69 protein-coding genes and 2 pseudogenes are annotated in these 83,335 nt (G+C 71.5%); 36 read left to right on the top strand and 35 right to left on the bottom strand.

The genetic code is table 11. From position 1 onward, the window contains the following. The 5 genes and pseudogenes from ACFWYS_RS38430 to ACFWYS_RS38410 all read right to left on the bottom strand — a co-directional run. A pseudogene (locus ACFWYS_RS38430) lies at positions 1-1,296 on the bottom strand (NHLP bacteriocin export ABC transporter permease/ATPase subunit); the annotation flags it as partial. 1 nt (position 1,297) lies between these two features. Next, a complete protein-coding gene (locus tag ACFWYS_RS38425; RefSeq protein WP_384779597.1) occupies positions 1,298-3,520 on the bottom strand; it encodes an NHLP family bacteriocin export ABC transporter peptidase/permease/ATPase subunit in 2,223 nt (740 codons plus the stop codon). Next, entirely contained in the window at positions 3,517-4,323 is an 807-nt protein-coding gene (locus tag ACFWYS_RS38420; protein ID WP_384779594.1) for an HlyD family efflux transporter periplasmic adaptor subunit, read from the bottom strand. Before ACFWYS_RS38420 ends, ACFWYS_RS38425 begins: the two co-directional genes overlap by 4 nt. A gap of 144 nt (positions 4,324-4,467) precedes the next feature. Next, positions 4,468-4,683 carry a type A2 lantipeptide gene (locus ACFWYS_RS38415; RefSeq protein ID WP_384779591.1) on the bottom strand — a complete coding sequence of 72 codons (216 nt, stop codon included), beginning with the start codon at positions 4,681-4,683 and terminating at the stop codon, positions 4,468-4,470. Positions 4,684-5,172: 489 nt separating this feature from the next. Next, positions 5,173-5,586 carry a PaaI family thioesterase gene (locus ACFWYS_RS38410; RefSeq protein WP_384779588.1) on the bottom strand — a complete coding sequence of 138 codons (414 nt, stop codon included), beginning with the start codon at positions 5,584-5,586 and terminating at the stop codon, positions 5,173-5,175. 188 nt (positions 5,587-5,774) lie between these two features. On the opposite strand from ACFWYS_RS38410, the gene ACFWYS_RS38405 reads away from it, so the two are divergent. Next, the gene (locus ACFWYS_RS38405) at positions 5,775-7,151 is read left to right on the top strand and encodes a S1 family peptidase (protein ID WP_384779585.1); all 1,377 of its coding nucleotides are present in this window, start codon (positions 5,775-5,777) and stop codon (positions 7,149-7,151) included. Positions 7,152-7,304: 153 nt separating this feature from the next. Here the strand turns inward: ACFWYS_RS38405 and ACFWYS_RS38400 are convergent, their stop codons facing one another. After that, on the bottom strand, positions 7,305-9,455 hold the full coding sequence (locus ACFWYS_RS38400) for a SpoIIE family protein phosphatase (RefSeq protein WP_384779582.1): 2,151 nt from the start codon (positions 9,453-9,455) through the stop codon (positions 7,305-7,307). 296 nt (positions 9,456-9,751) lie between these two features. On the opposite strand from ACFWYS_RS38400, the pseudogene ACFWYS_RS38395 reads away from it, so the two are divergent. Continuing rightward, positions 9,752-10,333: pseudogene (locus tag ACFWYS_RS38395) on the top strand (LuxR C-terminal-related transcriptional regulator); the annotation flags it as partial. Here ACFWYS_RS38395 and ACFWYS_RS38390 read toward each other — a convergent pair. From ACFWYS_RS38390 to lanKC, 4 genes are all read right to left on the bottom strand, one after another. Then, positions 10,259-12,211 (bottom strand): ATP-binding cassette domain-containing protein, encoded by a 1,953-nt coding sequence (locus ACFWYS_RS38390; RefSeq protein WP_384779579.1) that lies wholly within the window; start codon positions 12,209-12,211, stop codon positions 10,259-10,261. The pseudogene ACFWYS_RS38395 and the gene ACFWYS_RS38390 sit on opposite strands and share 75 nt — an antisense overlap. A gap of 226 nt (positions 12,212-12,437) precedes the next feature. Further along, on the bottom strand, positions 12,438-14,129 hold the full coding sequence (locus tag ACFWYS_RS38385; protein WP_384779575.1) for an ABC transporter ATP-binding protein: 1,692 nt from the start codon (positions 14,127-14,129) through the stop codon (positions 12,438-12,440). A gap of 156 nt (positions 14,130-14,285) precedes the next feature. Beyond that, positions 14,286-14,402 carry a SapB/AmfS family lanthipeptide gene (locus tag ACFWYS_RS38380; RefSeq protein ID WP_093909968.1) on the bottom strand — a complete coding sequence of 39 codons (117 nt, stop codon included), beginning with the start codon at positions 14,400-14,402 and terminating at the stop codon, positions 14,286-14,288. Positions 14,403-14,461: 59 nt separating this feature from the next. Further along, positions 14,462-17,068, bottom strand: coding sequence for a class III lanthionine synthetase LanKC (gene lanKC / locus ACFWYS_RS38375; protein WP_384779571.1), 2,607 nt, complete (start codon positions 17,066-17,068; stop codon positions 14,462-14,464). 187 nt (positions 17,069-17,255) lie between these two features. Between lanKC and ACFWYS_RS38370 the strand changes: the two genes are divergently transcribed. The 5 genes from ACFWYS_RS38370 to ACFWYS_RS38350 all read left to right on the top strand — a co-directional run bounded on the left by ACFWYS_RS38370 (position 17,256) and on the right by ACFWYS_RS38350 (position 23,559). Next, positions 17,256-19,706: a SpoIIE family protein phosphatase gene (locus ACFWYS_RS38370; protein ID WP_384779568.1), complete on the top strand. Its 2,451-nt coding sequence runs from the start codon at positions 17,256-17,258 to the stop codon at positions 19,704-19,706. Between the two features lie 116 nt (positions 19,707-19,822). Beyond that, the gene (locus tag ACFWYS_RS38365; protein WP_384779564.1) at positions 19,823-20,890 is read left to right on the top strand and encodes a glucose-1-phosphate thymidylyltransferase; all 1,068 of its coding nucleotides are present in this window, start codon (positions 19,823-19,825) and stop codon (positions 20,888-20,890) included. After that, positions 20,887-21,876 carry a dTDP-glucose 4,6-dehydratase gene (gene rfbB / locus ACFWYS_RS38360; protein ID WP_384779561.1) on the top strand — a complete coding sequence of 330 codons (990 nt, stop codon included), beginning with the start codon at positions 20,887-20,889 and terminating at the stop codon, positions 21,874-21,876. The genes ACFWYS_RS38365 and rfbB overlap by 4 nt, the downstream gene beginning before the upstream one ends. Beyond that, entirely contained in the window at positions 21,873-22,754 is an 882-nt protein-coding gene (gene rfbD / locus ACFWYS_RS38355; protein WP_384779558.1) for a dTDP-4-dehydrorhamnose reductase, read from the top strand. The genes rfbB and rfbD overlap by 4 nt, the downstream gene beginning before the upstream one ends. Continuing rightward, complete coding sequence (locus tag ACFWYS_RS38350; protein ID WP_384779555.1) at positions 22,741-23,559, top strand: class I SAM-dependent methyltransferase; 819 nt, start codon at positions 22,741-22,743, stop codon at positions 23,557-23,559. The genes rfbD and ACFWYS_RS38350 overlap by 14 nt, the downstream gene beginning before the upstream one ends. Here ACFWYS_RS38350 and rfbC read toward each other — a convergent pair. Further along, positions 23,550-24,152 (bottom strand): dTDP-4-dehydrorhamnose 3,5-epimerase, encoded by a 603-nt coding sequence (gene rfbC / locus ACFWYS_RS38345; RefSeq protein WP_384779552.1) that lies wholly within the window; start codon positions 24,150-24,152, stop codon positions 23,550-23,552. The genes ACFWYS_RS38350 and rfbC overlap by 10 nt on opposite strands. A 4-nt stretch (positions 24,153-24,156) precedes the next feature. After that, positions 24,157-26,100: a glycosyltransferase gene (locus ACFWYS_RS38340; protein WP_384779549.1), complete on the bottom strand. Its 1,944-nt coding sequence runs from the start codon at positions 26,098-26,100 to the stop codon at positions 24,157-24,159. Between the two features lie 145 nt (positions 26,101-26,245). On the opposite strand from ACFWYS_RS38340, the gene ACFWYS_RS38335 reads away from it, so the two are divergent. Beyond that, complete coding sequence (locus ACFWYS_RS38335; protein WP_384779546.1) at positions 26,246-26,746, top strand: metallophosphoesterase family protein; 501 nt, start codon at positions 26,246-26,248, stop codon at positions 26,744-26,746. Between the two features lie 209 nt (positions 26,747-26,955). On the opposite strand, the gene ACFWYS_RS38330 is transcribed toward ACFWYS_RS38335, so the two are convergent. The 7 genes from ACFWYS_RS38330 to ACFWYS_RS38300 are packed head-to-tail and all read right to left on the bottom strand — an operon-like array spanning position 26,956 to position 34,403. Beyond that, positions 26,956-27,564, bottom strand: coding sequence for an SRPBCC family protein (locus tag ACFWYS_RS38330; protein ID WP_384779543.1), 609 nt, complete (start codon positions 27,562-27,564; stop codon positions 26,956-26,958). A 19-nt stretch (positions 27,565-27,583) separates the two neighbouring features. Beyond that, positions 27,584-28,684 carry an XdhC family protein gene (locus tag ACFWYS_RS38325; protein WP_384779540.1) on the bottom strand — a complete coding sequence of 367 codons (1,101 nt, stop codon included), beginning with the start codon at positions 28,682-28,684 and terminating at the stop codon, positions 27,584-27,586. Next, entirely contained in the window at positions 28,677-29,828 is a 1,152-nt protein-coding gene (locus ACFWYS_RS38320) for a VWA domain-containing protein (protein WP_384779537.1), read from the bottom strand. The genes ACFWYS_RS38325 and ACFWYS_RS38320 overlap by 8 nt, the downstream gene beginning before the upstream one ends. Positions 29,829-29,833: 5 nt before the next feature. Further along, on the bottom strand, positions 29,834-30,709 hold the full coding sequence (locus ACFWYS_RS38315; protein ID WP_384779534.1) for an AAA family ATPase: 876 nt from the start codon (positions 30,707-30,709) through the stop codon (positions 29,834-29,836). Positions 30,710-30,724: 15 nt separating this feature from the next. Beyond that, on the bottom strand, positions 30,725-31,579 hold the full coding sequence (locus ACFWYS_RS38310; protein ID WP_384779532.1) for an FAD binding domain-containing protein: 855 nt from the start codon (positions 31,577-31,579) through the stop codon (positions 30,725-30,727). Beyond that, a complete protein-coding gene (locus ACFWYS_RS38305) occupies positions 31,576-33,936 on the bottom strand; it encodes a xanthine dehydrogenase family protein molybdopterin-binding subunit (RefSeq protein ID WP_384779529.1) in 2,361 nt (786 codons plus the stop codon). Before ACFWYS_RS38305 ends, ACFWYS_RS38310 begins: the two co-directional genes overlap by 4 nt. Then, positions 33,933-34,403 carry a (2Fe-2S)-binding protein gene (locus tag ACFWYS_RS38300; RefSeq protein WP_384779526.1) on the bottom strand — a complete coding sequence of 157 codons (471 nt, stop codon included), beginning with the start codon at positions 34,401-34,403 and terminating at the stop codon, positions 33,933-33,935. The genes ACFWYS_RS38305 and ACFWYS_RS38300 overlap by 4 nt, the downstream gene beginning before the upstream one ends. Before the next feature lie 280 nt (positions 34,404-34,683). Between ACFWYS_RS38300 and ACFWYS_RS38295 the strand changes: the two genes are divergently transcribed. The 4 genes from ACFWYS_RS38295 to ACFWYS_RS38280 all read left to right on the top strand — a co-directional run bounded on the left by ACFWYS_RS38295 (position 34,684) and on the right by ACFWYS_RS38280 (position 40,722). Continuing rightward, positions 34,684-36,675 (top strand): GTP-binding protein, encoded by a 1,992-nt coding sequence (locus ACFWYS_RS38295; RefSeq protein WP_384779523.1) that lies wholly within the window; start codon positions 34,684-34,686, stop codon positions 36,673-36,675. Between the two features lie 74 nt (positions 36,676-36,749). After that, positions 36,750-38,609: a cellulase family glycosylhydrolase gene (locus ACFWYS_RS38290; protein WP_384779520.1), complete on the top strand. Its 1,860-nt coding sequence runs from the start codon at positions 36,750-36,752 to the stop codon at positions 38,607-38,609. A 65-nt stretch (positions 38,610-38,674) separates the two neighbouring features. Continuing rightward, complete coding sequence (locus ACFWYS_RS38285) at positions 38,675-39,469, top strand: MerR family transcriptional regulator (RefSeq protein WP_384779517.1); 795 nt, start codon at positions 38,675-38,677, stop codon at positions 39,467-39,469. After that, positions 39,466-40,722 carry a glycosyltransferase gene (locus ACFWYS_RS38280; protein ID WP_384779515.1) on the top strand — a complete coding sequence of 419 codons (1,257 nt, stop codon included), beginning with the start codon at positions 39,466-39,468 and terminating at the stop codon, positions 40,720-40,722. The genes ACFWYS_RS38285 and ACFWYS_RS38280 overlap by 4 nt, the downstream gene beginning before the upstream one ends. Here the strand turns inward: ACFWYS_RS38280 and panD are convergent. Genes panD through ACFWYS_RS38260 form a run of 4 tightly spaced genes read right to left on the bottom strand, consistent with a single transcriptional unit; the run spans position 40,628 to position 43,629 of the window. Next, positions 40,628-41,062 (bottom strand): aspartate 1-decarboxylase, encoded by a 435-nt coding sequence (gene panD, locus ACFWYS_RS38275; RefSeq protein ID WP_384779512.1) that lies wholly within the window; start codon positions 41,060-41,062, stop codon positions 40,628-40,630. The genes ACFWYS_RS38280 and panD overlap by 95 nt on opposite strands. Positions 41,063-41,117: 55 nt before the next feature. Further along, positions 41,118-42,497: a DUF6002 family protein gene (locus ACFWYS_RS38270; protein WP_384779509.1), complete on the bottom strand. Its 1,380-nt coding sequence runs from the start codon at positions 42,495-42,497 to the stop codon at positions 41,118-41,120. After that, positions 42,488-43,078: a thiamine pyrophosphate-dependent enzyme gene (locus ACFWYS_RS38265; RefSeq protein ID WP_384779506.1), complete on the bottom strand. Its 591-nt coding sequence runs from the start codon at positions 43,076-43,078 to the stop codon at positions 42,488-42,490. The genes ACFWYS_RS38270 and ACFWYS_RS38265 overlap by 10 nt, the downstream gene beginning before the upstream one ends. After that, positions 43,075-43,629: a hypothetical protein gene (locus tag ACFWYS_RS38260; protein WP_384779503.1), complete on the bottom strand. Its 555-nt coding sequence runs from the start codon at positions 43,627-43,629 to the stop codon at positions 43,075-43,077. Before ACFWYS_RS38260 ends, ACFWYS_RS38265 begins: the two co-directional genes overlap by 4 nt. Before the next feature lie 315 nt (positions 43,630-43,944). Between ACFWYS_RS38260 and ACFWYS_RS38255 the strand changes: the two genes are divergently transcribed. Beyond that, positions 43,945-44,772, top strand: coding sequence for an alpha/beta fold hydrolase (locus ACFWYS_RS38255; RefSeq protein WP_384779500.1), 828 nt, complete (start codon positions 43,945-43,947; stop codon positions 44,770-44,772). A gap of 170 nt (positions 44,773-44,942) precedes the next feature. Further along, positions 44,943-46,064, top strand: a complete 1,122-nt coding sequence (locus tag ACFWYS_RS38250) for a transposase (RefSeq protein WP_384779497.1) — start codon at positions 44,943-44,945, stop codon at positions 46,062-46,064. On the opposite strand, the gene ACFWYS_RS38245 is transcribed toward ACFWYS_RS38250, so the two are convergent. Further along, positions 46,013-47,998: a helix-turn-helix domain-containing protein gene (locus tag ACFWYS_RS38245; RefSeq protein ID WP_384779494.1), complete on the bottom strand. Its 1,986-nt coding sequence runs from the start codon at positions 47,996-47,998 to the stop codon at positions 46,013-46,015. The two genes, ACFWYS_RS38250 and ACFWYS_RS38245, sit on opposite strands and share 52 nt — an antisense overlap. 274 nt (positions 47,999-48,272) lie before the next feature. Between ACFWYS_RS38245 and ACFWYS_RS38240 the strand changes: the two genes are divergently transcribed. Further along, positions 48,273-49,028, top strand: coding sequence for a methyltransferase domain-containing protein (locus ACFWYS_RS38240; protein ID WP_384779491.1), 756 nt, complete (start codon positions 48,273-48,275; stop codon positions 49,026-49,028). Positions 49,029-49,060: 32 nt separating this feature from the next. Beyond that, complete coding sequence (gene pabB / locus ACFWYS_RS38235) at positions 49,061-51,154, top strand: aminodeoxychorismate synthase component I (protein ID WP_384779488.1); 2,094 nt, start codon at positions 49,061-49,063, stop codon at positions 51,152-51,154. Here pabB and ACFWYS_RS38230 read toward each other — a convergent pair. Genes ACFWYS_RS38230 through ACFWYS_RS38205 form a run of 6 tightly spaced genes read right to left on the bottom strand, consistent with a single transcriptional unit; the run spans position 51,138 to position 57,845 of the window. Next, complete coding sequence (locus ACFWYS_RS38230; RefSeq protein ID WP_384779485.1) at positions 51,138-52,313, bottom strand: transaldolase family protein; 1,176 nt, start codon at positions 52,311-52,313, stop codon at positions 51,138-51,140. The genes pabB and ACFWYS_RS38230 overlap by 17 nt on opposite strands. After that, positions 52,310-53,335 (bottom strand): carbohydrate kinase family protein, encoded by a 1,026-nt coding sequence (locus tag ACFWYS_RS38225; RefSeq protein WP_384779482.1) that lies wholly within the window; start codon positions 53,333-53,335, stop codon positions 52,310-52,312. Before ACFWYS_RS38225 ends, ACFWYS_RS38230 begins: the two co-directional genes overlap by 4 nt. A gap of 34 nt (positions 53,336-53,369) precedes the next feature. Next, entirely contained in the window at positions 53,370-54,287 is a 918-nt protein-coding gene (gene metF, locus ACFWYS_RS38220; RefSeq protein WP_384779479.1) for a methylenetetrahydrofolate reductase [NAD(P)H], read from the bottom strand. Positions 54,288-54,304: 17 nt separating this feature from the next. Beyond that, complete coding sequence (gene metK, locus ACFWYS_RS38215) at positions 54,305-55,534, bottom strand: methionine adenosyltransferase (protein ID WP_384779476.1); 1,230 nt, start codon at positions 55,532-55,534, stop codon at positions 54,305-54,307. A gap of 55 nt (positions 55,535-55,589) precedes the next feature. Continuing rightward, positions 55,590-56,975 (bottom strand): MFS transporter, encoded by a 1,386-nt coding sequence (locus tag ACFWYS_RS38210; RefSeq protein ID WP_384779473.1) that lies wholly within the window; start codon positions 56,973-56,975, stop codon positions 55,590-55,592. Between the two features lie 42 nt (positions 56,976-57,017). Then, the gene (locus tag ACFWYS_RS38205) at positions 57,018-57,845 is read right to left on the bottom strand and encodes a BTAD domain-containing putative transcriptional regulator (protein WP_384779470.1); all 828 of its coding nucleotides are present in this window, start codon (positions 57,843-57,845) and stop codon (positions 57,018-57,020) included. A gap of 227 nt (positions 57,846-58,072) precedes the next feature. Here ACFWYS_RS38205 and ACFWYS_RS38200 point away from each other — a divergent pair, with 227 nt between their 5' ends. The 10 genes from ACFWYS_RS38200 to ACFWYS_RS38155 all read left to right on the top strand — a co-directional run bounded on the left by ACFWYS_RS38200 (position 58,073) and on the right by ACFWYS_RS38155 (position 67,775). Then, entirely contained in the window at positions 58,073-58,822 is a 750-nt protein-coding gene (locus ACFWYS_RS38200; RefSeq protein WP_384779467.1) for an HAD-IA family hydrolase, read from the top strand. 70 nt (positions 58,823-58,892) lie between these two features. Further along, on the top strand, positions 58,893-60,131 hold the full coding sequence (locus ACFWYS_RS38195; protein ID WP_384779464.1) for a transaldolase family protein: 1,239 nt from the start codon (positions 58,893-58,895) through the stop codon (positions 60,129-60,131). Positions 60,132-60,162: 31 nt separating this feature from the next. Next, positions 60,163-60,918 (top strand): hypothetical protein, encoded by a 756-nt coding sequence (locus tag ACFWYS_RS38190; protein ID WP_384779461.1) that lies wholly within the window; start codon positions 60,163-60,165, stop codon positions 60,916-60,918. After that, the gene (locus ACFWYS_RS38185; RefSeq protein WP_384779458.1) at positions 60,915-61,646 is read left to right on the top strand and encodes an SDR family NAD(P)-dependent oxidoreductase; all 732 of its coding nucleotides are present in this window, start codon (positions 60,915-60,917) and stop codon (positions 61,644-61,646) included. The genes ACFWYS_RS38190 and ACFWYS_RS38185 overlap by 4 nt, the downstream gene beginning before the upstream one ends. Before the next feature lie 31 nt (positions 61,647-61,677). After that, positions 61,678-62,844 (top strand): hypothetical protein, encoded by a 1,167-nt coding sequence (locus ACFWYS_RS38180; RefSeq protein WP_384779455.1) that lies wholly within the window; start codon positions 61,678-61,680, stop codon positions 62,842-62,844. A 56-nt stretch (positions 62,845-62,900) separates the two neighbouring features. After that, positions 62,901-63,662, top strand: coding sequence for a class I SAM-dependent methyltransferase (locus ACFWYS_RS38175; RefSeq protein WP_384779452.1), 762 nt, complete (start codon positions 62,901-62,903; stop codon positions 63,660-63,662). 13 nt (positions 63,663-63,675) lie between these two features. Further along, positions 63,676-64,977 carry a nitrate/nitrite transporter gene (locus ACFWYS_RS38170; RefSeq protein ID WP_384779449.1) on the top strand — a complete coding sequence of 434 codons (1,302 nt, stop codon included), beginning with the start codon at positions 63,676-63,678 and terminating at the stop codon, positions 64,975-64,977. Beyond that, on the top strand, positions 64,967-65,578 hold the full coding sequence (gene cysC / locus ACFWYS_RS38165; protein WP_384779446.1) for an adenylyl-sulfate kinase: 612 nt from the start codon (positions 64,967-64,969) through the stop codon (positions 65,576-65,578). Before ACFWYS_RS38170 ends, cysC begins: the two co-directional genes overlap by 11 nt. After that, entirely contained in the window at positions 65,575-66,510 is a 936-nt protein-coding gene (gene cysD / locus ACFWYS_RS38160; protein ID WP_384779443.1) for a sulfate adenylyltransferase subunit CysD, read from the top strand. Before cysC ends, cysD begins: the two co-directional genes overlap by 4 nt. 2 nt (positions 66,511-66,512) lie before the next feature. Beyond that, entirely contained in the window at positions 66,513-67,775 is a 1,263-nt protein-coding gene (locus tag ACFWYS_RS38155) for a sulfate adenylyltransferase subunit 1 (protein WP_384779440.1), read from the top strand. A 72-nt stretch (positions 67,776-67,847) separates the two neighbouring features. Here the strand turns inward: ACFWYS_RS38155 and ACFWYS_RS38150 are convergent, their stop codons facing one another. Next, positions 67,848-69,368 (bottom strand): IucA/IucC family protein, encoded by a 1,521-nt coding sequence (locus ACFWYS_RS38150; RefSeq protein ID WP_384779437.1) that lies wholly within the window; start codon positions 69,366-69,368, stop codon positions 67,848-67,850. A 106-nt stretch (positions 69,369-69,474) separates the two neighbouring features. Here ACFWYS_RS38150 and ACFWYS_RS38145 point away from each other — a divergent pair, with 106 nt between their 5' ends. From ACFWYS_RS38145 to ACFWYS_RS38135, 3 genes are read left to right on the top strand one after another with little or no spacing between them, the layout of a single operon-like run. Next, positions 69,475-70,989, top strand: coding sequence for an IucA/IucC family protein (locus ACFWYS_RS38145; protein WP_384779434.1), 1,515 nt, complete (start codon positions 69,475-69,477; stop codon positions 70,987-70,989). A 43-nt stretch (positions 70,990-71,032) separates the two neighbouring features. Further along, positions 71,033-72,310 (top strand): VWA domain-containing protein, encoded by a 1,278-nt coding sequence (locus ACFWYS_RS38140; protein WP_384779430.1) that lies wholly within the window; start codon positions 71,033-71,035, stop codon positions 72,308-72,310. Then, a complete protein-coding gene (locus tag ACFWYS_RS38135) occupies positions 72,310-73,113 on the top strand; it encodes a hypothetical protein (protein ID WP_384779427.1) in 804 nt (267 codons plus the stop codon). Before ACFWYS_RS38140 ends, ACFWYS_RS38135 begins: the two co-directional genes overlap by 1 nt. A 48-nt stretch (positions 73,114-73,161) precedes the next feature. Here ACFWYS_RS38135 and ACFWYS_RS38130 read toward each other — a convergent pair whose 3' ends face one another. Then, the gene (locus ACFWYS_RS38130) at positions 73,162-73,800 is read right to left on the bottom strand and encodes a winged helix-turn-helix transcriptional regulator (RefSeq protein ID WP_384779424.1); all 639 of its coding nucleotides are present in this window, start codon (positions 73,798-73,800) and stop codon (positions 73,162-73,164) included. Positions 73,801-73,886: 86 nt separating this feature from the next. Between ACFWYS_RS38130 and ACFWYS_RS38125 the strand changes: the two genes are divergently transcribed. The 5 genes from ACFWYS_RS38125 (at position 73,887) to ACFWYS_RS38105 (ending at position 77,450) form a co-directional block, all read left to right on the top strand. Beyond that, positions 73,887-75,098 carry a pyridoxal phosphate-dependent aminotransferase gene (locus ACFWYS_RS38125; protein WP_384779420.1) on the top strand — a complete coding sequence of 404 codons (1,212 nt, stop codon included), beginning with the start codon at positions 73,887-73,889 and terminating at the stop codon, positions 75,096-75,098. Positions 75,099-75,124: 26 nt separating this feature from the next. Next, positions 75,125-75,658, top strand: coding sequence for a hypothetical protein (locus ACFWYS_RS38120; protein WP_384779417.1), 534 nt, complete (start codon positions 75,125-75,127; stop codon positions 75,656-75,658). A 2-nt stretch (positions 75,659-75,660) separates the two neighbouring features. Further along, a complete protein-coding gene (locus ACFWYS_RS38115; protein ID WP_384779414.1) occupies positions 75,661-76,272 on the top strand; it encodes a histidine phosphatase family protein in 612 nt (203 codons plus the stop codon). 74 nt (positions 76,273-76,346) lie between these two features. Then, positions 76,347-76,976: a hypothetical protein gene (locus ACFWYS_RS38110; protein WP_384779411.1), complete on the top strand. Its 630-nt coding sequence runs from the start codon at positions 76,347-76,349 to the stop codon at positions 76,974-76,976. A gap of 51 nt (positions 76,977-77,027) precedes the next feature. Beyond that, complete coding sequence (locus ACFWYS_RS38105; RefSeq protein ID WP_384779409.1) at positions 77,028-77,450, top strand: acyl-CoA thioesterase; 423 nt, start codon at positions 77,028-77,030, stop codon at positions 77,448-77,450. 56 nt (positions 77,451-77,506) lie between these two features. On the opposite strand, the gene ACFWYS_RS38100 is transcribed toward ACFWYS_RS38105, so the two are convergent. Then, positions 77,507-78,361: an NAD(P)H-binding protein gene (locus ACFWYS_RS38100; protein ID WP_384779406.1), complete on the bottom strand. Its 855-nt coding sequence runs from the start codon at positions 78,359-78,361 to the stop codon at positions 77,507-77,509. Between the two features lie 96 nt (positions 78,362-78,457). Here ACFWYS_RS38100 and ACFWYS_RS38095 point away from each other — a divergent pair, with 96 nt between their 5' ends. Next, positions 78,458-79,255, top strand: a complete 798-nt coding sequence (locus ACFWYS_RS38095; protein ID WP_384779403.1) for a helix-turn-helix domain-containing protein — start codon at positions 78,458-78,460, stop codon at positions 79,253-79,255. A 13-nt stretch (positions 79,256-79,268) separates the two neighbouring features. Here the strand turns inward: ACFWYS_RS38095 and ACFWYS_RS38090 are convergent, their stop codons facing one another. Continuing rightward, positions 79,269-80,909 (bottom strand): serine/threonine-protein kinase, encoded by a 1,641-nt coding sequence (locus tag ACFWYS_RS38090; protein ID WP_384779400.1) that lies wholly within the window; start codon positions 80,907-80,909, stop codon positions 79,269-79,271. Between the two features lie 153 nt (positions 80,910-81,062). On the opposite strand from ACFWYS_RS38090, the gene ACFWYS_RS38085 reads away from it, so the two are divergent. Further along, complete coding sequence (locus ACFWYS_RS38085) at positions 81,063-81,665, top strand: exonuclease (protein WP_384779397.1); 603 nt, start codon at positions 81,063-81,065, stop codon at positions 81,663-81,665. Here ACFWYS_RS38085 and ACFWYS_RS38080 read toward each other — a convergent pair. Then, the gene (locus ACFWYS_RS38080) at positions 81,631-83,016 is read right to left on the bottom strand and encodes a nucleobase:cation symporter-2 family protein (protein WP_384779394.1); all 1,386 of its coding nucleotides are present in this window, start codon (positions 83,014-83,016) and stop codon (positions 81,631-81,633) included. The genes ACFWYS_RS38085 and ACFWYS_RS38080 overlap by 35 nt on opposite strands. Positions 83,017-83,335: the final 319 nt, after the last annotated feature.

Genomic DNA, 83,335 nt, shown 5'->3' with positions numbered 1-83,335 from the left:
CACACACACCTCCCCCAACCGCCCGCGCGCCGCCGTCGTCACTCCCCCGCCGCGCTGCGCGCGGGTCCCGTCCGGCACCAGCGCACCGATCGCGACCGTCACCAGACCGCTGACCAGCAGGTTCGTCAGATCGCCGCCGGTGCCCCGCATGCTGAACCGCAGCAGCCGCAGCGGGCTCAGCGCGCGGTCCGGCAGCGGACGGTAGAACATCACCGCACGCGGCTCGAACTCCTCCGCGTTGGCTTTCTCGATCGGCGTCTCACGCCCGGTCGCCGGATGCACGCAGACATAGCCGCCACGCCGCCACAGCAGGGCCACCGGAGCACCGGACAGCGCCCGGTGGCCGACGAGCGGTCCGATGTTGTCCCGCCACCACCGCCCGTCCAGCCGGACCGCCCTGGTGCGCACCCGCGAGGCGATGGCGACCCGCTCCACCGGGTCGATCCGGTCGCTCTCGGTGCCGCTCTGCGCGGGCTCGGCCAGCGTGATCCCGGCCGCCTCGGCGACCAGCTTGCAGGCCGCGTAACTGGCGTCCGCGTCGGCAGCCGTCGTCCGCTTGTCGCTGCGCTTGCCGATGGACGCCAGCAGCGTCCGGTCGGCCTGGGCACGCACCGCCTCGCCGGCCTTGATGCCCTCGGCCGTGCGGTTCTCGTGGGTGCGCTCCAGCTGCTCGATCCAGCGGTCCAGCGTGGTCAGCAGGCGGTACTGCTGGTCGACCATCGACTGCCAGACCGCAGGGTCCATCAGCAGGTCGGCGGCCGCCTCCGCGCCGTACAGCGAGCCGTACTGCACGCTGCCCGGCGGCACCTGCATCCAGAAGACGTCGTCGTCGGTGACCTCGGCCGCCCGCTCGGTGGCCATCGGCGCCTGGAAGAGGATGGTCAGGCTGCGGCCCACGCCCAGGGCGAGGGCGTACTCCAGGGGGCTGGTCTGCGGCGGGACGTACTGCGGGTTGCCGTACTCGTCGTAGGACCAGGTCTGGGTGTTCGCGGGCTGGTACAGCTCGCGCAGCCCGATGCGGTGTACGACGCAGTCCCTGAGCGGGCGGGCCACCAGCGTGTGCTGCGGTCCCGGGACCGGGCCGAGCAGCAGCGTGCCCGCCTCCAGCCGGCCGAGGTGGTGCCAGTGGCCCTGCTGGCCGGCGTCGACCGCGAACAGGTCCACCGCGCCGGACGCGACCAGCCACAGCACCTGCGGGCCTTCGAGGTCCAGGCGGTTGAAACCGGCGCAGTCGATGCGCGTGCCCATCTGCCCGAGCGCGTTGAGGACGAGGTCACCCTCGTGGACGGCAGTCATCTCACCGCTCCTTGACCAGTGCCGCGTAGGCTCCGCCGCGCGCCACCAGCTCCTCGTGCCGCCCGCGTTCCACGATCGTGCCGTGCTGGAGTACGACGATCTCGTCGCTGTCGCGCACGGTGCTGAGCCGGTGTGCGATCACCACACAGGCACAGCCGCGCTTGCGCAGGTTGTCCATCACGACCTGCTCGGTCTCCGCGTCCAGCGCGCTCGTCACCTCGTCGAGGACCAGGATGCTGGGGCGGCGCACCAGCGCGCGTGCGATCTCCAGGCGCTGGCGCTGCCCGCCGGAGAAGTTGCGGCCGTCCTGCTCGACCCTGCTGTGGATGCCGCCGGGGCGGCGCATCACCATGTCGTACAGCGCGGCGTCGCGCAGCGCGTCCTCCACGGCGTCGTCTGGGATGGACGGGTCCCACAGCGCCACGTTGTCGCGGACGGTGCCCTCGAAGAGGAACACCTCCTGGTCGACGAAGGAGACGGAGGACGCGAGCGCGCCGCGCGGGATGTCCTCGATGCGCTGGTCGTCGATGCGGATGACGCCCTCCCAGGGGGAGTACAGACCCGAGATCAGCCGGGAGACCGTCGACTTGCCGCTGCCCGAGCCGCCGACCAGCGCCACCTGCTGGCCCGGGCCGACCGTCAGGTCGAAGCCGGTGAGCAGGGGCTTGTCGAGGGGGCTGTAGCCGAAGGTGATGTTCTGGAGCTCGACGTGGCCGTGCAGGCGGCGGGTGGACTCGCCGGTGCCGGGGCGGCCGTAGAGCGGGTCCGCCTCGAAGTTCTCCACGTCCTTCAGCCGGGCCACGTCCGCGGCGAAGTCCTGGATGCGGCCCGCGACGCCGTTGAGGCGGGTGATCGGCGCGGTGAACCGGGTGACCAGGGCCTGGAAGGCGACCAGCAGGCCGACGGATATCCCGCCCTCGATCGCGCGCATGCCGCCTATCCAGAGGATGAGGGCACTGTTGAGCGAGGCGAGCATGGGGGCGACCACGCCCAGCCAGGCGCTCGGCACGCCGAGGCGCTGCTGCTCCTCCAGCGTGGTGGCGTGCTGACCGGCCCACTTGCGGAAGTAGCCGTCCTCGCCGCCGGTCGCCTTCATCGTCTCGATCAGCTGAAGCCCGGTGTAGGCGGTGTTGGTGAGCCGGGCGTTGTCCGCGCGCAGCTTGGCGGTGCGGGTGGCGCGCAGCCGGATGACGACGCGCATCGCGACGACGTTCAGCAGGGCGACGCCGATGCCGACGAACGTGAGCTGCGGATCGTAGGTGTACAGGAGGATCGCGTACAGGACGACGACCACCGCGTCCACGCCCGCCGCCGCGAGGTCACGGGCCAGGGTCTCGGCGACCGCGTCGTTCGACTGGAGCCGCTGCACCAGGTCGGCCGGGCTGCGCTGGGAGAAGAAGGTCACCGGCAGCCGCAGCAGATGCCGCAGGAAGCGGGCGCTGGACAGGGTCGAGGAGATGATGCGGCCCCGCAGCAGGTTCGCCTGCTGCAGCCAGGTCAGCACCACCGTGAGCGCGACACAGGTCCCCATCGACGCGAACAGCACGCCCAGCAGGGAGGTCTGGCCGCCGATGAGGAACATGTCGATATAGGTGCGGCTCAGCGCGGGCACCGCCGCGCCGACCAGCACCAGCAGGAGGCTCGCCAGGACGGCGGCCGGCATCGTGCCGGCGGTGCCGCGCAGCCGGGCCGGCATCGCGCCGAGCACGCCCGGCTTGCGGCCGCCCCTGGAGAAGTCCTCGCCGGGCTCCATGACCAGGACGACGCCGGTGAAGCTGCCGTCGAAGTCCTCCATCGGCACGAAGCGACGGCCCTTGGCGGGGTCGTTGATGTACACGCCCCGGCGGCCGAAGCGGCGGCCCATGCCGTCGTAGACGACGTAGTGGTTGAACTCCCAGAACAGCACGGCCGGCGTCTTCACCTCGGCGAGGGCGGCCGTGTCCATCTGCATGCCCTTGGCGGTCAGGCCGTAGCTGCGCGCCGCCTTGAGCAGATTGCTGGCGCGCGAGCCGTCCCGGGAGACACCGCACGCGATGCGCAGCTCCTCCAGCGGGACATGGCGGCCGTAGTGGCCGAGCACCATCGCGAGGGAGGCGGCGCCGCACTCCACGGCCTCCATCTGGAGCACGGTGGGCGTGCGGACGGTCTTCACCCTGCCCTTGGGCACGGGACGCTTCGGCGGGGCGGCGCGACGCCTGCTCCGCGTCTCCTGCGCGGCGCTCACGGCAGCAGCCAATCGACGGGACGCTGGTCGGCCAGCCGGATCGAGGCCTCCGCCATGGTCATGGAGTTCAGCGAGAACGGCGGTCCGTCCGCGGACGACCACTCGTAGCCGCTTTCCGTGCCGGCCTTCCTGTCCAGCGCGACCAGTACGGCGACCGGCCGGCCGTCCTTGGTGAACTGCTCGCCCAGCTGGTTGTCGCCGAGGAACGCGGCGATCTGCTGCGCCGACTGCGCGGAGCGGTCCACGGACTTCACATGGCCGCGCAGGACGCCGTACTCCTGGGTCGGCACCGACTGGACGGTGAGGTCCACGGCCGCCTTGTCGGGGATGGACGCCGCGTTCTCGGCGGGCACGTACACCGTGGCGTACAGCGTGTCCTTGGTGTGGGCCACCTTCTCCACGGCGGCGACGTTCGCGCCGGTGGAGATGATCTGCCCGATGGTGGCGGCGAGCGCGGTGACCCGGCCCGCGGCGACCGTTCGGACGACCGTCTCGCCCTCGGCGGTACGGACCTTCAGCACGGGGGAGTTCGCCGGGAGCCGCTGGCCCTGCTTGGCGACGACCGAGGTGACCTGCCCGGCGACCGGGCTCTGCAGGATGTAGCTGCCCTGGCCGTGCGTGAGGATGGCGGGCGCGCCGACCGTGGAGGTGACCGAGCCGGTCATCGCCCACACGGACGCGGCGGCCATGACGACCACCGTCACGGAGAGGACCAGCCAGCCCTGGGGCCGGGCGAAGCGCACCGGAAGGTCGAGCTCCTCCGGTGACTGGAGCTTGGCGAGGGCCTGTTGGCGGAACTGCACGGAACTTCCCTCACCTGAGGATGAGCGGAGACCGGCGCGCGTGGGCCGGCCGTGGTGCGGGGCGGTGCCGGAACTGTTTTCCGGCACCCGAAGAGCCCCGGAGCCGGGGAACGGCTCCGGGACTCAGCGGTACAAAGGGCGCGATCAGAGACCAGCGACCAGACCGGAGACCGGGGCGGTGTTCAGGCCGGTGACACCCTCGACGGTGCCGACGGCGGTGTCGACCAGGCCGGAAACGGGGGCAATGCCGTTGACAGCGTCGAGGGCACCGTTCACGGCGTTGACCTGCAGGCCACCGGAGACGTTGTCAAGCTCGGCGTCGGAGATCTCGACGGTCGCAACCTGGGGGGTGGAGTTCATGATGGAACTTCCCTTCCTAATGGGTATTTCACAAGGGGGAGCGGCCCCCTCTGGGGACAGATGACGGCCGCGACCGCAGGCGCCAGACGCCCGTTTCCGGAAGCCGTTCACGGCCCCTGCGATGCGATGGATCAAAGCACGCTGCGGGTGCGGGCTTCCAATCAAACTTCGGCCTCACCAGGGCACTTTGGTCCCCGGGGCATCGATCCGTGCAGATGTGTGCACGTCTTGCCGGTGACTTCTTCACATGCGTCACAGCATCGGCTCGGACGAGCTGTTGCATCTGTTACAGCCCGCTCCGGCTGTCCCGGTGGCGAATCCGACACTCCCGTCCCAATGGCGTAACCGGCGGTAGTGGCTTGTGCAGAACCAGGGTCCCCGGTGACTTCGTTGAGTATTGAATGTGCGGATTCGTTGAAGCCGGGATTCAGTCAGGAGTTCACAACCGACCGCTACTGATCGGTAGCGGATCGTGTCGGTCCGAGTGCGTCACCCCAGGAGTGCGTACACCGTGCTCGCGCGGGCCGCGATCTCTCCCGACTCCTCGTCGGTCAGCGTGATGTCGGCGAAGGCCATCCGGCGGCCCAGCTTGGTGACGACCGCTTCGATCAGGACATCCGAACCCGTCACCGGGCGCTGGAACGACGTCGACTGCTGCACCGTCGTCATCGGCCCGTACGCCCCGCGCGCCGCCGACACGGCGATCACCGTCGCGGTGTCCGCGGCGGCCATCAGTGCCTGTCCCGACAGTGCGCCACCCTCCCGGGCCAGCCCGTCCGACCAGGGCAGACGCAGAATCGCGCGGTGATCGGCCACCGTCTCGACGGACAGGCCCAGCTGGAGCACCCAGGGGGCGAAGTTGGCGGAGAGGATCTTGTCGGCTTCGGCGGTGGTGATCGTCATATGGGGGATTGTTCCCGGCGCCGGCCCCTCGGACGCGGACCCTGGCCGAATCGGTGTCCCGACTCGGTTGCGGCCAAACGGAATTGAACGCCCCACTCGACCCGTGCGTACCAACTGCCAACCAGGCGCCCCGAACAGCTGCCGATCGAACGGCGGCACAGACCCCGTCCTCCAGGAGGTCGAGAAGTTTGAGTCACAAGCGAATCCCGAAGCGCAAGGCCGCGATAGCCGCGGGCAGCGTGGTGGCGCTCGGAGCGGCCGCGATCCTGTTGCCGAACGCCAACGCCTCCCAGGACGGCGCGTCGGACCAGGCCGCGGCCCCCAAGACCCTGAAGGCGGGGGACGCCTCCGACCTCGCCTCGCAGCTCGCGGGCATGCTCGGCGAGGCCTTCGCCGGTTCGTACTACGACGCCGAGAGCAAGCAGCTCGTCGTCAACGTCGTCCCCGGCGACAACAACAACGTGATCGTCCAGGCGAAGAAGGCCGGCGCGAAGGTCCGCGAGGTCGAGAACAGCCTCGCCGAGCTCAAGTCCGGCGCGCAGACCCTGAAGTCCGAGGCGACCATCCCGGGCACCGCGTGGGCCGTCGACCCCAGAACGAACAAGATCCTCGTCACCGCCGACAGCACCGTCACCGGCGACAACTGGGACCAGCTGGAGTCGACCGTCGACAGCCTCGGCTCGGGCATGGCGACCGTCAAGAAGTCGGCCGGCACCTTCAAGACCTTCCTCTCCGGCGGCGACGCCATCTTCGCCGGCGGCGCACGCTGCTCCGCGGGCTTCAACGTCACCGCGGGCGACGGCAGCCCCGCCTTCCTGACCGCGGGTCACTGCGGGGTCGCGGCCGAGCAGTGGTCCGACACCGAGGGCGGCCAGCCGATCGCCACCGTCGACCAGGCCACCTTCCCCGGTGACGGCGACTTCGCGCTGGTCAAGTACGACGACCCGGCAACCGAGGCACCCAGCGAGGTCAACCTCGGCCAGCAGACCCTCGCGATCAGCCAGGCCGCGGACGCCGAGGTCGGTCAGCAGGTCCTCCGCATGGGCAGCACCACCGGGCTGAACGACGGCCAGGTCACCGGGCTCGACGCCACCGTGAACTACCCCGAGGGCACGGTCACCGGGCTCATCCAGACCGACGTCTGTGCCGAGCCCGGCGACAGCGGCGGCTCCCTGTTCACCCAGGACGGCCTGGCGATCGGCCTCACCTCCGGCGGCAGCGGCGACTGCACGGCCGGCGGCGAGACCTTCTTCCAACCGGTGACCACCGCCCTGGAGGCGGTCGGCGCGACCCTCGGCGATGCCGCGGGCGGCGGCGCGGGTGCCGGTGACGAAGGCGGCGCCGGCGCTGGTGCCGGTGACGAGGCCGGTGCCGGTGGCGAAGCCGGTGCGGGCGATGAGGCCGGTGCGGGCGCGGGTGCCGGCGCTGGTGACGACGCCGGTGCTGGTGACGAGGCCGGTGCGGGCCAGGGCGCCGGTGCCGGTGATGAGGTCGGGAACGGCAACGCCGACGGCACGGGCAACGGCCTCGGCGAGATCGTCGGCAACGGCGTCGGGAACAACTGACGCCCTGACCTCGGCGCACGGATCCGAGTGATCCGGAACCGCCACACGGATCCGAGCGATCCGGACGAGAACACAGTCCGGCCCTCCGGCGGGAGGGCCGGACCGCTCCGTTTCAGGGCCGTGGGCCTCGCCCCCCACAACACGTCGGCCCCGTCAGCCCTGAGCCCGCAGCAACAACAGCGCCACGTCGTCGACCCGCTCCCGCACCGACGCACTGTGCTGGACCAGCAGGTCGGCCAGCTCGTCCAGAGGCCGCTCCCCGGCCTCCGTGAGCACCTTGCCCAGGTCGGCGAGCGCGTCCTCGATGTCGACCCCGGGCGACTCGATCAGTCCGTCGGTGTACAGGACGAGCACGGAGCCGGGCGTGAGGTCGACGTCGGTGGTCGGGTAGGCGGGCGAGCCGTCGATGCCGAGCAGCGGGCCGCCGGCGAGGTCGAGCACCCGCACCCGTCCGTCGGGCCGTCTCAGCAGGGGCGGAGGATGCCCGGCGCGGGCCATCACCGCCCGCCCGTGCTCCGGATCGAGGCGCAGATACAGACAGCTCGCGAACAGGTCCGCGCCGAGGTCGAGCAACAGCCGGTTGGTGCTGCGCATGACCTCCTCGGGCGCCTGGCCGACGGTCGTGTACGCCCGTACGGCGGTGCGGATCTGGCCCATCAGGCCGGCCGCGGTGACGTTGTGGCCCTGCACATCCCCGATCACCGCCGCCGTCAGGCCCTGCTCCGTAGGCACCAGGTCGTAGAAGTCGCCGCCGATCTCCATGCCCTGCGTGGCGGGCAGATAGCGCGCGGCGGCGTCGACGCCGGGCAGCTCCGGCAGCGAGTGGGGGAGCAGGGCGGACTGCAGGCCGTGCGCCAGCTGGTGCTTGGCGTCGTACAGCTGGGCCCGCTCCAGCGCCTGCGCGATCAGCCCGCCCAGACTGGTCAGGACCGCGCGCTCGTCCGCCGGGAAGGGATGCGGCTCGGCGTAGGCGAACACACAGGTGCCGACCGGCCGGCCGGAGGCGATCAGCGGCAGATACGCCCAGGCCGCGAAGCCGTCGGGGGTCGCGTGCCGGGCCGGATACAGGCGCTCCAGATCCTGCTGGGACTCGAAGAACGCGGGCACCCCGGTGGTGAGCGCATGGGCGCCCGGGGTCCGCTCCGTCATCGGCATCCCGTCGAACTGCTCGACGACCCGCGCCTCCGGATAGCCGCGGTGGCCCAGCACATGCAGTCGCCCCGCCCGCGATCCCAGGACGACCAGTGCCTGGCTGCCGACGGCCGGGACGATCTCGTCGGCGACCAGCTGCACCACGTCCTGCACTCCGGCCGCCTCGGTGAGCGCGCCGGCCAGGCTCAGCACCTGCGAGATGGTCACCAGCCGGGCCGGCGTGTCGCCCGACCGGGGCCCGCCGCGCCCCATCTCGGCCACCGCGCGGGCCCTGCTGATCCGCACGCTCAGGCCAGTCGTGCTCGGATACATCCGGAACGACAGCCAGTCGCCGGGCGGGCGCAGGGCCACGAACGACGTGGTCTGCTGGCTCATCAGCGCGGCCCGGTAACGGTCCTCGTACACCGGGTCGTTCAGCCAGGGCACCGACGCCCACAGCTGGTTGCCGAGCAGCCGGCTGGCCGGGACACCGATGAGCTCGGCCGCCACCGGGTTGGCGAAACTGACCCGGCCGTGCAGATCGAGCGAGCACAGCCCGTACGGCAGCCGCGCCACCATCCGCGCCGCCTCCACCGTGCCGAGCGTGCCGGCCGCGCCGCTGAACGCCGGGCCGGCCAGCAGATCGGGCTCGGGCAGCGGCGGACGGCTGTCCTCCATCGCGCGTTCCAGCCGCACCGCGAGCCGTCGGCAGGCGGCCGTCAGATGCTCCCGCTCCCGGTCCGACAGCTCCGGGGGATGCGAACCCGGCCAGGTCACGAAGATCGCGCCGTACGCGGTGGACTCGGTGGCCACCGGCAGCGCGGCCAGCGCGAACGGATAGGGCAGGACGACGGCGATCCGCGGGAAGCGGGCCGCCATGTCCTCCTCGCCCCGCACCCAGACCAGCCGCCGTTCACGCACCGACTCGGCCACCGGGATCGGCGCGCTCAGCCCCACCCGCTCCCACGGCGCCGCGAACGCCCTGGGCAGGCCCGCCATCACCGCCATCTCCAGTACGGGTTCGTCGGCGGCCAGCAGATACACGGCACCGGAGTGCGCGTGCACCTCGTCCATCATCGAGGCCAGCGCCAGCGACAGCAGCGGCCGACCGACCCGTGTCCGTGCGGACGCCGTTGCCTGGGCGGGCGTGTGCCCGTCGGACACGCCGACCACCTCCTCGCACGGGCGCGTCCCGAGGCGACCCGAGCCGCTCGCGCGCGCAGGGGTCCCAGGGCTCAAATCTGCCCCCTCACGCCTCTTCGCGCACGGCGAGCGCACAACTGGACCCGGCGGGCGTGTGCAGCGGCACAGGGGTATCCGCGGCATGGCGAGATCCGCCGCGTACCCCGTCGGCCCCGGAGCATGCCCCCGCAGTCGAAGCGCGAGGCAGCGTACGGGCGCCGCGCGTGCGCCCCCGCGCACCCTGATGGCCGATTCTTCGCGCCCGGTGGCGGTGCCGGACGCGAACAATGGGGCACGCGCTCTTCACCACGGAACCGGCGTACGGCGAATCGAAGGGACGGGAAGTGATCCGGGTGCTTCTGGTGCACGACGTGTGTCTGGTCAGGTCGGTCCTGGCGGATTGGCTGCGGCGGGAACCGGACCTCAGGGTGTTCGACGCCTCGTGGCAGAGCGCGGCGGGTCGGCTGCGATCCGTACGACCGGACGTCTGCGCGGCCGACCTCGACTGCACGGACACCTACGGCATCCCGCCCCTGGGCGACCTCTGCGTCCGCGAGCCGGGCCGCATCCCGCCACGGCTCCTCGTGCTGGCCGGCTCGCACAGACCGGGCCTGCTGAAGCGGGCCGCCGAGGCCGGTGCGCTCGGCTACGTGGACAAGGAGGGCTCGCCCGAGAACCTCGTGCACGGGATCCGGCGGGTCGCCGCGGGGGAACGTTTCATCGACGACTCGCTGGGCTTCGGTTTCCTCAAAGCCGCCGAGATGCCGCTGACCCGGCGGGAGCTGAGCGTGTTGTCACTCGCCGCCGAGGGAGCCTCGGTGGCGGAGATCGCGCGGAGTCTGCATCTGTCCCACGGGACGGTGCGCAACTACATGGCCGCCATCACCCGCAAGACCGGTGCCCGCAACCGCATCGACGCGATCCGGATCTCGCAGGGCGAGGGCTGGCTGTGACGGCACGGGCGTCCAGCCGCCCACGAGCTCCCGGTACGACGCCGAGCGGCGCAGCAGTTCGTCGTGGGTGCCGTACGCCGTGCGCCGCCCGTCCATCACCAGCACCCGGTCGGCGCGGCGGGCCGAGCTGATGCGGTGCGCGACGACCACCAGCGTGCCGCCCGGCCGGTCCGCGAAGGCCCGCTCCGCACGCTCCTCGGCCCTCGCGTCCAGATGGCAGGTCGCCTCGTCGAGCAGGGCGAGGGGCACCCGCGACAGATAGGCCCGCGTCAGCGCGACGAGCTGCCGCTCCCCGGCGGAGAGCGCCGCCGGATCGACCGGCGCGTCCGGCCCGCCGAGCGCATCGAGCAGCGGCAGCAGCCCCACGTCCTCGGCCGCGGCGAGCAGCTCCGCCTCTGGCACCGGGTCCGGCCGCAGCAGCCCGAGGTTCTCGGCGAGCGTGCCGGTGAACACGTACGCCTCCTGCGGGATGAGCACCCGCGACGCGGCGGCCTGCGGCCCGGGCACCGGGTGCCCGCACAGCCGGACCGTGCCGCGCCCCGGTTGCAGCAGCCCGGCGACCAGCGCGGTGAGCGTGGACTTCCCGATACCGCTCGGTCCGACGACGGCCAGGTGGGTGCCGGGCGGGAGGGTGAGGTCGAGGTCGTCGATGACGGGGGTGGCGGCGGGGCCGTAGGCGAAGGTGACGGAGGTGAGGGAGAGGGCGGGCGGGGTGGAGGGCGCTTCGGATGCCGACGCCGACACATGCACCGGGGCCGACGCCGACACCGACGGCGACGGCGACGCCGGGGAGGCTCCGGCTTCTGTACTTGCTCCGGCTTGAGTCGACTCACTCGCTTCGATCCCGGCCCCGGAGGACGCCTCGCGGGTCAGCCGTCGCAACACCACCGCCAGCCGTGAGCCGCTCGTGCCCAGGCCGTGGACCAGGTTGCGCAAGGCGGGCAGCAGGGACTGGGTGACGTAGGCGAGGGCACCCACCAGCGCGCCGGGGGTGACGCCGTGATCCAGGAGCCAGGGCGCGCAGGCGAGGAGCAGGACGATCGGGAGCTGGCCGCCGAGCGCGAGCGAGGCCACCCGCAGGACGCCCCAGTGGGCGAGGGAACACGCGGCTCGCTGCTCGGCGTCGACGCGGCGGCGCGTGGCGGCGGCGACCCGTTCCTCGGCCCCGGCCGCGGTGATGTCCCGCAGCCCCGGGCAGACGGCGCCGAGCCCGTCGGCCAGCGCCTCGTCGGCGACGAGGAACGCCTCCTGCCGACGGGCCAGCGGCCGCAGTGTCGCCGCGAACAGGCCCAGACCGGCGGCGAGCGGCGGCCCCACCACGAGCAGGAGCAGTGGGTCGAGCGACACCAGTCCCACGACGGCACCGGCCGCCGTGAACACGAACGAACGCGAGACCATCACCAGCCCGGCGAAGGTGTCCCGTGCGATCTCCACCTGCTGGGTCAGCCCGGACAGCGCCCCGGCGTCCGCCTCCCGCACCCCGCGCGCGACCACCCGCGTCACCAGCCGGTCCCGGAGCGGTTCGGTGAGGGCGGCGACCGCGCCGTACACCCGCACGGTGCCGTACGCCCCGACGAGCACCCCGAGTCCGGCCACCCCGAGCCAGACGAGCCCGGTGCCGGGGCGCCCGGCCAGGAACCCGTCGTCCAGGGCCCGGGCGAGCGCGTATCCGGTGAGGAAGGTCTGCCCGGTCTCCAGCACGGACCAGCCACCGAGCCGCAGCACGACCGCCCACCGGCCCCGCAGAAAGCGCAGGCCACGCCGGTGGACGCCCTCGCTCACGCCCTTGCTCATGGCTGCTTCCCGCCCGCTTCGGTCATGTTCTTCGTCATGGCCGCTTCCCACCCGGTTCGGTCGTGCGCTCGGTGATGGCGGCCCTCCGACCGCCTCGCTCGTGCCTCTGGTCATGGCCGCTCCCAGACCGCCCCCCGACCGCGTCTCGGTCGTGCGCTTGGTCATGGCGATCCCTCCGACCGCCGCGCTCGTGGCTTGTGACCATGGCGGCCATCGTCCGCCCCGATCACGCTCCCTCCCCGTCCGCGAACACCGCCCGGTACTCCGGCATCTCCCACAGCTCCGCGTGCCGTCCCACCGCCCGCACCCGCCCCCCGTCCAGCCAGGCCACCGCGTCCGCGCGGGCGGCCGTGGTGGCGCGGTGGGCGATCAGGAGGCGGGTGCCGTCGTGTTCGCCGCCGTTGACGAGGGTCGTGGTGATACGGGCCTCGGTCACCGTGTCGAGGCTGGAGAGGGCGTCGTCGAGGATCAGCAGGCGGCCGCCGTGGGCGAACGCCCGGGCGAGGCCGAGGCGTTGGGACTCCCCGCCGGAGTGCGGGGCGTCGACGACGGGGGTGGCGTACCCCTGGGGCAGACGGCGCACGAAGTCGTCGGCGTGGGCCGTGCGCGCCGCCTCCCGGACGCGGGCGGGGGAGGGCGACGGCAGGGCGAGGCCGATCTCCTCCTCGATGGTGCCGCCCAGCAGCGCGGGGCGTTCGAAGGCGTGGCCGACGGCCCGGCGCAGGGCGTGGTGGGTGAGGTCACGCAGTGGCACCCCGTCGAGCAGCACGTCTCCGGCGTCCGGCTCGGCCAGCCGTCCGGCGATCGCGGCGAGCAGCGACTTGCCGGCGCCGGACCGGCCCACCACGGCCAGCGTGGTCCCGCCGGGCACCACCAGGTCGACTCCGTCGAGTACCGTGCGCTCGCCGCGCCGGGCGGTCACCCCGCGCAGCTCCAGCCGGCCCGGTCCCGGCGGCAGTCCGCGTTCGCCGTAGCCGGGGGCGGGCTCCGCGAGGACCTCGTGCAGGCGCCCCGTGGCCGCGCGGGCCCGGGCCAGCCCGGCGAGGTGGGCGACCAGTACGCCGACCCCGGTGGCGAGGACCGCGTACCGGGAGGCCGCGAGCAGCTCGCCCACGCTCAGCCGGTGCCGGGCCAGCAGCACCCCGGCCACGGCGACGACGCCGAGCTGGAGCAGCGGCGCCACGGCCACCGACCGGCCCGCGGCCAGCCCCTGCACCCGCCACATCCGGTGCCCGGCCGCGGACAGTTCGGGCAACGGCCGCAGGATCCGTGCCGTCTCCCGGTCCGCCTTACCCGCCGCCTCGATGGTGCGGTGCCCGCGGACGGCCTCCGAGAGCGCCTGCGCGATCCGCCCCTGCGCCCGCTGGTAGCGCGCCACGCAGTCCCTGGTGTCACGGGCGAACGCCTTCAGCAGCAGGGCCAGGACCGGGGCCCCGGCCAGCAGTACGGCCGCCAGCCACGGGTCGATCAGTGCGAGGGCGACGATGCCGCCGATCGGCCCGGCGAGAGCGGCGAGCAGGGCCGCGCGGGCGGTGGGCGCCGTGCCGGCCTGGGCGGCGTTGCCGACGAGGCGGGCGACGAGGTCGCCGGGTCCGAAGCGGGCGGCGGCGCGCGGGCCGACGGCCAGGACATGCCCGGTCAGACGTCCGCGCAGCCAGGCGGTGGTGCGGGCGTCGACCGTGCCGCCCAGCACGGTCTCGCCCGCGTCGAGCAGGGCGAGCAGCACCACGATCGCGGCGCAGTACAGCACCCATCGGGTCGCCGGGGCCCGCGTCAGCAGCAGGTCCAGGGTGTGGCCCAGCGCGGCGGGCAGCAGCAGACCGGCGCCGGTCGCGGCGATGCTCACCAGGCACAGGGCAAGACAGCGGGCGGGGGCCGGACCGAGTGGCCCGGGCAGCGTCCTGACGGCATCGGTCATACGACTGCGCCCCTCAGACATACGGCTGTGCCCCTCAGAGCCGGTGAACTCGGAGTCGGTGAACAGACCTCGGTGTGCGGCGGACCGTGTGCAGGACCCCGGGCGGCCCCTCCCTCTGGGAGTGGACCGCCCGGAGTCATAGGCGCGCCGTGCTGGTCAGAGACAGAGCGTCAGGCTGGCCGCGCTGACGCAGGACAGCAGGCTCAGGGTGCTCGGGCCACCGCCTTCGGTGCGCTCTTCGGACTCCATCGCCTGCAGGTCGAGAAGTGCCATCTCGCATTCCTTCCTTCGGTGTCGTCCACCCGTGGGGACGGGGTTGGATCACGGCTCCGTCAGGTCGCGGAACCGTGCTGTGGGGGCCGCCCGAGCGGCGGCAGGAACGGCAGATGAGCGGTGGTCCGGTCACCGGGGGGCGTGTGCGCCGCGCCGAGCGCGAGCAGGCACCCTGCCGTTCCGGTGGCCAGGTCCATGGAGAGCCGCATCATCTGGTGTCCCGGGAAGGCCAGTTGGCCCTGGTAGTCCATCGCGAACCAGCCGAGCCCGGCGATCTGCCCGTCCAGCCGCTCGCGGGTCGCCCCGGGCGTGTCGGTGCGGGCGAGGTGCAGGATCATCCCGGCGCGGCCCTGGAAGAGACCCGGCTGGACGTAGAAGCGGCTGGTGGCGGCGGTCAGGATCCCGGCGCGGGCCCGCTCGAACTCCCCGTCGGGGTCGTCGGCATGACCGAGGTGGTCGTCCAGGACCATCCCGATGCCCGCGCTTCCGTCACCGAGGTACGGCAGCGTCCGCCAGCCCTCGTTCACCTCCAGCGAGCCGCCCGGATGCGTCACGCAGCACTCCAGATCCCGCCTGAGCGCGACCCCGGCCGCCTTCAACAGCCCCTGGTCGCCGGTCCGTTCGTACTGCCGCAGCAGGAACAGCGCGGGTCCGCTCGCACCCCGCAGCAGCCCGGACCGACGCCGTGCCGGGGTGTCCGCAGGCGGCTGCGCGAGTCGCCGTACGAGGATGTCGGCGGCCTCGGCGGCCCGGTGCCGTAACTCCGTCTCGCCGGTCGTGTCCGCCAACTGGGCCAGGACCAGGCCGAGTCCGGCCAGTCCGCCGTGCAGGTCGGAGGACAGGTTCTGCCAGCGCTCCTGGAGGATTCCCTCGACCAGGTCGAGGGCGCGCTGCCGGTGGCCGAGCCGGTCCAGGACGTGGGCGACGCCCGCGAGACCGTCGTACAGGCCGAGCGGTGTGCCCGTCGGGGGCGGTGCGGTGCGGGCCAGCAGCCAGCGCTCGCCCTCCTCGTAGCGCTCGGCGCCGACCGCGTCCAGCGCGTACAGGACACCCGCCGCACCGTGCGCGAGGCCGAGACCGCCGCCGTCGGAGAACTGGGTGATGTCGCCGGGGAAGAGCCGGTCGTCGCGCTCCGGGGTCGCCGAGGCGAGGAGCGCCTTCACCATGGAGTCCCGGCTGTACGGCCAGTCCCCGGGCGCCACGAAGGACGCCGCGCGCACCGGCATACCGCGCGTGATCTCCGCGACCGCCTCGTCCAGGAACTGCCGCGGTACGTCCGGGAATTCACGGGAGATCACCTCGGCCAGGTGGGCCGCCTTGCCCCGGTCGACCACGAACAGCGTGGTGACCGGCAGGAACAGGGCGAGCCGCAGACAGGCCAGCGCATAGCGGTCGACGTCGGCGCCGGTGCGGTCCGGCGGGGCGAAGAAGCCGGGGTGGGCGACCACCTGCCGGCCCTGCTCGGAGATCGGCGCCGCCGCCTCGAAGTCGAGCAGGGACACCGACTCCTCGTCGGGGCGGACCATGATGTTGAAGACATGCAGGTCGTTGAAGGCGATCCCGCGCGCGTGCACCGCCTCCACCGCGCGCTGAACCGCCCCGTGGATGCGCACCGCCCAGGCCGTGTACTCGGCCACCGCCTTCGGGTCGGGATCCGGAGTCAGCAGCGGATGCCGCTCCGCGAAGAACGAGTTCAGCGGGCGCCCCTCCAGGAAGTCCATGACGAGGAACCGGTGGTCGCCGAGCGTGAACCAGTCCCGCACCTCAGGCACCACCCCCGTCCCCGCCACCCGCTCCAGCGCGGCCTTCTCCCGCTCCAGACGCGTGATCGCGTCCGCCCCGTCGGCGGCCAGCCCCGCGTGCGGCCGCCCCTCCTTCAGCACGACCCGCCGCCCGTCCCGGGTGTCGGTGCCCGCGTACACCCCGCCGCCGTTGGAGAAGTGCAGCGCCTTCTCGATGCGGTACGGCAGTTCACCCACCGTCGTCGTGTTGCGTGCCGCCAGATGCGGCTCCAGGAACGCCGGCAGCGTCACCCACTCGGGCACCTGGAAGGACGGCGCCCGCCGGTCCGGCACCCGCTTGCCCGCACCGTCCAGCACCGCCGGCACCAGCGAGCCGCGCTCGTCGACGACGAAGGTGCGCGCGAACGCGCCGTACCGGACGTAGAGCGGGCCGTCGCCCCACCGCAGATCGGTGAGGATGTACGGCCCCTCGAAGCCTTCCAGGAGCCTGCCGAGCTCGCGCAGCACGACGTGCAGCTGCTCCTCGTCGGACGGGTAGAGCGTGACGAACTTGCCGCTGGAGTCACGGGCGGCGTACTTGGTGTTGCGCAGGTGCAGCAGCTGCGGGCCCGGCACGAACTTGAACGGGATGCGCCGCGGCACGCAGTAGTCCCAGACGATCGCCGCGATCCGCTCCGCGCCCTCCCGGGTGGCCGAGACATGGATCTTCCAGCCCTGCGCGGGGCCCGGCACCGGCGCCCCGTCCGCGCCGAGCGGCGTGAACGCCAGCCAGTCCCCGATCCGCGCAGCCTCCCAGCCCTCCGGCACCTCGCGCCGCGCCGCCTCGTAGTGGCGCTCGGTGTCCCGCGCCCCCACGGACATGCGTTCGGGTGTCTCGTAGAAGTGCCGGTCGGCGAGCGCGTACACCTCGTACCGCTTGTCCATGCGTCCCCCTCCATGACCCGACGCCGAGCCTTCCAGTGGCCGGACGGGCACGGACAGTCATGCCTGTCACGAGATCACCGTGCGGAACGCATGCGTCAAGAACTGTTCGGACGGTTTCGAGCGCGGTCCTCGTCGACGGTTCATCGAACCGTCACAGGGGCTGCGCACGTGGCCCACAAGCGCTGTAATGGCGGACGTGGTGAGTGAGGGTGCTGCGGGACGCAGGACGAGGCGTCCGCGCGCCGAGGGCGCACTGAAGGCGCTTTCCGTCGAGCCGGACTCGCCCGAACGGCTGCGCCGCGTCCTGGAGCAGGCCCTCGTCTTCGGCGGGGCCTCCTTCGCCGCCGTGTACACGCCGAGCGAGGACGGCGAGCTGCTGTGCCTGATCGAGGCCGTCGGCGTGCCCCGCACCCTGTACGGCCTGCGCGACGGCTACGCCCTGACCGGCCGCTCCCCGGTCGCCGACGCCCACCGCACCGGCCGGGCCGTGTGGCTGGCTCCGGCGCAGCTCGCCGACTCCGCCGAATCACGACGGGCGCCGTCGCGGGACTTCCACCTGGCCGCACTCCCCGCCCCCGGCGACGACGGCTGTCTGCTGGCCGTGAGCGAGAGCCCCGGCGGCTTCGGCACCGACGACCGCGCCTGCCTGGAGCTGGTCGCCGAGGCCGTCGCCTTCCCGGGCCGGCCCCCGGCCGCCGAGGGCGACGAACTGCCGGCCGGCGCGTTCAGCCTCGCCATGGACAGCGGCCGTGTCGAGGTCGGCGAGGACATCCTGGCGCTGTTCGGCCTCGGCCCGGCCGAGTTCGACGGCAAGGTCGAGACCCTGCTCGGCCTGACCGTCCCCGAGGACCTGCCGTCGCTGATGTCCGTCGTCGAGGCCGACCACATGTCCATCGGCGACCGTGAGCTGGAGTTCCGCGTCCTGCAGCCCTCCGGCCCGCCCAGATGGCTCAGGCTGCGCGGCCGCCTCGTGCCCGGCGGTGAGGGCCGGCCGGCCCGCCTGGTCGGCACCGTCGCCGACGCCTCCACGCTGCGCGCCGAGATCACCGACGTGGCCCGCGTCCAGCGCCTCGCCGCCGCCCTCGCCACCGCCGTCACCGTCCGGGACGTCAGCCACGCCGTCGTCACCGCCCTGCGCAAGCCGCTGCGGGCCGACCGCATCGCGCTCGCCGGACTGGAGGGCGACCGGCTCGTCGTCACCGTCCTCGACCCGCCCGAACCCGAGTCCTGGCCGGAGCTGTGGCGCCTGGAGTGGCGTACCGAGTGGCCCGACGCACCTGTGCGTGCCATGCCCACCCTCGCCGCCGCCCTGCGCGACGGCCGCGCCCAGATCTGGCCGGCCGGCACCCCGCTGGAACCCGCCCTAGCCGAGGTCGGACCCGGCGGCCTGGCCGTGCTGCCGCTGCCCGCCGGGGGCCGGATGGCCGGCGCCTGCCTGATCGGCTGGGACACCCCGCACGAGTTCGGCACCGACGAGCGCGCCCTGCTCACCGCCTCCGCAGGCCTGGCCGGCCAGGCCTTGATGCGCGCCCACGCCTTCGACGCCGAGCACGAACTCGTCGGCATGCTCCAACGCCAGCTGCTGCCGCGCCGGCTGCCCCGGCTGCCCGGCGCGGAGGCCGTCGCCCGCTATCTGCCGACCACGGCCGGACTGGAGGTCGGCGGCGACTGGTACGACGTGATCCCGCTGCACGACAACCATGTGGCCCTCGTCATCGGCGACGTACAGGGCCACAGCGCGGCCGCCGCCACCCTGATGGGCCAGATGCGCACCGCCCTGCGCGCCTACGCCGCCGAGGGACACCCGCCGGACGTGGTCGTCCACCACTCCAACCGCCTCCTCATGGACATGGAGACCGACCTCTTCGCCACCTGCTGCTACGTCGACGTCGACCTGGAGGAGGGCTCCGCCTGGTGCGTGCGCGCCGGCCACCTCCCGCCGGTGCTGCGTCACCCGGACGGCGGCACCGAGATCCCGGAGGTGGAGGGCGGCCCCCCGCTCGGCGTGCTGCGGCAGGCCGCCTTCCCGATGACCCCGCTACGGCTGCAGCCCGGCACCGTGGTCGCCCTCACCACCGACGGCCTGGTCGAGTCCGCCGACGCCGACATCGACGACGGCATGGACCGGCTCGCCCGGGAACTCGCCCGCTCCGACCCCGCCCACCTCGGCCTCGTCGCCGACGCCCTCCTGGTGGACGCCCGCCGCAGCGACGACATCGCCCTGCTCCTCATGCGCTACGACGGCATGGCCGTCCGCCCGCTGCGCGAGAGCTGGACGGTCTGGCGCGTTCCGGAGGCCGTCGGCCACGCCCGCCGCTTCACCCGCCGCACCCTGCGCGCCTGGGGCGTGCCGCCGCACGACATGGACGCCGTCCTGCTCGTCGTCTGCGAACTCGTCACCAACGCCCTCGTGCACACCGACGGCCGCGTCCGCCTCGACCTCACCCTCGTCGGCCGACGGATGCGCGTCGCCGTCGCCGACGCCTCACCCCGTACGCCGGTCAAGCCCACCAGCATCAGCTGGGAGGCCACCGGCGGCCGCGGCATCCTCCTGGTCGAGGCCATGTCGGCGTCCTGGGGGACGGTGCCGGTCAGTGGCGGAAAACAGGTGTGGAGCGAGATCGCGCTGGGCGAGTGAGGCCCGGTCCCGCACGGGTACGGCCGGATTTCGATGAACGCCCGGCGACCCGGCCGTTGTGAACAAGCCAACCCCAGCCCCGTCAAATCGGCCGGATCCGGGCTATGGTGAAGCAGATGAAGGCACTCGTGCTGTCCGGCGGCGCCGGTACGCGCCTGCGGCCGATCACGCACACTTCGGCCAAACAGCTCGTCCCGGTGGCCAACAAACCCGTCCTGTTCTATGGGCTGGAATCCATCGCCGAAGCCGGCATCAGCGAGGTCGGCGTGATCGTCGGCGACACCGCCGCGGAGATCCAGGACGCGGTCGGCGACGGCGCGAGATTCGGCCTCGACATCACCTACATCCCCCAGGAACGCCCGCTGGGACTGGCCCACGCCGTCCTCATCGCCCGGGACTACCTCGGCGACGACGACTTCGTGATGTACCTCGGCGACAACTTCATCGTCGGCGGCATCACCGACCTCGTCGACGAGTTCCGCGGCAACCGCCCCGACGCCCAGATCCTGCTCACCCGCGTCCAGGACCCGCGCGCCTTCGGTGTCGCCGAACTCGACGAACTCGGCCAGGTCGTCGGCCTGGAGGAGAAACCGGAACACCCCAAGAGCGACCTCGCCCTCGTCGGCGTCTATCTGTTCACGCCCGTCATCCACGACGCCGTCCGCGCCATCGAGCCGTCCTGGCGCGGCGAGCTGGAGATCACCCACGCCATCCAGCACCTGATCGACGCCCGCGCCGACGTGCGCTGCACGGTCATCAAGGGCTACTGGAAGGACACCGGGAACGTCGCCGACATGCTGGAAGTGAACCGGACCGTCCTGGAGGGCCTCGCACGCCGTATCGACGGCGACGTGGACGACGCCTCGGAGACCGTGGGCCGCGTGGTCGTGGAGAAGGGGGCGCGCATCGTCAACTCGCGCATCGTCGGCCCCGCCCTCGTCGGCGCCGGGACCGTCGTCGAGGACTCCTACGTCGGCCCCTTCACCTCCATCGCGGAGAACTGCCGTGTCACCGACAGCGAGTTGGAGTTCTCCATCGTCCTGCGGGACTCCTCGATCCACGGCGTGGGCCGCATCGAGTCCTCCCTCATCGGCCGGCACGCCGAGGTCACCCCCGCGACCGGCGTCCCCAGCGCCCACCGGCTCGTCCTCGGAGACCACAGCAAGGTGCGGATCCACACATGAACCTCCTCGTCACCGGCGCCGCCGGCTTCATCGGCTCGACATACGTCCGCACCCTCCTCGCCCGCGACACACCGGACGCGCCCGACGGGCCGCACATCACGGTGCTGGACAAGCTCACCTACGCCGGCACCCTGGACAACCTCGAACTCGACCACCCACGGCTGGAGTTCGCCCACGGGGACATCCGGGACGCCGAACTCGTCGACAAGCTGATGGCCGAGGCCGACCAGGTCGTGCACTTCGCCGCCGAGTCCCATGTGGACCGCTCGATAGCGGGCGCCGGCGACTTCGTCCTCACCAACGTGGTCGGCACCCAGACCCTGCTGGACGCGGCCCTGCGCTACCGCGTCGAACCCTTCGTGCACATATCGACGGACGAGGTCTACGGCTCGATAGGGGCGGGTGCGGCCACCGAGGAGGACATCCTGCGGCCCAGCTCGCCGTACTCCGCCTCGAAGGCATCCTCCGACCTGCTCGCCCTGTCCTACCACCGCACCCACGGCCTGGACGTCCGCGTCACGCGCTGCTCCAACAACTACGGCCCGCACCAGTTCCCCGAGAAGGTCGTCCCGCTGTTCATCACCAACCTGCTCGACGGCGAGCGGGTCCCCCTCTACGGCGAGGGCCTCAACGTCCGTGACTGGCTGCACGTCGACGACCACTGCCACGGCGTCGAACTCGTCCGCACCCAGGGCCGCCCCGGCGAGATCTACAACATCGGCGGCGGCACCGAGCTCAGCAACAAGGACCTCACCGAGCTGCTGCTGACGGCCTGCGGCGCGGGCTGGGAGCGGGTGCGGCACGTCGAGGACCGCAAGGGCCACGACCTGCGCTACTCCGTCGACTGGACCAAGGCCCGCACCGAACTCGGCTACCGCCCCCGCCACGACTTCGCCTCGGGCCTCGCCGCCACCGTCGCCTGGTACCGCGACCACCGCGCCTGGTGGGAACCCCTCAAACGCCGCGTCGGCGAGGAGCACGGATGAAGTGGCTGGTCACCGGCGCGGGCGGCATGCTCGGCCACGACACGGTCGCGGAACTCCACGCCCGCGGCGAACGGGTGACCGGCCTCGACCATGCCGCCCTCGACATCACCAGCCCCTCGTCCGTCGACCACGCCCTCGCCGCACAGCACCCGGACGTGGTCGTCAACTGCGCCGCGTACACGGCCGTGGACGACGCCGAGAAGAACGAGGAACGGGCCCTGCGCGTCAACGGCGACGGCCCCCGCCTCCTCGCCCGCGCCTGCGCCGCCCACGGGGCGCGCCTGATCCATGTCTCCACCGACTACGTCTTCGCCGGGGACGCCCGGACCCCGTACTCCGAGGACGATCCCCCCGGCCCCCGCACCGCCTACGGCCGCACCAAACTGGCAGGGGAGCGGGGCGTACTGGACGAACTCCCGGCCGCGAGCGCCATCATGCGCGTCGCCTGGCTCTACGGCGCCCACGGCCGCAGTTTCGTCCGCACGATGATCGAGCTGGAGACGAGCCGCACCACCGTCGACGTCGTGGACGACCAGCACGGCCAGCCCACCTGGACCGCCGACGTCGCCACGACGATCGCCGACCTCGGCCCGCGCGTCGGCGCCGACGCGTCGGGCGTCCTGCACGCCACCAACTCCGGCGAGGCCACCTGGTACGACCTGGCCCGCGAGGTGTTCCGGCTGCTCGGCGCCGACCCCGACCGGGTGCGGCCCGTCACCAGTGAGGCCTTCCCGCGGCCCGCGCCCCGCCCCGCGTACACGGTCCTCGCGCACCGCCGCCGGCAGGAGCTCGGCCTCGCGCGGGCCCGCGACTGGCGCACCGCCCTGCACGAAGCACTGCCCCGGATCCGCAAGGAGACCCTTCGTGAAACGCCATGAGTTCCTGAAGGAACTGCACAAGGTCAGCGGCAACCGCAACTACCTGGAGATCGGCGTCAACGACGGCCGCAGCCTGCGCCTCTCCCGCGTCCCCACCATCGCCGTCGACCCCGCCTTCAAGGTCGTCACGGAGTTCCGCTGCGATGTCCACCTGGTCAGGGCCACCAGCGACGACTTCTTCGCCCGGGACAGGCCGCTGATCCATCTCAAGGGCGGCCGGCATCCGCTGCGCAATCTGCGCCGGGGGCGCGGTCCGCTCGCGTACTGGCGCCGGACGGTTCTCGACCTGTCGTTCATCGACGGGATGCATCTGTTCGAGTACGCGCTGCGGGACTTCATGAACATCGAGCGGCACTCCGACTGGACGAGCGTGATCGTCTTCGACGACATGCTGCCGCGCAACGTGGATGAGGCGGCGCGGGACCGGCACACCGGGGCGTGGACCGGGGACGTGTACAAGCTCGCCGAGATCCTCGGTCGCTATCGGCCGGATCTGGTGACGGTGCTGGTCGACACCCAGCCCACCGGGCAGCTCGTGGTGTTCGGTGCCGATCCTCGCAGCACGGTGCTGCGGGAGCGGTACGACGAGATCGTGGCCGAGTACGAGGTGCCCGATCCGCAGAAGGTGCCCGAGACGATTCTCGACCGGGCGGGGGCGGTGGCACCCGAGGCGCTGCTAGGGGCGGGTTTCTGGCGGCCGTTGGCGCGGGCGCGGACGTTGCGGATCGGGAGGTCGCGAGGGTGGGAGGCGTTGCGTACGGCTGTCGAAGGCGTGGGGCATGGCCGAACCCGGCTTCAGGCCTGACCGGCTCGCAACCGGTCGTAGTGCGCCGTGCAGGCCTCGTACGTCGGGAGCAGCCCGGCCTCTCGTGTCTCCGCCAGCGACGGGGCCCGCGCGTCCTTCGGGGACAGAAGGGGTGTGATGTCCTCGGGCCAGGTGATGCCCAGCTCGGGGTCGAGCGGGTCCACCCCGTGTTCCCGCTCCGGCGCGTAGGCCGTCGAGCACAGGTAGGTCACCGTGGCGTCGTCCGTCAGGGCCATGAAGGCGTGGCCCAGGCCCTCCGCCAGGAACAGGGCGTGGTGGCTGTCGTCGTCGAGGCGCAGGGCCTCCCAGCGGGCGAAGGTGGGGGAGCCGACGCGGAGGTCCACGACCACGTCGAGGATGGCGCCGCGCAGGCAGGTCACGTACTTGGCCTGGCCGGGCGGCACGTCCGAGAAGTGCACGCCGCGCAGGACGCCCCAGCGGGAGACGGAGCAGTTGGCCTGGGCGAGGGACAGGTCGTAGCCGGTGGCCTCGCGGAACTCCGCGCCGCGGTACCACTCGTGGAACCTGCCCCGGTCGTCCGGGAAGACCTTGGGCTCCAGCGCCCAGGCGCCTTCGATGCCGAGGGACCGCATGACGTCACCTCCGCCGGGCCCGGGCGCGGAGCCGGGTCGCCGTGCGGCCCAGGGTCGTACCGAGTCGGCGTCGTGCCCTGCGCACGAGGTGTCGTAGGGCACCGGCGCGGGGCTGGCGCACCACGCGCACTCCGCCGACGCCCGTGCGCAGGGCCAGGGGCAGCGCCAGGAAGCGGGGCCGGGGTCCGGGGGCGCCGAGTGCCACTCGCCAGGTCGCTCGCCTCAGGTCGGCCAGGGGCACCTCCGCCTCCAGCAGGGCTCCGTCCTCGTGCGGGGACAGCTTGGCGGGCACGTCCTGGGCGATGCCGGAGGAGGTGAGCCGGAGTGTCACCTCGGTGCCCGCGGCGGGGACGTGCAGCGGGAGTGGGGCGCGCAGCCGGTCGCCGGTGAGCGTGACGTCGTCCGGAGTGAGGGCGCCCAGGCCGACGCGGTGGGTCGCGCGGTCGACGTCCAGGGCGAGATGGGCGTGCGGTGCGGTCCAGTACGGCAGGACCACGTGGCCGCCAGCCAGACCGGCGTGGGGCGAGGGCCGGTCCTGCAGCGGAGCGGGGCCGAGGCGGCACTCCTTGGTCCAGCCGCCCAGCTTGACGCGCACGAGGGCGTCCCACAGGCCGGCGCGGGTGAGGGTGGCCGGGTCCACGGTCGCGGTCGCGCGCAGCACCAGGTGGACCTGGCCGTCGGAGCCGGGTTCCGGCACCCGCTCCCGGGCGAACTCCACCTGCTGGAAGTACTGGGCGGCACTGGCGCGCTCGCGCAGCAGCAGGTCGGCGGTGGCCTTGTCGAACCGGGCCACGGTGTCGGCGCCTACCCAGGCGATGGCCGCGGCCAGGTCCCCGGGCGGGCCGTCGAGCGGTGTACGGGCCGCGTCGGCGGCGAACGTCATCGGCTCACCGGCGGACGTGTACTCGGCGGTCAGACCGATCCGCAGCCTGCCGTCCTGCCACGCCACTCCCTCGGGAACGGCCGTGAGGGCGATACCGGCCTCCCACTCGGCGAAGGCCTCGACGTCGTCGTACCGGTCCGCCGTGAGCAGCGCGGCCACGACCTGCTGCGTCGGCTGCAGTCCGGCCGCCACGCCGGGCCCGAAGCGCTCCACGACGACCTGGTGGATCTCCGCGAACACCTCCCGGCGCCAGTCCGCCGGCATCGCGAGGAAACGCCGTCCGCGCATCCGCTCGACCATCTCCACGCGCAGCCACCGCCGGAACAGCCGGTCACGCAGCGGGCCCGGTTCGGTGTACCGCTCGACGACGTCCAGGGCCTCCCGGAGGTTCTTGAAGTAGCCGCCCGGGTCGAAGCGCTGGAAACCGGCGTTCGAGGCGTCGTCGCGCCGGACGTGGTAGTAGCAGACGTAGTCGCTGAGCACCGAGACGCTGGCCGCGCGCAGGTACGCCTCCGTGACGAAGACGTGGTCCTCCAGCCGCCGTCTGCCCTCGGGGAAGCGCAGGCCGATGTCGTCGAGGAAGGCGCGGCGGAACATCTTGTGCGGGGTGAGGCTGTCGATCAGTGGCGCGTTCTCGACGGTGGCATGCGGGTGGTTGCGGCGGAACAGTTCGACGGGCACCGCGCGGCCCTTGCCGGCCATCTTGCCGACCACGACATCGGCGCCGTTCGCCACGCCGTAGTCGTACATCCGCTCAAGGGCCTCGGCGCCGAGGTGGTCGTCATTGTCGACGAACATCACGTACTCGCCCCGGGCGGCGGCGATGCCGACGTTGCGGGGCTTGCCGGACCAGCCGGAGTTCGCCTGGTGGACGACGGCGACCCGGGGGTCCGCGGCGGCGAGCGCGTCCAGCAGGGCGGGTGTGTCGTCGGTGGAGCCGTCGTCCACGAAGATCACTTCGTATTCGTCCGGCGGCAACGACTGCCCGAGCAACGACTCGGCACAGCCCTCGATATAGACCCCGGGGTTGTACACCGGGACGACGACGCTGACCTTGACCGGCATGCGGGTCCCAGCCCCCTAGGGGTCGCTGTGCGTTTGCGCCAGATTACGGTGCCCGTGGCGTGATCCTAACCCTGCCACGGCATTTGTCCACCGCTCAACCATGGCGTGCCCGCGCGGCGATCCTCCTCGCGGCTAGCCTGACGGCGTGCGTCTGCTGCTGATGTCCGACACCCACCTCCCCAAGCGCGCCAGGGAACTGCCGGCCGCGCTGCTCGCCGAACTCCTGCGCGCCGACGTCGTGTTCCACGCCGGGGACTGGGTCGACACGGCCACCCTCGACCTGCTGGAGAGCCGCTGCGCCCGGCTCGTCGGCGTCCACGGCAACAACGACGGCCCGGAGCTGCGCGCCCGGCTCCCCGAGGTGGCGTACGCGGAACTCGGGGGTCTGCGCTTCGGCGTGGTGCACGAGACCGGCGCCGCCCAGGGCCGCGAGGCACGCTGCGCCGCCCGCTTCCCCGGCCTGGACGTGCTGGTCTTCGGGCACAGTCACATCCCCTGGGACACCACCGCCGCCTCAGGTCTGCGCCTGCTGAACCCCGGCTCCCCGACCGACCGCCGCCGCCAGCCCCACTGCACCTACATGACCGCCACCGTGGGCGAGGGCCGTCTCACGGACGTGGAGCTGCACCGGCTGCCACCGCGCTGACGGCCGTAGAGGCCCGTAGGCCTAAAACAAGAACCGGGCCGCTCCGCGAGTAGGAGAAGCGGCCCGGGCGCTGCGATGCGCTGTCATGGACCTCCTTCCCGCTCTGCGGCTCTGTTCTCGGAGGCGCGTAGGTCTCCGTTGTCGGTCCGCCTACCCTTTCGCGACCGCCTTACACGCGCTGAAGCCCCCTGTTTGCGACCACTTTCGGCCTACTTCCGGCGGGCCTGCCGCCACCGCCGTACCCGGGCCGCCACCAGCACGCCCAGCACGGCCGCCGCCACCGCCGCGGCGCGCTTGGCCAGCGGTGTCCCGGCCGTGCGGAACAGGTCGAGGGGCTCGTCGGGCGATGTCTCGGCCACCGTGGCACTTCCGGCCGGCTCGGTCAGCCGCTGCGACAGACAGGCGGCGAACTGCCCGACCAGCCGGTCGCCCACCTCGGCCATCACCCCACGCCCGAACTGCGCCGGACGCCCGGTCACCGTCAGATCGGTGCGCACCGACACGGCCGTACCGCCGTCGTGCTCGCTGAGCGTTCCGGTCACCGTGGCCCGTGCGGTGCCCTGCCCGCGTGTCTCCCGGCCGCCGGCGATCAGCACCAGGCGGTGCGCCGTCTCGTCCTGCTCCTCGAAGACCGCGGTGCCCTTGTACGTCACGGTGATCGGACCCACCCTGACCTTCACCGCGCCGGTCACCGTCTTGCCGTCGTACTCCTCGACGCTCGCCCCGGGCATACAGGGCGCGACGCGCTCGATGTCGAGGAGCGTGCGCCAGGCCTCGTCGACCGGGACGGGGACGGTGAACTCGTGGTGCAGCTCCATGGCTTCCTCCAACCGGCTGCTACGACGATGGATGGATCGCGCCCGCCGTGGCCGTCAGCGGGACACCCGTGCCGCCCCACCGAAGCGCGACGATCTCCGCGGCGACGGACACGGCGACCTCTTCGGGCGTACGGGCCCCGAGGTCGAGCCCGACCGGGGAGCGCAGCCGGGCCAACTCGCCCTCGCCGAGCCCGGCTTCGGCCAGCCGTTTCATCCGGTCGTCGTGCGTACGGCGGCTGCCCATCGCCCCGATGTACGCCGCCGGGCGCCGCAGTGCCTCCTCCAGTAGCGGCACGTCGAACTTCGGGTCGTGCGTGAGGACGCAGATCACCGTGCGCTCGTCGGTGTCGGTGCCGCTCAGATAGCGGTGCGGCCAGTCCACGACCACCTCCACGCCCTCGGGGAAGCGCTTCGGCGTGGCGAAGACGGGGCGGGCGTCGCACACCGTGACCCGGTAGCCGAGGAAGGCGCCGATGCGGGCGACCGCGGCCGCGTAGTCGATCGCGCCGAAGACCAGCATGCGGGGCGGCGGCGCGAAGGAGTGCAGGAAGACGGTGACGGCGTCCTCGCGGCGCTCACCGTGCGGGCCGTAGTGCCTGAGGCCGGTGGCGCCGAGGGCGAGCTCACCGCGCGCGTCGGCGGTGACCGCGACGTCCAGGCCGGGCGTGCCGAGGGTGCCCGCCACCCGGTCCGGCCACACCGCGAGGGTCGCCCCGCGCGGCGCGGGCCCGTCGGTCACCGTCGCCACGGTCACCGGACGGCCCGCCGCGACCGACTCCGCGACCTCGGCGAAGGAGGGATCCAGGTCGCCCGTGACGGGACGCACGAGCAAGGTGATCTCGCCGCCGCAGGTCAGCCCGACCGCGAACGCGTCCTCGTCGCTGTATCCGAAGGTCTCCAGCCGGGCCTCCCCGCTCGCCACCACTTCCTGCGCGAGGTCGAAGACGGCCCCCTCGACACAGCCGCCGGACACACTGCCCACGACCTCGTCGTCGGGACCGACGGCCATCGCGGCCCCGGGATCGCGCGGGGCGCTGCGGCTGGTGGCGACCACCGTGGCGAGCCCGAACGGCGCGCGGGCCGCGTACCAGCCGCCGAGCACCGGGAGAATGTCACGCATCGTCCGCTCCTCTCACCACGCCCGCCAGCCGCTCCAGCGCGGCCACGCTGTGCCCCTCGACGAACGCGTCCACGCTCGGCAGCGCCGCCGCCATCCCGGCCGCGAGGGGCGCGTAGCCGGGGCGTGCCTTGCGCGGGTTGGCCCAGATCACCCGGTGGGCCAGCCGGTGCAGACGGCGCATCTGGGTGCCGAGCAGCTCGGGGTCGCCGCGCTCCCAGCCGTCGGACAGCACCACCACGATCGCGCCGCGCGCCATGCCGCGCTGCCCCCAGCGGTCCAGGAACGCCCGCAGCAGCTCGCCCAGCCGGGTACCCCCGCGCCAGTCGGGCACCGCCGCCGCGACCGCCGTCATCGCCAGGTCCGGATCCCGGTGCGACAGCTCCCGTGTCACCCGGGTCAGCCGGGTGCCGATCGTGAACACCTCCGTACGGCCGCCCCGGGCGGCGGCGTGCGCGAAGCGCAGCAGCGCGTCGGCGTACGGCGTCATGGAACCGCTGACGTCCACGAGCAGCACCACCCGGCGCGGCCGCTCCGTGCGGGAGTGCCGCCGCAGCAGCGCGGGCTCACCGCCGTGCCGCAGCAGCTCCCGCACGGTGCGATGCGGATCGACGGCCCCGCGCCGGGCCGGCCGCCGCCGCGGGGAGCGCCGTGTCTCGCCGCGCAGCGCGAACGCGGCCAGCAGCCGCCGCACCTGCGCGCGCTCGGCCGCGTCCAGGTCGGCCACGTCGCGGTGCCGGAGCACCTCGGCGGAACTGGCGAAGGCGGCCACGGGCGGGGTCTGCGCCGTGTCGTCCGCCTCCTCCCCGCGACCGTCCGCGCGCGCCTCCCGCACGACGAGCCGCAGCCGGGGCGCGGGAGCCGGCACCCCGTGCCGTTCGGCGGGCTCCCCGGCGTCGAAACAGGCCGCGAACACCCTGTCGTACCGCTCCAGGTCGTCCCGGTCGCCGCACAGCGTCAGCCGCCCCGCCCAGTACACGTCCGCCCGCATCCCGGGCCGCAGCGCGTCCACCGCGCCGAGGAAGGCGTGCACCCGCTCGGCGCTCGCGTCGACGCCCGCCGCACGCAGGGCACGCGCGAAGCCCAGGAGCGCGGCGTCCGCGGCGAGCACCCCGGCCCCGCCCGTCCTGCCGGTCCCGCCCGCCATGCCCGTCACGCCCCTCGCGCCGCGAGCACCGCCGCGAAGTCCAGCCCCCGCGCCCGCTCCGCGTCCTCCCGGTACTTCAGTACCGACCCCAGCGTCGCCACCGCCAGCTCCGCGTCCACCTCGCCCGCGCCCAGCGTGTCCAGCGCCTCGGCCCAGTCGATCGTCTCGGCGACACCCGGCGGTTTCAGCAGATCCTGTGCGCGCAGGGCGTGCACCAACGCCGTCACCTGCTCCGCCAGCCGCGCCGACACCCCCGGCAACCGCCGCCGCACGATGGCCAGTTCGCGCGCGAAAGCGGGATGGTCGAACCAGTGGTAGAGGCAGCGCCGCTTCAGCGCGTCGTGCACCTCGCGGGTGCGGTTGGAGGTCAGGACGACCACCGGCGGCGCCTCGGCGCGCAGGGTGCCGAGCTCCGGGATGGTGACCGAGTACTCCGACAGCAGCTCCAGCAGGAACGCCTCGAACTCGTCGTCGGCGCGGTCGATCTCGTCGACCAGCAGCACCGACGGCTGCGTCTGCAGCGCCTTGAGCAGCGGCCGGGCGACCAGGAACCGCCGGTCGTACAGCTCGCTCTCCAGCCGGTCGGCGTCCGTGACACCGGCGGCCTCGGCGGCCCGCAGATGCAGCAGCTGGCGCGGGAAGTCCCAGTCGTACAGCGCCTGGGAGGCGTCGATGCCCTCATGGCACTGCAGCCGGATCAGCGGGGCGTCGAGCGCCTCGGCGAGGGCGGAGGCGAGCGCGGTCTTGCCGACGCCCGCGTCGCCCTCGCAGAACAGCGGCCGGCCCAGCCGCAGGGCCAGGAAGCAGGCGATGGCCAGCCCGTCGTCGACGAGATACCCCGTCTCCTCCAGGCGGGCCCGCACCTGCTCCGGGCCGTCCATGCCGGTGATCGTCGCTCACCCCATCCCGGCGGCCGCCAGCACCGCCCGCTTGGTGAGCACCCGGGCCAGATGCGCCCGGTACCCGGGCGAGGCCGAGGTGTCCTGTGACGGCCGGGTGCCGTCCGCCGCCTCCTGTGCGGCCCGGGCCACCGCGTCCGGGTCCGAGGCACCGGCCAGGGCCTCCTCGGCCGCGAAGGCGCGCAGGGGTGTGGCGCCCATGTTGGACAGCCCGACCCGCGCCTCGGCGACATGACCGTCGTCGCGCCGCACCAGAGCGGCCACGCCGACGATCGGCCACGCCTGGGCGACCCGGTGGAACTTCTCGTACTTGAAGCCCCAGCCGTCCGCCTTCGGTACCCGCACCTCCACCAGCAGCTCGTCGGGAGCCAGCGCCGTCTGGAGATAGTCGACGAAGAACTCCCGGGCCGGGATCACCCGCCGCCCGCCGGGGCCCACCGCCACCAGCTCACCGTCCAGGGCCAGCACCACCGCGGGCAGGTCCCCGGCCGGATCGGCGTGGGCGAGCGAACCGCCCAGGGTGCCCCGGTGCCGTACCGCGGGGTCGGCGACCGTCGCCGTCGCGGCGGCCAGCAGACCGGCGTGGCGGCGGACCAGCGGATCGTGGATCACCTGGTGGTGCGTGGTCATGGCGCCGATGACGAGCGTGCCGTCGTCCTCGCGCACCCCGCGCAGCTCAGGGACGCGGCCGACGTCCACGAGCAGTTCGGGGAAGGCCAGCCGCATCCTCAGCAGCGGCAGCAGGCTCTGTCCGCCGGCCAGCACCTTGGCGTCCTCGCCGCCCTCGGCGAGCGCGCGCACCGCGTCGGCGACGCTGGTGGGACGGGCGTAGTCGAATGCCGGAGGAATCATGACCGTGCCTCCTCGATCGCCTGCCAGACCCGCTCGGGTGTGCAGGGCATCCGGATGTCCGTCACGCCCAGGGGGCGCAGCGCGTCCAGGACCGCGTTGACGACGGCCGGCGTCGAGGCGATCGTCGCGGTCTCGCCGACTCCCTTGACGCCCAAGGCGTTCGAGGTCGCCGGGGTCTCCGTCCGGTCCGTCACGAAGTCGGGCAGGTCGGCGGCCGACGGCACCAGGTAGTCGGCCATCGTGCCGGTGACGAGGTTGCCCTCGTCGTCGTAGACGGCCTCCTCGTAGAGCGCCTGCGCGATGCCCTGCGCCAGCCCGCCGTGCACCTGGCCCTCCACGATCATCGGGTTGATCACCCGGCCGACGTCGTCGACCGCGACGTACGAACGGATGTGGCTCTGCCCGGTCTCCGTGTCGACCTCGATCGCGCACAGGTGGGTGCCGTGCGGGAAGGAGAAGGTGTCCGGGTCGAGCAGATGCTCGGCGTTGATGGTGGGCTCCATGCCGTCGGGCAGGTCGTGCGAGGAGAACGTCTCGAAGGCGACCTCCTGGATGGTCTTCCTGGCCTCGGGGGAGCCCTTCACCGAGAAGACCCCGCCCGCGAAGTCCAGGTCCTGCTCGCTGGCCTCCAGCAGATGGGCGGCCACCTTGCGGGCCTTGTCCACCACCTTCAGCGCCGCGTGGTGCACGGCCATCCCGCCGACCACCACCGACCGCGATCCGTAGGTGTCCATGCCCTGCGGCGCCGCCCTGGTGTCGCTGTGCACCACCTCGACGTCGTCGAAGGGGATGCCGAGCACATCGGCGGCGATCTGGGCCCAGCAGGTCACATGGCCCTGTCCGTGCGGGCTCGTTCCGGTGACCACCTCGACCTTGCCGGTGGGCAGCATCCGGATGCTCGCCGCCTCCCAGCCGCCAGCCGCGTACCGCAGGTCCTTCAGGATCCGGCTCGGTGCGAGGCCGCACATCTCGGTGTACGTCGAGACACCGATGCCCAGCCGCACGGTGTCCGCCCGTGCGACGCGGTCGGCCTGCTCGGCGCGGAGCTTGTCGTAGTCGAACAGTTCCAGCGCCTTCGCCGTCGCCGCCTCGTAGTTGCCGCTGTCGTAGGTCAGGCCCGCGATCGTGGTGTGCGGGAATTCCTCGTGCCGGATCCAGTTCCGGCGCCGCAACTCGACCGGGTCCATGCCGAGTTCGACGGCGAGCTCGTCCATGGTGCGCTCGATGGCGAACGTCGCCTCGGGGCGTCCGGCACCGCGGTAGGCGTCGGTCGGCGTCCGGGTCGTGAAGACGCCCGTGCAGGTGAAATCGTAGGCGTCCATCTTGTAGATGCCGGGGTACATGAACGCCCCGAGGAGCGGCGTGCCCGGCGTGATCAGCATCAGGTAGGCGCCCATGTCGACCAGCAGGTCGACCTTGAGGCCGAGCACCTTGCCGTCCCGCGTCGCGGCGATCTCGACGTCCTGGATCATGCCGCGCCCGTGGTGGGTGGCGAGGTAGCCCTCGGACCTGGACTCGGTCCACTTGACCGGCCGGCCGAGACGCCGGGCGACGGCGAGGGCGATGGCCTCCTCGCCGTAGACCTGGAGCTTGGAGCCGAAGCCGCCGCCGACGTCCGGGGCGATGACCCGGATCTTGTTCTCGGGGATGCCGGTGACCATGGCCATCAGCACGCGCACGATGTGCGGGATCTGCGTCGAGGAGTACAGCGTGTACTCGCCGGACGACGCGATCGGCGTGACCACCACCGCGCGGGGCTCCATGGCGTTGGGGATCAGCCGCTGCTGGTGGTAGCGGCGCTTCAGCGTCAGCTCGGCGCGCTGCCGTACGGAGGCGAAGTCCTCGCCCGTCTTCAGCGGCCAGGTGTAGCAGTGGTTGGTGCCCTTGTCGGCGTGGACGAGCGGGGCGTCCGGCTCCAGCGCGGCCTCCAGGTCGAGCACTGCGGGCAGGGGCTCGTAGTCGACCTCGACGGCCTCCAGGGCATCGGCGGCGGCGTAGCGGTCACGGGCCACGACGACGGCCACCGGGTCGCCCGCGTGGCGCACCTCGTCGACGGCCAGCGGCGGGTGGTCGGGCATGACGATGTCCTCGGTGACCGGCCAGACGCAGGGCATCGAGCCGAGGCCCTCGGCGAGGTCGGCGCCGCTGAACGCGGCGATGACGCCAGGGCGTTCGAGGGCGGGGGAGACGTCGACGCGCTCGATACGGGCGTGGGCCATCGGGCTGCGCAGGAGCGCGAAGTGCAGCAGTCCGTTGACGCTGATGTTGTCGGTCCAGTTGGTCTGGCCGGTGATCAGGTGGGCGTCCTCCTTGCGGGGCCGGGCACGGCCGACCTCCGGCTGCGCCGTCTCGGTCATGTCGTGACCTCCTGTTCGGAGGCGGCCAGGACGGCCTGCACGATGTTCTGGTAGCCGGTGCAGCGGCACAGGTTGCCCTCCAGGCCGTGCCGCACCTCGTCCGGCGTGGGATGCGGATGCTCGCGCAGCAGATCGCGAGCCGCCATGATCATGCCCGGGGTGCAGTAGCCGCACTGCAGCGCGTGCCGCTCGTGGAACGCCTTCTGCAGAGCGGTCCACTCGCCGTCGCGGGCGAGCCCCTGCACCGTGGTCACCTCACCGCCGTCCGCCTGGACGGCAAGCACCGAGCAGCTCTTGACGCTCTCCCCGTCGAGATCGATCGTGCAGGCCCCGCAGTTGGAGGTGTCGCAGCCGATCGGGGTGCCGGTCAGGCCGAGCCGGTCGCGCAGATAGTGGATCAGCAGGAGACGGGGTTCCACGTCGTCCTGGTAGGTCGTGCCGTCCACCTTCACCGAGATGTGGGTCATGTGTGCCCTCCAAAGGCCGATCGGGGTGGATAAGAGGGGAAACATCGGCCGGGCGTGATGTACGTCACTCTATGACCGGCCCCGTGCGGCGGCGAGTGCTGCGACAGGGTTCGTTGAGCGTTAATCCATTGCCTTTCCGGGCCCGTCCCTGGTGCACTTCACGGGCCCCGTCGGCAGGAAGAACGGGTCCCCGTCGTCACCCATCGAGGAGCAGAGATGCGCACTGCGTTCATGTCCACCCAGGAAGGCAGCACCCCCTCATCGAAGGACATGACGCTTCGTGCATTTGCTCAACCTCGGGATCCTCGCCCATGTCGACGCGGGTAAGACCAGCCTGACCGAGCGCCTGCTGCACTCGGCCGGTGTGATCGACGAGATCGGCAGCGTCGACGCCGGGAACACACAGACCGATTCCCTCGCGCTGGAGCGGCAGCGCGGCATCACCATCAAGTCCGCCGTCGTCTCCTTCGCGCTCGGCGACGTGACGGTCAACCTCATCGACACCCCCGGCCACCCCGACTTCATCGCCGAGGTGGAGCGGGTGCTCGGCGTGCTCGACGGGGCCGTCCTGGTCGTCTCCGCCGTCGAGGGCGTACAGCCCCAGACCCGCGTCCTGATGCGCACGCTGCAGCGGCTGCGCATCCCCACGCTGGTCTTCGTCAACAAGATCGACCGACGCGGGGCGCGCTACGACGCCGTCCTGCGGGCCGTCTCCGAACGGCTGACGGCGGCCGTCGTCCCGATGGGCACGGCCGACGCCCTCGGCACCCGCGCCGCCCGCTTCGTCCCGGGCCTCGCCCCGTCGGCCCTGGACGTCCTCGCCGACCACGACGACGCCCTGCTGACCGCGTACGTCGAGGACACGGTCTCCCACGGCCGCCTCCGCGCCGCCCTCGCCGGCCAGACCCGGCAGGCGCTGGTCCACCCCGTGTACTTCGGCTCCGCCGTCACGGGCGCCGGCGTCGACGCGCTGACCGACGGCATCAGGGAACTGCTGCCCACCGCAGACGGCGACCCCGGGGCGCCGGTCTCGGGCACCGTCTTCAAGGTGGAGCGCGGCCCGGCGGGGGAGAAGGTCGCGTACGCGCGGATGTTCTCCGGCACCCTGCGCACCCGCGACCGCATCCCCTTCGGGACCGGCGAGCCGGGCGACGGCGACACCCGCGCCGAGGGCCGGATCACCGCGATCAGCGTCTTCGACCAGGGCACGGACAGCAGGGACGACCTGGTGCCGGCGGGCCGGATCGCCAAGCTGTGGGGTCTGGCCGACATCCGGATCGGCGACGCGATCGGCGAACCCCGCAAGGCGTACGGGCACTGCTTCGCGCCGCCCACCCTCGAAACGATCGTCGCCCCGGCCGGCGGCACGGACCGGCGCGCCCTGCACCGCGCGCTCACCCGGCTCGCCGAACAGGACCCGCTGATCGGCCTGCGCCACGACGAGGTACGGCAGGAGACCTTCGTCTCGCTCTACGGCGAGGTGCAGAAGGAGGTCATCCAGGCCACGCTCGCCGACGACTTCGGTCTCGATGTCACCTTCCGCGAGACGACACCGCTGTGCGTGGAGCGGCCGGTCGGCCCGGGCTCGGCGGTCGAGTTCAACAAGAAGGACGCGAACCCCTTCCTCGCGACGGTCGGCCTGCGCGTCGACCCGGCGCCCGTCGGATCCGGCGTGCGGTTCCGGCTGGAGGTGGAGCTGGGCTCCATGCCGTACGCCTTCTTCAAGGCCGTCGAGGACACCGTCCGCGAGAGTCTCGGCCAGGGCCTGCACGGCTGGCAGGTCCCCGACTGCACGGTCACCATGACCCACTCCGGTTACTCGCCCCGGCAGAGCCACGCCCACCAGGGCTTCGACAAGAGCATGTCCAGCACCGGCTACGACTTCCGGGGGCTGACCCCGCTGGTGCTGATCGAGGCCCTGCGCCGCGCGGGCACCCGGGTGCACGAGCCCATGCACCGCTTCCGCCTGGAGGCCCCGACCGACACCCTGGCCGCCGTACTGCCGGTGCTGGCCAGGCTGCGCGCGGTGCCGCAGAGCACCGAGACGCGCGGCGCGTCCTGCGTGCTGGAGGGCTCGGTGCCCGCGGCCCATGTGCACGAACTGGAGCAGCAGTTGCCCGGGCTCACGCGCGGTGAGGGCGAGCTGGAGAGCGCCTTCGACCACTACGCGCCCGCCCCGCGCGACACGGTCCCGGAGCGCCGGCGCACCGACCTCAATCCGCTGAACCGTAAGGAGTATCTGCTCAATCTGACCCGCAGAGTGAGTAACTGAGCTGCCAGAGGGGGAACTTACTCATGGGTCAGGTGGTATTGACGGTGTCCTGATATCACCGGACTGTAGTGGACATGCCGAACATTCGGACGCGTCTACTGGTTGTCCTGGTCGTCCTCTTCGGATCCCTGTCGGTGGCGGGCCCCACTCCCGCCACCGCCGCCCCCCTCCCCGACTCCCTCTGGTTCGACGAAACGCCGCTCACCGTGCAGAACGGCCGCTTCGTCGACGGCAACGGCCGCGAGGTCGTGCTGCGCGGCTACAACGTCTCCGGCGAGACGAAACTGAAGGAGAACAACGGCCTGCCCTTCGCGTCGACCGCCGACGCGAAGAAGTCCGCGACCGCGCTGCGCGCCCTCGGCGGCGGCAACTCGGTGCGCTTCCTGCTCTCCTGGGCCTACGCGGAGCCCGTGCGCGGCCAGGTGGACACCGCCTACCTCGCCAAGGCCACCGACCAGATACGCGCCTTCCTGGACGCCGGGATCCGCGTGTACCCCGACTTCCACCAGGACCTCTACTCCCGCTGGCTGTTCGACACCGACAGCTGGTACACCGGCGACGGCGCCCCCAAGTGGGCCGTCGACCTCGGCGACTACCCCGACGAATACTGCGGGATCTGCCCGTTCTGGGGCCAGAACATCACCTCGAACGAAGCCGTCAAACAGTCGACCCACGACTTCTGGCACAACGAGTACGGCCTCCAGGACGCCTTCCTCGACACCGCCCAGAAGACGATGACGTACATCAGGCAGAACCTCACCGCCGACCGGTTCGCGGGCATCGTCGGCTTCGACCCGTGGAACGAGCCGCACGCGGGCTCCTACGACTCCGGCCAGACCAGCCGGACGTGGGAGAAGGACGTCCTGTGGCCCTTCTACGTCAAGTTCCGCGCCCGCATGGACGCGGCGGGCTGGCAGGCCAAGCCGGCCTTCGTCGAGCCCAACCTCTTCTGGAACGCCAACCTCGACTTCCAGAAGGAGGAGGGCGGACTGCTGGACGCCGGCACGCTCGGCCCGCGCTATGTCTTCAACACCCACTTCTACGACCAGAAGGCCATCTCCGGCGTCTTCATGTGGGGCAAGGCGCAGGACGGGCAGTACGCGGGTGATTTCGGGACCGTACGCGACCGCGCCTCCGCCACCGGGACGGCCGCGATCATCAGCGAGTTCGGGCACCCGCTGACCGGATCCGTCTCCGACAAGGCGCCGACGGTCTACAAGGCGATGTACCAGGCCCTCGACTCCCGGGTGAAGGGCGCGAGTTGGTGGTCGAACCCGGCGGGGTCCGGTCCCGTCCTCTCCGGCTCCCAGTGGCAGTGGGACATCTACAACGGCCGTCACCACGAGCTGATGAACGACAACCCCGACAAGGTGCAGACCGACGGCGACGCCTGGAACGGCGAGGACCTCTCCGCCGTACGCCTCGACTCCTCGGGCACGCCGGTGCTGCGCCAGGACGCCCGGCTGCTCGACCGGATCTACCCGAGCGCCACCTCCGGTTCGACGGTCGCCTTCACCTACGAGGACCGCTCCCGGGACGGCTCCACGACCCTGACCTGGAACCCGGTACCCAGCTCACTGCCGAACGTGGCGCAGCTGGTCGGATCAGGGCAGTACGGGCTGCTGCTGTGGCGCTCCGGCAGCGGCACGGCACCGACCGAACTGCACCTCCCGGCGTCCTTCCCGACCGGCTCCACGACCGTGGTCTCCGACCTGGGCACGGCCTACGCGCCCCCGTCGTACAGCTCGGCCACCCCGGTCGGCGTGGCCGCCGAGCCCGGCGGCACGGGCAGCCGCCGACTGCTGCTCACCGACACCGACTCCGGGGTCCCGCACTACGCGCTGGTGACCAACGGAGCGACCGCGCCGTCGACCGCTCTGCTGAACGCGGCCAAGTCCGAACTCTCCGCGTGGGCCGCGCGGAACGCCGGATGACAACGGCCGATTGACCCTCCCCTTACGTCAGGCTGCACGCTGTATCCCGACGAAAGGGCAGGTGAATGAGCTACTCCGTGGGGCGGGTCTCGGCCGTCGCCGGGGTGACCGTGCGCACGCTGCACCACTACGACCGGGCGGGACTGCTCTCGCCCAGTGGCCGCAGCGGCGCCGGTTACCGGCTGTACGACGACACGGACCTGGCCAGGCTCCAGCAGATCCTCTTCTACCGTGAACTCGGCTTCTCCCTGGACGAGATCGCCGAGATCCTCAAGGACCCCCAGGCGAACGCCCTGGAATATCTCCGGGCCCGGCAGCGGCAGTTGAGCGAGGAGATCGGCCGGCTCCAGCGGCTGGCCGAAGTGGCCGAGCAGGCCATCGAGGTCCAGCAGACCGGTGTCGAACTGACCCCCGAGGAACGCTTCGACGTCTTCGGCGAGATCGGCTTCGACCTCTCCTACGCCACCGAGGCACAGCTCAAGTGGCAGGACTCGCCCGGCCAGAAGGAGTCCATGGCCCGCGCCGCCGCCCACACCAAGGAGGACTGGCGACAGCTCATGGGCGAGGCCGCCGCCTGGCGCGGAGAACTGCTCGCCGCCTTCGACGAGGGAGAGCCCGCCGACAGCGAGCGGGTCATGGATCTCGCCGAGGAGCACCGGCTGCACATCGCCCGCTGGTTCACCACCTGTCCGCCCGACATGCACCGGCGCATCGCGGACGACTTCGCCGCCGACCCGCGCGCCTTCGCGCTCGTCGTACCGCCGTCCCGGCAACGGCCCGGCCTCGCCGCCTACTTGTGCAGGGCCGTCCACGCGAACGCGGCCCGCCGCGCGCACAGTGAGGAGGACGAGGACGGATGAGGATCCTGATCGCCGCCGCCGGATCACGCGGTGACGTCGCACCGTACACCGGGTTGGGGGCGGGCCTGCGCGAGGCCGGACACGAGGTCACCCTCGCCACGACGGACGCCTTCGCGCCGCTGGTGCGGGAGGCGGGCCTGGGCTTTCGAAGTCTGCCCGCCCGGCCGCAGGGCCAAGGCGGCGTCGAGGGCAGGCGTGAACTGATGCGCGCGGCCGCTGCGTTCGTCACCGAGCTGGGCCGGGGGTTCGCCGACGCGGTGGACCCGGGCACGGACCTGCTTCTGCTGTCGGCGACCACCGCACCGCTCGGCCGGCATGTCGCCGAGGCCATGGGCACCCCGACGGTCGGCGTCCACCTCCAGCCCAACGCCCCGACCGGCGCCTTCCCGCCCACCGTCCTGGGCACCCGCTCCCTCGGCCGTCTCGGCAACCGCATCGCCGGACGCTTCGCCCTGCGCATGGCCGACCGCGTCTACACGGAGGCCGTCACCGAACTGCGCAGCCGCCTGGACCTGCCCCCGCTCGCCCCCTCCGCGATGCGCCGCCGCCAGGAACGCGCGCACCGGCCCGTCCTGCACGGCTTCAGTACGGCGCTGGTGCCGCGCCCGGCCGACTGGCACGCGGGACTCGACATCGTCGGAAACTGGTGGCCGTACCTCGCGCCGGACCGTCGGCTGCCCGCCGAGCTGGAGGACTTCCTCGCGGCCGGAGCACGCCCGGTGTTCATCGGCTTCGGCAGCATGGGCGCGGGACACGGGGAGCGGCTGAGCGAGATCGCCGTGCGGGCACTGCGCCGGGCCGGGCTGCGCGGCATCGTCCAGTCGGGCCGCGCCGGACTCGCGGCCGTCGGCGACGACGTCCTGACCAGCGGCGACGTACCGCACACACTGCTGTTCCCCAGGGTGGCCGCGGTGGTCCAGCACGCCGGGGCGGGCACCGCGGCGGCAGCGCTGCGCGCCGGAGCGCCCGTGATACCGGTGCCGGTGACCGCGGACCAGCCGTTCTGGGCGGCACGGCTGGCGGCGATCGGCGCCGCCACCGACCCGATCCCGTTCGCCTCCCTCACCGAGGAGCGGCTCGCCGACGCACTCGACCGGGCCGTACGGCAGCAGACGTACGCCCGGGCCGCCGCGGGGGCCCCCCCCCCCACGGCGGCTCCTACGATGCGGCGGAGTGCGGTTCCTTCAGCAGGTCGCCGCGGAAGGTGCCCGTTCCCTCAGGGGCGTGGGCCGGGTCGCTGCCCTGATGGATGATGTTGTTGGAGCCGTCGACGAAGAGGACGCTGGGCTCGTGCGTCTTGGTCTCCTCCTCCGTGACGCTCGCGTACGCCATGATGATCACCAGGTCACCGGGCAGGGCGAGGCGCGTGGTCGGACCGTTGATGCCGACGACGCCGCTGCCGCGGGGGCCGGGAAGGGCATAGGTCGTCCACCGCGCACCGTTGTTGAGGACGACGACATCCACCTTCTCGTGCGGGAGGATGTCCGCCTTCTCCATGAGGTCCGGGTCGAGGGTGATCGAGCCGATGTAGTGAAGGTCCGCCTGCGTCACGGTGGCCCGGTGGATCTTCGACTTCAGCAGTTCGCGCTTCATGGGATCGTCAACTCCTTTGTTTTGTCCGTCGGTTCTTCTCTGCCGGCTGGAGAGTTCAGTGGGCTTCGGTGACCAGCCGTGCCATGTGCCGGGCGTCCGTCACGACCTGGACCTGATCTGCTCGTACACCCTCGCCCGTGGGCCTCGGGTAGACCCCGGACCCGTGGATCACGAGGTCGTCGAACGGCTCGACCAGCTTGCGGTCCACGGCGTTGAGGACCCCGGTCAGAGCCATGACCAGGGACCACTCGCCGAGCGTGCGCGGGTCGTCGGGGAGCGCGCAGTCGGTGTCCCGCAGATACCGGCGCACCTCGCCGTAGCGGGCCAGGCACTCCTGGAGCGACACGATGACCCCTGAGCCGCCGTGCGCCTTCAGCAGGCCGGTCATCTCCGGCGCGGTCGGGGGCTCCTTGGTGTAGAAGGTGGGTTCCAGGTTCTCCTTCACCGCCCAGGTGGTTCGCGGGAAGTGGGGTGAGGTGTCCTGCTCCAGCAGCCCCGTACGGCTGTTGTGCCGGTACTCGACGCGCGGTTCCTCACCCGTCCGAGCGCGCAGGAAGTGCCGCACCATGTCGCTCGTCTCGGAGTGCTGCACCAGCAGGAAGCCGGGCTGGCGCACCGGCAGCCCCAGGCTTCCCAGCAGATCCAGCCCACGCTGGTAGCCCAGGAGGCCGTAGGCGCTGGACACCGAGTGTGCGTGCAGTCGCGAGCCGGGGACGCCGCCGAACTCGTACTCGAAGAACGCCCGGCAGCAGTCCGCGGCCTGGTAGTTCGCGATGTCCAGGGACTGCCAGACGCGCCACGGCCTGCGTCCGGGTAAGGACAGGATGCGGGTGAACTCCCGGCCGATCTCCTTCACGGCTGCGGGCTCGCCACCGTCGAACACCATCAGCGGGTTCAGACGGCGCAGCTCGTCGGACTCGGTGAGCGGGTCGCGGCGGAACTTGTACAGCGTCTCGCGCGGAGTCAGCGTCACGATGCGCAACTCGTCGGGGTCGACCAGACCCAGCCGGAACGCCCGCCCGACCGCGTCCCGCAGGGCGATCGCCTTGTTCCCCGACGACGGGGTGAAGAGCAGGACCGGCTCACCGGTGCGCCGGATGTGGTGGACCGCCCGCGCCACCATCAGCAGCGAAGCGGGTGTCTTGCCGGTGCGGGTCGCCGGGTTCTTCGTGAGGTCGAGCAGCGTCAGCCGGCTGTCGCCGTACGCGGCCAGCCCGGTCCACGACGCCTGCGCGACGCTGAAGAACTCCTCCCAGGTGTCGTCGAGTTCCGGGTAGTCGAAGGCCGGGGCGAACGTGGTGCCGGACGCCGCGTTGCGCAGCCGCTCGGACACCTGCTGGATCCCGCGGTAGTACCGCACGATCAGGCTGTCCGACGACGTGGTCCTGATCTCCGAATCGAACTTCGAGTCCGACTTCAGGGCGGTCAATGGCATGCTTCTTCCTCTCGTGGATCGGTGGTCATCCAGGTGCGGAACCGCAGGAAGTTGGCCGCGGGGTCCACCGTGATCCGTGGATGGCTCCCCGCGGGTGCGGACTGGGTGCGGACGTACAGCAGGTGCGGGCCGCGCGGGTCGCGTACGAGCTCCGGCAGGCGTCGGCGCAGTTCCGCCGCGTCGTGGATCCGGGTGCACTCGCGGTAGCCCATGGCCGAGGCCATCAGGGGAATGTCGAACATCGCGCTGGACGATTCCTGGCCACCGGTCGACTCGTAACTGCCGTTGTCGAGGACCAGGTGAAGCAGGTTCTCCGGCCGGTACTGCCGGGTGACCATCAGCGCCCCGGGGTTCATGAGGAAGGCGCCGTCTCCGTCGATCACCACGGTCGTCCGGTCCGTCTGCCGGGCGATGCCGACTCCGATGACCGGGGCCATCCCCATGGAGCCGGTCATGTACAGGTGGTTCGGCGCATCACGTACGGAGAAGGCCTCCCGGCAGGTGTAGCCCGTCGTGAACACGATGGGGCTGTCATGGCCGTGGGCAATGACCGTCTCCAGGACGTCCGATCGCCGTATCACTGCGCCGCGCTCCAGCCGAAGGCCTCCGGGGGCACCAGCAGCGCCGCCGGCCCCGCCCGGTCGGCCAGCATGGTCTCGAACCACGCCACCGCACTGTGCTGATCGTCGCCTCCGAGCATGCGCCACGGCAGCCCCAGGTGCTCAAGCACCGGGATGGTCACCCGCCCCATGCCCCGGTTCTCCCGTGTGCCGTCGACACCCGTGCCGCGCATGCTGACGACCAGGCCGAGCGGAACGTCGAACGGCTCGACCAAGGAGGCCAGGACATTGACCGACTGCCCGAATCCCGAGTTCTGCATCAGCACGGCACCGCGTCCGCCCGCCAGGGCGGTGCCCACGGCCAGCGCCACGGCGTTGTCCTCACGGTGGACGTAGCGGAAGCCGGAATGCTGCTCCTGCAGCCGGCCGAGAAGCGGAGCCAGCACACCGCACGGGGTCGCCACACACAGGTCGGGGCACCACGTCGTCAGTACGGAGGCGATGTCCGTCACGCACGCGTCGGTGGAACTCGGACGGTTCGGTTTCAGGGGCGTGCTCATTCCCGCTGCCATGCGTCTTCCTTCTCTCGCGTCGAGGCGTTTCTGCTGGGGATGTCCTCCGTGGGGCACCACGCTTCCCGCTTTCCACGTCCACGACGAGGTGCGGGGGATACACCGCTGACGCCAGAACCTGGTGGCCGGGCCACCATCCGGGCCGTGGACGGCGCGAGATACGCCCGGATCCGGCGCCCCGGGTGGTTGCGGGGCCACCACCTCGCCCCCGGTTCGCGGCATCGGCGCCGCCGGGGTGAGAAGCTTTCCACCGGATGCCGGAGCGGGGCTCCGGGCATCGAGGCACGCCTGGTCAGTACAGGGAGGAACCGAACGTTGCACTCCTGGCAGTTACACAAGGTCTTCGAAAGCAGGTCGGGGACAGTCCGATGGGACCGGTTCGGGCCGGTCGACGGTGAGCCCGTCGTGCTGCTGCACGGCACTCCGTTCTCCTCGTACGTCTGGGGGGAGATCGCCTCCGCGCTCACTGCCGCGGGCCACCAGGTCTTCGTCTGGGACATGCCGGGCTACGGCGCGTCCGAGAAGACCGAGGGCCAGGACGTCTCGCTCGCCGCACAGGGCCTGGTCTTCGCCCAGTTGATGGAGCACTGGCAGGTGTCGAACCCGTCCGTCGTCGCTCACGACTTCGGTGGCTGTGTGGCCCTGCGGGCCCATCTGCTGCACGACGTCGCCTACCGGCGGCTGGCCCTGGTCGACCCGGTGGCGCTCGCGCCGTGGGGGTCGCCGTTCTTCCGGCTGGTCGGCGAGAACGCCCCTGTCTTCGAGCAGTTGCCGCCCACGCTGCACCGCGCGCTCGTCCACGAGTACATCGGCTCGGCGAGCCATCGAGGGCTGCGCCCGGACGCGGCCGAAGCGCTCGCCGCGCCCTGGACGGACCGGACGGGGCAGGCGGCGTTCTACCGGCAGATCGCGCAGGCCGACCAGCGCTACACCGACGAGATCCAGAAGCTCTACTCGGGCATCGGCATTCCCGTGACGGTGTGCTGGGGTGAGGAGGACTCCTGGATTCCCGTCGCCAAGGCCCACGAGTTGGCGTCGTTGATCCCTGACGCGCGTCTGCGGCTCATCCCCGACGCCGGGCACCTCGTACCGCTGGACGCGCCCGCGCAGTTGCTCGCCGCGCTGCTGGATTTCCTCGCCTGACGCGGCCTGACGTGAGCCAGTGGTGGCGGGCCCACCACTGGCTCACCCCTTTCAGACGGTTTCGGCTTGTGAGCGGGCCCGTGATGGTGACCCGGCCACCATCGCCGGACAGCAGTCGTGTGCCCCTCGCACCTCGTCCCGAGCCTTGAGGGCGAGAAGCCTGGTGTGTCATGGAAGACATCGCCACCCAGCTCTGCGCCGACGTGTTCACGGAGTTCCGTCGCTACGACCAGCGCATCCGGGCGCGGCAGTACGTGGACGGGCTGCTGAGAGCCGACGGGCGGAAGTCGATCGCGAACATCGCGGCGGCCGTCGGTGTCGCAGGCGACGCCCAGCGGCTGCACCACTTCGTCAGCAGCTCGCGCTGGGAGTGGCTCGCGGTGCGCCGGGCCCTGACCCGCTTCCTGGAAACCACGCTCCGGGCGTCCGCGTGGGTCCTGATGCCGGTGTCGATTCCCAAGACGGGCCGGCACAGTGTGGGCGTGGGCCGGCACTTCTCGCACGATGCCCATCAGGTGGTCAACGGCCAGCAGGCGTACGGCATCTGGTTCGCCTCCGCGCAGGTGACGACCCCCGTCAGCTGGCGTCTTCGGCTGACGGGACGCTGGCGCGACGAGGGGTCGGTGGGCGCCGCCCCCGAGGACGGCATCGCCGAGCTCCTGGACGACGTACACGACTGGGGTGATCCGCGGCGGCCCGCGCTGCTCGATGTACGCGGACTTCCAGGGGAGGCGCACCTGGTGCACCGGCACTTGAGGAGCGCGTTCCCGATCGTCATGCGGATCAGTGGGCGGGTGGACGTGACGGCCGACCATCCGGTGCTGGGCAGCCACGCCCGGCGCGTCGCCCCGGCGCAGCGGATTCTCGACAAGGCGCTGCGGCTGAAACGCTCGCTGCCGGCCGGAGCGCCCGGTCCGCCGGGCCCGGCCTTCGCGACCACCCGGGTGCGCCTCGCGGACGACGTTCCGGGCAGCGGGCCGCTCACCGCTCTCGGAGTGTGGCACGACCTGCGGCGCCCTCCCGGTCAGGTGTGGCTGACCAATGTGCGCACCGGATCCGCCCCGGCGCTCCTGAGCCTGACCCGGCTGCACGAGGAGGTCGCGCACGGCTGGCACACCCGCGGTGACGCGGTCGGGCTGCGCGACTTCGAGGGGCGGTCGTTGCAGGGCTGGCACCGGCACATGACGCTGGCCTCGTGCGCGTACGCGATCTCGGCGCTGCGGTCGGCGGGCGCCGTCGGCTATTCGGTGTGCGGCGCCGAGGGTGCGGAGGTGTTCGGACGGTCCGCCTGAGCCGAGGAGTTCCCCGGCGTGCCGTCGGTGCCTCGCTGCCGGCGCAGTACGCGGTGCATTCGGTGAAGCCGCAGGGCCAGCTGCACTTCGAGTGCCTTTTCCGGCGTCGACCAGTCCGCGCCGAGAAGTTCGGCCACCCGCTCCAGGCGCCGGGAGACCGTGTTGGGGTGTACGTGCAGCAGTTCCGCCGCGTTCGTCTGGCTGCCTCCCGCGGCGAAGTACGTGTCCAGTGTCCTCGTCAGCTCGGTCAGCCGCTGTGCGTCGTAGTGGAGCACGGGTCCGATGGTCGACTCGACGAAGGCGGCCGCGTCACGGTCGTCGGAGAGCAGGATGCCGAGGAACCCCAGGTCCTCGACGGACGCGCTGGCCCCCACGTTGCCCAGTGCGACGAGTGTCTCGACACAGCGCATGGCCTCCTGGTGGGTCTGGCGCACCAGTTCCAGGCTGCGGACCGGACCGCTCGCGCCCACGGTGACCGGATGGCCCAGCAGCACGGACAGCTGGTCGGACACGGAGCGGGCGAAGGACCCCGCCCCCTTGCCGGCTGCGGGACCGGTGTCGGCCGGCAGGGGTAACAGCAGGGAGATGCAGCCGCTCTGGATGCTGCGCAACCCGCCCATGCGGCGGGCGTACGACGCGGCCCAGTTCGCGGCGCGCCCGGCGGTGCCGCCCTCGGGACGCACGACCAGCACGACGAGGGGCTGATCGGGCGAGATGCCCAGCCGGCCGGCCCGCAGTTCGAGTTGTTTGGGGGGCCGTCGCTCCACGGCCAGCAGGTCGTCGAACAGCTCGTCCCGGAAGGGGCTCGCCGCCGCCTCTTCGCTGCGGTGCACCCGGAGCGACACGGCCACCGCCTGTGCCGTCAGCCGCATCCGGCGCACGCCGGTGTCGCCCAGGGGGACCCGCGGATGCAGCAGCATCGCCGCGAGTTCCTCACCGCCCGCCATGACGGGCGCGAGCCACACCCCGGTGCCGTCACCGACGACTACGGGCTCGCGGCGCGCGGACGCGGCCCGGAGGGCTGCCAGTACCTCGGCCTCGTCGATCGGGGGCAGCTCTCCGACGGCCGCGAGCTTGTGGTTCTCCACGTCCCGGACCAGTACCGCTCCGTCGAGCGCCGTGGCCACTTCGGCGGTCAGCGTCTGCAGGTCGCTGCCCGTCATGGCGAGGTCGACCAGTCGGTTGTGCAGTTCTCCGAACCGGCGGAACTCGGTCAGGTCGGCGACGTCCGAGTGGCTGCGCTCCAGTGTGCGGGTCTTCTCTATGGCCACGGCCGCCAGTCCCCCGAGCGAACTCATCAGGGAGATGTCACCGACGCTGAAATGGCGGATGTTCCGGTCGGCCGCGTAGAGCACCCCGAAGGAGGCGGAGCCGACCATCAGCGGTGCGGCGATGATGGCCCGGATGCCTTCCGCGCGCACCACTTCATCGAGGATCGCCGAGTGCCGGAAGCTGTCGTCCGAGAGGTAGTCGGGCGTCCAGATGGGAACGTTGTTCTCCGTCGACTTGTCGCCGAGTCCCCAGCTGCTCGGCACGCGGTAGCCCACGGTGAGCGCGGAGGCGTGCCCGTCCGAGGTCCGTACGTAGCTGTCCCCCGAGGCGTCGTCCCGGGTGGCTATGTAGGACATGTCCATGCCAAACAACGTACGGGTGCGCCGGGTGATGATCTCCAGCAGCGCATCGAGTTCGTAAGGGAGCGTCAGATCGCGTGCGGTGTCGATCAGGGCGGACAGTTCGGCCTCCCGCTGCCGGCGCCGGGCGAACCGGGAGTGCACCTGAAGCGCCAACTGCCCGGCGCGCTCAAGCCGGGGCTCGGCCGCGTCACCCCCGCGCGCCGCGTCACCGAAGCTCCGGACGGCCTCCTCGATACGACCCGACGGGGCTTCCCCCGCGAGAAGTTCGAGGATGGAGAGCATCGCCGCGGCCTCATCCACACGGTCGGCACCTAACCCCGTTGCCCCCACCCGCTTCACACACTCCCCCTCTGGTCCCCGTCCGATCACGGCAAGCTTTCAACTTCACACAATAACGCACGCAACTTCTGTCAACATTGCCGCATATGAAACATGTCACACCATCCCAGTGGTCGAGTCACCATGCAGGAGGGTCAGGTGGGTCACCCGGCCACCTTCCTGTACCGACCGCCGTTCGAGAAGGCTGTGAGGCATTCGACACGACCGGGCGATCCACGCCCCCCACGGAGGTTCGATGTCGCACATACGCAGCCACCTCAAGTCCCTTGAGCGCAGCAACCGCTCCCTGACCCGGCCGGACCGGCCCCGCGAGTTCCGGCTCCTCGACCGGAACTGGGATCTGCTCGACGAGGTCTTCGCTCCCCTCTACTCCCCCTCGACGCGCATCGGCGCCGAGTTCCTGGGCCTGGCCGGCGCCGGCTCGTCCAACCCCCCTTCGTCCCTGCTGGAGATCGGCTGCGGCACCGGCGTCATCGCCGTCCAGGCGGCCCTTCGCGGCTGTCCCTCCGTCGTCGCCATGGACATCAACGAACACGCCGTGGAGAACACGCGACTGAACGCGGAACGGCACGGCGTCGCCGACCGTGTCACGGCACTGCGCAGCGACCTGTTCTCGGCGCTCGGCCCGGACACCCGGTTCGACCAGGTCTTCTGGAGCTCCAACTACGTGCTGGCACCCGCCGACTACGCGTACCGGAGCGTCCACGAACGGGCCTACGTGGACGCCGGCTACCGCACACACCGCAGGTATCTGTCCGAGGTCGTGCACCACCTCACCGACGACGGGACCGCACTTCTGCACTTCAGCGAACGCGGGAACCTCGGCGCTCTGCGCGAGATCGCCGAGGAGTGCGGCCGCGAACTGCACACACTCGACAGCCGGACGGTCGACGAAGGACTCGACCCGGTCGAACACGTGCTGCTGGAGATACGCCCGGCCCGCGACCGCCGGAAGCCGGCCGCGACCCGCCGCGACCTCGTCCGCGTCTGAGGACACCGATCACTAGGAGGAGCCGGATCCTGATGCGGACGCTGCTCGTCGACAACCATGACTCCTTCACCTACAACCTGTTCCACTATCTGACCGAACTGTCGGGCCGGGAACCGACCGTCGTCAGCAACGACGACCCGCACTGGCGGATCGGTCATCTGTCCGCCTTCGACAACGTCGTGATCTCACCGGGTCCCGGACACGCGGGCCGCGAGGGCGACTTCGGAATCTGCCGGGACATCGTGGACACCTCCGGTGTCCCGCTCCTGGGGGTGTGTCTGGGCCACCAGGGCATCGCCCTTGCGGCGGGGGGCGCGGTGGGCCGGGCACCGGAGCCGTGCCACGGCCGCGTCTCGCCCGTCCATCACCGAGGAGAAGGGATCTTCGCCGGTCTGCCGAGCCCCTTCGACGCCGTGCGCTACCACTCTCTCGCCGTGCACTCCCTTCCCCCCGCCCTCGAAGCGACCGCCTGGACCCGGGACGGGGTGCTCATGGGGCTGCGTCACCGCGAACGGCCTTTATGGGGTGTCCAGTTCCATCCGGAATCCATCGGTACCCGGCACGGGCACCAGCTCCTGGGCAACTTCCTTGAGCGCGGCGGGACCCGCGGCCCCCGGCCCGTATCGCGCGCGGCGCCGCGGACGCGGACGTCGCACGGAAGGAAACTGACCGTCCACGTCCGGCGGTTGGCCACCCGATGGGACGACGAAGTGGTCTTCGAGCATCTCTACGCAACCGCCCCCCACGCGTTCTGGCTGGACAGCAGTCGTACGGACGACGCGTCCGGCAGGTTCTCCTTCATGGGTGACGGCTCCGGCCCGCTCGCCCGCGTCGCCACGGCCGACACCAGCAGTCGCACCGTGCGGATCACCTCAAGGGCGGGTGTCCAGCTGGTCACGGGAGAGTTCCTGGACTGGCTCGACGACGACCTGCGGGCGCTGCGCGTCGAGGCCCCGGACCTGCCGTTCGACTTCGTGCTGGGCTGGGTGGGCAGTCTGGGATACGAGCTCGGGGCGGAGTGCGGCGGTGCGCCCGCCCACCGGTCCGCCGAGGCCGATGCCACCATGCTGTTCGCGGACCGTGCGGTGGTGTTCGACCATCACGCGCGGGTCACCTATCTGCTGGCGCTGACCGAGCAGGACAACGAGTCCGGCGCGGTCTCCTGGCTGGACGGGACGAGCGCACGGCTGGCCGGCCTCACCGGCAGACAGCCCGGGCCGGTACCCGCCCCGCCCGCCTCCGACGCAGCGGCGCGGATCGAGCTGCGGCACGACCGAGCCGCCTATCTGGAGCTGATCGGACGCTGCCAGGAACAGATCGCCGCCGGTGAGTCGTACGAGATCTGTCTCACCAACATGGCCGAGGTACGCACCGCGCTGGACCCCTGGCAGGGCTACCGCCGGCTGCGGCGCGCGAGTCCCGGCTCCCACGCCTCCCTGCTGCGTTTCGGCGAGTTGTCCATCCTGAGCAGTTCGCCCGAGCGCTTCCTGCGTGTCGGCGCCGACGGAACGGCCGAGTCCAGGCCCATCAAGGGAACCCGGCCACGCGGCGTTACTCCGGAACACGACCGGGCCCTGGCCGAGGAACTGCGCACGGACGAGAAGGAGCGCGCCGAGAACCTGATGATCGTCGATCTGGTCCGGCATGACCTCGGCCGGTGCTCGGAGATCGGCTCGGTCGCCGCGCATGACGTCTTCTCCGTGGAGACGTACGCCACCGTGCACCAGTTGGTCAGCACCGTGCGCGCCACACTGCGGCCGGACAGCAGCGCGGTCCAGTGCGTGCGCGCCGCGTTCCCGGGGGGCTCCATGACCGGGGCTCCGAAGGAACGGACCATGCAGATCATCGACACGCTGGAGGGCGGGGCGCGCGGCGTCTACTCCGGTGCGATCGGATACTTCTCGCTGCACGGTGCCGCGGATCTGAGCATCGTCATCCGTACGGCCGTCGTCACACCGGAGCGTGTGCGGTACGGCATCGGCGGGGCGATCACGGCGCTGTCGGACCCGGAGGCCGAGTTCGAGGAAACCGCCGTGAAGGCCGCGCCGCTGCTCGCGCTGGTCGGCGGCACGTTCCCCGGGCGGCGGCCGACCGGCGCGGGTGCGAACCTCAGCGGTACGTTCTGACGGCCGGCGGGGTCTGGACGGCGTCGAGGAGTTCCTCGCGGTCACGCTCCAGCCGCCGTATCCTCACGCGCTCCAGCCTCTCGGCCAGGCAGCCCAGATGAATGCCTCGCCGGCGCAGCGCCGCCATGACGTCGCGAGCCGCCGCGGCCTCCCCCGTGAGGGAGTCCCCGCGCGGCCTCGCGCGGCGGGCGGCCTCCGCCAGGGCACCGCGGGGCAGCACGTGGGCCGTGCGCCAGGCCACGATCTCCTCCACCTGGCGTACGCGCGCGGCCAGGTGCCCGGGATCCGAGGAGCAGTCGCCCGCTCCGGCACCGGACCAGACCAGCCGGTGAGGACGCGCTCCCGCGTTCCGCAAGGTGCGCCACCGGGGGGAGTCGAGCCTGCGCTCCTGGAGGTCGTAGGCGGTACGGGCGAGGGCGAGGGCGGTGCGGCCCCGCAGCTCGGTGGTGTCACGGACACCACCGAGCTCACCGAGCCCTGCGTCCACCGCTGCTTCCACCTCGGCCAGTTCCCAGGTCGCCACGCACGTCACACGGTCCGGACTCCGGCCGGCCGCGTGCGATCGCTCCAGTCCGTCCCAGTAGGCGTCGAGGACTTCTTCGTAGCGCTCGGCCGAGTGGATGAGGGCCGCGTTGACACCGATGCCGTCGGCGACGCACTCACTCACGACACCCAGACCGGTGTCGGTGGCGGCCACCGTCACCAGAAGGTTCGGACGGTTGACGGCGAGGGCGAGCGCGCGTGCCTCTTCGAGTGCGGACCGGCGGTCGTGTGCCAGTCGTGCGTCGAGTTCCACACAGACCCAGCCGTCGAGCCCCGCGGCCGCCTCGTGCACGGGAGCGAGGAGGTCGCACGCCCAGCGCGCGTCGTAGGCGAACAGGGCCCGCACCCGCTCGTCGGGCGAGGCGTGCCGCTGCGCGAGCAGGCCGAGCTGGTCACGGTACGCGTGGTCGTCGGTCCGGCGGATCTCGCGCGTCATCGCCGACGTGGAGAGCACCAGCCCGGTGATGTGCGCATCGGCGATCCACGCCTTCAGCGAGCCGTCGGCGAGTGCCGCCCTGCTCAGTCCGGTGAGCCAGAAGGACACCCCTTCCGCTGCCAGATCGCGCAGTACCGCGCTGCCGGAGGGGATCTCGACCGTGCCGTGTTCACCGGTCATCGGCTGCCTCCTGCCGTGCACACCGGTGCGGTGGCCACCGGCACCCGGGCCGTCAGGTGCGGTGCGAGCAGCGCGGCGACCGAGTCACCGTACGCGGCCCCGATCCGGCCCAGCAGATCCGCTGACGACACCTCGTACTGCTGCGGGCCGACGGCCTCCAGCGCCGTTGTGGCCAGGGCACAGCCCAGCGCGACGGCGGCATGCGGGGGAAGTCCCCAGCCCCACGCCGCGAGGAAGCCGGCCCGGAACGCGTCGCCGACGCCGGTGGGATCGGTGGCTTCGCGCACGGGCACCGCGGGGAAGGCGGCCGGTCCCGTCCCGGCCGTATCGACCAGGACTCCGTCGGCCCCCCGGGTGGTGATCCACGCTCCGACCCGGTCCAGTACCTCCTTCCGCGTCCAGCCGCTCGTGTCCAGCAGCATGGCGGCCTCGTACTCGTTGGTGAACAGCCACCGCGCTCCGCTCACGAGCCGTCGGACGTCCTGCCTGCCGAGGCGGGCGAGTTGCTGCGAAGGGTCACTGGCGAACGGGATCCCGAGTTCCCGGCACTGCTCGGTGTGGCGCGTCATCGCCGCCGGATCGTTCGGGGAGATCAGGGCCAGGTCGATCCTGCCGCTGCGTCCGGACACCTGGGCGAGGTCGATGAGCGGAGCCTCGGCCATGGCTCCCGCGTAGAAGGAGGCGATCTGGTTCTGGTCCTCGTCCGTGGTGCACATGAAACGAGCCGTCTGCCGGGTGCTCGACACCCTGACGTGAGCGGTGTCGACCCCGTGCTCCTCCAGCCAGGCGCCGTACTCGTCGAAGTCGGCCCCCACCGCACCGACCAGGAGGGGGGTGAGTCCCAGCAGTCCGAGGCCGAACGCGATGTTGGCCGCGGTCCCTCCGCGGCGTACGTGCAGCTCGTCGACGAGGAAGGAGAGGGACACCCGGTCGAGCCGGCCCTCGATCAACTGGTCGGTGAACCTCCCGGGAAAAGTGGCCAGGTGGTCGGTGGCTATGGAACCTGTGACAGCGATACGCATGGTGTCCCTCCCCGGCCGTGCTCATGGCGGTCGGTCAGTGGTGGAAGTGGGCGGGCGCGACGTTCCGGTGGATCTCAAGCGTCGCGGTGGAGCGGTTGAGCGTGATGTAGTGCAGGCCGGGGGCTCCCTCGTCCAGCAACCGCGCGGCCATGGCGCTCGCGTACTCGACGCCGATGCGGTGTCCCTCGGCCGGGTTGCCGCGTGCGGCCTCCAGCCGCCGGGCGAGGTCCTCGGGAAAGGCGGCGTCGCTCAGCGCGGCGAAGCGACGGATCTGGCGCACGTCGGTGGCGGGCATGATCTCCGGGATGACCGGCGTGTCGCAGCCCGCGGCCGTGATCCGGTCCCGCAGCCGCAGGTAGTCGTCCACGTGGAAGAACATCTGCGTGATCGCGTAGTCCGCGCCGGCCCGGCATTTGGCGACGAAGTGCCGGATGTCGCTCGCCCAGTCCGGCGAACGCGGGTGACGCTCGGGGAACGCGGCCACTCCGATGGAGAAGTCGCCCAGCGACCGCACGAGTTCGACGAGTTCGTACGCATGACGGAAGCCCTGTGGGTGAGGGGTCCAGGGGCCACGCGGGTCGCCCGGCGGATCGCCGCGCAGGACCAGGACGTCCCGTACGCCCGCGTCCGCGTACTGGCCGATGATGTGCCGCAGTTCCGCGACGGAGTGCCCGACGGCCGTCAGATGGGCGACGGGCCGCAGCGTCGTCTCGGTGGCGATCCGCCGGGTGGCCTCGACCGTGCGCTGCCTGGACGAACCGCCGGCGCCGTACGTGACGGAGACAAAGGTCGGCGACAGGGCCTCGACCCGGCGGATCGCCTCCCAGAGCGTGCGCTCGCCCGCCCCGGTCTTCGGCGGGAAGAACTCGAAGGAGAAGCTGGGCCGACCGGACTCCGCTCCGACGAGCGGGACGTTCCCGACCGGCCTGCGGTCTCTCGTCACGGTACCCATGGCCGGTCCGCCGGCGTTCACCGGAAGACACCCGCGTGGTAGCGGAGTTCAGCGGCACGATCCGTGCGTTCCCAGGTGAAGTCGGCCAGCTCGCGTCCGAAGTGTCCGTATGTCGCGGTCTGGGAGTAGATCGGGCGGAGCAGGTGGAGGTCGCGGATGATGGCGGCCGGCCTGAGGTCGAAGACCTCGGTGATCGCCTGCTCGATGAGCTCGACGGGGACGGTGTCGGTGCCGAAGGTCTCGACGAACAGTCCTACGGGTTCGGCCTTGCCGATGGCGTAGGCGACCTGGACCTCGCAGCGTCGGGCCAGGCCCGCGGCGACGACGTTCTTGGCGACCCAGCGCATCGCGTACGCAGCCGAACGGTCCACCTTGGAGGGGTCCTTGCCGGAGAAGGCGCCGCCGCCGTGCCGGGCCATGCCCCCATAGGTGTCGATGATGATCTTCCGGCCGGTCAGCCCCGCGTCGCCCATCGGGCCGCCGATCTCGAACCGGCCGGTCGGGTTCACCAGCAGTCGGTGGCCTTCGGTCTCCAGTTTGATGCCGTCGGCTTCGAGCCCGGCGAGGACGTGGTCCACGACATGCTCCCGCAGGTCCGGGACGAGCAGGCTGTCCAGGTCGATGTCACGCGCGTGCTGGGAGGAGACGACGACGGTGTCGAGGCGCACCGGCCTGTCCCCGTCGTACTCGACGGTGACCTGGGTCTTGCCGTCGGGACGGAGGTACGGGATCGTCCCGTCCTTCCTGACCTCGGCCAGGCGGTGCGAGAGCCGGTGGGCGAGATGGATCGGAAGCGGCATCAGCTCGGGTGTCTCGTCCGTGGCGTAACCGAACATCAGGCCCTGGTCCCCGGCTCCCTGCCGGCCGAGTTCGTCCACGGCCGCACCGGAGTCGGCACCTTCGACGCGCGACTCGTACGCCGTGTCCACTCCCTGTGCGATGTCCTGAGACTGCGAGCCGATCGACACCGACACCCCGCAGGAGGCGCCGTCGAACCCCTTCGCCGACGAGTCGTAGCCGATCTCCAGGATCTTCTCCCGGACGAGTGTCGCTATCGGGACGTACGCCCGCGTGGTCACCTCACCTGCCACGTGGACGAGTCCCGTGGTGATCAGCGTCTCCACGGCCACGCGGGACAGGGGATCCTCGCGCAGCAGCGCATCGAGAACGGCGTCACTGATCTGGTCGGCGATCTTGTCGGGGTGGCCTTCGGTGACCGACTCCGACGTGAACAGACGGCGGGACATGGCTCTCCTTTGTCATCCGGTTCGGGAGGGGCTGTGCACGAGCGGGTCGAGCGGGTCAGGCCGGCTGGGACGCCTTGTGGGCGCCGTGGCGCTCAGCCCCCTGCGGCGCACTGGCCCTGGACAGGTCGAGGCCGCTCGTCTCGGGCGCCCAGGCCGCCGACACCGCCGCGCCCACCAGGGACAGTGCACAGCCGCACAGCATGACGGCGCCGACTCCCCAGCTCTGCAGACCGATGGGCACCAGGAACGTGCCCACCGCGCCGCCGACGCGGCTGGTGGCCGCGGCGAAGCCGATGCCGGTGGCACGGATCCCGGTCGGGAAGACCTCGCTCGGATACACCGCCTGCAGCGTGCTCGAAGCCGCGTGGAACAGCGCGAAGATCGCGAAGCAGCCGACGATCATCCACTGCGGACCGAACGGCCACAGCCCGAGCGCCAGCAGAGCCGCGGCGGTGACGACGAACGTCCAGATGAGCAACTGCCGCCGGCCGATCCGGCCGATCAGCCAGACGCCGCTGAGACAGCCGACCAGCAGGAAGACATTGAGCAGCACCTCGCTGACGCCGTCGTCGGAGGCGCCCAGAGCGGCCAGCACCTGGGGAGCGAAGGTGGAGATGGCGAAGAACGGGGTGATCTGGCAGAGCCAGAAGACGCTGGTGAACAGGGTTCTGCGCAGATACGCGGGGGCGAACAGCGCCGCGAGCCCCGGCTGGACGGCCGGTGTCCCGCCCACGTCCTCCTCGTCGAGGGGCGTGCCGAGCCACCGCCGGCTGATCGCGTCCGCCTCGGCGTACCGCCCCTTGCTCGCCAGCCAGCGCGGCGACTCGGGAGTTCCCAGCCGGGCCACCAGCACCACGAGCGAGGGTACGGCGCTACTGGCCAGGATCCAGCGCCACATGGACGCGTCCGTGCTCCATGAAGCAAGGCCGAAGCCGACGACGGCGGCAAGCGTGTAGCCCGCGTACCAGAACGCGATGAGCGAGGCCAGCAACCGTCCCCGTCGCTCCGGCGGGGCGAACTCCGCGACCAGCGCTCCCGCGATCGCGTAGTCGGCTCCGACGGCGATGCCCATCAGCAGCCGTACGGCGAAGAGCTGGAGGGCACCGTCGACGACGAGTTGGAGCACCGAACCGGCCAGGAAGACGAGCAGATCGACGAGGTACATCTTCTGCCGGCCGACCCGGTCGGTGAGCCGGCCGAAGACGAGCCCTCCGAAGAAGATGCCGATCAGCGTGGCGGCACCGATCAGCCCGGTCTGCAGCGAGCTCAGCGCCAGATCGGCGCGGGCCAGCGGCAGTGCCGCACCGACGACGCCCAGCACCCATCCGTCGCACACCTCTCCGCCCCCGGCACAGACCGCGATACGGGTCTGGAAACGGTGGACCCGCCGCTCGTCGGACCCGGCGGGACCGGACGGGGCCGTGGAACGCGAAACCGGCATCGAGGTCTCCCCCCTTTCGTGACTGCGTCGGCGAGCGGTCCGTCAGCGGCTGGTGACCAGGTCCAGCGAGAGCCTGAGGTTCTCGGGCGGCCGCAGATCCAGCTCCGAGCTCTCGGTCAGTACGGCGGTCTGCAACGTGCGCAGCCTGTGCGACGGTTCGATGCCGAGTTCGTCGGCGAGATGGCGGCTCAGCGCGTGATAGACCTCCAGCGCGTGGGCGGTGCGTCCCGACCGGTAGAGGGCGATCATGTACTGGGCGTGCAGGTTCTCGTGGGTCGGATGCCGGGAGACGAGCAGGCTCAGCTCGGAGAGCAGCTGATGGTGGAGGCCGAGCCGCAGTTCGGCGTCCAGCGACTGCTCCAGGGCGGTCATCCGGACCCCTTCGAGGTGGGAGATCTGCGCCTGCAGGTGCGGGCCCGCCTCGATGTCGACGAGCGTCCGTCCGCGCCAGAGCGCGAGCGCGGAGCGCAGAGCCGTGGCGCACAGCGCGTCGTCGCCGTGGGCCCGGGCCCGGCGGGCCTCGGCCATGTGCGCGTCCAGGGAGTGCAGGTCCAGCTCACCTTGCCGCACCTGCATCACGTAACCGTTGTGACGTGTCTCAAGGACGCGCTTGGCGGCGTCCACCGAGCGCACGGAGGGCAGGGTGGCCAGCGCCTGGCGCAGCTGGAAGACCCTGGTGTGGACGCTCTGTACGGCGCTGCGGGGTGAGTCCTCGCCCCACAGTTCCTGCACGCACAGGTCGAGCGAGACCTGGGCGCCCGCGTGCAGCAGGAGCAGCGCGAGCAGCTGTCGTGTCTTGGGCGCGGAGGGGAGCCGGCCCACGGCACCGCCCGAATCGGCGTCCGACGCGACCGCGGACAGAGAACTCACCGGTACATCCGTGATGGAAAGCGGACCGAGAACTCCGAACTCCATGGGAATTCCTCTCGTATGGACACTCCGGACTGCAGGCCGCGAAGAATCTCAGGACGTGCCGGAGAACGTAGCCGGAAGGCCGTGGCAGTCTCCAGCTGTAACTCCAGATCACCGAGGACTCTGTCACGCGCGCCCGGTTTGACACCTTTTGAAAGTTCCTTCCTTCCGATATCCGGCCAGGAGTGAATCGTGAGGCAGCCGTGCTGTCCTGGGATTCATTCGCATCTCAACGGAAGGAACTCCCGGTGGCGAGGAGACTGGTCATTTTCGACTGCGACGGTGTTCTGGTGGACAGCGAGAGACTCGGCTCGCAGGCGATGCGCGAACTGGTGGCGGCCGAAGGGCTGCATTATTCGCCGGCGGACGCCCTCGCCCTCATCCGTGGACGCAAGGTCGCCGCCTGGGTCGCCGAGCTGGAACAGGAGCTCGGCAGGGCGCTTCCGCCCGATTTCGTGCCGGAGTTCCGCCGCCGGTCGGCCGCCCTGTTCGCCACGTCCTTGCGGCCCGTTCCGCACGTAGGGCAGGTGATCGACGAACTCGCCCTCCCGTTCTGCACGGCATCCAGCGCACCCCGCGAAAAGATCGTGCACACGCTGGGGCTGACCGGCCTGCTGCCCCGCTTCGAGGACCGCATCTACAGCGCGTACGAGGTCGGCTCCTGGAAGCCGGATCCCGGGCTGTTTCTGCACGCGGCCCGCGACATGGACGTTCCGGCCGGCCGGTGCGTCGTCGTCGAGGACAGCCTGGTCGGCGTGCGGGCAGCCGTCGCCGCCGGCATGACCGCCTTCGGCTACGCACCGCCGGAGAACGGTACGGCGGCCGATCTCGCCGCGGCCGGCGCCGTCACTTTCGAGTCGATGACCGCGCTTCCCGCACTGCTCGGGAAGTGGTCGGCGCTCCAGCCCGTGAGCGCATCGATATCAGCCCGTTAGAGCGCCCTGCTTCAGTAAGTCTGTCCGTCTCTCCCGACGCCCCGGGATCGGATTGGAAGGTCACCCTCGTATGCCGCTCGTTCTGGAAGAACTGCAGCGCGTCAGCCCTGCGGCCGAAATCTGGTGGGATTCCTCACCTCTCGATTTTCCCCGGTGGCGGAACCGATTCCTGAAAGAAGCACCGGACAACGAAACGCGCGATCGCTGGGCACGGCAACTCGACCGGTTTCTCTGTCCCGGGACACCCGGCACCTCGCTCGTCCGCGGGATAACGACCAACCCCTCGCTGGTCGCGCAGAGCATTCTCGCCTCGCCCGATGTGTGGGGCAGGGAAATCCAGGACATCATCCGCGACCAGAGCGTCCCCGATGTGGAGAGCACCTTCCGTCTCGTGTACGAGGAGGCTCTGCGGCGCGCGGCGGCGCGGATGCTGCCGATGTGGGAGGCGAGTCAGGGCCGGTTCGGCTGGGTCTCCGGTCAGCTCGATCCGCGTTATATGTTCGATGCCGACCTCATGCTCGAACAGGCTCTGAGGATCGCCCGGATCTCGCCGAATCTGATGGTGAAGGTGCCCGGGTCCGCTGCCGGATACGAGGTGATCCGGCGGCTGGTGGGTCACGGGATATCGGTCAACAACACGCTCTCGTACACCGTTCCGCAGTTCCTCGCGTGTACCGAGGCCGTCGAGTCCGGACTCGCGGAAGCCCGCCGCCGGGGCGTCGCCGTCGACCGGTGGCGTGCCGTCTTCACCCATATGATCGGGCGCTTCGGCGCGAACAGCGATCTGCGCCATGAAGCGGCCACCCGCGGCATCGACCTCACCCCGGGTGACATCCGCTGGGCCGAGGTGGCCATCCTCAAGCGCATCCACCGGCGGATCCGGGAGCACGGCCACCCGGTGAAACCCCTCGTCTCCAGCCTGGAGGTCGACGATCCGGCGACGCTCCCGGGCACGTTGAGCATGCACCTGGAGCAGAGCGCGGGCGGCGCGATCGCCTACACCTGCAAGCCCCAGTTCGTGGCCGAGGTGATGCGGCGCGACAACGAGCTGCCCGCCTTCGCCCCCGACGCCATCGAACAGGAGGTGCCGGCCCAGGTGCTGGAGAAGCTGATGTGGCTGCCCTCCTTCCACAGCGCCTACGACCCGTACGGCATGAGCGTCGACGAATTCGCCCACTACGGCTCCTTCATCTCGACCTACGCCGAAGTGCTGGGCAACACACGGAAACTGCTCGACTTCATCGCCCACCGGTTCCAGACGATGACCGACTCCGCACAGCCGCTGCTGCTGTCCGCGAGCACCCGCTGACCGCGATCCGCATCAGGGAGGCAGCCTCATCATGAACCCGTCCATCGCCCTGTGGAGCCATCCCAGGTCCATGTCGACGGCGCTCGAACGGTCCTTCATCGAGCGCGGCGACTTCACGGTCTTCCACGAGGAGTTCGCCTACGTCTACTTCATGCACGAGGAACGCGCCGCGATCCCGCACAAGAACCCCCAGCCCGGCCATCCCCTCACCTACCCCGACATCAAAGGGATGATGGAGGCCGCGCGACGGGAACGTCCCGTGTTCCACAAGGACTTCCCCTACCACTGCCTGGACCACCTCCTGGGCGACCCCGAGTACCTGCTGGGTCAGGTCAACACCTTTCTGATCCGGGACCCGGAAGAGGCCGTGCTCTCCCATGCCACCGTGCATCCGGGCGTCACCCGTGACGTGCTCGGTTACCAGGAGCTGGTGCGGCTCTTCGACCGCGTGAGGGAACTGACAGGCGTTCCGCCACTCGTGCTCAACGCCTCGGACCTGGCGGCCCGGCCCCAGGAGACCATCGCCGCCTACTGCGAGGCGATCGGTGTCCCGTTCCTGCCGCAGGCCCTCGCATGGTCCGCCGGTGAGCGCCCCGAGTGGACCACGTGGAGCGGATGGCACACCGATGTCTCCGCGAGCAGCGGTATCGGGGCCCCGCCGCGCAAGTACCGGTTCGGCTACGCCGACATGCCGCATCTGCGCGACTTCGTACGGCATTGCCGCCCCTTCTACGAACACCTGGACCAGTTCCGGCTCCGGCCGGCGACGAAGGAGGCCACGACATGAGTGTCAGCACCGTGATCGTCACCGGTGGCGCCGGTGGAGTGGGCCGCGCCCTGGTCGGGCGCCTGCTCGACGACGGCAAGACGGTCATCACCTGCGACATCGACGAGGACGGGCTGAAGTCCCTGGCGGACGAGCACGACGGCCGACCGCTGGAGACGCACGTCTGCGACGTCTCCTCGCACGAGGACTGCGACTCCTTCATGGACGCGGTCATCGCGGCTCACCCGGAAGTGGACGGCCTGGTGAACAACGCCGGGCTGTATCTCGGGCAGCCGGTGTGGGAGTACGACGACGAGACGATCGACCGTGTCATCGGCATCAACATCAAGGGTCCGGTGTGGCTTTCGCGGCGGTTCGCCGATCATCTGCTGCCCGCCGAGCGGCGCGGCGCGATCGTGAACCTGGCCTCGGTCGCCGGTGAGGTGGGCAGCTCCGACGCGCTGTACGGGACGGTCAAGGCCGGGGTCATCGGGCTCACCAAGTCCAACGCCATGAACTTCGCCCCGTACATCAGGGTCAACGTGGTCTCGCCCGGGCTGATCGTCCGTACGGCCATCGCCGACCGCATACCCGACTACCGGTACGCCGAGTACAAGCGGCAGGAGCTGCTCGACGGCGACATCCTCCCCGAGTACGTCGCCGATGTGTGCGCCTATCTGCTCAGCGAGCGGTCACGGACGCTGACCGGCGCCCTGGTGCGGGCCGACAACGGCAGCTATCCGCGCTGATCGCAAGGAATCGTAAGGAAGGGCAGAGACGGTGAATCATCACTCCGGAATCCGGGGAACGGCGCAGCACGCCGGCGAGCAGCCCCTGATCATGCTCGTCGGCATGGGCGACCTGTCGGCCAAGGTCCTCACCATGCTGCTCAACGACCCGGCGACCAACCGGGTCGTGCTGGCCGGGCGGGACACGGAGGCCATCCGCAGGCGCGGCAATCTGGCCCTGTTCACCGCCACGAATCTGGGGCAGCACGGCAGCGTCGACACGGTGCACATGGACCTCAGGAACGTCGAGGCCACCGCGCACACGCTCGCCAGGGTCCGTCCGGACATCGTGTTCATGGGCGGGTCCCTCCAGTCCTGGCGGGTCATCACCCAACTGCCCAGGAAGACGTTCGAGGAACTGGACGAGGCTCAGTTCGGGCCATGGCTGCCCATGCATCTGACGCTCAATCACCTGCTGATGCAGGCGGTCGAGGCGTCCATGATCGACACAAGGGTGGTGAACGCCTCCTTCCCCGACGCGGTGGGTCCCGTGCTCGACAAGGTGGGGCTCGCACCGACCATCGGCGTGGGCAACGTCGCCAACATCGTGCCCGCCCTGACCCACGGCTCGGCACACCTGCTGGGTGTGCGCCCCGCCGATGTTGAGGTGAGGCTGACAGCCCAGCACTACTTCAGCCACTACGTGCCCCGGTTCGGGGACGCGGGCAACGGCGCGTACCACCTCGACGTGTCGGTCAAGGACGGCACCTCCGCCGAGGTCGACCACCACGCGCTGTTCGCCCAGCTCGACAACCGGCTCAAGCGCGTCGGCGGCATCGACGGCCAGTTGCTCACGGCGTCGTCCGCCGTGCGCGTCCTGCACGCCATGGCGACGGACAGCGGGGTCCTGGCACACGCGCCGGCGCCCGGCGGGCTGCCCGGTGGATATCCGGTTCGCGTCCACCGGGACGGCGGGACGCTCGACCTGCCGGAAGGGCTCACAGCTCAGGAGGCCGTCCGGCTCAACGAGGTCTGTCAGCGGGCCGACGGCATCGACCGGATCGACGACGACGCCACCGTGCACTTCACCGAGCGCGAGATGGCCGTCATGAACCGTCTGCTCGGATACGACTGCCCCAGCATGAAGCTCGGTGACTGCGCCGACTGGGCCGACGAACTGGCCCGCAAATACGGCGAGTTCGCCTCCGCGGCCCGCTGAACCACCCGTGCGACCGGTCGCCCCTCGCCCATCCACCGCCCCGTCGGGAGACTCCCATGACCACCAACACCGCCAAGTCCGCGGACGACTTCGCGGGCCAGTACATCCGCACGCTCGTGGACCGCTGGGACGAGCTGATCGACTGGGACCGCCGTGAGGAGGGCGAGCAGGGCTTCTTCGTGGAGATCCTCGCGGGAGCCGGCGCCAGTCGCGTGCTCGATGCCGCCGCCGGCACCGGATACCACTCCGTCATGCTGGCCCAGCACGGTTTCGACGTCACCGCCGTGGACGGCAGCGCGGAGATGATCGAGCGCAGCCGTCTGAACGCCGCGCGGCACGGCCAGTCGTTTCCGACCGTCCAGACGGACTGGCGGCAACTGCGCGACAACATCCAGGGACGTTACGACGCGATCGTCTGTCTCGGCAGCTCGTTCCCCCACCTCTTCGAGGAGTCCGATCGCCGTGCGGTCCTCGCCGAGTTCCACGCGGCGCTCAACCCCGGCGGGGTCCTCATAGTCGACCACCGGAATTTCGACTCCATTCGCCGCCACCGCTACGAGAGCAGCGGAAACTACTACTACTGCGGTACAGGTGCATCGGTTTCGGTCGCACACATCGACGACCAACTGTGCCGTTTCCAGTACGAGTTCACCGACGGCAGCACCCACCATCTGGAGGTGTACCCGATTCTCTCCGCCGAGCTGTCGGCCCTGCTCAGGGAATCCGGATTCGAGTCGGTCGAGGAGTTCGGGGACTTTCGCCGCGACTTCGACGAGAACTCCGCCGATTTCGTCATCCACGTCGCCAGGAAGACCTGAGAGGCCAGCGGCCATGGTAAACACATCGACACAAACACACCGCTCACGCATCGTCGCCGGATTCGTCATCACCGCGCTGCTGACCAGTTTTGTGGCAGCCACCTACGGATTCGGCTTCTATCTCTTCGCGCAGATCGTCACGGACATGCGCCGGGACCTCGGGTTCGGTTACACCGTGGTGGGCACGGTCACGGCCGCCGGGCAGCTCGGATTCCTGGTGTTCGCCCTGCTCGGCACGTGGCTGTCGACCCGTGTGGGCGGTGGACAGGTGACCATCGGATCGGCGGTCCTGTGCGGCCTGTGCCTGGTGGCCATACCGCTGACGGACAACATCGTCGTCATCGGCGCCCTGCTCACGATCATGGGCGGGACGGCGGCCTCCGTCTATGTGCCGCTGGTCGAAATCGTCGGCAGGGTCATCGACTACGAACACCGCGGCAAGGTGCTGGGCCTGATCTCCAGCGGCACCAGCTACGGCGTCTTCGTCAACAGCCTCCTGGTCCCGTCGTTCGTCGGTGCGGACAACTGGCGTGGGCTGTGGTACTGCGTCGGACTCGGCACCCTGACGGCCACCGCGATCGCGGCCTTCGCCTTCTTCCGGGTGGGGCTCTTCCGTGCCGAGGGCGCCCCCAGGGGCGGGTCCGCCGAGGAGGCCGGCCGCGACGACAGCGCACGGGCGGGATGGCGCATGGTCCTCGTCCGGTGGGTCGTCATCGTCTGGGTGATGAAGTTCCTCAACGGCTTCGCCTGTATGCCCTTCCAGAACTACCTCTCGCCCTATCTGCGTGAGGGACTCGGATTCGACATCGGCTTCGCGGCGCAGGTCTGGGGCATCATCGGAATCATCGGCATGTTCGCGGGATTCGCCGTCGGCTGGCTCTCCGACAGGATCGGCGTCCGCACCACCATGGTCCTGTGCTACGGCATGTTCTTCGTCTCGGCGGCACTGCTCGTACTCGCACCCGTCGGATTTCTTCCGCTGGTCTCCGGCGTTCTCTTCGCCCTCGCCTTCTACCCCATCTACGGGCTCGTTCCGGCCTATGTCTCGAAGTCGGCCTCCGGAGCCGCCGCCACCGTCATTTTCGGCGTCACCAATGTGACTCAGGGGCTCGGCGGAATCGTCGGCAACTACACGGCCGGCCTGCTCAAGTCATGGACCGGAGATTTCATGTGGTACTACGTCGTGATCGCCGTGACCACGGTGGTCCTGGGCACGCTCACCCTGCAGCTCCCCCGCGAGGGGTCTCCCGAGAGCTCGGTCGGTCGCACCAGCACGCCTCCCCCAACCAACAAGGATCTCTCCCATGCCCAGTGACACCATGGAAGTCCACGGAAAGCTGGAAGCCCACGAAAAGAACGCCCGCCGAATTCACTGCACCTGCCGACCCGGCGCGACGGTCTGGCTGACCGGTCTGCCCAGCGCGGGCAAGACCACGATCGCGTACGAGGTGGCACGGTTGTTACGGTCCCAGGACCGCCGCGTGGAGGTACTGGACGGCGACGAGATCCGCCGCTTCCTCTCCGCGGGCCTGGGCTTCTCCCGCGCGGACCGAAACACCAACGTGCAGCGCATCGGCCTGGTCGCCGAAGTCCTCGCCCGCAACGGGGTGGTGACGCTGGTCCCGGTCATCGCACCGTACGCCGACAGCCGTGACGCGGTGCGCAAGCGCCACCAGCAGAGCGGGGCGCCGTACATCGAGGTGCACGTGGCCACTCCCGTCGAGGTCTGCTCCGTACGCGATGTGAAGGGGCTGTACGCCAAGCAGGCCGCGGGCGAGCTCACCGGGCTCACCGGGGTCGACGACCCCTACGAGGAGCCCGAGTCGCCCGATCTGCGGATCGAGTCGCAGCACCAGACCGTGCAGAGGTCGGCCGCCATGGTCCACGAGCTGCTTGTCGAAAGGGGCCTGGCATGACGACCGTCGCCACCGTCTCCGAGGAGACCAGCAGCCCGTACGCCCTCTCGCACCTGGCCGCGCTGGAGTCCGAGGCGGTGCACATCTTCCGCGAGGTGGCGGGCGAGTTCGAGCGGCCGGTGATCCTGTTCTCCGGCGGCAAGGACTCCATCGTCATGCTGCACCTGGCGCTTAAGGCGTTCGCCCCCGCCGCGATCCCCTTCTCGCTGCTGCACGTCGACACCGGGCACAACTTCCCCGAGGTCCTCGACTACCGCGACCGTGTGGTGGCCGCACATGGGCTGCGGCTCCATGTGGCCTCCGTACAGGACTACATCGACCGGGGTGTGCTCCGCGAACGCCCCGACGGCACCCGCAACCCGCTGCAGACGCTGCCGCTGACCGAGAAGATCCAGAGCGAGAAGTTCGACGCGGTCTTCGGCGGCGGACGCCGTGACGAGGAGAAGGCGCGGGCCAAGGAGCGGGTGTTCTCGCTGCGCGACGAGTTCTCCCAGTGGGACCCGCGCCGTCAGCGGCCCGAGCTGTGGAACCTGTACAACGGCCGGCACGCCCCCGGCGAGCACGTCCGCGTGTTCCCGCTGTCCAACTGGACCGAGCTGGACGTCTGGCAGTACATAGCGCGCGAACACATAGAGCTGCCGAACATCTACTTCGCGCACGAGCGCGAGGTGTTCGCGCGCAGCGGCATGTGGCTGACCGCCGGTGAGTGGGGCGGGCCGAAGGACGGCGAGAGCGTCGAGAAGCGTCTCGTGCGCTACCGGACCGTCGGTGACATGTCCTGCACGGGCGCCGTCGACTCCGACGCGGTGACCCTGGAGCAGGTCATCACCGAGATCGCCGCCTCCCGGCTCACCGAGCGCGGCGCCACCCGCGCCGACGACAAGATGTCCGAGGCCGCGATGGAAGACCGCAAACGCGAGGGGTACTTCTGACGATGACCACCATCGACACGCTGCGCTTCGCGACCGCCGGGTCGGTCGACGACGGCAAGTCCACGCTGGTGGGCCGGCTGCTGCACGACTCCAAGTCGGTCCTCGTCGACCAGCTGGAGGCCGTCGAGCACGCCTCCCGCAACCGCGGCCAGGACACCCCCGACCTCGCGCTCCTGACCGACGGCCTGCGCGCCGAGCGGGAGCAGGGCATCACCATCGACGTCGCCTACCGTTACTTCGCCACCCCGCGCCGCCGGTTCATCCTGGCCGACACCCCGGGCCATGTGCAGTACACCCGCAACATGGTCACCGGCGCCTCCACGGCCGAGCTGACGGTGATCCTGGTCGACGCCCGCAACGGCGTCGTCGAACAGACCCGCCGCCACGCCGCGATCGCCGCACTCCTCCGCGTCCCGCACGTCGTCCTCGGCGTCAACAAGATGGATCTCGTCGGGTACGAGGAGCATGTGTTCGCCGCGATCGCCGAGGAGTGCACGGCGTACGCGAGCGAGCTGGGCGTCCCGGAGATCACCGCCATCCCGATCTCCGCGCTGGCCGGCGACAACGTGGTGGACCCGTCCTCGAACATGGACTGGTACGGCGGCCCGACCTTCCTGGAACACCTGGAGACCGTCCCGGTCGGGCGCGACCTGAGCCACTGCCACGCCCGCCTCCCCGTGCAGTACGTGATCCGGCCGCAAACCGCCGAGCACCCCGACTACCGCGGCTACGCCGGGCAGATCGTCCGCGGCACGCTGCGCGTCGGCGAGCAGGTGACCGTTCTGCCGGCCGGCCGTACCTCCACCGTGCGGGCGATCGACGGGCTGGGGCGTACGGTCGACATCGCCCGGGCCCCGCAGTCGGTGACGGTCCTGCTGGACGGCGACATCGACATCTCGCGCGGCGATCTGATCGCATCGAGTGACGACGCTCCGGCCATCACCCAGGACATCGACGCCACCGTCTGCCACGTCGCCGACCAGCCGCTCGCCGTCGGCCAACGCGTACTCCTCAAGCACACCACCCGCACGGTGAATGCGATCGTCAAGGACATCCCGTCGCGTCTCGTCCTCGATGACCTGTCCACGTGTCCGAACCCCGGGCGACTGGTCTCCAACGACATCGGCCGCGTCAGGATCCGCACCGCGGAACCGATCGCGCTGGACGCGTACGCCGACTCCCGCCGCACCGGCTCATTCATCCTGATCGACCCGGCCGACGGCACCACCCTCGCAGCCGGCATGGCGGAATCGGCGACGCGCTGACGACCGAGCCCACCGGAAGGCTGACGTTCGAGCCCACCGGAAGATCGCCGCGGCGTCTGCGGTTCAGCCGAATCACCGCGGTTCGACGCCGGTGTCGGCCAGCGGGTTCGGCAGGGGCCGATAGCGGGCGTCGGCGCCGTCGGCGTTGGTCCAGCGCAGGAGCAGGTTCGTCTTGCCGGGCAGGGTGGGCGCGGTGAGCAGGCCGGCGATCTCGGGGAGGTCGTGCCGGGCGAGTTCCCGGCGGACGGCGGGCCACGGGTCCAGCCCCGGGCGGCGCTCGGCCAGCGCGCCGACGATCTCCACGAGGTGGTTGACGACCAGGCAGTACACCAGCCGTTCCCAGCCCGCCGCCCGCGACACGTCCGGCAGGAGCTTCACGCCCTCGGCGTCCCGGAAGAGTGCCTGCACCGGAGTGCCGTCGGTGTCGACGGCGATCAGGGTGTTCTGGAGGTGTGCTTCGAGTACGACGCCGTGGTCGGCGAAGGCCGCGAGGGCGGGCGGGACGACGGCGCGCAGGTAGGCCTCCCACCAGGCCGCCGGGTCCGGGGCCGCGTCGAGGGGGCTGCCCTCGAAGCCCTCCACGAGTGCGGCGGCGAGCAGCGGGGTCGCTCCGGGCCGCAGATGGCCGTGGAAGCCGTCGCGGACCAGGACCGCGAGTTCCTCGAAGGCGAAGTCGGCCGTGCGGTAGCCGCGGTCGCCGAGCCAGGCGGCGGGGCCGTCGAGCGCGGCGAGGGCGGTGGCCGCAGCGGTGTCGGTGCGACGGAGTTTCAGCAGGTCGTGGCGCCAGAGCCGACGGATGTCGTTGGTGATGCGGACGTCCAGGCTGAACTTGAGGAACAGGTCGTGCCCGGGGGCGTACAGCGTGCGGATCGCGGCCGTCGGCCAGGTGTCGAAGCCGGTCGTGCCCAGCCGCAGCAGCCGGCCGTCCGTGAACGCCTCCGTGAGCTCCGGGCCGACCAGGTCGAGCTGCCAGGGGTGCGCGGGCAGCAGCCGGTAGCCGGGCGGGGCGTCGCCGAGGGCGTCCAGGGCGCTGGTGTCGCCCTCCTCGACGACCGTGTCCTCGCGCACGCCGAGCAGCGTGAGCGGGAAGCGGGCGTGTGCCTCGGGGGCGTACGGCAGCCAGGCCGCGACCGGGCCGCCGCCGCGCGCCTTGGGGGCGGGGTGGTAGGGGTGGCCGGTGAGGAGGGACTGCTCGGAGCGCAGGTACGGGTCGTCGGGCGGCGTCGCACGCGCGCGTGCCGTGAGCAGCGCGGCCACCGCGTCCCGGCTGTCGATCATCTCGGTGGGCAGTTCGTGGTTGGACAGCCCGGTGTGGCGGCGCAGCTCGTCGGCGACGAGTTTGACGAGCTCGGTGTGCCCGACGCGCTGCCAGCCGCCGCCGACCCGCACCTCGGGCTCGGTGGGCCGCCGCTCGCCGCGCACCCGCAGCAGACGTCCCGTGCCGGGCAGCCGGTACACGCGCCGGGCGCCGGACGCTCCCTGTGGTGCGGCCACCTCGCGCAGCAGGCAGTTCAGCAGGGGGGCGACCGCGTGGGCGTCGGCGCGTTCCGCGACGTCGGCGGCGGGTGGAGGGTTGAGGTGCACGCGATCCACTCGTTCTCTACGGTCCGTTCAGGCGGGAAGACGATCAGTATGTCTGTCGCCAGGTCTGTAGTCGGCGCCTGTCCCGACGCCCTACTCGTACCCGAGGAGCCCTCCCGTGCACCGTCTCCCCAGCGCAGAGGCCGAGGTCGCCGCCGAACTGGCCGATGTTCGTCCCGGACTCGTCTCGCGGTACCGGGCCGAGCTCCCGGGAGCCCGGGCGGCCGTGCTGACCCGGCTCTGGCGGGCCCTCGCGTACGAGCCGCTGCCCTGGGTCGAGGGGCGTGAGCGGAGCCGGGAGGGCCTCACCCTGCGCCTCGCCGACGGCCGCCGGCTGCACGGCCCGCACGCCGACCCGTACGCGACGGCCGCGTACGTCACCGCCGTAAGCCTCGACCGGACGTCGTACGACGATCCGGCCCGGCTGCTGACCGGCCTGGCCGTACCGCACGGCACGTCCTTCGCCGTCGAGCTCGGCCACAGTGTCGCGTCGTTGGCGCTGTCCCGGGCCGGGCAGGAGGGGCGGTCCGAGGAGTGGCCGGGGCGCGACTGGGAGTGGGAGCAGCGGGTGGTCGACGGGCATCCGTTCCATCCCAACTGCCGTTCCCGGCCCGGCTTCTCGGTCGCCGAGCAGCTGGCGTACGGGCCCGAGCACCGGCCGGTGGTGACGCTGGGGCTGGTGCCGACGCGGGCGGACGAGTGCCTGGTGACGGGTGAATGGCCGGAAAGCATGCGGGACGGGGAGCGGCTGCTGCTCCCGGTGCATCCGTGGCAGGCCGAGCATGTGCTCAAGCGTCCCTACGATCTCCACGGCGACGGACTCGCCGCGCATCCGCTGATGTCGCTGCGCACGCTCGCCCTTCCCGGAGGACCGCATGTCAAGACCGCACTGAGCGCCCGGCTGACGTCCTCGGTGCGGGACATCTCGGTGTACTCGATCGGTCTGTCGGCGACCCTGTCCGACTTCGCGGAGACGCTGGCGGCGCGGACGGACGGGCTGCTGCACATGACCCGCACCCTGGGGGCCGCCACCGCCGACTCGCCGGATCTGGCGGCGGTCGTGCGGGAGTCGCCGCAGGAGTACGCGGGGCCCGGCGAGCAGGTCGTACCGGTGGCCGCGCTCGCCACCACCGAGCTGCCCGGATCCCCCGTGTGGCTGGCCGAGTTCACACGTCTCGCCCTGACGGTGGGGCTGCGGCTGCTGGAGCTGGGGGTCGCGCTGGAGGCGCACGGGCAGAACCTGCTCGTGGTGCTGTCGGCCGACGGCTCCCCGGTGCGGCTGGTCTACCGCGACCTCGCCGACATCCGCGTCAGTCCGGCCCGGCTGGCCCGGCACGGCATCCCGGTGCCGGAGCTGACCGGCCGGATCGTCACCGACGACGTACCGACCCTGCGCCGCAAGCTGTTCGGCTCGCTGGTGGCCGGGGCGCTGGCGGGTACGGCGGGCTCGGGCGCGGCGTTGCGCGGGGCAATGGAGGCGGCCGTACGGGAGCTGCCGGGGACCGGGGATGTGGCCGCACTGTGCGCGGAGCCGATCCCCACGAAAGCGCTGTCGTTGATGCGGCTGTCGCCGGGGACGCCCGGGGACCAGTGGGCCGGGCTGCCCAATCCGCTGGTCACCGAGTTGTTCTGAGCCCGTTTTGGAGCGGGACACCTCGGATCAATAAGATCCGCCGATGATCACAAGAACACGGCTGGCGACCGGGGTCTGTGCCCTGCTCGCCGCGCTCGCGGCCGGGATGGCGTTCCCGGCCGGGGCGGTTGCCGATGAGACCAGTGCGACCGCGCCGAAGGTCGATCTCGTCCTCGATGTGAGCGGCTCGATGCGAGCCCGCGACATCGACGGCCAGTCGCGGATGGCCGCGGCGAAGCAGGCGTTCAACGAGGTGCTGGACGCCACGCCCGAGGAGGTCCGGCTGGGCATCCGCACGCTGGGCGCCAACTACCCGGGCGACGACCGCAGGACGGGCTGCAAGGACACCGCGCAGCTCTACCCGGTCGGCCCGCTCGACCGTACCGAGGCGAAGGCGGCGGTGGCGACCCTGGCGCCCACCGGCTGGACGCCGATCGGTCCCGCGCTGCTGAAGGCGGCCGACGACCTGGACGGCGGCGAGGGCTCCAAGCGCATCGTGCTGATCAGCGACGGCGAGGACACCTGCGCCCCGCTCGACCCGTGCGAGGTGGCCCGCGAGATCGCCGCCAAGGGCATCGGCCTGACCATCGACACGCTCGGCCTGGTCCCGAACACCAAGCTGCGTCAGCAGCTCAGCTGCATCGCCGAGGCGACCGGCGGCACGTTCACCTCGGTCGAGCACACCGACGAACTCACCGACAAGGTCAACCAGTTGGTGGACCGGGCGGCCGATCCGGTGGTGACGCCGGTCGCGACGACGGGCGCGGAGCAGTGCGCGAAGGCACCCACGCTGAAGTCCGGCCTGTACACCGACCGCGCGGAGTTCGGGCAGCAGCGCTGGTACCGCGTGGACGTCGAGCCCGGCCAGGAGCTGCGCGCGTCGGTCAGCGTGGCGGCCGACCGGGCCGTGAACCCGTCCTACGGCGTGCTGCTGCGGGCCGAGACGGTCCACGGCCGGGAGATCGTGCGCGGTGAGGCGGCGGGCAACGGCCGTACGGATGTGATGTCGACCGGGCTGCGCTATCCGAAGGCGGAGCTCGACGACGAGGACGAGGGCGAGGGCGCCTCGGCCGCCGAGACCGTGTGTCTGCAGGTCACCCACTCCTTCTCCGCGGGCTCCGGTGTGCAGACCACGCCCGGGCTGCCGCTGGAGCTGACGGTCGACGTCGTGGACGGGCCGTCGCAGTCGAGCGACGTGGCCTCCTTCGGCCTCGGGCGCGGCTGGTGGCTGCTCGGCGCGCTGATCCTCGTCGGCTTCCTGGCCGGCGTCGTCTGGGGCTGGGTGTCACGCTGGCGGGTCGCGGTCTGGAGGACCAACTGATGCGGATCACACGTGTGTTGAGCGGTGCCGTGCTGGCACTGGGGCTGGCGGCGGGTCCTGCCGCGGCCGACTCCTCGCCGTCCCCGAGCGCGTCGGAGGACGGGGGCGCGCCGACCCAGGCGGGCACCTCCTTCCGTACGGCGACCGAGGTCGAGCAGGGGCAGACGGCCACGGCGAGCGCCTCCACGGGCGACTACCTGTACTGGTCGTTCCCGGCGGACGCCGGACAGCGCCCCACCGTCAAGGCGACGGTGAAGCTGCCCGACACGCATGCCGCCGAGACCTGGCAGATCGACGTGTACGACGGCCTGCGGCGCCGCCAGTCCTGCCAGTCCGGCGCGCAGACGCGCACCGTGGCGGCGGGGGCCGCGACCGCGGAGCTGACCTGCGTCCTGCGCACCGTCCGGGCCTGGTCGGAGCAGTGGGCGAACGACCCGCTGCCGGGCACGTACTACATCCGGCTGACGGCCGTGGACGTACCCACCTCCGATCTCGGTCTGCCGATGAGCGCCGAGGTCCGGGTCGACTCCAAGGACATCGGCGGTTCGGCCGCGGTGGACGGGTCGCTCGCGCAGCCGCTCGTGCCGGGTGTGGCCGTGAAGTCGCAGGAGGACGAGGAGAGTTCGTCGGACTCGGCGGTCCTGTCCAGCATCGAGCCCGACGACGGCTGGGCCTCCGGCTGGTGGTCCGACCGCTGGGTGTGGACGGCGATCGGCGGCGTGCTGGCCGCGCTCGCGGGAATCGGCGGTTACGCGCTGACCCGCGGGGCGGGCCGGCCGACCCGGGTGCCGCCGGGCGGCTGACCTACCGCCACAAGGGGCTCACCGCACAGGCGGTGGGCCCCTTGGCCGTCACGCCTCGTTGAGCGCCTTCGCGAGCGCGCCTTCGCCGGTCACCTCGATACGGCCGCCCCGTACGGCGTCGGCCACGCTCAGCTCACCCCGCGCTACCGCCTCGCACGTCCCCGAGTCCAGGACCAGCCGTGCGTCGGGCTCCCCGGGAACGGGCCCGTCGCCGTAGACCGGCCCGTCCTCGGCGCCGACGTACAGATGGAAGTCCCCTTCCTCCAGCCGGACTTCGACCAACCCCTCCCCCTCCCCGCTGTCCCGCAGGGCTCGCAGCAGCGGCAGCGCGAACCAGTGCGCGCGCACCGCGTCGGTGGGCCGCCGCTCGCCGAGCTCGGCCTGCCCCCACTCCCCCAGCGCCTGGAGCACGGGCAGCAGCTCCCGCCCGCGCGGGGTGAGTTCGTAGACGTACGCCGCACCGGGCGGCGGCAGTCGGCGCCGGGTGCTGATGCCGTCCCGCTCCATGTCCTTGAGCCGGGACGCGAGTACGTCCGTGCTGACGCCGGGCAGATCGGCGTGCAGGTCGGTGTAGCGCCGCGGACCGGCGAGCAGCTCCCGGACGATCAGCAGGGTCCAGCGGTCGCCGACGGTGTCGAGCGCCCTGGCGGCGGAACAGTACTGGTCGTAGCTTCGGCGAGGTGACATGCGACGCAGTCTAGACATGTCGTTGGACTTTCCAAGCTCGAACTTGGTAAAACCAAGTGACACACGAACCGGAGGGGCGAGCGCGCATGGAGTTCCGGCAGTCGAACAAGCTGAGCGAGGTCTGCTACGAGATCCGCGGCCCGGTGATCGAGCACGCCGACGCACTGGAGAAGGCGGGCCACAGCGTGCTGCGCCTGAACACCGGCAACCCCGCCGTCTTCGGCTTCGAGGCGCCGGAGGAGATCCTCCAGGACATGATCCGGATGCTGCCCCAGGCGCACGGCTACACCGACTCGCGCGGCATCCTCTCCGCCCGCCGGGCCGTGGCCCAGCGCTACCAGACGCTCGGCCTGGAGGTCGGCGTCGACGACGTCTTCCTCGGCAACGGCGTCTCCGAGCTGGTCTCCATGGCCGTACAGGCCCTGGTCGAGGACGGCGACGAGATCCTCATCCCCGCCCCGGACTTCCCGCTGTGGACGGCGGTGACGACCCTGGCCGGCGGCAAGGCGGTCCACTACCTGTGCGACGAGCAGTCCGACTGGTACCCCGACCTGGACGACATGGCGTCGAAGATCACGGACCGCACCAAGGCCGTGGTCATCATCAACCCGAACAACCCCACCGGCGCGGTCTACCCCAAGGAGATCCTTGAGGGCATCCTCGACCTCGCCCGCCGGCACGGCCTGATGGTCTTCGCCGACGAGATCTACGACCAGATCCTGTACGACGACGCCGTGCACCACTCGGTCGCCACCCTCGCCCCCGATCTGGTGATCCTCACGTTCTGCGGTCTGTCGAAGACGTACCGGGTGGCGGGCTTCCGCTCCGGCTGGCTGGTGGTCACCGGCCCGAAGCAGCACGCGAAGAATTACTTGGAGGGCCTGACCATGCTGGCCTCCATGCGCCTGTGCGCCAACGCGCCCGCCCAGTACGCCATCCAGGCCGCGCTCGGCGGCCGCCAGTCCATCCGGGAGCTCACCAACCCGGGCGGCAGGCTGCGCGAGCAGCGGGACGTGGCCTGGGAGAAGCTCAACGAGATCCCCGGCGTCTCGTGCGTGAAGCCGAAGGGCGCGCTGTACGCCTTCCCTCGCCTCGACCCCAAGGTGCACAAGATCCACGACGACGAGAAGTTCGTCCTGGACCTGCTGCTGCGCGAGAAGATCCAGGTGGTCCAGGGCACGGGCTTCAACTGGCCGACCACCGATCACTTCCGCATTCTGACCCTGCCGTACGCGGAGGACCTGGAGGCGGCCATCGGGCGGATCGGGCGGTTCCTGAGCGGGTACCGGCAGAGCTGACCGCCCGGGGCGGGTAGGACCCGACCATGACGACCCGCCCTTTGCTGCTCCTCGACGTCGACGGCCCCCTCAACCCATTCCGGGCCCTGTTCCTGAACCACCGCGGCTATGTCACGCACCGGCTGCACCCGGCGAACTGGTCGGCGCGGCAGACACCGGGATCGCGGCGGCTGCGGCGCGGTCTGAAGGTGCGCCTGCATCCGGGGCACGGGGAGCGGCTGCTGGCCCTGCCGTACGAGCTGGCGTGGGCCACCACCTGGCAGCACCAGGCCAACGAGATGATCGCGCCGGTGATCGGGCTGCCCGGTGATCTGCCGGTCATCGAGTGGCCCGAGCTGTTCGCGCGGGATCCCGAGGGGCTGTACTGGAAGACCCGGCATGTGGTGGCGTGGGCGGCGGGGCGGCCGTTCGTCTGGGTCGACGACATGATCACCGACCTCGACATACGGCATGTCGCGGCCCAGCACGAAGGGGCCGCGCTGCTGCTGCCGGTCGACGCGCGCAAGGGGCTGCGGGAGCGTGACTTCGGGGAGCTGGAGCGCTGGGCTCATAACCTGTGAGCATGGCTGATCTCTTTCTCGTCCGGCACGGTGAGACCGAGTGGTCACGCTCCGGGCGGCACACCGGGTGGACGGACGTTCCGCTGACCGACCACGGGCGGGAGGAGGCACGGCGGCTGGTGCCGCTGATCCGCGCGCAACGGATCGGAGCCGCCTTCGTCAGCCCGTCGCAGCGGGCTCGCGAGACCGCCGAGCTCATCGGGCTGCATGACGCCCAGGTCGACGTCCGGGTCGACGCGGATCTACGGGAGTGGGACTACGGCGGCTACGAGGGGATCACGACCGTCGAGATCCAGCGCGAGCGGCCGGGGTGGTTCCTGTTCACGGACGGGGTCGCACCCGGGCCGCCCGACCACCCCGGGGAGACGCCGGAACAGGTCGGAGAGCGCGCCGACCGGATGCTGGCCAAGGCGGACGCGGCGATCGCCGACCGCGAGGGCTGCGTGCTGCTCGTGGCCCACGGGCACTTCCTGCGGGTGCTGACAGCCCGGCGGCTGGGGCTGCCGGCGGCCGACGGGGCACTGTTCCAGCTGGCGACGGGGGCGCTGTGCCGACTGGGCACGGAGCACGGGCGTCCGGTGATCGCCGGGTGGAATGTCAGACCCGGGTCGTAGCCTTCCCAGGAGATGGGAGCGGTGCCCTGCCGGGAGGCGGGGCCCGTGTCCGAGCGCCCGGGGAGGAGCACGCCGTGAGCAGACCACCGACCGCGACACAGCGGCGTGTCATCGACGCCGCCGATCCCGTCACCGGGCGGCTCCGGGGTACGGAGGCGCAGCTGGCGGCGCTGGTGAAGCGAGGGCTCGCCTTCCGGCATCCGCGGCCGCCGCACGATCACTTTCTGACACCGGCCGGGCATCGCATACGGGAGTCGGAGCCGATCACGCCTGAGGAACCCTCGGCACCCGCGACCGGCGGTGTGTTCGCCGCGCGGATCGGCGGTGAGGAGGACGCCCAGGGCCCGGGTCCGGCCCGGCTGCGTGAGGTGCGCGGCGCCTGGCAGGGGCTGCTGGAGCTGCGCCGGATGACCAATCCGGACGGGGCGACGGACCGGCCGTGCGGATGGGAGCGTACGCATCTGGTGCAGGCCGCCGCACTCGCGCTGGAGGCCGCCGGGCACCCACCGGCCGGGCGGGACCCCGAGGAGGGGTACCGGGTGCGGGCGACCGCGCAGCCGGAGGCGGTCGCCGTGCGCGATCCCGACGGCGCGCGGCTGCGGGCCTGCGCGGCCACACTGGAGGAGGCGGGCTGGCAGGTCGGCGAACACACCGAGCCTCGTACGAGAGCGCGCTATCTGCTGGCATCCCCGCGCCGGACATGACAGACGTGCCAAGATCGGTGCCCAGTGCATCGAAGGTGAGAAGGGGAAGCAGTGAGCGAGGAGTTTTCCGTCCGGGTCACCGTGCGCGGCTATGAGACGGATGTACAGGGGCACGTCAACCAGAGCGTGTACGTCAACTACGCGGAGCACGCCCGCTGGTCGTTGCTCCAGGCCGCGGGCATCACCCAGAGCGGCCTCATCGGCAAGGGGGTGGGTCCCGTCGCTCTGGAGACGAACATCCGCTACAAGCGGGAGCTGCTCGCCGGTGACGAGATCGATGTGACGTGTGCCTTCGAGTGGTCGGGCGGCAAGATCTTCCGCATCCGGCAGACCGTCCGCAAGACGGACGGCACGGTGGCCGCCGAACTCACGGCGGTCGGCGGTCTGCTGGACCTCAAGGAGCGCCGGATGGTGCCCAACCCGGAGGAGTACTTCAAGGAACTGGCCACGGACCCGAGCCTGTTCGGCTTCTAGCCGCGGAGGCGCCGGGCCCGTCACCTCGCCGGGCCCGTCCGCCTCGCCGGTTCCGGTCACTCGCCGGTGAACACCGCCCTGTGGTCCAGCGCCCATGCCCGGTAGCTCCGCGCCGCTCGTCCCAGTATCCGGGGTACGTCCTCGGTGACCACGGCGTTGCCGCCCTCCGCGATGAAGCGGGCGCTCGCCATGAGGCTGTCGGCGTAGGCGGCGCCGAGGCCCGCGCCGAGGAGATATTCGCGGCGCTGGTCCGGGGTCAGCTGGAGGAGCTCCACCGGGCGGCCGAGGATCTCGCCGAGGACGGCGGCCTGGTCGCCGGCGCTGATCGCCTCGGGTCCGGTCAGGGTGTAGGTGTGCCCAGCGTGGCGTGGGTCGAGCAGTGCGTTCACGGCGGCTTCGGACACATCCCGCGGGTCGACCACGCCCTGTCTGCCGTCGCTCATCGGGTTGGGCGCCGCGGTGCCCTCCCGGACGGCCGCCGCCCAGGCGAGGGTGTTGGAGGCGAAGGCGGAGGGGCGCAGCACGGTCCATTCCAGGCCGCTCGCCCGGGCGGCTTCCTCACCGGGCAGGTGCCAGGTGCCGAACCCGGGCAGCCGCCGGTCTCCGGTGCCGATCGAGGAGAGCTTCACGATCCGCCGTACCCCGGCCGACCGCGCCGCCTCGACCAGGCCTCGGTCGTGCTCGGCGTCGTCGGGGCCGAACACGCCGACCAGGAAGGCGGCTTCCGCGCCCGCCATCGCCTGCTCGACCGCGGCGCGGTCGCGGTGGTGCCCGGGTGCGGTCTCGACTCCGGAGGGCACCCGGGCCGTCGCCGGGTCCCGGGTCAGGGCCCGCACCTTCTCGCCGCGCGCCGCGAGCTGTCGTACCACTTCACTGCCGATGGTGCCGGTGGCACCCGTCACGAGGATCATGTCCACCACGATGGGCGGCGGACTGCTGCGGACTCTTGGAAATTCCGGCACGGTTCACGGGCCCGGACGGCCGTGTTCCCCGCATACGGTGGAGGGGTGACGCACACCGAGTACCGACAGGTCCTGCCCACTCCCGAGGCGCTGCGCCCCTGGGTCGCGGGCATCGGGTCGGTGTCGGTGGACGCCGAGTCCGCGGAGCCGTACGTCCAACTCCCGGATGCCACCACGAGGGTGGTGTTCCGGGTCGGCGCGGACGGCCGCCGCAGCACCCTGGTCGCCGGCCCGCGCACCCGCGCCTCGTACCACCGGGGCAAGCGGTTCACGTCCTGCCTGGAGCTGAGGCTGGCGCCCGGTACGGTCCGTCCCCTGCTCGGTGTCCCGGCGGTCGACCTCGTGGACCACATGGTGCCGTTGGACGAACTGCCCTCTGCGGTCGCACGCCAACTGGCCCGCGAACTGCGGCACATCGCGCCGGAGCAGGTGGTGCCGCGGCTGGCCGAGGCGCTCCCGGAGCGGCTGTCCGCCGTCGCCGACCGTTCCCGCACCGCCCTGCTGCGGGCCGGTGCCGACGCGCTGTCGATGCGGAGCGGCCACGCCCCCGGCCAGGTGCGGGACGTGGCACGCGAACTCGCGGTCAGCGAGCGGCAGTTGCGCAATCTGTTCGCCGAGGGTGTCGGCCTCTCCCCCAAGCACTACGCCCGTATCGACCGGGTGCACTCGGTGCTGGCCCGGGCCGACGACGTGCCCTGGGCGCAGCTCGCCGTCGCCTCCGGCTACTACGACCAGGCGCACATGACGTCCGACTTCCGCACCCTCATGGGCGTGCCGCCCCGCTCGTACTTCAGCGGCCGCCTTCCCGACGCCCAGCCGTGCCAGGTCGCCGCCCGCCGTTGACGTACGGCTGCTCCTAGGCCGCCTTCCGCCAGATCGTCATGTCCAGTTGCAGGAAGGCGAGTTCCGGCAGCGCGGTCGACTTCGTCTGGAGCACGAGCAGGGCGATGTCCCCGGAGGGGTGCCTGACGCAGATCTCGCTGCCGTTCGCCGCCGCGGCCAGTGGCCAGCGGTGGCGGTCGGCACTGGCGAGGAGGAGTCGGCAGTCGTCGAGGGACGCCCCCGACGAGCCGAACAGCTGGACGAACACGCTGGTGTCGCTCTCCAGCGCGCACCCGGCGTCCTCGCAGTCGAAGCGGATGTCCCCCTTGCGGTCCTCGCGCTGGACCGGCTCCTTGAAGCTCAGCGAGCTCTTCGCGTCCAGCCGCTGGAGGGGGTAGGGGACGGCCTGCGGCGCCTTGGACGCGGTCGGCGAGGGCTCGTCCGGTGTCCCGTCGCCCGCCTCCGATCCGTGCCCGGATGCCGATGACGACGCCGTTGACGGCTCCGGCGTCGACGGCCCTTCGGACTCCCGCGGACCGGGCGTCGACGGTGCGCCCGCGACCCAGTCGCGGAACCTCTCCCCCGCGTCCGCGACCATCCATGCGAAGCCCGTCAGCACCAGCGCCCCCGCCGTCACGGCCGCGGCCGTGATCAGCGCGGTACGCCGTCGTCGCGTCCGGCGCGCGTCCGGCACCGTCGACTGCGGCTGCGGCCCCGTGACGACCAGCGGCCCGGGGTGCAGCACCCGGGTGGGGTCGGGAACCGGCGCGGGAACGGGGGACGGAACCGTCACCTCCGGCCCCATGACCTCCTGCCACACGGCCGGTCCCGCGCCCGCGTCGGCGTCCGCGCCCAGCCCCTCCCGACACCACTCGACGACCTCCGCCAAGCTGGCCCGCTCGCCCGGATCGGCGGCCAGGCAGCGGGCGATCAGCGGACGGAGCCGCTCGGACAGCGGGGACAGATCGGGTTCCTGGTGCACGATCCGGTAGAGCACGGTGGCCGCTGGGCCGTCCCCGTACAGCGGCCGGCCCAGGGCCGCGAACGCCGCCGTCTGGCCGAGCGCGAAGACATCGGTCGCCTGCGTGACCTCGTCCGCGGTCGCCTGCTCGGGGGCCATGAACTGGGGCGTGCCGACGGCGAAGCCCGTGGCCGTGTGCGACGTGGCGTCCGCGGCCACCGAGATCCCGAAGTCGATCACCCGCGGCCCGTCGGCGGCCAGCAGTACGTTCGACGGCTTCAGGTCCCGGTGCACGATGCCCGCACCATGGATGGCCTGCAGCGCCTCCGCCACCCCGGCCATCAGCCACAGCACCGCGGGGTCGGGCAGCGGTCCGCGCCGCCCCACGACGTCCGCGAGGGAGGGGCCTGGCACGTACAGCGTGGCCAGCCAGGGCGGTACGCCGTCCGCGTCGGCGTCGATCAGCTCCGCGGTGTACGCGCCCCGGACCCGCCGGGCCGCCTCGACCTCCCGGCGGAACCGTCGCCGGAAGTCCGGGTCGTCGGCCAGCTCCGGCCGCACGACCTTGATCGCCACCGGTCGGCCGCCCTGCGTGTGCGACAGATAGACCCGGCCCATGCCACCCACGCCCAGCCGGGCGGCGAGACGATACCCGGCCACCACCGGCGGATCGTCCGCCTGGAGTGGCTGGAACACCTCGGTCGCGCTGCTCATCGGCCCGCTTCCCCCCTCATCCCCTGAACCCCCTGAATCCCCGGGGACTCCTGAAACCCCCGAGCCCCGCGGTCAACCTTGAGTTGACCGAGGCAGAAGCCTAAGCGGAATTCGGATGCGGGAAGCCACGGTCACCTGGGAAGCTCCCACTTCATGGCCGCACGACGCATCAAACCGAGTCTCTACATCTCCGTCGACATCGAGGCCGACGGCCCGATCCCGGGTCCGTACTCCATGCTGAGCCTGGGCGCCTCGGTCGCCGGGGTGCAGGACGTCGACGGTTTCACGGCGGCCGACCCCGAGGAGCACACCTTCTATCGTGAACTTCGCCCGATCAGCGAGGAGTTCGTGCCGGAGGCGCTGGCCGTGAGCGGCCTGGACCGGGAGCGCCTGGCGCGGGAGGGACACGAACCCGCCGTCGCGCTCGCCGAGTTCACCGGCTGGGTCCGTGCGGTGAGCGCGGGGTCCCAGCCGGTGATGTGCGGCTATCCGGCGTCGTACGACTGGACGTTCCTGTACTGGTACTTGCTGCGGTTCACCGGAGCGAGCCCCTTCGGCCACTCGGGCTGCCTCGACATGAAGACCCTGTACGCCACGAAGGCGGGCCTGCCGCTGCGTGCGGTGGCCAAGGGCACGATGCCGCGCGAGCTGCTGTCGAGGCGCCGGCACACGCACCATGCGCTGGACGACGCCGTCGAGCAGGCCGAGCTGTTCGCCAACCTCATGGCGTGGCCGGGGCCCGGGTCGCCCCGGTGATCTCCTCCCCCGCCTCCATGGGATGGGTCACGTCGTGCGCGTCCCCTCCCTTGCCCAGATGGTTGAAGACCAGGTTGAGCGCCACCGCCGCCACGCACCCCGTCGAGATGCCCGAGTCGAGCACGATCCGCACCGTCTCCGGGAAGGCGTGGTAGAACTCCGGCGCCGTGATCGGGACGATGCCGACGGCCAGTGAGACGGCGACGATCAGGACGTTGTTGTCCTTGTCCAGTCCGGCCCGGACCAGGGTCTGGATGCCGCTGGCGGCCACCGAGCCGAAGAGGACCACGCCCGCGCCGCCCAGGACCGGGCGGGGTACGACCGCGATGAGCGACGCCGCCATCGGGCACAGGCCCATCAGCACCAGGAAGCCACCGCCCACGGCGACGACGTACCGGCTGCGGATCTTCGTCATCGCCACGAGGCCGATGTTCTGGGCGAAGGCGCTGCACATGAAGCCGTTGAAGAAGGGGCTGATCGCGGAGCCGAGGGTGTCGGCGCGCAGGCCTGCCGCGATGGTCTTCTCGTCGGCCGGGCGCTCGACGATCTCGCCCAGCGCCAGCATGTCGGCGGTCGATTCCGTCATCGACACCACCATCACCACGCACAGCGAGACGATCGCGGCGAGCTGGAACTGCGGGGCGCCGAAGTGGAACGGGGTGGGGAAGCCGATGACGTCCGCGTCCGCCACCGGGCCGAAGTCCGTGACGCCGAACGGGATCGCGATGAGCGTGCCGATCACCAGGCCGAGCAGCACCGCGATCTGTTTCACGAAGCCCCGGGTGAAGCGGCGCAGGAGCAGCACGATCAGCAGGGTCGCGGCGGCCAGACCCAGGTTCGTCGCCGAGCCGTAGTCGTGCGCCGCGGGGTTGGGGCCCTGCGCCCAGCCGAAGGCGACGGGGAGCAGGGAGATGCCGATCAGGGTGATGACGGTGCCCGTCACCACGGGTGGGAAGAAGCGGACCGCCTTGCTGAAGAAGGGGGCGGCGAGGAAGCCCAGGAGGCCGGCGACGATGACCGCGCCGAAGATGACCGGCAGGGCGTCGGACTTGTCCTCGGTGGAGGCGACGACCGCCGTCATGGGGGCGACACCGGCGAAGGTGACGCCGTTGACGAACGGCAGGCGGGCGCCGATCTTCCAGATGCCGAGGGTTTGGAGGAAGGTGGCCAGGCCCGCCGTGAAGAGGCAGGCTCCGGTGAGGAAGGTCAGTTCGGTGGCGGAGAGGCCGATGGCCGCGCCGACTATCAGGGGTGGGGCGACGACTCCCGCGTACATGGCGGCCACGTGCTGAAGGCCGGTGGTCGCCATTTTCAGGGCGGGGAGTTTCTCGTCTACGGGGTGGGTGGGCACTGCGGCTCTCCTCCGGTCGGCTAACACGTCGGCTTTGACGCGGGTTCATGGAGGTGGTGCGCGGTCGTGCGGGACCGGCGGGGGGTGGGGGTGTGGGGACGGTGACCGTTCCGGGGGGGGGGGGTGGCACAACCCGCCCCGCGACAGCCCCCCCCCGTCCCCCCCCCGGGCCCCAGGGACGCGCGCGCGGCGCGCCGCCCCCCCCCCGCCGCGCCCCGGGGGGGGCGGGGGGGGGTTGTGACGGGACTGGAGTAAAAACAAGAGCGCGCCCGCCCCAACGAAAGTGTATTATATCTGGGGGTGGGTGTGTGAGAGAAAA

The organism is Streptomyces sp. NPDC059010, from assembly GCF_042740355.1.
GTDB lineage: Bacteria > Actinomycetota > Actinomycetes > Streptomycetales > Streptomycetaceae > Streptomyces.
This window is presented reverse-complemented; position numbering and strand designations above follow the sequence as displayed.

Coding starts and splice junctions, on each gene's coding strand:
- ACFWYS_RS38415 (WP_384779591.1), bottom strand. CDS start 4,683: ATGAACTCCACCCCCCAGGTTGCGACCGTCGAGATCTCCGACGCCGAG.
- ACFWYS_RS38410 (WP_384779588.1), bottom strand. CDS start 5,586: ATGACGATCACCACCGCCGAAGCCGACAAGATCCTCTCCGCCAACTTC.
- ACFWYS_RS38390 (WP_384779579.1), bottom strand. CDS start 12,211: ATGAGCAAGGGCGTGAGCGAGGGCGTCCACCGGCGTGGCCTGCGCTTT.
- ACFWYS_RS38385 (WP_384779575.1), bottom strand. CDS start 14,129: ATGACCGATGCCGTCAGGACGCTGCCCGGGCCACTCGGTCCGGCCCCC.
- ACFWYS_RS38380 (WP_093909968.1), bottom strand. CDS start 14,402: ATGGCACTTCTCGACCTGCAGGCGATGGAGTCCGAAGAGCGCACCGAA.
- lanKC (WP_384779571.1), bottom strand. CDS start 17,068: ATGGACAAGCGGTACGAGGTGTACGCGCTCGCCGACCGGCACTTCTAC.
- ACFWYS_RS38370 (WP_384779568.1), top strand. CDS start 17,256: ATGGCGGACGTGGTGAGTGAGGGTGCTGCGGGACGCAGGACGAGGCGT.
- ACFWYS_RS38365 (WP_384779564.1), top strand. CDS start 19,823: ATGAAGGCACTCGTGCTGTCCGGCGGCGCCGGTACGCGCCTGCGGCCG.
- rfbB (WP_384779561.1), top strand. CDS start 20,887: ATGAACCTCCTCGTCACCGGCGCCGCCGGCTTCATCGGCTCGACATAC.
- rfbD (WP_384779558.1), top strand. CDS start 21,873: ATGAAGTGGCTGGTCACCGGCGCGGGCGGCATGCTCGGCCACGACACG.
- rfbC (WP_384779552.1), bottom strand. CDS start 24,152: ATGCGGTCCCTCGGCATCGAAGGCGCCTGGGCGCTGGAGCCCAAGGTC.
- ACFWYS_RS38340 (WP_384779549.1), bottom strand. CDS start 26,100: ATGCCGGTCAAGGTCAGCGTCGTCGTCCCGGTGTACAACCCCGGGGTC.
- ACFWYS_RS38330 (WP_384779543.1), bottom strand. CDS start 27,564: ATGGAGCTGCACCACGAGTTCACCGTCCCCGTCCCGGTCGACGAGGCC.
- ACFWYS_RS38325 (WP_384779540.1), bottom strand. CDS start 28,684: ATGCGTGACATTCTCCCGGTGCTCGGCGGCTGGTACGCGGCCCGCGCG.
- ACFWYS_RS38320 (WP_384779537.1), bottom strand. CDS start 29,828: ATGGCGGGCGGGACCGGCAGGACGGGCGGGGCCGGGGTGCTCGCCGCG.
- ACFWYS_RS38315 (WP_384779534.1), bottom strand. CDS start 30,709: ATGGACGGCCCGGAGCAGGTGCGGGCCCGCCTGGAGGAGACGGGGTAT.
- ACFWYS_RS38310 (WP_384779532.1), bottom strand. CDS start 31,579: ATGATTCCTCCGGCATTCGACTACGCCCGTCCCACCAGCGTCGCCGAC.
- ACFWYS_RS38305 (WP_384779529.1), bottom strand. CDS start 33,936: ATGACCGAGACGGCGCAGCCGGAGGTCGGCCGTGCCCGGCCCCGCAAG.
- ACFWYS_RS38300 (WP_384779526.1), bottom strand. CDS start 34,403: ATGACCCACATCTCGGTGAAGGTGGACGGCACGACCTACCAGGACGAC.
- ACFWYS_RS38290 (WP_384779520.1), top strand. CDS start 36,750: ATGCCGAACATTCGGACGCGTCTACTGGTTGTCCTGGTCGTCCTCTTC.
- ACFWYS_RS38285 (WP_384779517.1), top strand. CDS start 38,675: ATGAGCTACTCCGTGGGGCGGGTCTCGGCCGTCGCCGGGGTGACCGTG.
- ACFWYS_RS38280 (WP_384779515.1), top strand. CDS start 39,466: ATGAGGATCCTGATCGCCGCCGCCGGATCACGCGGTGACGTCGCACCG.
- panD (WP_384779512.1), bottom strand. CDS start 41,062: ATGAAGCGCGAACTGCTGAAGTCGAAGATCCACCGGGCCACCGTGACG.
- ACFWYS_RS38270 (WP_384779509.1), bottom strand. CDS start 42,497: ATGCCATTGACCGCCCTGAAGTCGGACTCGAAGTTCGATTCGGAGATC.
- ACFWYS_RS38260 (WP_384779503.1), bottom strand. CDS start 43,629: ATGGCAGCGGGAATGAGCACGCCCCTGAAACCGAACCGTCCGAGTTCC.
- ACFWYS_RS38250 (WP_384779497.1), top strand. CDS start 44,943: ATGGAAGACATCGCCACCCAGCTCTGCGCCGACGTGTTCACGGAGTTC.
- ACFWYS_RS38240 (WP_384779491.1), top strand. CDS start 48,273: ATGTCGCACATACGCAGCCACCTCAAGTCCCTTGAGCGCAGCAACCGC.
- pabB (WP_384779488.1), top strand. CDS start 49,061: ATGCGGACGCTGCTCGTCGACAACCATGACTCCTTCACCTACAACCTG.
- ACFWYS_RS38230 (WP_384779485.1), bottom strand. CDS start 52,313: ATGACCGGTGAACACGGCACGGTCGAGATCCCCTCCGGCAGCGCGGTA.
- ACFWYS_RS38225 (WP_384779482.1), bottom strand. CDS start 53,335: ATGCGTATCGCTGTCACAGGTTCCATAGCCACCGACCACCTGGCCACT.
- metF (WP_384779479.1), bottom strand. CDS start 54,287: ATGGGTACCGTGACGAGAGACCGCAGGCCGGTCGGGAACGTCCCGCTC.
- metK (WP_384779476.1), bottom strand. CDS start 55,534: ATGTCCCGCCGTCTGTTCACGTCGGAGTCGGTCACCGAAGGCCACCCC.
- ACFWYS_RS38210 (WP_384779473.1), bottom strand. CDS start 56,975: ATGCCGGTTTCGCGTTCCACGGCCCCGTCCGGTCCCGCCGGGTCCGAC.
- ACFWYS_RS38195 (WP_384779464.1), top strand. CDS start 58,893: ATGCCGCTCGTTCTGGAAGAACTGCAGCGCGTCAGCCCTGCGGCCGAA.
- ACFWYS_RS38190 (WP_384779461.1), top strand. CDS start 60,163: ATGAACCCGTCCATCGCCCTGTGGAGCCATCCCAGGTCCATGTCGACG.
- ACFWYS_RS38185 (WP_384779458.1), top strand. CDS start 60,915: ATGAGTGTCAGCACCGTGATCGTCACCGGTGGCGCCGGTGGAGTGGGC.
- ACFWYS_RS38175 (WP_384779452.1), top strand. CDS start 62,901: ATGACCACCAACACCGCCAAGTCCGCGGACGACTTCGCGGGCCAGTAC.
- ACFWYS_RS38170 (WP_384779449.1), top strand. CDS start 63,676: ATGGTAAACACATCGACACAAACACACCGCTCACGCATCGTCGCCGGA.
- cysC (WP_384779446.1), top strand. CDS start 64,967: ATGCCCAGTGACACCATGGAAGTCCACGGAAAGCTGGAAGCCCACGAA.
- cysD (WP_384779443.1), top strand. CDS start 65,575: ATGACGACCGTCGCCACCGTCTCCGAGGAGACCAGCAGCCCGTACGCC.
- ACFWYS_RS38155 (WP_384779440.1), top strand. CDS start 66,513: ATGACCACCATCGACACGCTGCGCTTCGCGACCGCCGGGTCGGTCGAC.
- ACFWYS_RS38140 (WP_384779430.1), top strand. CDS start 71,033: ATGATCACAAGAACACGGCTGGCGACCGGGGTCTGTGCCCTGCTCGCC.
- ACFWYS_RS38135 (WP_384779427.1), top strand. CDS start 72,310: ATGCGGATCACACGTGTGTTGAGCGGTGCCGTGCTGGCACTGGGGCTG.
- ACFWYS_RS38130 (WP_384779424.1), bottom strand. CDS start 73,800: ATGTCACCTCGCCGAAGCTACGACCAGTACTGTTCCGCCGCCAGGGCG.
- ACFWYS_RS38125 (WP_384779420.1), top strand. CDS start 73,887: ATGGAGTTCCGGCAGTCGAACAAGCTGAGCGAGGTCTGCTACGAGATC.
- ACFWYS_RS38120 (WP_384779417.1), top strand. CDS start 75,125: ATGACGACCCGCCCTTTGCTGCTCCTCGACGTCGACGGCCCCCTCAAC.
- ACFWYS_RS38115 (WP_384779414.1), top strand. CDS start 75,661: ATGGCTGATCTCTTTCTCGTCCGGCACGGTGAGACCGAGTGGTCACGC.
- ACFWYS_RS38100 (WP_384779406.1), bottom strand. CDS start 78,361: ATGATCCTCGTGACGGGTGCCACCGGCACCATCGGCAGTGAAGTGGTA.
- ACFWYS_RS38090 (WP_384779400.1), bottom strand. CDS start 80,909: ATGAGCAGCGCGACCGAGGTGTTCCAGCCACTCCAGGCGGACGATCCG.
- ACFWYS_RS38085 (WP_384779397.1), top strand. CDS start 81,063: ATGGCCGCACGACGCATCAAACCGAGTCTCTACATCTCCGTCGACATC.